This is a genomic window from Croceimicrobium hydrocarbonivorans, assembly GCF_014524565.1.
GTDB classification, from domain to species: Bacteria; Bacteroidota; Bacteroidia; order Flavobacteriales; family Schleiferiaceae; genus Croceimicrobium; species Croceimicrobium hydrocarbonivorans.
This window is the reverse complement of record NZ_CP060139.1, coordinates 1,455,233-1,570,575: the sequence shown is the minus strand read 5'-3', so window position 1 is coordinate 1,570,575 and position 115,343 is coordinate 1,455,233. Positions and strand designations below refer to the sequence as shown.

Annotated in this window: 99 protein-coding genes and 1 tRNA gene (2 of these 100 running past the window's edge); 44 read left to right on the top strand and 56 right to left on the bottom strand. The window is 44.5% G+C overall.

Annotation, left to right across the window (positions count from 1 at the left end; genetic code table 11):
• The 5 genes in view from H4K34_RS07220 to pfkA are tightly spaced (at most 32 nt apart) and all read right to left on the bottom strand, a layout consistent with a single transcriptional unit that may run on beyond the window.
• Window positions 1-423: the 5' portion of a family 65 glycosyl hydrolase domain-containing protein gene (locus H4K34_RS07220; protein WP_210760151.1), read on the bottom strand. It extends 1,863 nt beyond the left edge of the window; the window shows 423 of its 2,286 coding nt (coding positions 1-423); the start codon lies at window positions 421-423; its stop codon lies beyond the left edge, outside the window.
• Window positions 424-430: 7 nt separating this feature from the next.
• Entirely contained in the window at window positions 431-1,090 is a 660-nt protein-coding gene (gene pgmB, locus H4K34_RS07215) for a beta-phosphoglucomutase (RefSeq protein WP_210760150.1), read from the bottom strand.
• Window positions 1,077-1,958: an N-acetylglucosamine kinase gene (locus tag H4K34_RS07210; protein WP_210760149.1), complete on the bottom strand. Its 882-nt coding sequence runs from the start codon at window positions 1,956-1,958 to the stop codon at window positions 1,077-1,079. The genes pgmB and H4K34_RS07210 overlap by 14 nt, the downstream gene beginning before the upstream one ends.
• A 32-nt stretch (window positions 1,959-1,990) precedes the next feature.
• The gene (gap, locus tag H4K34_RS07205) at window positions 1,991-2,983 is read right to left on the bottom strand and encodes a type I glyceraldehyde-3-phosphate dehydrogenase (RefSeq protein ID WP_210760148.1); all 993 of its coding nucleotides are present in this window, start codon (window positions 2,981-2,983) and stop codon (window positions 1,991-1,993) included.
• Window positions 2,984-2,994: 11 nt separating this feature from the next.
• On the bottom strand, window positions 2,995-3,978 hold the full coding sequence (pfkA, locus tag H4K34_RS07200) for a 6-phosphofructokinase (protein WP_210760147.1): 984 nt from the start codon (window positions 3,976-3,978) through the stop codon (window positions 2,995-2,997).
• Window positions 3,979-4,080: 102 nt separating this feature from the next.
• Between pfkA and H4K34_RS07195 the strand changes: the two genes are divergently transcribed.
• Complete coding sequence (locus H4K34_RS07195) at window positions 4,081-4,782, top strand: NUDIX hydrolase (protein WP_210760146.1); 702 nt, start codon at window positions 4,081-4,083, stop codon at window positions 4,780-4,782.
• A gap of 2 nt (window positions 4,783-4,784) precedes the next feature.
• Here the strand turns inward: H4K34_RS07195 and H4K34_RS07190 are convergent, their stop codons facing one another.
• Window positions 4,785-5,744, bottom strand: coding sequence for an alpha/beta hydrolase (locus tag H4K34_RS07190; RefSeq protein ID WP_210760145.1), 960 nt, complete (start codon window positions 5,742-5,744; stop codon window positions 4,785-4,787).
• Window positions 5,745-5,899: 155 nt separating this feature from the next.
• Between H4K34_RS07190 and H4K34_RS07185 the strand changes: the two genes are divergently transcribed.
• From H4K34_RS07185 to H4K34_RS07170, 4 genes are read left to right on the top strand one after another with little or no spacing between them, the layout of a single operon-like run.
• A complete protein-coding gene (locus H4K34_RS07185; protein WP_210760144.1) occupies window positions 5,900-9,022 on the top strand; it encodes a SusC/RagA family TonB-linked outer membrane protein in 3,123 nt (1,040 codons plus the stop codon).
• Between the two features lie 10 nt (window positions 9,023-9,032).
• A complete protein-coding gene (locus H4K34_RS07180; protein ID WP_210760143.1) occupies window positions 9,033-10,415 on the top strand; it encodes a RagB/SusD family nutrient uptake outer membrane protein in 1,383 nt (460 codons plus the stop codon).
• Window positions 10,416-10,426: 11 nt separating this feature from the next.
• Window positions 10,427-10,903, top strand: a complete 477-nt coding sequence (locus H4K34_RS07175; RefSeq protein WP_210760142.1) for a DUF5004 domain-containing protein — start codon at window positions 10,427-10,429, stop codon at window positions 10,901-10,903.
• 2 nt (window positions 10,904-10,905) lie between these two features.
• The gene (locus H4K34_RS07170; protein ID WP_210760141.1) at window positions 10,906-11,778 is read left to right on the top strand and encodes a DUF4961 domain-containing protein; all 873 of its coding nucleotides are present in this window, start codon (window positions 10,906-10,908) and stop codon (window positions 11,776-11,778) included.
• A 52-nt stretch (window positions 11,779-11,830) separates the two neighbouring features.
• Here the strand turns inward: H4K34_RS07170 and H4K34_RS07165 are convergent, their stop codons facing one another.
• The 3 genes from H4K34_RS07165 to H4K34_RS07155 are packed head-to-tail and all read right to left on the bottom strand — an operon-like array spanning window position 11,831 to window position 17,416.
• The gene (locus H4K34_RS07165; protein ID WP_210760140.1) at window positions 11,831-13,168 is read right to left on the bottom strand and encodes a TolC family protein; all 1,338 of its coding nucleotides are present in this window, start codon (window positions 13,166-13,168) and stop codon (window positions 11,831-11,833) included.
• Entirely contained in the window at window positions 13,155-16,298 is a 3,144-nt protein-coding gene (locus tag H4K34_RS07160) for an efflux RND transporter permease subunit (RefSeq protein ID WP_210760139.1), read from the bottom strand. Before H4K34_RS07160 ends, H4K34_RS07165 begins: the two co-directional genes overlap by 14 nt.
• Window positions 16,295-17,416, bottom strand: a complete 1,122-nt coding sequence (locus H4K34_RS07155) for an efflux RND transporter periplasmic adaptor subunit (protein WP_210760138.1) — start codon at window positions 17,414-17,416, stop codon at window positions 16,295-16,297. Before H4K34_RS07155 ends, H4K34_RS07160 begins: the two co-directional genes overlap by 4 nt.
• Before the next feature lie 118 nt (window positions 17,417-17,534).
• Between H4K34_RS07155 and H4K34_RS07150 the strand changes: the two genes are divergently transcribed.
• Together H4K34_RS07150 and mce are read left to right on the top strand one after the other, a co-directional pair.
• Window positions 17,535-19,355, top strand: a complete 1,821-nt coding sequence (locus tag H4K34_RS07150) for an ABC transporter ATP-binding protein (RefSeq protein WP_210760137.1) — start codon at window positions 17,535-17,537, stop codon at window positions 19,353-19,355.
• A 21-nt stretch (window positions 19,356-19,376) separates the two neighbouring features.
• Complete coding sequence (gene mce / locus H4K34_RS07145; RefSeq protein WP_210760136.1) at window positions 19,377-19,781, top strand: methylmalonyl-CoA epimerase; 405 nt, start codon at window positions 19,377-19,379, stop codon at window positions 19,779-19,781.
• Window positions 19,782-19,868: 87 nt separating this feature from the next.
• On the opposite strand, the gene H4K34_RS07140 is transcribed toward mce, so the two are convergent.
• Window positions 19,869-20,705: a DUF7282 domain-containing protein gene (locus H4K34_RS07140; protein ID WP_210760135.1), complete on the bottom strand. Its 837-nt coding sequence runs from the start codon at window positions 20,703-20,705 to the stop codon at window positions 19,869-19,871.
• A 73-nt stretch (window positions 20,706-20,778) separates the two neighbouring features.
• On the opposite strand from H4K34_RS07140, the gene H4K34_RS07135 reads away from it, so the two are divergent.
• Together H4K34_RS07135 and H4K34_RS07130 are read left to right on the top strand one after the other, a co-directional pair.
• Window positions 20,779-21,330, top strand: a complete 552-nt coding sequence (locus H4K34_RS07135; RefSeq protein WP_210760134.1) for an RNA polymerase sigma factor — start codon at window positions 20,779-20,781, stop codon at window positions 21,328-21,330.
• On the top strand, window positions 21,320-22,180 hold the full coding sequence (locus tag H4K34_RS07130; RefSeq protein ID WP_210760133.1) for an anti-sigma factor: 861 nt from the start codon (window positions 21,320-21,322) through the stop codon (window positions 22,178-22,180). Before H4K34_RS07135 ends, H4K34_RS07130 begins: the two co-directional genes overlap by 11 nt.
• A gap of 64 nt (window positions 22,181-22,244) precedes the next feature.
• Here the strand turns inward: H4K34_RS07130 and H4K34_RS07125 are convergent, their stop codons facing one another.
• A complete protein-coding gene (locus H4K34_RS07125) occupies window positions 22,245-22,853 on the bottom strand; it encodes an HAD family hydrolase (protein WP_210760132.1) in 609 nt (202 codons plus the stop codon).
• A 282-nt stretch (window positions 22,854-23,135) separates the two neighbouring features.
• On the opposite strand from H4K34_RS07125, the gene H4K34_RS07120 reads away from it, so the two are divergent.
• The 3 genes from H4K34_RS07120 (at window position 23,136) to H4K34_RS07110 (ending at window position 26,414) form a co-directional block, all read left to right on the top strand.
• The gene (locus H4K34_RS07120) at window positions 23,136-25,484 is read left to right on the top strand and encodes a T9SS type A sorting domain-containing protein (protein ID WP_210760131.1); all 2,349 of its coding nucleotides are present in this window, start codon (window positions 23,136-23,138) and stop codon (window positions 25,482-25,484) included.
• Window positions 25,485-25,675: 191 nt separating this feature from the next.
• Complete coding sequence (locus H4K34_RS07115; RefSeq protein ID WP_210760130.1) at window positions 25,676-26,104, top strand: hypothetical protein; 429 nt, start codon at window positions 25,676-25,678, stop codon at window positions 26,102-26,104.
• A gap of 236 nt (window positions 26,105-26,340) precedes the next feature.
• Window positions 26,341-26,414, top strand: a tRNA-Ile gene (locus tag H4K34_RS07110).
• Window positions 26,415-26,542: 128 nt separating this feature from the next.
• Here the strand turns inward: H4K34_RS07110 and H4K34_RS07105 are convergent.
• Window positions 26,543-28,162 carry a hypothetical protein gene (locus H4K34_RS07105; protein WP_210760129.1) on the bottom strand — a complete coding sequence of 540 codons (1,620 nt, stop codon included), beginning with the start codon at window positions 28,160-28,162 and terminating at the stop codon, window positions 26,543-26,545.
• Between the two features lie 214 nt (window positions 28,163-28,376).
• Between H4K34_RS07105 and H4K34_RS07100 the strand changes: the two genes are divergently transcribed.
• Window positions 28,377-29,345: a hypothetical protein gene (locus tag H4K34_RS07100; protein ID WP_210760128.1), complete on the top strand. Its 969-nt coding sequence runs from the start codon at window positions 28,377-28,379 to the stop codon at window positions 29,343-29,345.
• 21 nt (window positions 29,346-29,366) lie between these two features.
• On the opposite strand, the gene H4K34_RS07095 is transcribed toward H4K34_RS07100, so the two are convergent.
• Genes H4K34_RS07095 through H4K34_RS07085 form a run of 3 tightly spaced genes read right to left on the bottom strand, consistent with a single transcriptional unit; the run spans window position 29,367 to window position 32,071 of the window.
• Window positions 29,367-30,398 carry a serine hydrolase domain-containing protein gene (locus H4K34_RS07095; protein WP_246452210.1) on the bottom strand — a complete coding sequence of 344 codons (1,032 nt, stop codon included), beginning with the start codon at window positions 30,396-30,398 and terminating at the stop codon, window positions 29,367-29,369.
• Complete coding sequence (locus H4K34_RS07090) at window positions 30,395-31,468, bottom strand: acyltransferase family protein (protein WP_210760127.1); 1,074 nt, start codon at window positions 31,466-31,468, stop codon at window positions 30,395-30,397. Before H4K34_RS07090 ends, H4K34_RS07095 begins: the two co-directional genes overlap by 4 nt.
• Window positions 31,469-31,492: 24 nt before the next feature.
• The gene (locus H4K34_RS07085; RefSeq protein ID WP_246452209.1) at window positions 31,493-32,071 is read right to left on the bottom strand and encodes an ankyrin repeat domain-containing protein; all 579 of its coding nucleotides are present in this window, start codon (window positions 32,069-32,071) and stop codon (window positions 31,493-31,495) included.
• 214 nt (window positions 32,072-32,285) lie between these two features.
• Between H4K34_RS07085 and H4K34_RS07080 the strand changes: the two genes are divergently transcribed.
• Window positions 32,286-34,361 carry a helix-turn-helix domain-containing protein gene (locus tag H4K34_RS07080; RefSeq protein WP_210760126.1) on the top strand — a complete coding sequence of 692 codons (2,076 nt, stop codon included), beginning with the start codon at window positions 32,286-32,288 and terminating at the stop codon, window positions 34,359-34,361.
• Between the two features lie 45 nt (window positions 34,362-34,406).
• On the opposite strand, the gene H4K34_RS07075 is transcribed toward H4K34_RS07080, so the two are convergent.
• From H4K34_RS07075 to H4K34_RS07055, 5 genes are all read right to left on the bottom strand, one after another.
• On the bottom strand, window positions 34,407-34,844 hold the full coding sequence (locus H4K34_RS07075) for a hypothetical protein (protein WP_210760125.1): 438 nt from the start codon (window positions 34,842-34,844) through the stop codon (window positions 34,407-34,409).
• 28 nt (window positions 34,845-34,872) lie between these two features.
• Window positions 34,873-35,172, bottom strand: a complete 300-nt coding sequence (locus H4K34_RS07070; RefSeq protein ID WP_210760124.1) for a hypothetical protein — start codon at window positions 35,170-35,172, stop codon at window positions 34,873-34,875.
• An 88-nt stretch (window positions 35,173-35,260) separates the two neighbouring features.
• Window positions 35,261-35,665: a hypothetical protein gene (locus H4K34_RS07065; RefSeq protein WP_210760123.1), complete on the bottom strand. Its 405-nt coding sequence runs from the start codon at window positions 35,663-35,665 to the stop codon at window positions 35,261-35,263.
• 154 nt (window positions 35,666-35,819) lie between these two features.
• Entirely contained in the window at window positions 35,820-36,389 is a 570-nt protein-coding gene (locus H4K34_RS07060; RefSeq protein ID WP_210760122.1) for a hypothetical protein, read from the bottom strand.
• Window positions 36,386-36,703, bottom strand: coding sequence for a hypothetical protein (locus H4K34_RS07055; RefSeq protein ID WP_210760121.1), 318 nt, complete (start codon window positions 36,701-36,703; stop codon window positions 36,386-36,388). Before H4K34_RS07055 ends, H4K34_RS07060 begins: the two co-directional genes overlap by 4 nt.
• Before the next feature lie 63 nt (window positions 36,704-36,766).
• Here H4K34_RS07055 and H4K34_RS07050 point away from each other — a divergent pair, with 63 nt between their 5' ends.
• From H4K34_RS07050 to H4K34_RS07035, 4 genes are all read left to right on the top strand, one after another.
• A complete protein-coding gene (locus tag H4K34_RS07050) occupies window positions 36,767-37,288 on the top strand; it encodes an O-acetyl-ADP-ribose deacetylase (RefSeq protein ID WP_210760120.1) in 522 nt (173 codons plus the stop codon).
• Between the two features lie 249 nt (window positions 37,289-37,537).
• A complete protein-coding gene (locus H4K34_RS07045; RefSeq protein ID WP_210760119.1) occupies window positions 37,538-38,998 on the top strand; it encodes a hypothetical protein in 1,461 nt (486 codons plus the stop codon).
• Between the two features lie 117 nt (window positions 38,999-39,115).
• Window positions 39,116-39,343 carry a hypothetical protein gene (locus H4K34_RS07040; protein WP_210760118.1) on the top strand — a complete coding sequence of 76 codons (228 nt, stop codon included), beginning with the start codon at window positions 39,116-39,118 and terminating at the stop codon, window positions 39,341-39,343.
• A gap of 79 nt (window positions 39,344-39,422) precedes the next feature.
• Window positions 39,423-40,298: an alpha/beta fold hydrolase gene (locus H4K34_RS07035; RefSeq protein ID WP_210760117.1), complete on the top strand. Its 876-nt coding sequence runs from the start codon at window positions 39,423-39,425 to the stop codon at window positions 40,296-40,298.
• Between the two features lie 3 nt (window positions 40,299-40,301).
• Here H4K34_RS07035 and H4K34_RS07030 read toward each other — a convergent pair whose 3' ends face one another.
• From H4K34_RS07030 to H4K34_RS07015, 4 genes are all read right to left on the bottom strand, one after another.
• Window positions 40,302-41,459, bottom strand: a complete 1,158-nt coding sequence (locus H4K34_RS07030; RefSeq protein WP_210760116.1) for a T9SS type A sorting domain-containing protein — start codon at window positions 41,457-41,459, stop codon at window positions 40,302-40,304.
• Between the two features lie 171 nt (window positions 41,460-41,630).
• Window positions 41,631-47,048, bottom strand: a complete 5,418-nt coding sequence (locus tag H4K34_RS07025) for a fibronectin type III domain-containing protein (protein WP_210760115.1) — start codon at window positions 47,046-47,048, stop codon at window positions 41,631-41,633.
• A gap of 29 nt (window positions 47,049-47,077) precedes the next feature.
• Window positions 47,078-47,929, bottom strand: a complete 852-nt coding sequence (locus H4K34_RS07020; RefSeq protein WP_210760114.1) for a T9SS type A sorting domain-containing protein — start codon at window positions 47,927-47,929, stop codon at window positions 47,078-47,080.
• A gap of 106 nt (window positions 47,930-48,035) precedes the next feature.
• Window positions 48,036-49,622, bottom strand: a complete 1,587-nt coding sequence (locus tag H4K34_RS07015) for a LuxR C-terminal-related transcriptional regulator (protein ID WP_210760113.1) — start codon at window positions 49,620-49,622, stop codon at window positions 48,036-48,038.
• A gap of 159 nt (window positions 49,623-49,781) precedes the next feature.
• Between H4K34_RS07015 and H4K34_RS07010 the strand changes: the two genes are divergently transcribed.
• Window positions 49,782-50,933: a helix-turn-helix domain-containing protein gene (locus H4K34_RS07010; RefSeq protein ID WP_210760112.1), complete on the top strand. Its 1,152-nt coding sequence runs from the start codon at window positions 49,782-49,784 to the stop codon at window positions 50,931-50,933.
• Between the two features lies 1 nt (window position 50,934).
• Here H4K34_RS07010 and H4K34_RS07005 read toward each other — a convergent pair whose 3' ends face one another.
• Window positions 50,935-53,382 (bottom strand): T9SS type A sorting domain-containing protein, encoded by a 2,448-nt coding sequence (locus H4K34_RS07005; protein ID WP_210760111.1) that lies wholly within the window; start codon window positions 53,380-53,382, stop codon window positions 50,935-50,937.
• Between the two features lie 153 nt (window positions 53,383-53,535).
• Between H4K34_RS07005 and nadA the strand changes: the two genes are divergently transcribed.
• Both nadA and nadB read left to right on the top strand, forming a co-directional pair.
• On the top strand, window positions 53,536-54,480 hold the full coding sequence (gene nadA / locus H4K34_RS07000) for a quinolinate synthase NadA (protein ID WP_210760110.1): 945 nt from the start codon (window positions 53,536-53,538) through the stop codon (window positions 54,478-54,480).
• Window positions 54,480-56,009, top strand: a complete 1,530-nt coding sequence (gene nadB / locus H4K34_RS06995; RefSeq protein ID WP_210760109.1) for an L-aspartate oxidase — start codon at window positions 54,480-54,482, stop codon at window positions 56,007-56,009. Before nadA ends, nadB begins: the two co-directional genes overlap by 1 nt.
• Before the next feature lie 6 nt (window positions 56,010-56,015).
• On the opposite strand, the gene H4K34_RS06990 is transcribed toward nadB, so the two are convergent.
• Window positions 56,016-56,171, bottom strand: a complete 156-nt coding sequence (locus tag H4K34_RS06990; protein WP_210760108.1) for a hypothetical protein — start codon at window positions 56,169-56,171, stop codon at window positions 56,016-56,018.
• Window positions 56,172-56,506: 335 nt separating this feature from the next.
• Here H4K34_RS06990 and H4K34_RS06985 point away from each other — a divergent pair, with 335 nt between their 5' ends.
• From H4K34_RS06985 to H4K34_RS06960, 6 genes are all read left to right on the top strand, one after another.
• Entirely contained in the window at window positions 56,507-57,286 is a 780-nt protein-coding gene (locus H4K34_RS06985; protein WP_210760107.1) for a hypothetical protein, read from the top strand.
• 262 nt (window positions 57,287-57,548) lie between these two features.
• Complete coding sequence (locus tag H4K34_RS06980) at window positions 57,549-58,406, top strand: helix-turn-helix transcriptional regulator (RefSeq protein WP_210760106.1); 858 nt, start codon at window positions 57,549-57,551, stop codon at window positions 58,404-58,406.
• A gap of 84 nt (window positions 58,407-58,490) precedes the next feature.
• Window positions 58,491-58,826 (top strand): hypothetical protein, encoded by a 336-nt coding sequence (locus H4K34_RS06975; protein WP_210760105.1) that lies wholly within the window; start codon window positions 58,491-58,493, stop codon window positions 58,824-58,826.
• Window positions 58,823-59,302 (top strand): anthrone oxygenase family protein, encoded by a 480-nt coding sequence (locus H4K34_RS06970; protein WP_210760104.1) that lies wholly within the window; start codon window positions 58,823-58,825, stop codon window positions 59,300-59,302. Before H4K34_RS06975 ends, H4K34_RS06970 begins: the two co-directional genes overlap by 4 nt.
• An 83-nt stretch (window positions 59,303-59,385) precedes the next feature.
• Window positions 59,386-60,219 (top strand): SDR family oxidoreductase, encoded by an 834-nt coding sequence (locus H4K34_RS06965; protein WP_210760103.1) that lies wholly within the window; start codon window positions 59,386-59,388, stop codon window positions 60,217-60,219.
• 103 nt (window positions 60,220-60,322) lie between these two features.
• Complete coding sequence (locus H4K34_RS06960) at window positions 60,323-60,859, top strand: SRPBCC family protein (RefSeq protein ID WP_210760102.1); 537 nt, start codon at window positions 60,323-60,325, stop codon at window positions 60,857-60,859.
• A 68-nt stretch (window positions 60,860-60,927) separates the two neighbouring features.
• Here the strand turns inward: H4K34_RS06960 and H4K34_RS06955 are convergent, their stop codons facing one another.
• Window positions 60,928-62,745: a WG repeat-containing protein gene (locus H4K34_RS06955; RefSeq protein WP_210760101.1), complete on the bottom strand. Its 1,818-nt coding sequence runs from the start codon at window positions 62,743-62,745 to the stop codon at window positions 60,928-60,930.
• A 118-nt stretch (window positions 62,746-62,863) separates the two neighbouring features.
• Here H4K34_RS06955 and H4K34_RS06950 point away from each other — a divergent pair, with 118 nt between their 5' ends.
• Window positions 62,864-63,883, top strand: a complete 1,020-nt coding sequence (locus H4K34_RS06950) for a DUF6090 family protein (RefSeq protein ID WP_210760100.1) — start codon at window positions 62,864-62,866, stop codon at window positions 63,881-63,883.
• Here the strand turns inward: H4K34_RS06950 and H4K34_RS06945 are convergent.
• Complete coding sequence (locus H4K34_RS06945) at window positions 63,873-64,934, bottom strand: hypothetical protein (protein WP_210760099.1); 1,062 nt, start codon at window positions 64,932-64,934, stop codon at window positions 63,873-63,875. The genes H4K34_RS06950 and H4K34_RS06945 overlap by 11 nt on opposite strands.
• 104 nt (window positions 64,935-65,038) lie before the next feature.
• On the bottom strand, window positions 65,039-67,462 hold the full coding sequence (locus H4K34_RS06940; protein WP_210760098.1) for a TonB-dependent receptor domain-containing protein: 2,424 nt from the start codon (window positions 67,460-67,462) through the stop codon (window positions 65,039-65,041).
• Between the two features lie 763 nt (window positions 67,463-68,225).
• Between H4K34_RS06940 and H4K34_RS06935 the strand changes: the two genes are divergently transcribed.
• Window positions 68,226-69,008 (top strand): amidohydrolase, encoded by a 783-nt coding sequence (locus H4K34_RS06935; RefSeq protein ID WP_210760097.1) that lies wholly within the window; start codon window positions 68,226-68,228, stop codon window positions 69,006-69,008.
• Here the strand turns inward: H4K34_RS06935 and H4K34_RS06930 are convergent.
• Window positions 69,005-69,769, bottom strand: coding sequence for an exodeoxyribonuclease III (locus tag H4K34_RS06930; protein WP_210760096.1), 765 nt, complete (start codon window positions 69,767-69,769; stop codon window positions 69,005-69,007). The genes H4K34_RS06935 and H4K34_RS06930 overlap by 4 nt on opposite strands.
• A 33-nt stretch (window positions 69,770-69,802) precedes the next feature.
• Here H4K34_RS06930 and H4K34_RS06925 point away from each other — a divergent pair, with 33 nt between their 5' ends.
• Both H4K34_RS06925 and H4K34_RS06920 read left to right on the top strand, forming a co-directional pair.
• Complete coding sequence (locus H4K34_RS06925) at window positions 69,803-73,249, top strand: porin family protein (RefSeq protein ID WP_210760095.1); 3,447 nt, start codon at window positions 69,803-69,805, stop codon at window positions 73,247-73,249.
• Window positions 73,250-73,312: 63 nt separating this feature from the next.
• Complete coding sequence (locus H4K34_RS06920; protein WP_210760094.1) at window positions 73,313-74,005, top strand: ComF family protein; 693 nt, start codon at window positions 73,313-73,315, stop codon at window positions 74,003-74,005.
• Window positions 74,006-74,058: 53 nt separating this feature from the next.
• On the opposite strand, the gene H4K34_RS06915 is transcribed toward H4K34_RS06920, so the two are convergent.
• Window positions 74,059-78,015, bottom strand: a complete 3,957-nt coding sequence (locus tag H4K34_RS06915; protein ID WP_210760093.1) for a PKD domain-containing protein — start codon at window positions 78,013-78,015, stop codon at window positions 74,059-74,061.
• A gap of 79 nt (window positions 78,016-78,094) precedes the next feature.
• On the opposite strand from H4K34_RS06915, the gene H4K34_RS06910 reads away from it, so the two are divergent.
• The 5 genes from H4K34_RS06910 to H4K34_RS06890 are packed head-to-tail and all read left to right on the top strand — an operon-like array spanning window position 78,095 to window position 83,876.
• Window positions 78,095-79,771, top strand: coding sequence for an Ig-like domain-containing protein (locus tag H4K34_RS06910; protein ID WP_210760092.1), 1,677 nt, complete (start codon window positions 78,095-78,097; stop codon window positions 79,769-79,771).
• A gap of 31 nt (window positions 79,772-79,802) precedes the next feature.
• Entirely contained in the window at window positions 79,803-80,801 is a 999-nt protein-coding gene (locus H4K34_RS06905; protein WP_210760091.1) for an OmpA family protein, read from the top strand.
• A 48-nt stretch (window positions 80,802-80,849) separates the two neighbouring features.
• Complete coding sequence (locus tag H4K34_RS06900; protein ID WP_210760090.1) at window positions 80,850-82,004, top strand: sensor histidine kinase; 1,155 nt, start codon at window positions 80,850-80,852, stop codon at window positions 82,002-82,004.
• Window positions 82,004-83,134, top strand: a complete 1,131-nt coding sequence (gene hemW, locus H4K34_RS06895; protein ID WP_210760089.1) for a radical SAM family heme chaperone HemW — start codon at window positions 82,004-82,006, stop codon at window positions 83,132-83,134. Before H4K34_RS06900 ends, hemW begins: the two co-directional genes overlap by 1 nt.
• A gap of 1 nt (window position 83,135) precedes the next feature.
• Window positions 83,136-83,876, top strand: a complete 741-nt coding sequence (locus H4K34_RS06890; protein ID WP_210760088.1) for a cyclase family protein — start codon at window positions 83,136-83,138, stop codon at window positions 83,874-83,876.
• Window positions 83,877-84,484: 608 nt separating this feature from the next.
• On the opposite strand, the gene hemJ is transcribed toward H4K34_RS06890, so the two are convergent.
• A complete protein-coding gene (gene hemJ / locus H4K34_RS06885) occupies window positions 84,485-85,030 on the bottom strand; it encodes a protoporphyrinogen oxidase HemJ (protein WP_210760087.1) in 546 nt (181 codons plus the stop codon).
• A gap of 84 nt (window positions 85,031-85,114) precedes the next feature.
• Between hemJ and hemN the strand changes: the two genes are divergently transcribed.
• Complete coding sequence (hemN, locus tag H4K34_RS06880) at window positions 85,115-86,464, top strand: oxygen-independent coproporphyrinogen III oxidase (RefSeq protein WP_210760086.1); 1,350 nt, start codon at window positions 85,115-85,117, stop codon at window positions 86,462-86,464.
• Window positions 86,465-86,540: 76 nt separating this feature from the next.
• Here hemN and H4K34_RS06875 read toward each other — a convergent pair whose 3' ends face one another.
• The 8 genes from H4K34_RS06875 to H4K34_RS06840 all read right to left on the bottom strand — a co-directional run bounded on the left by H4K34_RS06875 (window position 86,541) and on the right by H4K34_RS06840 (window position 93,672).
• On the bottom strand, window positions 86,541-87,227 hold the full coding sequence (locus tag H4K34_RS06875; RefSeq protein ID WP_210760085.1) for a sulfite exporter TauE/SafE family protein: 687 nt from the start codon (window positions 87,225-87,227) through the stop codon (window positions 86,541-86,543).
• Window positions 87,227-87,667 carry a FixH family protein gene (locus H4K34_RS06870; RefSeq protein ID WP_210760084.1) on the bottom strand — a complete coding sequence of 147 codons (441 nt, stop codon included), beginning with the start codon at window positions 87,665-87,667 and terminating at the stop codon, window positions 87,227-87,229. The genes H4K34_RS06875 and H4K34_RS06870 overlap by 1 nt, the downstream gene beginning before the upstream one ends.
• Window positions 87,668-87,673: 6 nt before the next feature.
• The gene (gene ccoG / locus H4K34_RS06865) at window positions 87,674-89,131 is read right to left on the bottom strand and encodes a cytochrome c oxidase accessory protein CcoG (RefSeq protein WP_246452208.1); all 1,458 of its coding nucleotides are present in this window, start codon (window positions 89,129-89,131) and stop codon (window positions 87,674-87,676) included.
• Between the two features lie 49 nt (window positions 89,132-89,180).
• Window positions 89,181-90,128, bottom strand: coding sequence for a cbb3-type cytochrome c oxidase N-terminal domain-containing protein (locus H4K34_RS06860; protein ID WP_210760083.1), 948 nt, complete (start codon window positions 90,126-90,128; stop codon window positions 89,181-89,183).
• Window positions 90,112-90,306, bottom strand: a complete 195-nt coding sequence (locus H4K34_RS06855) for a CcoQ/FixQ family Cbb3-type cytochrome c oxidase assembly chaperone (protein ID WP_210760082.1) — start codon at window positions 90,304-90,306, stop codon at window positions 90,112-90,114. Before H4K34_RS06855 ends, H4K34_RS06860 begins: the two co-directional genes overlap by 17 nt.
• A 4-nt stretch (window positions 90,307-90,310) precedes the next feature.
• Window positions 90,311-92,476 carry a cytochrome-c oxidase, cbb3-type subunit I gene (gene ccoN / locus H4K34_RS06850; RefSeq protein ID WP_210760081.1) on the bottom strand — a complete coding sequence of 722 codons (2,166 nt, stop codon included), beginning with the start codon at window positions 92,474-92,476 and terminating at the stop codon, window positions 90,311-90,313.
• Between the two features lie 3 nt (window positions 92,477-92,479).
• Window positions 92,480-92,644: a cbb3-type cytochrome oxidase assembly protein CcoS gene (gene ccoS, locus H4K34_RS06845; RefSeq protein ID WP_210760080.1), complete on the bottom strand. Its 165-nt coding sequence runs from the start codon at window positions 92,642-92,644 to the stop codon at window positions 92,480-92,482.
• Window positions 92,645-92,748: 104 nt separating this feature from the next.
• Entirely contained in the window at window positions 92,749-93,672 is a 924-nt protein-coding gene (locus H4K34_RS06840; RefSeq protein ID WP_210760079.1) for a CPBP family intramembrane glutamic endopeptidase, read from the bottom strand.
• 47 nt (window positions 93,673-93,719) lie between these two features.
• Here H4K34_RS06840 and dusB point away from each other — a divergent pair, with 47 nt between their 5' ends.
• Window positions 93,720-94,721 (top strand): tRNA dihydrouridine synthase DusB, encoded by a 1,002-nt coding sequence (gene dusB / locus H4K34_RS06835; RefSeq protein ID WP_210760078.1) that lies wholly within the window; start codon window positions 93,720-93,722, stop codon window positions 94,719-94,721.
• On the opposite strand, the gene H4K34_RS06830 is transcribed toward dusB, so the two are convergent.
• From H4K34_RS06830 to H4K34_RS06820, 3 genes are read right to left on the bottom strand one after another with little or no spacing between them, the layout of a single operon-like run.
• On the bottom strand, window positions 94,718-95,923 hold the full coding sequence (locus H4K34_RS06830) for an ABC transporter permease (protein ID WP_210760077.1): 1,206 nt from the start codon (window positions 95,921-95,923) through the stop codon (window positions 94,718-94,720). The two genes, dusB and H4K34_RS06830, sit on opposite strands and share 4 nt — an antisense overlap.
• A 2-nt stretch (window positions 95,924-95,925) precedes the next feature.
• Entirely contained in the window at window positions 95,926-96,285 is a 360-nt protein-coding gene (locus H4K34_RS06825; RefSeq protein ID WP_210760076.1) for a ribosome-binding factor A, read from the bottom strand.
• Between the two features lie 17 nt (window positions 96,286-96,302).
• Entirely contained in the window at window positions 96,303-96,578 is a 276-nt protein-coding gene (locus H4K34_RS06820; protein WP_210760075.1) for an acylphosphatase, read from the bottom strand.
• 114 nt (window positions 96,579-96,692) lie between these two features.
• Here H4K34_RS06820 and H4K34_RS06815 point away from each other — a divergent pair, with 114 nt between their 5' ends.
• Both H4K34_RS06815 and H4K34_RS06810 read left to right on the top strand, forming a co-directional pair.
• Entirely contained in the window at window positions 96,693-97,205 is a 513-nt protein-coding gene (locus H4K34_RS06815) for a Dps family protein (protein WP_210760074.1), read from the top strand.
• A gap of 8 nt (window positions 97,206-97,213) precedes the next feature.
• The gene (locus H4K34_RS06810) at window positions 97,214-97,579 is read left to right on the top strand and encodes a hypothetical protein (RefSeq protein WP_210760073.1); all 366 of its coding nucleotides are present in this window, start codon (window positions 97,214-97,216) and stop codon (window positions 97,577-97,579) included.
• Window positions 97,580-97,623: 44 nt separating this feature from the next.
• Here H4K34_RS06810 and H4K34_RS06805 read toward each other — a convergent pair whose 3' ends face one another.
• From H4K34_RS06805 to H4K34_RS06780, 6 genes are all read right to left on the bottom strand, one after another.
• The gene (locus tag H4K34_RS06805; RefSeq protein WP_210760072.1) at window positions 97,624-99,036 is read right to left on the bottom strand and encodes an aldehyde dehydrogenase family protein; all 1,413 of its coding nucleotides are present in this window, start codon (window positions 99,034-99,036) and stop codon (window positions 97,624-97,626) included.
• Window positions 99,037-99,092: 56 nt separating this feature from the next.
• On the bottom strand, window positions 99,093-99,752 hold the full coding sequence (locus tag H4K34_RS06800) for a hypothetical protein (protein ID WP_210760071.1): 660 nt from the start codon (window positions 99,750-99,752) through the stop codon (window positions 99,093-99,095).
• A gap of 57 nt (window positions 99,753-99,809) precedes the next feature.
• Window positions 99,810-101,033, bottom strand: coding sequence for a bifunctional alpha/beta hydrolase/OsmC family protein (locus H4K34_RS06795; RefSeq protein WP_210760070.1), 1,224 nt, complete (start codon window positions 101,031-101,033; stop codon window positions 99,810-99,812).
• A gap of 46 nt (window positions 101,034-101,079) precedes the next feature.
• Window positions 101,080-102,264: an NAD(P)/FAD-dependent oxidoreductase gene (locus tag H4K34_RS06790; RefSeq protein WP_210760069.1), complete on the bottom strand. Its 1,185-nt coding sequence runs from the start codon at window positions 102,262-102,264 to the stop codon at window positions 101,080-101,082.
• A gap of 30 nt (window positions 102,265-102,294) precedes the next feature.
• Window positions 102,295-102,654 carry a cyclic nucleotide-binding domain-containing protein gene (locus tag H4K34_RS06785; RefSeq protein WP_210760068.1) on the bottom strand — a complete coding sequence of 120 codons (360 nt, stop codon included), beginning with the start codon at window positions 102,652-102,654 and terminating at the stop codon, window positions 102,295-102,297.
• A 143-nt stretch (window positions 102,655-102,797) separates the two neighbouring features.
• Entirely contained in the window at window positions 102,798-103,496 is a 699-nt protein-coding gene (locus tag H4K34_RS06780) for a Crp/Fnr family transcriptional regulator (RefSeq protein ID WP_210760067.1), read from the bottom strand.
• Between the two features lie 83 nt (window positions 103,497-103,579).
• On the opposite strand from H4K34_RS06780, the gene H4K34_RS06775 reads away from it, so the two are divergent.
• Window positions 103,580-105,946, top strand: a complete 2,367-nt coding sequence (locus H4K34_RS06775) for a heavy metal translocating P-type ATPase (RefSeq protein WP_210760066.1) — start codon at window positions 103,580-103,582, stop codon at window positions 105,944-105,946.
• On the opposite strand, the gene H4K34_RS06770 is transcribed toward H4K34_RS06775, so the two are convergent.
• Complete coding sequence (locus tag H4K34_RS06770; RefSeq protein WP_210760065.1) at window positions 105,938-106,477, bottom strand: hypothetical protein; 540 nt, start codon at window positions 106,475-106,477, stop codon at window positions 105,938-105,940. The two genes, H4K34_RS06775 and H4K34_RS06770, sit on opposite strands and share 9 nt — an antisense overlap.
• A 1-nt stretch (window position 106,478) precedes the next feature.
• Here H4K34_RS06770 and H4K34_RS06765 point away from each other — a divergent pair, with 1 nt between their 5' ends.
• The 3 genes from H4K34_RS06765 (at window position 106,479) to H4K34_RS06755 (ending at window position 108,719) form a co-directional block, all read left to right on the top strand.
• Window positions 106,479-106,775 (top strand): thioredoxin family protein, encoded by a 297-nt coding sequence (locus tag H4K34_RS06765; protein ID WP_210760064.1) that lies wholly within the window; start codon window positions 106,479-106,481, stop codon window positions 106,773-106,775.
• A gap of 111 nt (window positions 106,776-106,886) precedes the next feature.
• Window positions 106,887-107,429: a YceI family protein gene (locus H4K34_RS06760; RefSeq protein ID WP_210760063.1), complete on the top strand. Its 543-nt coding sequence runs from the start codon at window positions 106,887-106,889 to the stop codon at window positions 107,427-107,429.
• Between the two features lie 18 nt (window positions 107,430-107,447).
• The gene (locus H4K34_RS06755) at window positions 107,448-108,719 is read left to right on the top strand and encodes a hypothetical protein (protein WP_210760062.1); all 1,272 of its coding nucleotides are present in this window, start codon (window positions 107,448-107,450) and stop codon (window positions 108,717-108,719) included.
• Window positions 108,720-108,770: 51 nt separating this feature from the next.
• Here the strand turns inward: H4K34_RS06755 and H4K34_RS06750 are convergent, their stop codons facing one another.
• The 6 genes from H4K34_RS06750 to H4K34_RS06725 all read right to left on the bottom strand — a co-directional run.
• A complete protein-coding gene (locus tag H4K34_RS06750) occupies window positions 108,771-109,214 on the bottom strand; it encodes an acyl-CoA thioesterase (RefSeq protein ID WP_210760061.1) in 444 nt (147 codons plus the stop codon).
• A gap of 16 nt (window positions 109,215-109,230) precedes the next feature.
• Window positions 109,231-110,178 carry an alpha/beta fold hydrolase gene (locus H4K34_RS06745; RefSeq protein ID WP_210760060.1) on the bottom strand — a complete coding sequence of 316 codons (948 nt, stop codon included), beginning with the start codon at window positions 110,176-110,178 and terminating at the stop codon, window positions 109,231-109,233.
• A 2-nt stretch (window positions 110,179-110,180) separates the two neighbouring features.
• Window positions 110,181-111,752 (bottom strand): hypothetical protein, encoded by a 1,572-nt coding sequence (locus tag H4K34_RS06740; protein ID WP_210760059.1) that lies wholly within the window; start codon window positions 111,750-111,752, stop codon window positions 110,181-110,183.
• Between the two features lie 54 nt (window positions 111,753-111,806).
• Window positions 111,807-112,325 carry a hypothetical protein gene (locus tag H4K34_RS06735; RefSeq protein ID WP_210760058.1) on the bottom strand — a complete coding sequence of 173 codons (519 nt, stop codon included), beginning with the start codon at window positions 112,323-112,325 and terminating at the stop codon, window positions 111,807-111,809.
• Between the two features lie 131 nt (window positions 112,326-112,456).
• Window positions 112,457-113,893, bottom strand: coding sequence for a hypothetical protein (locus H4K34_RS06730; RefSeq protein ID WP_210760057.1), 1,437 nt, complete (start codon window positions 113,891-113,893; stop codon window positions 112,457-112,459).
• A 29-nt stretch (window positions 113,894-113,922) separates the two neighbouring features.
• Window positions 113,923-115,343, bottom strand: the 3' portion of a protein-coding gene (locus H4K34_RS06725) for a class I adenylate-forming enzyme family protein (protein ID WP_210760056.1). The gene runs 52 nt beyond the window's last position; the window shows 1,421 of its 1,473 coding nt (coding positions 53-1,473); the start codon falls outside the window, past its right edge; it ends in the stop codon at window positions 113,923-113,925.

The window sequence follows — 115,343 nt, the reverse complement described above, 5'->3', positions numbered from 1 at the left end:
GCGACAAACCTCGGCTTCGAATGTTAGGCCTTCGCGGATTTCTACTTTGAAACGACGCAGGAGATGTCCCTCCTTCATATTGAGCTCGCGGTAAAAATCCAGCACTTTTAGCTGGGCTAAGTCGAGCTCTACGCCATCCACGCGAAAGCGAATGCCAATCCAATTTACGGAGTTCAGCACCTTGGCAAAGTATTCCGGATAACCGTTTTTCCACCAACCCACTCGCGTTTTATCGGGATAGTAAACCCCACCTAAGTAGCTACCCTGCAGACTTTGTCCGCTATAGCTCTCTTCGAAGTTAGCTCTTTGGCCCATAAAGCCGTTGCCAATACTAAACAGCGACTCGGAACCTTGGTGTAAACTTGGATTCCATCGATCTTCGATGATCTTCCATTCGTCGGTTACCAGGTACTTATTATGCATGTGTATTTTAGAAATTCAGTTGGTTAATCACTTCCACCGGGCTGATTTGATCCAGTCCGGAGACCACAATTTCGGCATCTTTCAGAATAGATTTGCTGCCAATACCTACGGTGCGAAATCCACCCCTACGAGCGGCTTCTATTCCGGCCAAGGAATCTTCGAAAACCACTAAGGATTTGGGCTCCATTTGCAGGGCCTCGGCTCCTTTGAGGAATACCTCCGGATCGGGTTTGGATTGACTTACTACCGTGCCGTCAATAATGGTTTGGAAGAGGGGGGTGATTTCGAGAAGATCGAGAATAAGGCGGGCATTTTTACTAGCCGAACCCAGACCAATCGTTAAATTCAATTGGGCTGATTCACGTAAAAACTCCTTGGCTCCGGGCAGGGCTTCTTCCTGTCCCATTTCACGTACAAATTCGAGATACCAATCGTTCTTTTGCGCCATGCGCTTTTCGAACTCAGACTCACTCAATTTGATTTGACCCCAGTCCAATATTTTTTGGAGGGACTCACGGCGACTAACGCCTTTGAGTTGTTCGTTTTCCTCTTCGGTAAAATGGATGCCTAAATCATGGGCCAAGCGATGCCAGGCCTTAAAGTGAAATTTTGCTGTATCAACAATTACTCCGTCGAGATCGAAGATAAAGCCCTTAATGGTTGCCATGGTCAATCTTATGTAAGTTCATTTTATAGCGTCGGTAATAGTCGATCAGCCCATCTACCGGGCGACGAATGATCTTTCCTTCCTGTAAATCAAAGAAATCCAGAACATCTTTCAAAACCGGAGAAAAATGATAGGCAATAGACCCTACAAAGCTAATGGGAACTTTTTGGGATTGAGAAAAGGGCAGTACCTGGGTTTCGATAAACTCGCGGAAACCGTTGAATACCAATTGATAGAAAAAGGGATGTTGAAGATGCTTATGTGCAAAAGGAGCAAAGCTGCCAAGGAACACATTAGCCCCTTGGGGAGCATATACCTTCTCACGAATACTAACTTCATTTACCCCGAAGGTTTCTTCAAACTCGCGGCAAAGGGCATCGCTCATCTGACGATAGAGATAGGCGCGTACTAAGCGTTTACCGATATAACTTGCAGATCCTTCATCGCCAATAATAAAGCCATAGCCAGATCGGCCAGGCTGTAATCTTTGACCATCGTAGTACACTACATTGCTGCCCGTGCCTAAAATACAGGTAATTTGAGGCAGGCCATTCCAGGTGGCATAGGCCGAGGCTCTCAAATCGTGGTCAACCTGAATTTCCGCACTGGGAAATCCGGCTTTAAGCCCACGTGCAATGATTTCGTTTAATTCGGGAGTGGAGCAACCTGCTCCGTAAAAATAAACTTGATCCACCTGGCTGCCGAGCTCGGCAATCTCAGGTACCTTAATGATTTCCTTCGCCACGAATTGCTCATCGTGGAAATAGGGGTTAAAACCAATGGTGCGGATACGCTTAATTTCTTCCCCCTCGTTAGTCAGGAATACGGCATCGCATTTAGTGCTACCGCTTTCTGCGAGGTATATCATAGAACCAGTGTTTGATTGAGGCTAATCTGATCTTACAGAGAAGCCATTTTTAAGGCCATATCAGCAAGTCGGGCAGAGTATCCGGCTTCATTATCATACCAACCTACAACTTTGGCCATGTTACCGTTTACGTTGGTTAAATCGGCATCAAAAATACAACTATAGCTACTGCCCACGATGTCAGCAGATACGATTGGATCTTCGGTGTATTCGAGGATGCCTTTCAAATAACTATCAGCCGCTTCTTTGATGGCCGCATTAATTTCTTCTTTGCTGGCTTCTTTTGCCAACTCTACGGTTAAGTCGGTTACCGAACCGGTTGGGGTAGGTACACGTAATGCGAAACCATCCAGCTTACCTTTCAATTCGGGGAGCACCAGTCCTACGGCCTTAGCGGCACCAGTTGTAGTAGGGATAATGCTTAAGGCAGCTGCACGGCTTCGACGTAAATCGCTATGAGGGGCGTCTTGTAAACGCTGATCAGCAGTATAGGCATGGGTAGTGGTCATAAAACCTTTTACGATGCCAAATTTTTCTTGCAGAACCTTGGCCATAGGGGCTAAGCAGTTGGTGGTACAAGAGGCATTACTGGCAATTACGTCGGAAGCTTGTAAATCTTCATCATTTACACCTAATACCACGGTTTTCACTCCTCCTTTAGCAGGAGCGCTCAATAGTACTTTCTTAGCACCAGCCTGACGGTGCAATTCCATTTGCTCAGCTGAGCGGAAAATTCCGGTACACTCCAAAACCAGATCTACACCTAAATCACCCCAAGGCAATTTGGCCGGGTCGCGCTCTGCAAAAAGCTTAATGCTATGATCACCAACCACCAGGGTGTCACCTTCCAGGCTTACTGGCAGAGGAAAACGACCGTGAATAGAGTCATACTTTAATAAATGCGCCAAGGTTGCGGGATCAGTAAGATCGTTAATGGCAACAACTTCAACATCGTTTTTGGCGATAAGATTGCGGAAGCTCAAACGGCCGATGCGACCGAATCCATTAATGGCGATTTTTTTCATTGCTTGATTTTTTAAGATGCTAATATTTTAAGAATGCGATTCAACTCCATGTCGAGTTTTGCTTTGCTGCGAATGGCTTCTTCAAAAGGCATATAGGCCAATTGATTGTTTACGATACCGATAGCTTCGCCTCTGCGGCCATCCAATAAACTTTCGATGGCGGCCACACCCAGGCGGCTGGCTAAAACCCGATCGGTACAAGTGGGGGATCCCCCTCTTTGTAAATGCCCAAGAATGGTGATTTTAGATTCCCATTGGGGGTAACGCTCTTTAACGGCAGCGGCGATTTCTTGAATGCTGCCCATTTTATTACCCTCCGAAACCAGAATGATTCGGTTGGTTTTATTGTTGGATGCACCTCGCTCTAATTCGGCGAAAAGGTCGATCATGGGATTCTCCTCTTCGGGGAAAATTACATCTACCGCTCCGGAAGCTACACCGGCTCGCAGGCCGATAAAGCCAGAGTCACGACCCATTACTTCCACTAAAAAGAGTCGGTTATGAGATTCGGCCGTATCACGAATACGGTCTACACATTCGATAACTACATTACAGGCGGTATCGAAGCCGATGGTAAAATCGGTGCCTGCCAAATCATTATCGATGGTGCCGGGTAAACCCATTAAGGGGAAGTCGAACTCTTCGCTGAAGTACATGCCTCCGGTAAAGGTTCCGTTACCACCAATTAACACCAGGGCGTCAATGCCATGGGCTTGCAGGTTTTCGTAGGCGCGTTTCCGACCTTCTTTGGTTTTGAATTCTTCGGAACGAGAAGACTTGAGAATAGTCCCTCCGCGGTTTAAGATTCCTTTCACCGAGCGGGCATTCAATTCCAAAATTTGATTTTCAATCAAACCTTGATATCCTTCGTAAATCCCAAAAACTCGCTTTCCGTAATGATTACCAGCTCTAACTACCGCACGGATAGCGGCATTCATGCCCGGGGCATCGCCTCCGGAAGTCAGAACTCCAATAGAATTTATTTCCTTTGCCATTCCTTTAAAACTGACCAGACAAACTTAGTGTATTTTTTACACTTGGGGAATTTTTTCTTATTTTGTTGACCCTAAACAAGGTTCAACCACAATACTTAGACCGTGAGCGAAACTCTCAAGAATGTTAATCCGAACGTATCGGTAGATTGCGTAGTATTTGGTTTCGATAATGAGAAGTTAAACATTCTTCTTATCGAGCAAAAAATGGCCAATAAAGAGAAGGTTCAGTTCGCCTTACCGGGTGATTTGATCGTAGATGATGAGGGCCTGGACGATGCCGCAAATCGCGTTTTAAGTGAAATCACTGGAATTTCCGGAGTGTTCTTACGACAGTTTAAGGCCTTTGGCGATCCCAATCGGGTTAGCGATATCAAGGATTTGGATTGGTTGAAGAATTACCGTCAAAATCCGCAAGCGCGGGTAATTACCGTGGCTTACCTTTCTCTGGTTAAGATGGACGATTTTCAACCAGAAGCGTCTTCCTTTGCAGAGCGTGTGTTCTGGCAAGAGTTAGACAGTTTGCCTTCCCTGGCTTTCGACCATAATCAAATTTTAAGTGAAGCTTTGGATCGCTTGCGCGATGATTTTGTGAATCACCGTACGGGCTTCGAATTATTACCTGAAATGTTCACCTTGGGGCAGATCCAAAAGCTTTACGAGATCATCCTGGGTAAGGAATTGGATAAGCGAAACTTCCGTAAGAAAATCCTCAAGGAGAAATTGGTATCCGCTACCAATCAGAAGCAAACCGGAGTATTGCATAAACCGGCTATCCTTTATACTCTCAATCACGAGAATATCTAAACTTATTCTCTACTTCTGCCCATGAGGTAGATTAGGGCAAAAGGCAATCGACTGCGCCAGGCGGTTTCCCAATGTGGATCCCCTGGGGCCACCAAACTTTTATAGTCCCTAGCGCTTACCATAGGCCAGGATTGGAAGAGGGAATCCACCCGATCTTGATGAGGAGGATAAAGCGCATCCAGCGAAGCGTCTCCACGATCAAAATACCAACGACTCTTAGTGGCGGCTTCTTCGTGAGAGGCGATGTAATTAATGAGAGCATCAGGCACCGGATTGTTTTCATTCTGAAAGAAACCCGGCCAGTGGGTCGACATACATCCAGCCCCTGTCAATTCATTAGGGTATTCGAGGGCAGCATACATGCTAATCAAACCACCCATACTGGAGCCCATCATATAAACTCCATTAGTCTGAATGGGGTATTCGGATTTAATCCAAGGCAGAAGCTCCTTAAAGATGAAGCGCAAATAGGCATCCGAATTGGGACTGCCATAGAGAAGCTTTCGTTCTTCGCCGGGCCTTTGCAATTGCAGAACTGAATCCCTAAAGGTCTCGGGCAAAGCTTCAAAAGGCTTTTGTGGAAAGTAGTTTTGATGGCGGCGTTCCGGGATATTCCAAATGCCTACTACCAAGGTGGGGCCAATAAGGCTTTGTTGATAGAGGGAGTCCAAACATTCATCCACCCCCCATTCCTGACCATTCCAAGTAGAATCGGCTTGAAAAAGCATTTGCCCATCGTGCATAATCAGCAATTGATAGGGGCCTTCTGAAACATTTGCCGGCTTCCAGATATCTACCCTTCGATCCTCAATTTCGAGGCTGTGGAATTTCGAAATGGTCCGAAGCTCTCCCACTAATTGAGCATGGGCAAAGGAGTTGGAAACAAGCCATATGGCCGTAAAAACGCCGAGCCTAGATCTTGCTATACTGATATTAATCATAGTTAATACTTTGAACTTCATCTACTTTAGGATTCCCGAATAAAAACGGGAAAATAGCTACTAAACCAAGCCATTATATCTGAACGCAGAGTTAGCAAATTAGAAATATTTTAGTGTACTTTTTACACTTAATGCTTTTTTTCTACTTTTGAGGAACCAATCTTAATGTAATCTCTATGAAAAGAACTTTACAGTCTCTCTTTGCACTGCTTTTTTCCATGGCTGTGTGGAGTCTGGAGGCTCAGGTGGTTAAGGGGACGATTACCGACAAGTCTGGTGAGCCCTTACCGGGAGCATCGGTTTTAGTTGTTGGCCAATCTGGATCCGGAACCGCGGCCGACTTTGATGGAAACTATAGCCTTAGTGGCTTAAAAGCCGGGAAGCTCACCTTAGAGTTTGCCTTTATTGGTTTTGAAACCAAGCGAGTGGAAGTTCAGCTTGCTGAAGGTGAAACCAAAACTTTAAATATGGCCCTTGCCGAAAGCAGCTCGCAATTAGACGAGATTGTGGTGGTGGGTTATGGTGTACAACGTCGCCGGGAAATGACCGGAAACGTGGTGAAAATAGATGCCAAAAAATTGAACGATATGCCAGCACCCAGTTTCGAAACTGCGATTCAGGGTAAGGCTGCCGGGGTACAGATTGTTACCGGTAGTGGTTTGGCTGGATCGGCTTCGGTAGTTCGGGTACGGGGAGTTACCAGTATCGGAGCAGGGGGTGACCCGCTTTATATCGTGGATGGAGTTCAATTGAATCAGGATTATTTCAGCCGTGGTAACAGTGGAGGTATGAACCAAAACCCACTGGCTTTCTTAAACCCGGATGATATTGAATCTGTAGAGATTTTGAAGGATGCATCTGCAACCGCCATCTATGGTTCTCGTGGTGCCAACGGGGTTATCTTAATTACTACCAAACGTGGTAACAAAGGCGGACTCCAATTTAACTTTTCAACTACTCAGGGTATTTCAGAGCCTACTCAGCGCCCTCAGATGTTGAATTCTCAGGAGTACCTTCAATTATACCGCGAAGCCTGGATTAATGATGGCAATACCGGCACTCCGGTATTAACCAATCCAGCTTTAAGTTGGGAAGAGGCCCAAAGAAATAATACCGATTGGGTTGATCAAGTAGTACGCACAGGTTACAAAGCCTTCTACGATTTTAGCGTATCAAAGGGAACCGACCGTTATAATTTCTACGCGGGATTATCTTATGATAAAAACCAGTCCTATATTATTGGTGATGAGTATGATAGGATGAGTGGACGTTTTAATGGAGATTATCGCTTTAATGATAAATTAAGTATTAGTGCCAGCACGGGTCTAACCCAAAGTATTTACAATCGGGTAGATAATGCCTGGTCTGGTGGTCTGGGAGCAGCTATGAGTACTGCCTTGCCTTATTATCCGGTAAAATGGGATCGTTATTATGTAAGTGCTGGTGATACAGTGGCTCGTCCAGGAGACTGGTTCTTACAAGGTACTAACCCTGTAGCCCAGCGCGAATTGAAGGATTGGAGAATTACGGATCTCCGCTCTATCAATAATGCTAAGATTACGTATTCGCCCCTTAAGAACTTTACCATTTTAGCTTCGGGTTCTTTGGATTATTTCCAATCCATGGAAGACATTTGGGAACCAGCGGGTCGCAATACCTATCAAACTGATGTGGCCACTCGTGGTCAGGGTACTGCTCAACGTTATCCCAGAAGATCCTATAACTACAATGGTTTCTTAACCGGTACTTACGATTGGCAATTGAACGAGAATAACAAGTTCGCCTTCATGGTAGGTACCGAGTATCAAGAAAATTTCACCCATACCTATTACATTACCACCTTCGATACTAATGGCGTTGCGAATGGTATTCGTAATGATGTGTTTAATGCGCCTTCTGCATTTTATGAAAGTGCAGATCTGCGAAATAACTATGATTTCGACTCGGTAACTACTTCCTTCATTAGCAAATTTATGTCGGTTTTCACCCGGATCAATTACCAGTATAAAGGCAAGTATCTGGCTCAGTTAGTTATGCGTACGGATGGTAGTTCTCGCTTTGGGCCCAATAACCGCTTTGGTTATTTCCCTTCCGTTTCGGCAGGATGGATTATCTCTGAAGAAAATTGGATGAAGGAGAACCGTTTCATCAACTATTTAAAATTGAAATCTAGTATAGGTTGGATTGGAAATGCAAACCTCACCAATAACGAGTTTTTAGCACGTTATAACTATGCTTCTCAGGCCTATGATGGTCGGGATATCTTATATCCCTTAAATAACCCTAATCCTGATTTACGCTGGGAAACCACTCAGGTAATCGACTTAGGTTTAGAATATGGTTTGTTTGAAGACCGTATTACCGGTGAATTAGCCTATTATCGCAAGAATACTTCAGATGTACTATTGAATGTAACCTTACCAAGGGTCTCTGGATTTAATAATTTCTATGATAATGTTGGAGGTCTTTTCAATGAAGGATTTGAATTCCAAATTAAGACGCGAAACCTGGTGGGTGAATTCCGCTGGACCACCGACTTTAACATTGCTTATAACCATAATGAGATTGTTAGCTTAGGTGGTTATTCTGCCGATGCTGTTGGTGGAGGTACTAATGATACCCGTACCATTGTTGGAGAACCCGTTGGAACGAACTTCCTGGTGCGTTTTAGCCATGTAGACCCTACTACCGGTCGTCCTGTTTATTTGGATATCGATGGAAATCCAACCTTTGTTTGGGATCCTGCAAACCGTGTTCCTGTGGGTAATGTGTTACCTGATGCGGTGGGTGGTATCACCAATAACTTTTCGTACAAGCAATGGGATTTAAGCGTTCTATTTGTGTTCACCATTGGATCGGATATTTATGATTCTTCTTCTAAGCGTCAATTAGGCCGTATGGATGATTGGAACAAAACGCCTCATATTTACGATCGTTGGAGAGCTCCGGGTGACGAAGCTACTTACCCACTCTTAACTTTAGATGCGGCTAATCACGGATCTAACACTCCATGGATTAACACGGATCAGTGGATTCATGATGGTAGCTACCTACGCTTGCGAAATTTAACTTTAAGCTATCGCTTGAATCGTAATCAATTAGAGAAATTAGGATTGAAAGGTGCTCAGATTTCTTTCATCGGAACCAATTTGTTCACCTTCACTAAATATCCTGGATTGGATCCTGAGATTGCTCGTGATTTCGAGAATGCTACCGATCGTAATATGAGTGTGAATATTACCTTCTTAACTCCACCTCAGGAGCGAAGCTATTCCATTCGTTTAAATGTTAACTTCTAAGCCTGAGATCATGAAAAAGTCATTTAGCGCAATACTAGTAGCCGGTGGCCTGCTTTTGAGTACAGGCTGCGAGAAAATTTTAGAAACTCCTCTACAAGGAACAGACCTTACTGAGGAAGAGGCTCTGCAGACCAAGCAAGACGTATTAAACGTACTGCAAAGCTGCTATGATGTTACGGCCAATGTTTACAATGGTCGCATTCAATACTTGGGAGAGCTATTAAGTGATAACCTGGCTAAGCCTCGTTCCAATGAGGATTTAACCGAGGTCTTTAATCATAATACCCTTTTCTTCAATAGCACGATTGGAGGCATTTACGCTGATCCATATATCACCGCTTTTCGTTGTAACCGTATTCTTGAGATAATAGACAATTTCGACTTTAGCACAGCCGAACGTAATGAGATTGTAGCAGAAGCCAAATTCTTGCGTGCTATCTCCCAGTGGGAAATCCTGCGTCTTTTTGCTCAACCTTATGGTTTTACGTCAAATAATGGTCACAATGGTATTATCTATAAGACCCGAACTTTTGAGGAAATTGTTGCCCGTTCTCCAGTAGGGGTAAACTACAATGAGATCATTGCTGATTTGGAATCGGCTCTCCCCAATTTAAGACCCAGCTCAGATTATTATGCCTCTCAAGATGCGGCCAATGGTTTCTTGGCAAAGATTCACTTCCAAATGGGAGATTATGCCCAGGCAGCCGTTTATGCGAATGCCGTTATTGGTAGTGGACGATATAGCTTAGGAAGCAGCATCGATCGTTTTGAAAACGATACTGTAGATGTTACCGAAGCAATCTTCAGTAATACCAGCCGTCCTGAGTTTGGTGATTTCCGCTCTTCAGGTTTCGGAAACTACCGTTCAGATTTGGCTTCTCCACCTGAGTTCTTTGCTAGCCGTGAATTCTATGATATTTACGCGGCCGATACCTCTGACCGTCGATTGAAGAACTTCTTCGAATTGGATGAGAGTGGTGATGCCCCTCGCGTATTGGTTAAGAAATTTAATCAAGAGTGGTTTAATGTAACCATCCTGCATTTAACCGATTTAAAACTTCTGCGTGCCGAAGCTTTGGCCGAAAGCGGAGGGGATTTAACAGTGGCGATTCAGGATATTAACGACGTTCGGGAAAGAGCTTATGGTTCTAATTTGAATAATTTACCTACAGGTAGTTCTGCCAGCCAAATTATTGAGGCCGCCCGTTATGAGCGTCGTATCGAAATGTTTGGAGAGGGAGACCGTATCCAGCAAATTAAACGTCGCGGTGCCCTAGAAGGCGAAGCTACGGAAGTACGCACTCACCCATGGGATTGCAATGGCATGGTAATTCAATTCCCTATATCCGAGCAAACCACGAAATTTGAACTGAACCCTACCGGAGGATGTTAATTTATAGTACTATGAAGAAATTACTCAGCCTTGGCCTTTTGGCCCTAGCCATAAGCGCTTGTCGCCCGGAGCCCTTCAAAGAAATTGGTGCTCCCTACTCGGTGATAACCGGAATTAATGGAAACTGGGATCTGGAAATGGTAGAGGTAGAAGACCGCTCTTTCCCCCAGTGGGAAACTTTGGAATTCACCGACTTTTTCCTGGATAATCCCGTGTCCATTAACTTCAATTCTAATGACAATACTTACGCGATCAGCGCTAATTCCTTAGACGGACTACCCTTTAGCTCCCTCAACGGAACTTATGCCTTTGATGATCCGGAATATCCAGAGAATCTTTACTTAATCAGTACCGACGGTGATACCAGTACTGTAGGAATGGGAAATATGGTTCGCGCCATTGATCCTAACATGATTTTCGAAGAGCTGAAAAACAAGTGCGATGCGGAATATGCCCGCTATATCTACACCTTTAAACGCAGTAACTAGTTATGAAGAATTTGAAGTTTAACACGATATTTTCTCTGGCTGCCCTAATATTTGGGCCTGCGCTTTCAGCTCAGGTTAGCACCGATCCGCCCGAGTATCAAGATCCTACTACAGAATTAAAAATTATTGTAGACCTCAGTCAACTGGATGCCAGTTTAGATCATACCCAGAACTTATTGGATGCTGCCGCAGCAGGGGAAGATATGTACATCTGGACTTGGAGTCCGGCCGAGCATCCCGCTGGTCACCCCTTGGTGAATGGAGTGGGCACGGCTCCTTGGAAAGAGAGTAATGACACTCTTCGCATGACTAAAGAAGCGGAGAATATTTATTCCTACACCATGACGCCTACCGAGTTTTACGAGGTAGACGCCCAAACGGTTTTTGCTAATGATATTCAGTTTTTGGTGAAGCCAAAAGATGGCGGTGGTTATGGTGATCCCGATATTAAATCGGAAGACTTAACCATATTGGTGGACCCACCCGTTACTACCCGTAATCCGGCTTTCCTTTTCCCAGGATCATTTGAAGATGATGATCTGGTGATGTTGTATTATGATAATAAATTGGAAGAGGTAGAGGGAATGCAGAACCTGGCAACTGACGATGTTTGGTTCTTCGCCGAAGCGACTTTAAGTGACAGTACTACTGTAAAGATTGCTAATAATGCCTTCACCGTTGGGAACTATCCGCAATTGCAGATGACCTCTTACGGAGACGGAGTTTTCAAAACTTATATGGTGCCACGTAAGTTCTTTAGCGTTGCGGAAGGGAAGACCATTACCAAGATGACCATTTACGTGATGCGCCGTGTATTTACCGGTGCTGGCTCACGTATTAGTTACGATATCATAGCTGAACTAAGTTGTGAATAGGGATCTAATCAAACACTAGAATTTGAACCTCGTCTGCAAAGACGAGGTTTTTTTATGGGGTATTTTGCATCAATACTCCTGCAACCCTCTGCAATTCGATCTCTGCTAATTTAAGTTGATAGCGCAGGCTGTTTAAGGAGGCTTTGGTGCTGATGTAATTGAGCTGCGCTTCACGTAATTGCACATTGGTAATATTCCCTAAGGCATAAGCTTCTTCACTACGCTCAAAATTGATCAGCGCTACTTTTAGATTACGTCGCTCCAGATCTAAAACCTTGCGGGCATTGGTATAGTCGAGCCAAGCATTGGCTAAGTCGGTTTGCACCTGTTGTTTGGCTTTTTCCTGACTTAATTCTGATTGGAAGATAGCAATGCGAGCCACTTCCACTGCGGTTTGGGAGCGATAGGAGCTAAAGATATTCCATTGTGCACTCAGGCCATAATTCCAACCTGTATTTTGGGTAAAGCGTAAAAAACCTCCCTCATTATCCTGTCTGCTGTAGGAATATCCTGCATTAGCAGCAATTTCTGGCAAACGATCACTCCAGGCAATGTTGAGGTTTTTACGGTTAATGTCGCGGGCAATTTGCGCTTGAATTAAAGCAGCATTGTTTTGCATGGCCTCCGTAAGTAAGCTGCCAAAGATCAAATCACTGCGATAGTCCAATTGGGTTTCAAAGGCATAGCTGGTATCAATGGGAAAATTGAGCAGTCTATTCAATTCGCGCAGACCTTTCTCCAGGCTGTTCTGTGCATTGAAGAGAGCTACACTATCACGACGTAAGTCGACCTGAGCACTCAAGGCCTCCAGACGACTCTGGGACCCTAATTCCAGGGCGGTTTCTGCTCTTTGGTATCGCTTCAGCGAAAGCTTAACGGATTCCCTAGCAATGTCTACCTGCTCACTTTGCTGCGCCAAATTGAAATAGGCACTGAACACCTGCAAGAGGGTGTTTTCGATGGTAAAGCGCAATTGTACTTCACTTTGCTCTTTTTGCAATTGCAGCTTTTGCAGATTGTTAATTCGACCTAATCCATCAAAGAGTACATAGCTGGCATTGATTCCGGCGCTGTAATTTTCGGCAACCGCATCGTTAAATTCACGGATGGGAGCAGGTGCGCCACTGGTATCACTGCCCACCGCCAATTGCTGTTGTACATCGGTTTGAGAATAGCTGTAGGCAGCATTGGCACTAACATTGGGTAAGAAACCCGCCTGGCCCCAATTCTCTTGCTTGTCGGCTATACGTTGACTTTGCTGAGCCACGCGGATATCGAGGTTTTGCTCCAAGGCTATGCGTACTGCTTCACTTAAGGCCAGCGTGTCGCTTTGGGCCTGAGCCTGTGCCGCGAAAAGCGCTAAGATTAATAGGAGGCTATTCTTCTTCATCTTGCATTTCGATTATAGCGGGTTCAACCTCTTCATGACTGGGTTTGCTGCCTCTCCAGAACCAAAGTCCGTAAACCTTGGCGTGATTTAAATAGGTCAGTAATACGGGTAATAATACCAGAGTTAAGAAGGTAGCCATCAGAATACCATAGGCTAGGGAAATGGCCATCGGAATCAGGAATTGGGCCTGCACACTCTTCTCTAAAATTAAAGGCGCTAAACCGGCAATGGTGGTGGCACTGGTTAAGAGAATCGCCCTAAAGCGAGAAAGACCCGCCTGGAAAACGGCTTCCTTAAATTCCAAGCCTTCCTTTAGGTAATTATTCATCTTACTTACCAATACCAGGCTGTCGTTCACGATTACTCCAATCAGAGCAATAATCCCAAGGAAGGAGAAGATACTTAGGGGAATTCCATGTAAATAATGACCCCAGGCTACCCCTACCAAACTCAATGGAATCAAGGTAAAGATCACCACCGCCTGATAGAAACTCCGGAAGGTAAAGGTGATCACCAGGATGATCAATACCAGAATTAATGGGAAGGTTTTTTGGGCGGATACCATGGTTTTCTGTGCCTCACGATTTTGTCCTTCGAAGAGCACGGATACTCCGGGGTAATCCGCTAAGATGGGTGGTAAAATAGTGTCGCGCACATAGGCAATCATATCCGGTGCTGAGCCATTAGGGTCTGCTAAATCGGCTTCTACTTTAATCTCTCTTTCGCCATCGAGGTGGTTGATGGTAAGGGGACCCCTTTCAATGCTATAGTCGGCCAGTTCACGCAGGGGGAATTTTCCTCCCTGAGGGGAACGGATGTACATTTCTTCGAGGTTGTAGATAGAGCCACGAGTTTGATCATCGTAGCGAACCCAAACCTTCACTTCATCTTCGCGTACTTGTAGACGTTGTACCTCGTAGCCGAAAAAGCCTTGTCGCACCTGCTGCATTAAGCTAGCAGGGTTAAGTCCTAGGAGATAGGCTTTTTCCTTCAGCTTAAGTCGGATTTCGCGCACACCCTCAAGGTCAGTGTCTACGATATCTCTTAAATCGGCCACGGTATTCATTTGGTTTTTAAGCCGATATTTTACCGCTTCCAACTCGCTGTAGTCCTTACTTAATAGCGATACGGATACTGGCTTACCAAAGGCACCCACGGTTCCGAAGGTTAGATTTTCGGCCTCATAGATCGGACCGGTTTGGTCTCGCAGGGCATTTACCACCAGAGTACTGCTAATGATTCGTTCCTCGCTATTTAGCAGAATCACATCCAGTTTCCCTTCATTGGTAGTGGGGCCCGTGCTGAGCTCTACCATGCGAATTACATCCTGTCCGCCAGGCACTTGATCCCTTAAACTGTCGTTTACCGCTAAAGCCGCTTCACGAATCTTATCGAGATAGGAGATCGTAACCTCCTCCCGAGTACCCGCCGGCATTTTAAGGCTTACCTCAAAATTATCGCGATCGATAAAGGGGAAATAGCTTACCCGTACCAGTTTGCCCTGCAAAGCTCCCAGCGTAATGAGGAAGGAAGCCACGGCAATACTGAAGGTGAGAAATTTATAACGGAGCGCGAAATTGAGAATAGGACGGTAAAAGCCTTCCCGCATCTTCTTTAATCCATGCTCCAATTTACGCTCCAGAACATTCTTTTTGTAGGATAAGCTCAAGGCTTTGGAATGCCCGATATGAGAGGGTAAGATTAACAGTGCTTCTATTAGTGATACCCCCAAAGTGGCAATTACAATGAAGGACATTTCGGAAAAGAAATCACCGGCTCTACCATCAATATAAAAGAAGGTGGAGAAGGCGATCATGGTGGTTAATACCGCTGAGATTACCGCTGGCAATACCTCCAGGGTACCATCAATAGCAGCCTGTATGCGACTTTTTCCTTTTTCGTAATGATGGTAAATGTTTTCGCTTACCACAATACCATCATCCACAAGGATCCCCACAACTACAATCATCCCGAAAAGGGAAATCACATTGATGGTTACTCCGAAATAGGTAGCCAAAATGAACATCCCAAAGAAGGAAATAGGTAAACCCGCGGCAACCCAAAATGCCACTCGGAAATTGAGGAATAAACTCAGCAGCACCAATACCAGTACCACCCCAATCAAACCGTTTTCGATAAGCAGGGCTTTACGTTGCGAAAGCAGGTCTGCGCGATTATTTACTACCGTGGCTTTTAAAACATCCTGACCAGCATTAAAGTCCGCTACATAAGCCTGTATATCTTCGGCGGTAATGAGGATGTCTTCACTATCGGTATTATTGATCAAAACTTTAACGGCAGTTTCGCCATTAAGCTCAACGGTGGCGGGGGCATCGCTAAATTGTTTACGTACCTCGGCTACATCCGCCAAACGCACCGCCGCTCCCTGAGGATTAGCTTTTACAACGATATTGAGGAGGTCTTCTGCCTCGTAAGATTTGTAGCGTGCCCGAATGAGGAGTTCCTCTTCTTCGGTTTCAATTTTACCACCGGTAATATCCAAATTGCTAGCAGCTACCGCTTGACCAATTTGCTCAAAGCTGAGGTCGTAGGCACGCATGTGCTTTTGGTTAACGGCAATTTCTATTTCTTCATCCGGAAGGCCAATTAGCTCAACCTTGGAGATGCCGTCTATTTTCCGTAGCTCATGCTCAATTTCGCGGGCCGTAGATTTTAAGGCATTTAAGCTGAGCTCTTCGCCTTGCAAGGCAAAGGTGATACTCAGCGTGACATTCTCGCGCAGGAATACGGTTACAGGCTCCAATCCGGCGGGGAAGGAGGGAATTTGATTTACCGCATTTTCTACATCATCCAGAACCTCTTTGCTATTGGCATTGCGAAGAACTTCTACCGTTATGGTGGCCAGGTTTTCGCTGCTGCTGGAAGTAAAGCGATCAATACCCGAAATCCCTTTTAGGTTTTCTTCGATTTTATTGACTACCCCTTCTTCAATTTCCTCAGGTGAGGCACCGGGGTAAATGGCATTGATAACGATAAAACGCTCGGGAACCAGCGGAAAGAAAGTGGAGTTAAGGCTATTCCAAGCTACGGCACCGAAGATCAGCGATGCGATCATCAGCACATTTACCGTTACCGGATATTTGATGAAAAATCCCAGGAAACGTTTCACTCGGCTTGATTTTTAGTGAGGCGAATTTTCATGCCTGTATAAGCGCCGGTTACTTTGCTTTGAGGTAAACGCAAGCTGGAGTCGGGAGCTTCAATAATAATACTCTGAGGCTCGCGGTGCAAAACCTTAACCTTTTGTAGTACCAAGCTGCTATCCTGAATACGGAAAAGACTATTCTCGTCGATCAACAATTTGCGGTCGATCTTCATGGCATTTTCAATCTCCTGACCGGCCAGGGATCCTTTTAAGTATTCACCGTCATTGAGATTGTCGGCCTTAATGCGGATGTAAATACTGATTCTTTGATTGCTGGGATCTACCTTTTCGTTTTTACGGAAAACCTCCCCAGTATAATGTCGGCGACCATCGGTACTGCTAAGCAAAACACTGTCCCCAATTTGCACCAGGCGCGCTTCATCCGGACTCAGACTGCTGATCATTTCAAACTGACCCTTGCCGATAAACTCCCCTAAGATTTGACCGGCCCGTACTAACTGACCACTCTCTACTCGAGCGTCGGTTACGGTGCCATCAAAAGGAGCTTCGATATTGTATTTGCTTAAGCGCACCCGCAGGGCTTCAGCATTTTGATAAGCGCTATACACATTGCGGCCACTTAGGAACAATCGTAATTTCTCATTGCTTTCCTTGGGAGGAGATTGCAGACCATTGCCATTATTCAGTTCGCGTAGATATTGATAATAGGTATCAAAACGCTCGGGGTAATCGAGCTTAATATCGGGTAAAACCTGGCTGAGCAAACTGAGGTAATTGCTGCGGGTACTTTGGTAATTACTTTGAGCTTCGCTGTTTTCGAGGTGGAGCATTATTTCTCCGGCCTGATAGCCTTTGCCCTCTTTAAACTTCTGAGATTGAGTGCCCACAACACCGGTTACCTCCGAATAGATTTCAATTTTATTGAGCGCTTCTACTGGCCCGTCAATTGGGATACGTAGAGCTACCGATCCGGCTTTTAGATCTTGGTAGGCTATGAGTTTTCGTTGGTCCCGAGTGATGGGGCTTTTTCCTTCGGCGGAAGTGGCGAGGTAGTTTTTGAAAAACACCGCAAAGGCCAGGATGGCAATACCACCGATTATGGCCCATTGTCTTCTTTTCATGAAGCAAGCTTAAAATGAGAATGCAAAGTAAACCAATAAAAGTGGTCAGTGTTTGTCCATCAAAGCTTATGATAAGTTTAAGTTATATGGCTGCCAGAGATGCACTACCTTTGCCCCAATGAAAGCATTTTGGCGCATCGTACGCTATGCCTATCCTTATAAAGGGACGGTGATTTTAAGCGTTTTAGCGAATCTGTTTGCCACCGTTTTTGCCTTGGCCAGTATTGGTTTGGTGGTTCCCGTTTTACAGATCATATTCGACAATACTAAGGCTCCGGAACAAGCTCCGGTTTTTGATGGGGATATTATGGCTTATGCCGAAGATTTCCTCTCCTACGAAATCGGCACTCGCATGGAGGCAATTGGCCAGCAAGAGGCCTTACTATACGTTTGTTTTTGGGTGATTTCGGCCTTTTTCCTCAAAAACGTATTCCGCTATTTAGCGCTCTATCTTTTGGCGCCCATGCGGAATGGTATTACCCGCGATATTCGTTTGGATTTACACCATAAACTGCTGGCTTTGCCGGTGGGTTATTTTACCGAACAGCGCAAGGGCGATATTATTTCGCGCATGACCGCCGACCTTAAGGAAATTGAAAATGGTGTTTTGGCCACGATCGAAATGTTCTTCCGTGAGCCCTTCATCATCCTCAGTTCACTGGCGGTTTTGGTGTGGATGAGTCCACAGCTCACCATTTTTGTACTGCTGCTTTTGCCAGTGGTCTCCCTCTTAATTACCCGTATTGGTAAGAGCCTAAAGCGAGCCAGTACCCGTGCCCAGGAGTCGATGGGGGATATTTTATCCTTAACCGAAGAAACGGTAAGTGGCCTAAAAGTAATTAAGGCCTTTACGGCCGAAGAGCAAAAGGCCAGTCTTTTTGCACGGGCTGCCAATAACTACTTTAGTTTGATGAATAAGGTGATTCGCCGGAATGATTTGGCCTCACCCATCTCCGAATTTATGGGCTCTTTGGTAATGGCCATTATTATTTGGTACGGCGGTAGCTTGGTAATGGAACCCAATGATTTTACGGCGGAGAAGTTTATCGCTTACGTTTTATTCTTCTACCAAATTATTCCTCCCAGCAAGAGCTTGTCGCAAGCCAGTTATAAAATTCAGAGGGGGAATGCATCTTCCGAAAGGGTATTGGATCTTTTAGATGCGGAGAATCCCATTCAGGATAAGCCCGATGCGAAGGATCTTAAGGAGTTTAAGGATGCGATTGAGTTTAATGATGTTTGTTTCTCCTATCAGGATAAGCAGGTGCTGAGCCATATCGACCTGAAAATTGAGAAAGGTAAGACCTATGCTCTGGTAGGACAGAGCGGGGGCGGTAAAACTACCTTGACTAATTTGGTGCCTCGTTTTTACGATATCAATAGTGGTAGCCTCAAGATTGATGGTCTGCCTATTGACAGCATCAAGTTAAAGGACCTGCGATCGCATTTGGGAATAGTTACTCAGGAAACCCTGCTCTTTAATGAGACCGTGGCTTATAATATTGCTTTGGGTAAGCCCGATGCGACTAAGGAAGAGATTATCGCGGCCGCCAAGATTGCTAATGCCCACGATTTTATCGAGAAATTACCCAATGGCTATTTAACCAATATTGGGGATGCAGGTGGTAAACTGAGTGGAGGGCAAAAGCAGCGTTTAAGTATTGCCCGTGCAGTTTTAAAGAATCCACCAATTCTGATTTTGGATGAGGCTACATCGGCCTTGGATACCGAATCGGAGAAACTGGTACAGGATGCCTTATATCGATTGATGGAGAACCGTACTTCATTGGTAATTGCCCACCGCTTGAGTACCATCCAACATGCAGATGAGATTGTGGTGATTAATGAAGGCAAGATTTCGGAGCGCGGTAGTCATCAGGAATTACTGGATAAGCAAGGGATTTACCACAAGTTGGTAGAGATGCAAAGTTTCGCCTAGAACAACCTAAAATACATAGCCATGCGTAAGATTGAGCATATCGGCATTGCCGTAAAAAACCTGGAAGAAGCCAATAAAACCTATGCTTCTTTATTTGGGGCTGAGGCTTATAAGCAAGAAGGCGTAGAAAGTGAAGGGGTGATTACTTCTTTCTTTCAGGTAGGACCCAATAAGATCGAATTATTGGAGGGGACTAATCCAGATAGCCCAATTTCGAAGTTTATTGCCAAGCGCGGCGAGGGCATTCATCACATCGCTTTTGATGTGGAAGATATCGAAGCCGAAATTGAGCGCTTGAAAGGTGAAGGCTTCATTTTATTAAATGAACAGCCCAAATTTGGAGCGGATAATAAGCTGGTGGCCTTTTTACATCCGAAAAGCAGTCATGGTGTATTGGTAGAACTCTGCCAGGAACGCCAAGATTAGTTAAAGGCATATCCGCCGAAAGGCAAAAAAAAGAAGCCCCGGCAATGCATGACTACTGCCGAGGCTTCTGGGGGAGGGATTGTATTCTTAGTTCACATTAAGCACAGTGAAACTGGTGAAGATCACGTTTCCTGGGAAGGCCAGGTTGCCGAAGATCTCCGGTCCATCGAAGGCACTGGCGCCATCGAATTCATATACACCAATTTGACCATTGTCTAAGTGTAACATGGGGAACAGCTTTTGACCGCTGCTCAGGTTTACACTGGCGTCTAACTGAACGGTAACATTGGTGTTTACCCCTTTGCTTACCTGAACTTTACCTATTACATCGGGAAGAACAATGCCTCCCATGCCGTTGTCGTTGTGGATAACCAACCAACCATCAGCAGCTGCAACCACCTCAGGAATTACCACTGTATTATTGGTAACATCCATATCTGGAGAGTTGATTTTAGCCGACATGATATTTACGGCACTCATAACGGGGGCACCATCTACTACGAAAGGAGGGTCTAAATCATTATTGCCATCAAATTCGTATTGCATTTTGGTGCCGGTGTCTTCGTGCAACATTACCCATACCTGATCACCGTCAGTAATGGTGGCATTGGCATCAATTTGTACCATCACGCTCATATTAGAGCCAGCTTCGATCCATTTAGGTTCGGAAATGATAGCAGGTACTACGGGGCCATTACTGCCATTATCGGCATGGATAACAATCCAGCCATCGCTGGGAACCTCAGTCATAGTAACTTCTACCATGTTTTGGGAAATCACCTGGGTACTTACATCGAGGGTAGCCACTGTGGGCTCATTGGTCATGTCCGTGCTATCGTCATCTTCACTACAAGCGGTAGCTCCGAAAATCAGTGCTGCGCCTAAGGCAAAATTTAATAGCTTTGAACTGTTTGAGTAGATCATGATTGTTTCTTTTTTTGGATTCATTATTATCTACGAGGATTCCTGATAACTGGATTTTTGAAAACCTCATTTTTTGAGTAAGCGCCCTCCCATTGAAGTGAAAATCGTTGATCTGCTGCAAGATGGCAAGCAGGAGGCGATGTCATTAATTTATGACAATTACGGAGCAGTGCTCTTTGGATTGTGCGTGCGCATGATGCCTTCGCGCGAAGATGCGGAAGAGGTATTTCAGGAGGCGATGATTAAGATTTGGCGTTATGCGCAGTCTTATGATGCGGATAAAGCAAGGTTATATACCTGGATGATGAATATTATGCGCAATGCTTGTATTGATCAAATTCGTAAAAATGATCGCCGTCCACAAATCCAAGATGTAGAGACACACGTATATAAGGTTGACGCGGTTCACCAATCGAACTTACCAGTAGATCATATCGGACTGGAAAAGGAATTGGAGAAACTGCGTCCGGAGGACCGAAAAGTACTCGAATTAGCGTACTTCCAGGGTTTCACACAGGGAGAGATTGCGAAAAAGTTAAATGTGCCTTTGGGTACGGTGAAAACCCGTGCTCGCAAGGCGATTAGTGAATTAAAGCGGTTTTTAGCCAGAGACATTGGATCCTAAGAAGTACATAGAAAGCGGAATTATAGAAGACTACCTGATGGGTTTTGTCTCAGAGCAGGAGCGCCAGGAGGTGCAGTGCATGAGCAAGATTTATCCGGAAATCAATGAAGCACTTCGTCAGGCTGAAGATATTATGTCGACCTGGGCAGCGGCTAGTGCCGAGGAGCCCCCTGCTGGCATGAAGGAGAAGATTATGGCCAATTTGGGCGAGCAGGAAAAAGGACCTGTGGCCATGCCGGCTTTAAAAGTAGTGGCCTCCAGCCATGAGCCTTCTGTGAAGTCCAGCATTAATCCTGCGGCTTCCAAATCTAAATCTTCGCAACCCATTGGATGGATTGCCGCCGCGGCAGCGCTTATTTTATCTTTCTTCCTAGCCTATCAATGGCAAGATAGTTTGCAGTTTATGCAAGCGATGGAGCAAGAGATTGTAGCGCAAGATCAGGAGCTGGAAACGTTGGGCAGTCAGTTGCAAGAGCTGCAAGGAGATAAAGAACAATATCAAAGTTTATGGGCCGCGGTTTCAGAACCCGGAACTCAGAAGATTACCCTTAATACGGTTCAAGAAGATAAACCGGCCACTGCCACGGTGTACTGGAACCCTGAAAAGGAACAAACTCTTTTCTATCGTGATCAATTACCTGCCGAAGCAGAAAATAGCCAATATCAATTATGGGCTATCGTGAAGGGCAAGCCGGTAAGCATCGGGCTCTTAGCCTTAAATTCCAATGAGCTGCAATTGCAGAACATGAGCGGCTTGGCAGAGGCTGATGCATTTGCCATTACTTTGGAGCCATTGGGTGGTAGTGAAAGCCCAACGCTGGATCAGATGGTGGTAATGGGGAAAGTATAATCGCGGAGCGATTATACTTTAGATCGCTGCGCTATTAGATGTTAGATGATAGACCGCTGCGCTGTTAGAGGCGTTTCTTGATAGTTTCAATTTTATCTTTTTTCGGGTCGAAGTGCCAGCATTCCAGTTTGAGTTTGGTGGCGGCTTCAATATTGTCTTCCCGATCGTCGATAAAGAAACAGTCGGCGGCTTTTAGTTTTTGCTCCTTCAATACTTTCTTGTAGAAATCAGCTTCAGGTTTACGATGCCCCGTTTCGTGGCTGTAGTAAACCGCATCAAATTGACTGATAAACTGCTTGTATTTAAAGGGTCCGCAAAGGGCCTTGATCTTTTCGATATGCAAGGGATTGGTATTACTCAGGAGAAAGAGTTTATGCCCTTTGTTTTTCAAGTTTTTAAGCAAACGAATGTTTTCATCCGGAATAGCCTCGTAACAGAGGGCATTCCAGGCTTCGGCTAAATCCTTCTTGAAAATAGATTTGCGAAAGAAAAAACCTTGCAATTGGCTTAGGAATTCGTCGGTGCTTAGTTCTCCGCGTTCAAATTGATGAAAGAGCTCATCTTGCTCTGCTAGCTTTTCTTCGGCGCCCAAGGCTTCGAAGGCCTTGTAAGTAAGCTTGGTGTCGATGGGAATAAGAACCGCTCCGAAATCGAAAAGCAGATGTTTAGGCATTGCGTGGTATTTGAGCACAAAAGAAGGAAATATGGCTTGAAAATTTTCCGCTTTTGGGAAATATAGCCAAGTAAATAATGGCCTAAGCAGGGGCAAGAACCTATCGTTTACCGATAAAAGGTCGATTATCGGTTTCGATGACTGGAAATTGAATTTTGTAAACAATTGATTTTCAAGAGTAACGTGAGTTCGACTACCGTTAAACGAAGATTTAAGGCCTTTTATCGAAAAAAGATGTGGGTCATTAGGGGCTTCCCAAACTTAGAAGGAATTTAAGCTGCTATGAGAAACCTTTACCTATTGCTATTTTTCGTCGTTTCATTGAGCTCCAATGCGCAGGAATGGGGCCTGCTAGGGGATCTGGAAAAGCTGCCTTTTTACGGGGGCTTTGCCTGGGACTTTGAAATTGGAAGCTATAAGGGCGAGCAAATCATTTTCGTTTCGCTTAGTGGAGGGGATGGTATTTATTATGCAACCTTTCCTAAAGGGGAAGTGCCCAAACGATTGAATTGGAAAACTTTTTATGCCACTCGCGCCGGGGGTCCTTTTTATTTTCCCTCAACCTCCAAAATGCAATGGCATCAAAAGACTGAGCAGTTGTTTTTTATTAGCGACTATGAACTCTATAAGGCCAAGCTGGGGGAAGAGGCAGAGTTTATTCATCGCAGCAGCACCTTTTTATTGGTAGGGGACACTTTGATTAGTCCTAGGTGGGAAAGGAGTGCTTTTTTATTTGACAGGCAGAAACTGTTGCCTAATGGACAATTGGAATTGATAAGTCAAGACCCCGGGCCGGACTACTATATTGATGCTTATTATCAATTAAGTCTGGATCCCAAAACCAAGCGAGTAGTTTACTGGGGAGATACTATCCTGCAAAGTCGGGAACCCTATTATTCCAAGGCGGCCAGTTTAAATTATGAAGCCCACAATTTTAGTTTGGATCGCTCCGGTTTTGAGGAAGATCCAATTTGCCATATCGATGCAAAAGGGGTCTGGCATGTGCTGGCTTCTCAAAACAAAGATTACTTTTTCACCTATCCTGATACCACTTTGTATCCACCTAAGCCTCGTTTGTGGTTTCGCAGTTTCGATGAAGGACAAACCTGGACGGAAGCTGAGGAGATTAATGAAGCATGGCCCCTGGCTTATACCTTACCGCCACTCATTAGCTCTGCCTCGGATGAGCGGGGAGATCATATAATTGCCGGCTCATTGTACAGAACCTTTGGAAAGGATTGGCAGCAAATAGGATCTAAGTATAAATCGCGTGGCGATATGTTTGTTTACGCTGGAGCCTCCGCCTTTCTTTCTGGTGATGCCTCAAAGGCATTTCATGCTACAAATTTGGGTCCTGCATTAAGCACCGCTTATGGCGATTCACTCTTTTTACTCAGTGAGAATTTAATAGGCAGCCCTATGTCGGATTTCTATTATGAGCGAAAATCCCATACTATAGTGGCAGCTTCTTCGCAGCAAATTGCGGTATTGCAAGAAGCGGCCACTCCCTATGAAACCTGGCACTATTTAGCTCCCCCAGATCGATTTCCGCGATATTGGCAAGTGGCCTATTCTGCTCAAGGGAATACCTTGTATGCTGCGGATAGAAAGCTGTATCGCCGTGACTTGTATCAAGGGCGCTGGAAAATGATTATGGATCCTGAAGAAATGGGATTTTTTTTAGGATCGTTTAATCAAATACTGGATCTGGCCATAGACCCTATTAATGACCAGCGTATAGCCGTAGTATTGGATGACTATGATAGGGGATATACCATTTTGTACAGTGAAGATGGTGGTGATTTATGGGATTCATTGCCTTTAAGTTTTTCATACAATACCATTGATAGATTGCGATGGTTTCCTCAGGGAGCACAAGCTTCGCGCTTGTATTTTAGTCAGCCGGATCCTTATTACTTTCATCAAAACAAGATGGATTTCTATCATTTTGAACCCGGGAATGATCCTGTTTTAATGAGTGATAGTATTCCAGGTTTCGGACCGGATTATTGCCATCTTATCCAGTATGATCAGATTCCCGGTACTGATCGCCTGGTAGTTTTAAGCACTATCCCAGCCAATGATTCAGTTCAGCGAAGAGTAGATTTTACCCTGGCTATTCAGGATGAGAACCTCCAATGGGATACCCTTTATGGAGAATGGGTGGAGGATTGCTATGGCTGTTATTCCTATCCTTCTTCAGTTATGGCAACTGAAGACTTTGTTTTTGTAGGGGTGGGGCATTGGTTGTATATGTATCAGCATGGTGATAATAATTTGCGCTATGTAGGACGGAGGCCCAATCCTATGCCTCGGGGTGAGAATTACCGGTATTTGGAGTTGATCGATAACTATATGTATGTGGGAGGTGAATATGGCGTTTTCCGACATCATCTCTACGAGTATATAGATCCGGATTACCCCGATGAAAGCTGGAATTTTTACCCCAATCCCAGTGCCGGTGAATTACGGATCCAGCCACCCGGTAAAATTGAAGTGTATACACTTGATGGTCAAAGGGTTTATAAGGGTGAGGAAGTAGAGTATTTATTGGATCTGTCTCATTTACCTCAAGGGATGTATATGGTACGTCGAAATCGGGATGCGGGGAAGTTGTGGTATAGGGAGTAGACCGCTGCGCTATTAGATTTTAGACGATAGATCGCTAAGCTTTTAGATAGGTTGGTGGACAAGGGGTTGAGTTTTTAGCACCTGATTTAGCTACATTTGGGCAACCTGATATTTATACTATGCTTCAAATTCGGTCATCTGTCTATATCCTTTTATTTGCTGTACTTCTCTTAAACCCAGTTTCCTGTGTTATGGAAAATGATGATGAGGCATTCCAGAGAATTGAATTTAAAAATGACTCGCCATATTTATTAGAGGTATCACTACCTCAAGGGATTATGGATGCGTTTGATGCTCGTCAATTTAGTTTGGCACCTGGGGATCTTGTGGGCTATACTTCGAGGAGTCCGCTTTACATCGGACCTAAAAGAACTGATTGCAGCGATGCAAGATGTGATGTGAAGGAAATCATTGTGAGCATTCCTGATAGCTCTTATTCGGTGAGATTCTTATTGGATAGTTGCGGGGCTTATGGGGCCTCGAATAAAGTGGAGTATTTTAATCCATGCTGCCCCTATGCTCGCCCAAATGTGAGCAGCGACAGAAAAGATGTAACGGCATTTAGATACACTTTTACAGATTCAATATTGGAGATAGCCAGGGATTATGAGTTGTATTAGGGGGGAGATCGCTGTGCTGTTAGAGTATAGACCGCTGCGCTATTAGATGTTAGACGATAGATCGCTTCGCTCTTAGAGGATTTGGTGGTCAAGAAAATTTTTTTGGGATTGCTTCAACGCGGAGGCGCGGAGGTAGGGAGTTCACAGAGGATTAGTGCTTGATTTACGGCTTCTGTATCTGAGCGTATTCTATGGGCTTCAATTCAATGATAAATACTAAATTTGCCCTCCTTTTCGGGCCCATAGCTCAGCTGGTTAGAGTAGGTGACTCATAATCACTTGGTCGCAGGTTCAAGCCCTGCTGGGCCCACTTGAGGCGAGAAAGCTAATTGTTTTCTCGCCTTTTTTATTTTCTCGAAATTATCACGCTTAGCTCCTCATAAAAAATCCCCAATTCCAAGAACCGAGGATTTTCAATTCAATTAATGCCTGCTAAGCTTAAGGCATGCTAAAAGTGCTGATCTGGATTTGCTTGCCATTACCTGTGGTGTAGTAAAAGCGATTGTCCATTTTACTGTAATATATCTGAAAGGGCTTAAGGATCATTTTCGGTAAGGTCATGCGTTTCTCGATGCTGCCCACTCTTTCACCGTTTTCTAAATTGATTTTTTGAATCACGGGAATATGCTTTTTATGACCATCTACTTTCTTAATCCTGCTTTCAGGATTCATGTTGGCCATGTTTTCCGGGAGATCATTGTAAATAAGCACCAATTGATCATCATCTAAAAAGGCATAGCAATCAAAAGACTCAGAATCCTGATTTAGAATATTTCGTAAAGCGGTGGTTTGTGGGAAAGAGCGCTGGCCGTAAGCATCATCTTTATGGGGGATGTATTCTCGGGTTCTATTAATTCGATGCGTCCATAGAATTTCTTCTTGCTGGTTGAGAGCGATGATATTAAGATCATAAAAGCCGTATTGCTCATGTACTCCAGCACTGGCGGGAGGTACTAAAATGTGAATCCTTTGCTGGATTAGTAAGTAGGAGTTGCCCAGGCTGTCGTGAAAGACCCGAGTGCCGAATACCGAATTATCTTGAGAAGGCACCTCACTGCCCATAAATTGTCCGAGGGTAGAATAATGGTAAACTGCCTTATTGAAGCCTTCTCTTAGTGCTTCATCGTATAAATGAATTTTGGTATTCTTAAGTACGCTGTTTGATTTTGGATCCACACTCGCAATTCTCAGTCCGGCGATGGGTAAATCCGCATGAACTCTGAAGCCCGTTCTTTTTGAAGGGCTGTCTGGCTCTTCACTATGAAATTGACTGCTAATTAGGATTTTATTGGGGTTTACAATCGAGATTTTGGAATTCGAAAAGACCCCGTTTTTATCTCGGGGATCGCCTGAGAGCTTGATGTATGTGTCCTGGTAGTTTTGATCGGCATGAAAAATAACCAAGCTGTCATTGCGTGGAATATAAGCATATAAATTACCGTCATTATCAACTTCTAGTATGGAGCCAAGTCGACTGTACTTATTTCCTCCACTTAGGGTTCTTTCGGCTACTTTGCTAAAATCGCTGTCGAAAAGTAATAAGGCATGGTCACTTTTCTTCCTTTTCTTGTAGTAGGTAAAGCTACTTACTACTAAATGTTGACCGTCCTCAGACCAATAAAGATCATAGTAGCCTCTCGTCCTTTCCTTTTCATATTCTTTATCATGAAGCACAATTTCGGGTCCGATGGTCTTAGTTTCAATATCAATGAAATGCGCTACTAATTTGAAATGATCATCTTCAGCATATTCATTAATATACACCAGACGGTTTCCAAATTCTCCGATACTGAAATACGAATAGTAATTGGAGGCGCTTTCGGGTAATTCCAGATAATGAAACTCGGTTTGATTGGGTCTTTGTTTATTGACGATGCTTAAAACCAATTCATCATCATAAACCATTAAGCCATAAAGGTTCTCGGCGTCTTCTTGGACAAATTGAGGGTCATAGTCCTTAAAGGGACTTTTAATCCTTGGGCCTGGTTTAAAGGATTGGGCATTTACAGAGGAAAAACTAATCAGAAGGGCTAGCGAAAGAATAATAGGTCTCAACATAGGCTTAAAGTTTGAGCAATTTTAATGGCTAAGAAACTTGGTTAAGTTCTCAAAGATAGGCTATGCAAAGGGAAAGGCTTTCAGGGAATTCAAGCAGCTTTTCCAAGCGCTCCGTAGTAACTTTTTAAGACCGTACAGATTGTCAAAGTATTAAGGTTAAAATGTAATTTAAGCTGTAGTTAAATAATTATTTTCGCTGAAAACAATTAGTAATATGCTTCGCAATTTATTTTTATTCGTTTCGCTTTTATTTTCATTCTTGGCTCAGGCTCAATACATTGGATCTGGGGTCTATTACAATCGTAGTGTAGAGGAGTGGCAGGAGGACACCCTTTATGTGGTGGTTCACCCGGAGTATCCTCAATATAATGAGGTGATTAAGGCTTACATGGATAGTAACTGGACTATCAATGACTTAGCCTACATTGATCGAGAGGTTATTGATAATAAGGAGTTCCGCGAAAATCACCCAGAAATGGTGGTTTTAGACTTAGTGGCCCTATATAATGATATTATGAGCCTTCCCTATTCGGGTAATGGTACTGGCTATCCAGAAGGTTTAGAGGACAGCTGGTTGGCCTTAGCCATTTTTGAAGTGAATATGCTCTATGCGCCGATGTTTAAAGATGAACCGGCCATTTTATTGTCGCCCAAACGAGCTTTGGTCTATTATAGTTTTGTCCGCAGTATTAAAGATCCCAGACTTAAAGATACGGACTCAGAAGAAGTGTTTACCACCGATTTTAATGTAAACCCCCTGCATTATCAGGCCCTGATTGCCATTAAGCAGTTGAATTTTTTAGCAAAAGAGTCGGTTGTTGCTAAATCCGGAATTGCAGATGCCACCTTTATTTTGGATATGAGGAAAAGGATGAATCAATCCGGACGTATTCGAAGAAAAATATTGCTCATTGATTCCATGCACATAAATCAGGAATTGAAAGAAGAAGACATCGCCAAATACTTTAATAAAACGAAGTATCGGATTGCGAGCTCAGAGGAGATTCACCAATTGGTAAAAGAAGGCCACGAAGATTATTGCTTACTTATCGGTCATAGCAGTGGCGCTGGTTATCATATTTCAGTGTTTGATCTAGCGACGGAAGAAATAGTGTACTTCGATACAGATCGGGCAAAGTATTTGGAGCCTAAGCATATCAAAGATGTGAGGAAAAATTTCTAGCGCTCTTAATTTCGGGCCATCTTAATGCTTTAAAACCTTCACCACCCTCCGATAAGTAGCTTCCGTAATACTCCAAGATATACCGCCGCTGGTATTGATAAAGAGGACGATCACGGCGTCCAAATCAGCATCGTAGCGCGCAATGCTGGAATAGCCGGGTAAGAGGCCCGTATGTTCCAAGCGATAGAGTGATTCATAAAGCGCTTGTTCTTCGGGGTTCAGGAAACTGCCTTCATTGAGGGCGCGCAAGAATACCGCAATATCTCGGGCCGTAGAGATCATGGACCCTCCGGGGTGAATGTAATTATTGCCTTTGATGTCGGGTTCATAGCCGATATGATAGCCGCTCATCAAAGAGTCTTGATTTACTTCGTCGAGCAGGCTATAGGTGTGTTTTAAGCCTAAGGGATCCAGAATTTCTTCTTTGATGTATTGGTGGTGACTGTAGCCCAAAGTACTATCGAGGATGGCACCAAGCAGTAGGTAATTGGTGTTGCTGTATTGGTATTTTTCATCCGGTTCAAAATCGGCTGGGAGATCATAAACCAACTCCAGCGCCGGAAGGTTTTCCGTGAAAAGATCTGTCCAAGGATAATTGTCCTGATCGGTATAATTGGGAACGCCACTGCGATGTTGGATCAGCATTTTTAGCGTGATGGCATCGGCATTAGCTATATGGCCTTTGGTGAAAGGCAGTAGGCTGCTTAAGGGGGCGTCGAGATCCAGTTTTTTTGCCTGAATCAATTTAGTGGCGGCGGTGGCAATAAAGAGCTTACTAATGCTAGCCACCTTAAATAAGCTTTGAGGATTGACCGCCACCTCATTGGCGCGATTATTCCAACCTGCCGCATAAGCTTCGGGAGCTTTCCCAGCTTGATCAATATAGAGAATAACACCATCTACCTTATAGTCTAAAATGTCTTCAATTTGGGCTTGAGGGCTGTCTGGTAAGGGGCTGAGCCAGAGTTTTATCAATAGCCAGGGAGCGAATAAATAGGTTCCGATCATGGAGAGGAGGATAAGGCTTAGGCCGATTATTTTCTTTGGACTCATATTTCTTTGGCTTTTTGTGCCCGCCGGTACTTCATACCAAAGAGGGGGCGCAAGAGAGGAATTCGCTTAATGATCAATTCGAAAATCAACAAGCATCCCGCTAAGGTTAAAAGTACGCTAAGTGCGAATTTTAAATAGGGGTCCAAGCTTAATTTAAGTACCCATGAAGCTACAGCATAGAGCACAAACATGTGAATGATGTAAATAGGATAGGCACTTTCACTTAGGTAGCTCAGGCTTTTGCTGGGGCGATTGAGGTATTTGTAGCCCAGGCCAAAGATTCCTAAGATCCATAAATTGGATTCCACCGCCATAAGGGCATTAGTGAAGTAGGCTTCCAAAATACTGATGCGTAATAGGCCCATGCCTAAGGCTAAAGCTAAATAGAGCCAATGCCATTTTAATAGGATTTGCCAAAAGCTTTTGCCGATATAAACCATTAAGAAACCAAAGAAGAAGGCTAGGAAACCAATAGCGTAGCCATGCAAAGTTTGGGCATAGAGGGCAAAAACATCCGGCTGAACAAGGAGTACTTCCAAGATGAAAAAGGGAAGGATGGCCAAAGGTCCCAAGGGGTTGCGCATCATCTTTTCCAGGCTGCGGCGGAATTTACCCTCCGGCTTTTTAATCAGCTGGAAGAAGAAGGGGAAGAGGATGGAAATATAGATTACAATATTGCCTAAAAACCACAGGTGGGCAGGATGGGCAAAATAGTGCAGGGGCTGATTGTAATAGTTTTGAAAGAGCAGGAAGTGCAAGGGCACGATAGCGACTATGCCAAAGAGGTAAGGGACCAGAATGCGCTTGGATCGATCCAGTAGCAATTGCTTGATGTTCCGTTTTTGCATGGCGAAGTAAACACCCATTCCCGATACAAAGAAGAGGAAGGGAATGCGCCAAACATTAATAAGAGACATCGGTTTCCAAAGTCCTTCTAAAAGTTCATCGCTGCGGATAAAACCAATGAAGAGCGCCCAGGGTTGAAAGACAATGGCAATATGATAGATCAATAAAAGTCCGATGGCAATTACCCGTAGCCAGTCGATATCGTGCCTTCTTGCAGTTTCCATTTTTAGATGATTTAGTTTTCGTGATTATTCTAACATCATGGCGATTACGGGGCGCGCTTTTTCGAGGGCCACCATATCTAATTGTAAGCCCATGGGGCTTAATTGTTCTTGCATCATTTGGTAAACAGGCTTCATGGCTTCGAAATCGGCCAAAACAATTTCGCGGGGAGTAGCGCCGTAGGTATTGCGCAGGTTTTTGTCGGCCTTAGCATCGATTAGCATTTGAACGATTTCTACCCGACCGAAAAAGGCAGCGCTGTGTAAAGCACTTGATCCATCATTGTTTTGAATGCTGAGGTCCGTGCCGCCATCAATTAGGGCCTGGGCAATTTCGCGCTTATCGAAAGTGGCGGCTGTAATTAATGGCGTAGATCCGGTAAAGGCATCCTTCTGGTTGAGGTCGGTGCCAGCGGCAATATGTTGTTTTACTGCGGCTAAATTTCCACTGATAACGGCCGTGGCAATATCCATTTCAGGGGCCTCAATTTTTACTTCGTTGGATTCCGAATTTTGATTTTGACAGGCGATGCTAAGGCTGAAAATAAGCATCAGGCTAAGGCTTTCTAAAAGGTTTTTTCTTTTGAAGAAGTTAAGTGCGTTCATCTCTAAATTTTGTTTTGTGAATTTGATGCTTCAAAGGTGCGGCCCTTGCCAGGCTTGGGATATAGCCTATGCTTCGCTTTGTGTAAACTTTGCTGCGGCTTTGAAAAGAATGACGCATCTCTATAAATTATGACGCAAAAGCCCATTTTAGCCTTGATTTTTAAGCAGAAATGCAGGCCTAATTTTTTCTACTTTCGAAAGGCGAAAAAGGAGCATGGAAGACCGTCAAAATAGTCCCAGTGATTTCATTAAACAGGCCGAAGAAATTCTTTTAGAGAATTTAAGTTCGGAGACATTTGGGGTTTCGGAACTAGCGGAGGCCATGCACATGAGTCGCTCCAATCTTTTGCGAAAGATTAAAAAGGACACGGAGCTGTCAGCCAGTCAGTTTATTCGCGCTTATCGCTTAAAGCAGGCCTTGCTCAAATTGGGAGGGGGAGCTTCCTCTGTTTCCGAAGTAGCCTATGAGGTAGGCTTTGGGAGTGTGAGCTATTTCGTTAAATGTTTTCGAGAACACTATGGGTATCCTCCCGGGAAATGGGAGCAGAATAAAATTCCGGAGCCACAAGAAGAGCTAAAGACAGATCCGGCGAAAGCCGAAAAAAAACCCAAAAGAAATGGTTTCTATTATGCCTTGGCAGCGGTAGCTCTAATCTTGATTGCCTTTTTCTTCCTTTATCCTGATGCGGAGCTAGAACCAGCTTTGGAATCGGAAAAGTCGATCGTGGTTTTGCCTTTTAAAAATGAAAGCAGCGATTCGAGCAATTTGTATTTCGTGAATGGCTTGATGGAGTCGACCCTCAACAATTTGCAGAAGATTGAAGATTTGCGGGTGATCAGTCGTACCTCGGCGGAGAAGTTTCGTACTACGGCATTGTCGATTCCCGAGATTGCCGATGAGCTGCAAGTGCAGTATTTGGTGGAGGGCAGTGGTCAAAAGGTGGGGGACAAGGTTTTGCTGCACATTCAGCTGATTGATGCTGCTCGCGATGAGCCATTATGGGCCGCCGAATACCATCGGGAGCTCCAGGATATATTCGATTTGCAGCGGGAGGTGGCGGCCGAAATTGCGGATGCGATTCAGGTTTATGTTTCGGAGGAGGAGCGTGCGCGCATTGCCAAGCGGCCCACTCAGAGTTTAGCGGCCTACGATTATTATTTACAGGGTTTGGATCCCTTTTATGCGCGGACCCATGAGAGTTTGCAGCAGGCGATTGGCTATTTTGAAAAGGCCATTGCCGAAGATGAAGAATTTGCTTTGGCTTATGCGGATTTGGCCTTGTCTTATTATTTCCTGGATCTTTTTCAGCGGGAAAAGCAGTACACCGACTTGATTAATCAATATTCGGATCAGGCGCTTTTATACGATTCAAAATTGGATGTAAGTCTGATAGCTAAGGCTTGCTATTATTTGCAGGTGCAGGATTATCGCCTGGCCTTACCGCATTTGGAAAAGGCTTTGGATTACAATCCTAATTCGGCGGCGGCCATTCAAATGCTTTCGGATTTTTACGCTTATTATATTCCCAATAGCGCCAAATATGTGGAGTATGCCTTAAAGGGAATTCAGTTGGATGGTCAGGCTCAGGATTCTACCGCCAAGAGTTATCGCTATTTGCAATTGGCCAATGCTTTGGTGCAGGCGGGATTTTTTAGGGAGGCGGATGCTTATTTGGATCAGTCGCAAAGTTTATACCCAGCCAATCCATTTGTTCCGCATTTAAGGGTTTTTGTGGATTTGGTGCAGGATAAGGATTGGCAAAAGGCGGCCAATGCCCTTAGCCGCTTATACCGACGCGACACTAATGCCATGGATGTGCTGCAAGACCTGGCTAAACTGCATTATGTGCTGGAGGATAATGACAGTGCCTATTTTTATTTCTCTAAATTGGTGCGACATCGCGAAGCGAATAATTTGGAACTCTATACCTATGAAAATGCCAAGATCGCCTATGTGTATCGCGCCTTGGGCTATAGGGCTAAGGCTGACAGCTTATTCGCGGATTATGTAGCCTACTGTGAGGCTAATGATTCGAAATATCAGAATGCGCATCAGGCGATCCGTTATGCCTATGCTCAGGATTGGGAGAAGTCATTGGAGTATTTGGAGCAATTCTCGCAAGAAGACCATATTCAATATTGGTTCCTTTTATTGGAGTATGAGCCCTTGGTAAAGCCCATGAAAGAGAAGGCTGAATTTACTAGGGTTTTCCAGCAGATTAAAGATCGCTTTTGGGCGAATCATAGGAAGATGCGGGAGGATTTGGAGGGAAAGGGTTTATTGCGCTAAGGGAATGCTATCCATATTTTCAGGTTTTTAAGAAGGGCTTCCAGTTTAGTATTTACTCATCTGTTTTATTAAGTCATCAAGGAACTTAAATTCGCTTGTATCAGACCACTTTCCTTCATTTTTAAATTGTTTAGCGGCCTCAATAAACTCCTCTCTTTTGTCCCATTTACCAAGGTTGCTCCTATCAAAGGTTAAAAAGTTAAACTTATACAAAGCCTCTTTTTCATTTGAAGTGAGCAATGGGATAAATATGTAATTATCCGGACTCATTATTCTGTTACCGCCCACTGTGCAAATTCTGTTTACAGGTCTAGTGTAAAGGATACATTGCTCCGCAAGTTGTATGGCCTTCTGACCTTCTTTGCTATTCAGGTAATCTAAATGAAACCACTGGTCATTATATTTAGACATCAAATCAGCAGCATTAGCCACAAAAGCGGGAAATGAATACATATCCTTTTCCTCGTTTGCTATAATATTCATAATTCCTCTTCCTTAAGTTCCTCCTCGGTTACAACTCAAAGAAAGCTTTAATTTCATTAATTAACTCATCTTCAGAGGCCTCTCTACCTTTTTTTAGAATGTAAATATTGGTTTCGTCTAAGCGGTTAATTAATTCTAAATCATAATCATACCCAGGCTTTTCTCTATTTGCGAAATTAAAAGTTGAAATGTAGATAAGCCTATTTTCTTTTTGAAGGCCAATAGCACATAGGTCTGAGGGCCAGTGATCTACTACTTTAAGGGCTGTAAGATCAAGTGAGGATTTTAATCTCTCAAGTAAATCAAGTATTGTTTTGTCTTTTTCCATTGGTTGGCAAATCAGCCATCGGTTCGTGGTTGCGGCTATGTGAAGTGATTTGGAACTTTACTTATCACGATTTTAAAATCCAACCACTCTATGGGCATAGATTGAACGAAGTTTTAAAATTCTCAGCCATTTCCAAAATTTCATCTTTCCCTTTAAAACCGCGTGTTTTGGTGACATTCAAGAGGGCTTTGTAGATAGCCAGCTTCATGTACTCTTTTATTTTGACCTTATCATCTTTTTGAAAAGGTTCTAAATCGGTTTCAGCATAAGTGAAGGTTAGGCAATTTTCTTTTTTGGAGTAGCGCGAAACAGTTTTAAAATCATTGGGAAAGTCAAATACTCTGTAGAAAACAAAAATGCAATCCACATCTGCTATGATTGGAGCTTGGTTCTCGAAAAAAGGTTTTATTTCTTGTTTTACATCGCTTAATGGATCAGTCAATTGCGTGGAGTGAATTCTCACTCCAGTTTCAATGTTGAATAGGAATTTCATTATCGTTCATTTACTCGTCTTTCGAGACATAAAATTTGTGTTCAACTAATATGGTGTCGTTCTCTATGGGAGATAGTCCTAGAATGCGATTATCTCGAGGCTTATGGCTGCCATTCTCTAGAGTCGAACATTCAAGATTGGTTTAGTGCCCCATTTACCCAAGTCTTCTGATATAGCCAAGAGATAGGGTGTATTGGTTTTTTAAAAGTGTTTGAAATATATAATTAAGCCCTAGTTCTAAGCTGAGGCCATTCTTTTTTGCGCCATTTCGACCAAAAAACAATGTGCTATAAACATGTGGCCTGATTGCAAAAAGAATCGGAGCTTCGAAATTATTGGAAATACCTCCGAAATAAATTTTCACTCCTGAAATTGAACTTAGTCTTCGATTTTCAAATAATTTCAGTCCAATAGATGGTGAGAAGCCAATTTCATACAGTGGATTGACGTAGTCAATCGAGCTACCGTCACTTAACCTTGTGTATTGAGATCTTATATTCTGGAAACCAAGGTAGCCACCCAGGCTAAATTGATAAGTTCTGCTGGATGAAAAGGTATAAGTATAGCCAATTCTCGACAATGGGCTTAGGTCAAAAAGGTAGTAACCTGATGTGGTTTCAAGTTTAGGGATGAATCCGGCGCCTAGATTTACATTTAGATCATGGCTTTGTGCTTTTAGTTGAAAGGAAATTATGGCCAGAATGCTTAGCAGGTAGATTCTCATTCGTTTATAGGTTTTTTAAATGTGTTCGTGTATATAAGATCTCGTTCAGCTCTAGGGAGGTCCATTGCTTCGATTTTTCCCAAAGAAGCTTCAGAGCAATGCTGATGGTTTAAAAACAGAAAGACGGCTTCGATGTAGCTATTCTCAACCTCTAGGTAATCCTCATAGCTGAGTTTATTACCTTCATAAACTGTGTCAATTTGAGCGTAGCCAATCCAATCAACTTTGGTGTAGTAACCATTTTCATCCCGGTATTTTGGATTGTATTTGGTGATAGATTTTGCTGAATACCTCCAAGTTTCTAAATGGCTCATTTTCGGTTTTGCAAGCGGGTTAAGGGATTGCCAATATATAGCTTTGAGTACTTTTAGCTTATTATGGAAATAAGATTAATTCAAGGAGACATCACGCAGTTAAAGGTGGATGCCATTGTTAATGCGGCCAATACTTCGCTTTTAGGGGGTGGTGGTGTAGATGGAGCAATACATCGGGCCGGTGGAACGCAGATTTTGGAGGCCTGCCAGCATATCCGTAACCGTCAGGGTAAATGTGCGGTTGGGGAGGCGGTGATTACCACTGCCGGGCTTTTGCCGGCTCAATATGTGATCCATGCAGTTGGACCGGTGTGGAATAAAGGAGACCTTCGTGAAGAGGAGCTTTTAGCATCGGCTTATCGCAATAGCTTAAAGCTGGCTGCAACAAAGGGACTGCGAAGCATCGCCTTTCCAAATATTAGTACGGGGATTTATCGCTTTCCAAAAGATAAAGCCGCCCAAATTGCCCTGCAAACGGTTCGGGACTTTCCAAGTGAGGCATCTTCAATTGAAGAATTGATCTTTGTGTGCTTTGATGAAGAAAACTATAGGATTTACCAGTCTTTATTGGGCTTTGTGCATTAGAGATTTACATTTCGCTCTCCTATATATAAAAGTCATTGTGAAAGAAATACAGCCTGCTTGGCATTTGATAATCTTGATTTCTACATAATCAACAGTTTAAGTTTACACTGTTGGATTTTTAGAAGGACTTACACTGGGATAATTAGATTTTTAGAACTCAAAGTTCAAATCTCGCCAAAATATTAAGATGGCTATCTCCCGCTTAAATGACAAAGCTATCTTTGAGCTTTAAAGTATAGCCAAGCATCTTTGAAACCGCGTATTCAAACCTTTTTTCTGGTCCTGGCCGGCATTTTGTTTTTTGCCTTATTCTTCTTCCATTATAGCTTATGGTATTTTGAAGAATTAAATTCGGATCATGCCATTCATATCTTAATGGCGGAGCGATTCGATTGGGCCAAGGATTGGTATTATTGGGGCCAAAATCGTTTGGGGAGTTTTATCCCCATGATGGGATCCCTCTTGATTAGCTTGGGGGTCGATTCTTTTACAGCCCTGGGATTGGTGCAAGTGTTGATATTAACGGCTACCAGTTTCATGCTCTTCCGCTTGAGTAATTTTAGTTTCTGGTCGCTGGGATTATGTGCGGTATTGCTTTTTCCCATTTACCCATTCTGGATGCAGGTTTCTCTGGGGCATCCTTATTTAGGGCAGTTTTTCTTTTTGATCCTAAGCTTAAGTCTGTTCTATAGCTCCAAGCTTCAAGATTCCTGGAAGTCATTCTTAGTGCCCTTCATCGCATTTTTGGCCATATGGTCTTCAGAGATGTCACTGGCATTTTACCTGGCCTTAGCACTCATAGAATACAAGCACATTTGGAAGCTGTTTTTAAAGGGATGGTATTATTTGCTTTCTGGCGCTGGATTGGGACTAGTGCTGGTTTTGGTAGCTAAAAATCAAGCGGTTAAAATCAAAGATTATCAAACTTTTTTGGCGCCCTGGTCCAAGGTGTGGGAGTCCTTCAGTCAACAAATGAAAAGTCTTTGGGATCTTTTCTTTTTTGAGGATAATAAGCCCTTTAATACCTATTTACTTTATGGCGTTTTGCTGGTATTGCTATTCACTTTGATTCGAAGATTCCGAGGGAAACAAGGCTTTAGTGCCATCACCAAAATTTTCTTCTTAACGGCAATCTTTTCATTGGTGCTCATTCACCTTTCTAATTGGAATGCAGCCATGGGAATGCCTTTGCGCTATCATACCATGCCTTACTTTTTCTTTACTTCGGCGTTGGTGTTTGGGGCAAAGGATCAGTTTGGAAATAGCTGGGAGCAGTTCTTTATTGTGGCCTTAATTTCTATGCCCATTATGAATGCCTCCCTGCGTTTTAATCTCGAATTTGAAACGGGCGCTCAGGGTCGAATTCGTCGCTCTGGCGCCGAAGAAGTGATTGCAGAGGTCTTAGCTCAGTCTGATATAGAGCACTTTACCGTGATCGGCTCCTATTGGAATACACATTTGCTGGATGCCCTGTCTCCTAAAGTTTTGGCCATAACCCGCGAGGGTGATCATTTACGCGATGGGCGTATGATGGAAGAAGCACTTCATGAAGAGTACTTCCTCATTATTGCCAATGATTGGCTGGATCATTTCCCCAAGCAAATAGAACAGAGAGGTATTCGACTGCACAAATTGGAGCTCGAAGGCAATAGTCGAGAGGTGCGATATGCCTTGTATCAAAGAATACCAGAACTCCAGCTTCTGCCTTAGCTCGAAGGTTTTTTCCTCCAAACGATTTTCATTTTTAGAGGCTTAATGAGTTCTGATTCCTGAATTAGAACCTGGTTCAGCTTGGGCTTTTCCATCTTTGGTTTAAATCTGTAGACCATGACTAACAAGGCCTATTTCATCTTCATAGTTCTTAGCCTCTTAATCTGCTTCCTTTCTTTTTTGCTCTTGCATAAAAAGGTAGAATTAAAAGCGCCACCTGTACAGCTGAATTGCAGCGAAGCAGATGGCACTTGCTATGGGCCTAGCCCCTGGGCCATGGATTCCCTTGGCAGCTCTCAGCATCAGATTCCCATCCTGCTGATTCACTATGAGCAAAGGGTTTAATCATGTTAGGCTTAAACCTTGGTTTGGGCGATTTCTCTACACGCTCCTCATTCTTAATCTTTCAGCACAGGCCCAGTCCATGATTGAGGCAGCGGTGAAACATATTCGATTATCGGATCATAGAAATCTGGCTTATGCCGAATATGGTGATCCTAATGGTAAGCCCCTGATCTATTTTCATGGCGGTCAAGAAAGTCGCTTGTCGGCAGCCTTTTTAGATACGGTGGCACGTGAAATGGGCCTACGCATCATCGCTCCGGATCGGCCAGGCATCGGTTATTCTGATCCTCAAGCCAATCGAAATTTTGCCGACTATGCCCTCGATATGGAAGAGCTTTGCAATCAACTGCATTTAGATTCGGTATATCTCTTAGCCTTGTCGGGCGGGGCTCCCCATCTCCTGGCCTGCGCCCTCCGTTTTCCAGGGCGTATTAAAGGCGCCAGCATAGTAGCGGGGGCCAGTCCTCTCAATTATAAAGGCAGTAAAAAAGGAATGTGGTTTCCCTTGCGGATGATCCATTGGGCGGCATCCTTAAAGAATAGCCGTTTTATTGAATCCATTATTCGCAATGATCTTAAAACCTTGCGCGAAAAACCGGAAGCTCGTTTGAAACAAATGCAGCGCCATTTGCCCCCTGCAGATCGAGAGCTCTTATTGAAGCATCCCCATTATGGTCGTGATTTTCTGGCGGCCTCCTTAGAAGCTTATCGTCAAGGTATAGAGGGCGTGGTGCAGGAGTGGCAGCTCTATGTAGGTGATTGGGGTTTTGAGCCTTCTCAAGTGAGCATCCTCATTAGTCTCTGGTATGGAAAACAAGACCGAATGGCACCACAGCAGCGCGGTTTTTATTACCATTCGGCCTTGCGTTATTCGAGGCTCTTCTTAAAAGAGGAAGGACATTTTTCCCTCATTCGGCACTACCAAGCCGAAATCCTCGCGGAACTATGTGAGTAGTTTCTAGTGAATCAGGATTTGCTGACTTAGGCTTTCACCCTGATAATCATATTGAATAAAATAGGTTCCGGGGCTAAGGCCTGATAAGTCTAAAGCTTGGTTTTGATAGGCCTGGAATTTTAGTCCGGATTTCAATACCTGCCCGCTGCTGTTGATTAATTGAAATTCTTGCTTTTGCAGATCTTCAAATCCTTCATTGATCTCAAGTTGAATATGATCTGTAGCGGGTTGTGGATAGATGCTTAGGCCCTCAGATCCTGCCTTGAGCTTTAATGTGCCCAAGCCACTGCTAGTGGTATAATAGCGCAGATTTCCGCTACCGTATTCACTAATCCAAATGGTATCGCCAGCAGCATTGGGTAGCACGCCATTGGGCTGACTAAAGCTGGCAATAGCCGGACTACCATCTTGATTTCCGCTTATCCCGGCTTGACCGGCGAGGAGCTTAACGCTATCGGTATAGGCAGGGTCAATCTCATAGATTTGATGAGCATTGAGGGAGCTGGCGTAGATCTTATTATTCGCAAATTTGATAAAGCCTAAAAAGGCATTGCCAGTGGTATTGGGGGCAGGAACGGTGGCCACATAGTAAATACCTAAATCGTTCATGCGGTAAATCTTCCGATCATTAAAATTGCCTACATAATAGTCGTTGGTTTGAGGATCATAGCAAAGACCAACCGGCGCATTTAAAGGGGCTCCCCATTGCCAGGTAAAATCAGTGCCGCTGGCTACCTCAATCTGACTGATCCGATTGTCCTGCCAGCTGCTGATGTATAAGGTATCGTGATTGGGGCTGGCAATAATATCTGAAGGGCTTTGCATATTGATGGTTTGCACTAAGGTTTGATCCGAAGTATCAACCACATAAATCTTATCCGCTACTGGATTCGCAATGTATAAATGCCCGGTAATGGGGGAGAGGTACAAACCATTGGCCTTGCCTAAGCCCGTAACCAAATAGCGACTTTGTCCGGTTTTGATATTGATCAATGAAACCCGACCATTGTCGTAATCCGAAGCCAAGATTTCATGATCCGAGATGAAGATCATGGCATCACTAATTACCCGATTGGGATTAGGGGTAAAGGTTCCTACATGCTGGGATTTCAAGTGGCCAAAACTGACCAAAATCAAGGCGATTAAGAAGTGTTTTTTCATGTGTTTATGTTTTAGGCTTGCAAATTAATTTTAGCTCTTATCCTAGGCCTGTCCTTACTTGCCTCATTTGGTTCGACTTTCTGGAATTACCGAAATACGAACTGATAAAAGCGATATGAAAGGGAAGGGGTACATTCCTTCCCTTTCAATGCTCCAATTAGCATGGTGCCGCTAATGGTGGAGCAGTCTCAAGGACACCCATTGGGAGCCTTGTCTCACACGGAGATAATAGATACCAGGGGCCAGATGATCGAGGGTCCACGACTCTGCTCTGTTACGCGGATTTTTACGGGTCTGGCCCAGTACCCTGCCTTGGGAATCTACAATCTCGATTTCGAGTTCGCTATTTCCTTCCCAATCGATAAAAACCTCATCCCTAAATGGATTGGGGTAGGCAGAGATGCGGGGAATTGCATATTCTGGTAATCCAATAGCTCCAAGCTTCCTTTGTGTAGTGTCCATTTCGCCGCAAGTATTGCTTACAATTAGGCGAACATTGTAGTTAAGGCTATAGCTGGGATAAGTGTGCGTCACTTGTTGTCCGCTGCCACTATTACCATCCCCAAAGGACCATTGATAGCTTTGGGCATTTCGAGAAGCCTTGGCATTGAAGTACACCCGCATGCCTCCACCCTGGCCTTGTAAATTGACGATACTATCGGTCCAGGCAGCCCATACCGGCGGGCAATAATGCAGGGTGTCATTTAATTTGAGGGTGTCACCACAAGCATCCACAAAATGAACGCTAATGGGAAGCATACCACTGGTATCGAGCAAGCTTTGATGTTGCCAGCCAGAGCCAGAATATTGCGAATTCAAATACCAAAGAACCGCTTGGGCACCGCTGCCAGTATTAGCTTCTAAGAAAAGACTATCCAAATTATAAGTCCAGCTATAGGCGGGTGACATGCTATCACAAATCATTAGTAATTGGAAAAGGCTATCCTTTTCACCACAAGAGTTTATAGCGACTAATTTTAAAGTGTAATTCCCAGGAGAGCTAAATTGATGGTGTACACTATCGCTGCTGCCAATCCATTGATTTCCGACATACCAGGCTACCGAATCGCTACCCATGCTGCGATTATGAGCATAGAGGTCCAAGCCCAATTTATGCGACTGTGCCCGAGCTTGTAAGGGGAGGCATTGGGTTCTAATCTCCAGGGTATCGGCATAGCTTTGAGCACTACTCCCACAGCTATCCGAAACTTCAATGCGGTAGAGTACACCTTCTTGAAGGTTCTTAAGGGTATAAGGACTTTGCACTCCATAATACCATTGTGTGCTGCTTCCAGCAGGGTCTAAGGCGGTGATTTTTATCCGACTATTAATTCCATTATAAGAGTTCCATTGAACCTGAATACTATCGGTACCGAAACTCAACACCTCTAAGCTATCTGGATTTACACAAAGTGCTTGATTACCTTCAATTCGAATATCATCAATGGCAATGTCCCCGCGATAGCCCGAATTCGTTCCCTTAAAGCGAAGTCGGACGGTATCGTTTATATAGGCACTTAAGGATACAGAATCTTCTAGCCAGGGGTCGGTGCTGGCAGTTTGTTGCATACCATTTAGGCTGTACAAGTTTTGGAAGGGCCCACCATTGATCTGCACTTCAATTTCCAAGTCACCAATATCCAGACCGTACATATGGTAGGCCCACTTTAACCAAACGGCGCCTTGATTCTGAGCAATGAAAATTTGCGGTCCGGTAATTTCTCCTGTTCCCGTTCCATTTGTAGCCTCCGTATAGAGGTAATTTCCACTGCCCGATACATCAGTGGATGGGCCGGTAGTATTACTAAAGGTAATTCCGGCTCGCGGTCCGAAATGTGGCCCGGCACTGGTGGGGGTAGTCCAGCAGGGATCCAGTACAGATCCCGCATTAGCCTGCCCGGTGCCACTTATCCATTGTCCCCCGTCAAAATTTTCACGGTAGGGTAGGTTTCGGACCCCGCAATCAGTTGTGCCAATGATCAGGTTAGACCAAAAGCTCACATCGCCTGCTCCACAGCTATCGCGAACTTCAATTTCATAGGAGCTCGAAGGATTGAGTCCTGTGAGTTCATAAGGATTGCTGCTTACATTCAGGATTTGAAAAGCTTGACTGCTGCCCGCAGGGCGATATCTAATTTGCCATTGATTGGCGCCTCCACTTTGCCAACTGAGGTAGATGCTGGTGCTAGTGGCGCTATCCTGTTGCAAAGCTGTAGGGAAAGCACAGGTGGGTGTTTCCCGTATTTCAAGATCATCTATGGCCAAGGCTGTTAAAGAACCCAGGGTGTTTTTACGATGGGATACAAATCGCAATTGAATCGTATCATTGGCATAAGCTTGTAAGCTGATCAGATTTTCCTGCCAAGCTGCTGCGCCTGATGATTGGGGCGACCCACTAAAGTTGCTGAGCAATTGCCAACCTTGACCATCATTTACTTCTATTACTAGCTTGTCGATATCCGCACCGTAGGCATGACTGTAGAACCTCAATTCTGGAAGGTTAAGCGTGCTGAGGTCTATTCGAGGCGTGTAGAAAGAAGTGCTTAAGGGTGTAGATCCAAAGCCGTTTTTAGTGCTGTAGAGATATTTGCCTGCACCACCATTTCCCGCATTGGGTCCGGTATTAAATGTGAATACCTGGCCTTGATTGATTTTCCAAAAGAAATTGGGATGATCATCAGCCGACCAGCAAGTATCGAAGTTTCCCTGATCTGCAGCTGCAATCGCCCTTTGGAAATTTGTTCCATTGAAGTCTTCGAAAAAGGGAGCGGCCATTACTAAACAACCAGAAAATACACTAACCAGGCCGCTCCACAAGCTTAAACTGCTACTGCCGCAACTATCGCGAACAAATAGATCGTAATTCGTTTTGGGGTTTAAATTGCCCAGCAGGAAAGGTTTGGAGCTAACATTTACAAGCGTACCTGTACCCGGACTAAAACCTGGTGCTCCATATTCAATTTGCCAATTGCTGGCTCCGCCGCTCGTCCAATCCAATAATACAGAGCTGCCATTTTGCTGCAATACCATAAGATTGGAGGGTGCTGGGCAGCTTGGTGTTTCCCGAATTTCAACATCATCAATAGCAATGCTACCGCGGTAGAAAAAGGTGTTTTTACGGCGACCTCGGAAAATGAGGACAATCGTATCGCCTTGCCAGGCAGATAGGTCAATGAGTTCTTCCATCCAGGGAGCGGTATTACTGCTTACCTGAGCACCGTTCAATTGCAGGACCACTGAAGCCGAATCTTTATTCATGACCAGTACTTTAAGGCTTTCGATATCGGCACCAAAAAGATGATGGAAGAAGCGCAATTGTGGACTCTGTAAAGAATTGAGCTCAATGGGAGGACTGCTAAAATCAATTTCTTGAGCAGCATTCACAAAATTGGAAATGACCGTTTGCATAGATTTTCCGCTACCACTGGTATGGTCGGCTGAGGGACCGGTTTGGGTACTTACGGCACCAGTCCCACGAGCCTTCCAATAAAAACTTTGGGTTTCATTCCTTCGCCAACAAGGATCGATCGTGCCTGCCTGATGGATGGAACTTCCACCATTAAAGCTGCTACCGTCGAAATTTTCGAAAAAGGGGGAGGCTTGCACATTACAATCGGTTTTTACCGTGCCAAAGAACTCCTGGCTGCTGAGCAAATTGACACCACAACTATCCTGTAAATAGAAGTCGTATTCGGTATTTGGAGATAGGCCATTAACCGTAAAGGGATTGGAGCTTGGTATAAAGGTGAATCCATTGCCAGGACTAAAACCCTTAGGGCCGTATTCGATTATCCAATGCGAAGCTGAGGATGTCCAACTTAATTGCACCTGAGTGCCTAGAGCGCTGGCCTGGAGATTAGTGGGCTTAGGGCAGGTAGGCGTTTCTTCAATATTGAAATCATCAATGGCGATGTGGTTGGCATAGCCATTATTGGATTTCTTAGCCTTAAATACAATTTGAACTACCTGATTGGCATAAGCGCTGAGGTCAATAATCTTTTCTTTCCAGGCCTCTGCTCTGCTCATTTGTTGTGCGCCATTTAAGCTGTCGATGAGGCTCACCATTCCATTATCTATAACCATGATGTTTAATCCGCTAATGTCGGCTCCAAAGAGATGGTAGTAAAAGCGTAGTTGTGGCTGACTTAAAGCGCTGAGGTCAACTGCTGGACTGGATAAACTACTTTCCGTAGCTAAGGCTGAGAAACTTTCGGTTTCTGAAAAGAGGTATTGGTCCGATCCTGAACTGTGATCGCCCAAGGGACCAGTATTTACGGGTTGAGAAACTGGCGGCCCAACCGTCCAAAAGAAAGTGTGGTCGGGTGAGGAGAGCCAACAAGGATCGAGGTTGCCATGGAGACTTCCTATGGCCGCAGTACTAAAACTGCTTCCATCAAAATCTTGACTGTAGGGCGCCATAAGTGCATTGCAGGCCGTACGAGCTTTGAGTGCCGGGCTGGGATTGGAGATGAGGTTGCCAGGGCAGATTTGCCGAATGTAAATCTCGTATTCTGTGCCTGCACTAAGATTGCTAAGGGTATAAGGGTTTTGACTAGTATTCTGTGTGGTGCCAGATCCAGGACTAAAGCCTACCGGGCCATATTCAATTTGCCAATTAGAATTGGGATTGGAGGGCAGGTCGAGCACCAAGCTTTGAGGGCTGCGACTAAGCAGGATGGCGGGTACTAGAGGTGAAGGACAAGCAGCCTGTTCGGCAATTTTAATGTCGTCGAGAGCCATGCCTACCGCAAATCCCGGCTGTGTCGATTTAGCGACAAATCGTAAAATGATGTTCTGGCCAGAATAAGCGGTTAAGGAGCTTCGGCGTTCTTGCCAAGGGCTGGCGCTGCTATTTTGCTGAGGTCCTTTGAGGGCATCCAACAGCTGATAAGTCAGGCCTGCATTTGCACTAATCCAAATGCGGAAGTCTTCAATAGCATCCCCATAGAAATGATGCCAATAGCTTAGCTCTGGATTGTTGAGTCCACTTAAATTAATGGTGGGGCTTTCGAAATAGACGGAGTCATGCTGGCTAATCCCGAAGTTGCGAACCTGATACAGAAACTGCTGACCATTATTGCTGTGATCTTGGCTGGGGCCGGAATTGGCAATCGCACTTTGCGTTTGAATGGTCCAATATTGCGCCATGCTGTCGGCGCTAAAACGATAGCAGCTATCCACATGAAGCAGGTTATTAGCATTGCTGTTAATCGACCATTCCAGGCCTTCAAAATCTTCTATCCAGGGGCTGCTAAGGGCAGAGCAGCGAGTTCTGATAAAGAGAGTATCACTCCAGGGACCTAAGGAATCCAAACCACAGGAGTCGCGTACTTGCACCCAATAGTTTTGGGCCGGGCTAAGTCCTGCAAGGGTATAGGGCTTGGAACTAACTAATACAGGACCGTTTACTTGGCTATTTCCTTGACCATAGCGCAATTGCCAATGGCTGCTGCTACTTTGCCAATCCAGAATCGCATGTTGATTGGAATGGGCCAGGGATATCAGATTCTGTGGCATCGGACATACCTGCCCGAAGGCCACAGAACTGATTAGAAAACAGGAAAAGAACCGAAAAACAAACTTTTTCATGAGCGAGAATTTTAGTGGAGAAATCCCGCTTATTGGCGGATAAAGCTTTGGTATTGACCAGTGGCCGTGCGAATCTGATAAAGCCCAGCCTTTAGAAAGCTCAGGTCTAGCGCTTGGCCATGTGTATAAGTCAAGCTTTGGAGAACCCGCCCTTGTGCGTCTATTATTTGAATGAGCTGATCCTTGTCTAAATCAAGGTAGAGCTGCCCTGAACAAGGATTGGGATACAAATGGAAAGTAGAATTTGTGTTTTCCTCTAGTCCAATGCCATTCATGTCAATTTGAATGCGACTGTCCGGATCAAAGAGATCATCGTTCCAGGACTGATTGGAACCCACTGCCGCAGCAACGGAGGCACTTAAAATGCCAGTCGAAGGCGATTGAAAGCGGGCGGGCATAATATCCTCGCGCTTAACCACGAAGCTTACTCGAGTAAGATTGGGTTCAATTACAATTTGAACATTGTTTTGGTAGAGGTTGGTGTAGTTTTGAGCATTAACTCCACTTGCATCGGCAATACCAATAGTTCCGGTATAATTAGAGGGCGGACTGCCCGTTACCCAAGCAGTAAGCAAATAATGGTAGGGAAGCTGATTATCCTGTCCCCAGAAATTAAAGGTGGGTTCAGTGCTGAATAAGTTCACCATCACATTGCAGCCAAAGCCGCTAGCCATGCTGGGGCTAAGGCTATTGAGCTCCACGCGGAAATGAATGCTGTCACTTTGCGCATCGTAGTAGTAAGCGAAGTGGGTGCCATCGGCTAATTGAGGATTGGCTCCATCATTAGAAGGGTCCGCGGCCAAGAGTTGATATTGACCCTTGAGATTGAAGGAGAACAAAAGGCAAAGGCTTAATACGGTGGAAAGGAAAATCGTTTTCATGAGCGCTTGAATTAATTGCAATACAAGCTTAGGAAGCCTCATGAAGCCTAGCTAGAAAGCCAGGTTTACATCTTCTTTACAAGCGGATTTCGCCTCGTGCGCGTGCTCATTTGATGAACTTTCGGAGGTATTCGGTGAGGGAAAGGTCTGGCTCTAAATCGAGTTTTTTCTTTAAACGATGCCTTGCGATATCTACCGAACTGGGTTTTATACCCAATATTTCGCTCATTTCCTTCGCGCTAAGCCCTAAAACACTCAAAGCACTAATGCGAAGTTCCTTGCTGCTTAAGGAATGTTCTGCACTTAAAGACTTAAAAAAGTCTTGATGCACCGATTGGAAATGGCGGTTAAAATTCTCCCAGCTATCCCATTTTCGCTGGGCTCCTTTTACAATGCGCAGGAGGTCTGAGCTGGAATGCCCTTCTCGGATTTTAGTTCGAAGCTCTTGGAATTCTTCTCTCAGTTGGGCCTCCTTCAAGCTATAGGACAAGAGTTCTTTTTCTTTAAAATGAATAAGCTTGGCTTGCTCTTCATGCAATTTCTTTTGGTGCAGTACCTCTTGGTTAAGCTTTTCATTTTCAATCTGCTTCATACGTTGACTGAGGCGCAGGTTTTTGGTCTTCTGTTGGATATACAGTCCCAGTCCTAAGCTGATCATCACCACAAAAAGGAGACTTAATATGAGCTTTTGCCTTCCATAGCTTTCTTCTTGAAGGAGTTCTTGAATCCGCATTTCTTCCTTTTCATTGCGGAGGTTTTCTAGTTTTAGTTGTGCCTGATAGAAATTTTCCACTAGCATGGTGATATTCCGATCCTGATTGCCGGTAAGACTAGAGTCGAGGTGTAGCTTGGCGCGAAGATGGTAGAGCGCTGAATCGCTATTTCGACCGCGGAACCATTGGTATAAGATGGAATGGGCATCACGCGCTAATTCCCGAAAAGAAGCCGCTTGACATTTTAGGAGGCTTTTTCGCAGGCCGGCGACATCAAAGCTTTGGGGCTGCTCTTTCAATTCGAGGTTCCAGGCAATGATTTCGTTGGTGACTTGCATTTTTACATTAGGACCGCCCTCAAAGAGCGAATCTGATTTTTGCAGGTGCTTGCGTGCTTTCGGCCAATCGGCCCGAGCCAAATAGAGTCGTGCGTAATTGGAATGGCATAAAGCCTGACCTTCAATGGAAGCCTGGTTCTGATACTCGATCAAGGCCTTATCTAAAAAGAATTGCGCGGAGTCCAGTTCGCTTTCCCGGAGATATACGGTTGCAATATTGAGTAGGGAATTGGCATGGATTAAGCTGTTGAAGCCCTTTTTATAATAGCTCTTCGCCAGGCGATAGGCACCAAGATCATTAAAGACATTGGCTAAATTTCCTTCCATGCGAATACGCTCTTCGGGGAAACCCAATTTGTCGGCCAATTGAATGCCGATCACATAGTCTTTGCTACTCTGACTTAATCGGCCCTCGAGCCAGGCCGCGCCACCTTTTAGGTTCCAGAGTTCTACTTGCTGTTGAGGATCTAATTTGGCATGATGAAGCAGGCTATCTGCTAAGGCATAACTTTTAGCTGGTTGGGCATAAATGGAATTGCGAAGCTTTTGAATGCTTTCGTTTTCGGATTGGCTAAAGACGATTTGCGGCCAAAACAAAAACACTAAAAGAGAAACTCTAAGGAGGGGATTTATGAACTGCATTTTGAAATGGGCTTGGCAGTAGGGTCGGCTATTTCCTCAGCAAGCGAATTAAGTTATCCCTGCCTTTGTAAAGGTTTTTTTGTGCTTGAAATTGGTTCGAATACAGAAATCCGAACCATCCTGACAAGCTTGATGCTCGTTCCTAGCAAGGCAGTATAAATGCATCCGGAAAGGACGCAGTACATTTACCCCGCTTATTGCAACTGGCTTATGACTTTTAGCGCGGCAGAGATTATTCCCTTTATTGTTTGCTTTCAAGGCATACTATTCGCCCTCTTTTTAATGCTGTCTAAAAGGCCAACCGTGAAGTATCAAAATCGCTTTTTGGCCCTCTTTTTTCTCAGTTTAAGTGCTCAGGCCTTGGTAATGATTCTGCGAAATCAAGCAGTGCTTCCCACTTTTTGGTACGATAATTTTTGCTTCTTCGGATTTCTGTACGGTCCCTTGCTCTACCTTTTTGTGAAGAATAGCTTGGAGCGGGATAGTGGATTTCAAGGACAGGATTTGCTGCATTTCATTCCGGCGGTATTGATCTTTTTTAGTCCGCTGTTTAATTTTCCATTTTGTCAGGGTTGGGGAATCTTGCTTTATGCCAGTCTAGCTTTTTACAATCTGTTTAGTCTTTGGGCCTTGCGGCGCTATCATCGTATAGTTTTAGAAACGCGCTCCTTGCCACAAGGTGCAAATGCCTCTTGGTTGTTGTGGCCTATTTTACTCTTTATGTTGGTGGTGCTCATTGATTTTCTGGATATCCTCTTTATCAATGTGAACTTGACGCTGGGCATTAGTCTTACTTCGGTAAGCATTTTGGCCTTGGTGAATTACTTCTTCTTAAAGGCGCTGTGGGCTCCGGAATTATTTAGAGGTACTGATGCGCAGGAGCGCCATATGCATGCAGAAATTCAGAAGGTGGAGGCCGAATCTGACTTAGAGCCTGATGAGCGGGAAGAGCAGGATTTAATGCGGATAAAGAACTGGATTAGTAGCGAGGAGCCCTTTTTGGAGCCCGATCTGAGTTTAGCGCAATTGGCCGATCAACTAGCCATGAGTCCGCGCTATTTGTCGAGTCTCATCAATCAGTATGAGCAGAAGAACTTCATGACCTTTATTAATGAATACCGCATAGAGAAAGCTAAAAGGCTACTGACCGAAAATGAAGATCCCGGTTTTACCATTGCGGAAGCGATGTTTGGCTCCGGTTTTAATTCCAAATCCTCTTTCAATACCCTATTTAAAAAATTGGTAGGGCAAACGCCGAGTGAGTATCGGAAGAATTTGAAGTCAAAACCGGAGCCTAAGAATGTCTCTTGATTTATTTCTGAATCAAAAATCTATGACTTTCCCCTTCAATTTTCAAGATGTAAAGGCCGGGGCTGTAATTATTCAGGTTCCAGGTGATATCTCTACCTGCAACAGTGCCACTTTGCATTAATTGGCCATTGCTACTGTATATCTGATACGGAACTTTTCCATGGGCTATTTTGCTGTGTAGGTGTAAGGTTCCTTGACTGGGATTGGGGAATAAGCTGAAATTACTTGAGCCTGTTTCTGGGATGCCAATAGTTCCTTGGTACTTTATTCCTAATGGGAATCTTAGGTTACTTGCTTGACTGACGGTATTCCCGGAAGGATCCAGATTCCATTCTTTGAATTGTGAGAAATTGAGGTAATTGATACTGATCAAGCTGTCATTACTCTCGATCATCTGAAGTTCTAATTGCTCAGGAGCACTAATTTGTATGTTAACTACAGTGGAAGAGTCAATCACAAAGTTTACCGGGAATTTCAGGTATTCTTCGTTGCTGATATTTTGCTGAAGAATCTGGTTGAAACCTTGATTGGTGCTTATTTCTAACTGAAGGCTGATGGGGGAAGCAGGCTTTTTATTGCGAAATCCAAAAACAAAAAACTCTTCAAAAATGCGTGCATCATTAGGCATGCGCAAAGCCATGCTGTAACTCTTACCGGAATCACCATCCACCAAGCGAACCTGATCTTGAGCCATTTTATTAAATCGCCCGACGCTTATATTGGAAGACCAAAGATTTCCTTCAGTAACAGCGATGGTATCGGATTGAAATTGACAGTAGCTAGGTCCGGGGTCACTAAAAACGGAGTAAGTTCCCGAACCAAGGAAGTCGAGAGTGTCTATTGTCGGACTTTGAATGGAAATACTATTGGAAATAGTCCAGGATTGGAATTGACTGGGATTAGGGCTATTGTTTACAATTATTTTATTGCTACCAGAGCTTAAATTGCTACTTCCGTTTGTGCTGCTGGAATCGATGTAAACCGAATCCAAAGCTAGTCCATCTGTATTCACTAAATAAAGCCAGCCATTGTTTCCGGGTAGCGTATAGGTTGATCGTTGAGTAGAATCATAAACCCAGTTTCCTGGCTTCCAATAAAGAGTATCAGAATAGGGGTAGTTTACAGAGATATTTCGACTAAAGTTACCACAGTTAAGCAGGCTATCTACTGCTTGACGATTGCTTAAAATTTGAGCGGGTCTCTTAAGTAGAAAGTTTAAATGTAAGACCTTCGGCACGGCACCACAGGTGTCTAGTGTTACCAGAAAATTAAAGCTATATCGGTCCGGTCCCAAAAGAAAGTTATCCCCTTTTGGAGCCCAATGGAAACGAACTTTATTGCTTAACTCACTTCGGAAATTTCCATTGGCATTTAAACTCGTTAATACTGGGAAGGCAAAATTGCTTCCGGCCGGTATTCCCATGGAAGCAGGGTCTAGTAAAAGACTGTCCATTAATACTAGGTCGACTTGCTCGGTTGAGCTGCTATTAAAGTCAATCACTAAACTGTCGCCAATATTTAACTCATAGTTTAATACAGTTGGTCCGCTAGTTTCCATGAAGGTGGAGTCTGGACTTATGATTTGCATCTGTATGGGTGTTATATTGGTGTCGGCACCATCAATAACTACTCCGCCGAACAATGAGTTTCGAGACACAAGTACACCATCCGAATAGTATTCTTGACTTTTAGCAAAGCCATAGAGACCGGGGGTGAAGCTTCCTTTTTGCGCACCAAAAACAACTAAGCTTTGATCATTGTAATATTCCAGTGGTCCATTGGTAGGACTTTCTGATAGGTCTGGAAAAGGTAATGTTGCAGAATAGCCAGTGTCGTAAGTTACCGTCCCTGTAGGGTCATTTGGTAGGACCAAGAAGGAGCTAGAACTATCGACGCCCGTGATTTGAAACTCGTCAACCAGATCAATGAAATTACGAATATTGCTGTAAGCCGCTGCAATTGGTAATCGATTAGCTCCAATATTACTGTGGGGATGCCAAGCTAAATTTCCGCTCGCATCGGGCTTTGGGAAAATGCTAAACTCCACTCTGAAATTCATGCAGCTGCTAATGTTCGTGGGCTGGCTTAAACAAGCACCAATGTCGTAGGAAAAAGAATATCCTTGGGCAATTGGTGTTAGATTGGCAATGCTTATGCTTCCAAAGTAGACGAACTCTTTGTAATTATATTTTGTGCCACAATCGAGGTCATTAAATTCAAATTCACGGCTACGATTAGGGTCATAGATAAGGCTGAAATTTAAAGGACCTGATATGTTTCTTGGTGTAGTGGGAACCGCTATACCATTGTCCAGGTCTTGATGTAAGTGTAATTCCACATGGAGCATTAAGTTAGCATCAATGCGGTATTCCATGTAGCCATTAGCGATATGGCTGGCATTTGAGAATAGGGGACATAGGAAGATTAGTCCAAAAAGGAAGCGTTTCATCAGATTAAATTTTTTACGAAAGCGAAACTAGCAAAGCTTTCTAAAAGGAAATGTTAATAGATGGATTTTAAAGTAAAGTACATTGGACTCTGATTTTTATCATATAAGAATCTTATTTGGCTCAATAGCTTTGTGCCCAAATCCACAAAGCTCATGAACTACTCGTCCAGCCAAACTGATTTGGTGCAGGAGATTAATCGCCTTAAGGCAGCTAAAAAGGCCTTGATTTTAGCCCATTATTATCAGGTACCTGAAATTCAGGATATCGCTGATTTTGTGGGAGACAGCCTCGCTTTATCGCGAAAAGCTGCTGAGACGGATGCCGAGCTCATCGTTTTTGCCGGAGTTCATTTTATGGCCGAAACGGCTAAAATTCTTAACCCTAGTAAGAAAGTGGTTTTACCGGATTTAAAGGCGGGTTGTTCTTTGGCGGATTCCTGTCCCCCGGCCGACTTTAAAAGCTTTCGAGAAGCCCATCCCGATCATACCGTGGTAACTTATATTAATTGTACTGCGGAAGTGAAAACCTTAAGTGATGTGATTTGTACCAGCTCCAATGCCTTGCAGATTATCAATTCCTTCCCCAAGGATCAGAAACTCATTTTTGCTCCAGATGTAAATATGGGTCGCTATCTAAACAAGGAAACCGGTCGGGATATGTTGCTTTGGGATGGTGCCTGCATTGTACATGAAGCTTTTGATTTGGAGAAAATCCTCAACTTGAAAGCAGAGCATCCAGAAGCGAAAATAATTGCTCATCCAGAGTCGGAGACCCCCATTCTTAAAGTGGCAAATTTCATTGGCTCTACCGCCGCTTTATTGCGCTTTGCACAGGAAGATGCGTCTCAAAGCTTTATTGTGGCTACCGAACATGGTATCTTACATAAGATGCAGCAATTGATGCCAGAAAAGACTTTCATTCCCGCCCCAGCCCTTGAAGATAATACCTGTGCATGCAGTGAATGTGCCTTTATGAAGGTGAATACCTTAGAGAAATTACGGAATTGCCTGCGCGATGAGCAGCCCGAAATTCTCTTGCCGGATTCTATCATGAAAGAGGCCCTGAGACCTTTGAACCGTATGTTTGAACTGAGCTAATGGGAGCATCATTTAAAGAAGAAAGCTGTGATATTCTGGTGGCTGGTGCAGGAGTGGCGGGCTTAAGCTTTGCCTTGCATTGTGCCGACCTCTATCCTAAAGCCAAAATTGTGGTTTTAAGCAAGGGTGGATCTGAAGATTCCAATAGCTATTATGCTCAAGGAGGGGTGGCTGCAGTAATGGATTTGGATCATGACTCCTTTGAAGATCATATTGAAGATACCTTGAATGCAGGAGACGGCCTTTGTGATGAGGCCGTGGTGCGTGAAATTGTGGAAGAAGGCCCTTCGCAAATGCGTCAATTAATGTACTGGGGTTTGGATTTCGATGCTACCTCCAGAGGATTGGACCTGGCCCGAGAGGGCGGGCATAGTGCCCACCGAGTTTTGCACGTTAAAGACCATAGCGGGAAAAGCATAGTAAGTGTATTGCTGCATCGCATTGAGCAGCATCCTACTATTAGTTTGCGGTACCACCAGCAGGCCGATTCTCTCTTAAAGACTAAATCTGGACGATGTGCAGGTTTGCGCTTGCGAACAAGTACCGGCTATCAATTTATTAGAGCCACCTGGACTTTATTGGCCACCGGTGGGGCGGGACAACTCTATCGCTATACCTCCAATCCGGAGGTTGCCACTGGCGATGGCTTGGCTTTGGCGCTCAAGGCGGGTTTAAGTCTCGAAAAAATGGCTTATATCCAGTTTCACCCTACGGTGATGATTAATAGTGGGGGTCGTGATTTTCTTTTATCCGAAGCATTAAGAGGCTTTGGTGCGATTTTACGAAATGATGCGGAGGAGGACTTTATGTTTAAGTACCATCCTTCAGGTTCTTTGGCCACCCGAGATATTGTTTCCCGCGGTATTTATTCTGAACTGGCTTCGGAGCCGAATCGCAAGGTATATCTGGATTTACGACATCTGGATCAGGAAGTGCTGGCCCATCGATTTCCAACCATCATTCAGCAATTGAAAGAAAAGGGCTTAAGCCCGGAAGTGGAAATGATTCCAATTGCTCCGGCAGCCCATTATTTCTGTGGAGGAATTCCCTCAGATGTGCAAGGTCGCACTGCTATGGAGGGTTTATTGGTTGCAGGTGAGGTTGCTTGTACAGGCTTACATGGAGCCAATCGCTTGGCCTCAAACTCGCTTTTGGAGGCCTTGGTAATGGCGCATCGGGCGGCACTCAGTTTGGGGGAGATAGTTCCAATGGACCTCAATGAAGAAGAATTAGAAGGCCTTGATACTCCCAAGCACTTCCCCATGGTAGACTCCAAATTGCGCTATTTGCAGCAATTGATGTTTGAGAAAGTGGGCGTAATCCGGGATGAAGAAGGTCTGAAGGCGGCACTGGCCGAGATCGACTTCATTTTAAAGCAAGGCGTTGGAAGAGAGGAAAGTACCCTAGCTGATTTGGCCTTAGAAAACCTGCTCTTAGTGGCGAAATCGGTGGTTCAGGATTCCTTGGATCAAGAGGAGAATCGCGGAGTTTTATACCGCTCGGATCAGGTGCTTAACCAATCGCACTAAAATCTTCTAACTGCAATAAACTTCCATATAAGTGAGGAAGAGGTAGGCGCTTTCCTGTATTTCGTGCAAAATAATGCGATGTATTTGTGGTCCGTGGCGCATGGCTATTAATCCTATTAAGATCAGGGCATAGCCGTATTTGGCCATTCTAAAGTTTTTCATGAGTCTTAATTCTGGAGCAAAACTGCCTCTGTTCATTCTATTAGAGGGCCGGATTTGAGATTCCGAACTAAATCACATTTACAGTTTTAAGGCTTTGCAGATAATTGCTCTGTGAAGGCCCTGTTCTATTGGGCCCATTCCTTTCTATACAAGGCTTTGGGTAGAATGCAAATCGCATTGGATCCCTAAATAAGTTCTGATTTGCATATCCGGTCGCCCCGTCTGGGAGCTGGTTGCACTTTTGCCTCGTCAAATTTCGATGGGGACTTATCCGCCGAAAGGCGACAAACGAGAACAAACAACAAAAGCAAACAACAAAAACTAAAAGCTAAAACATGAAAGTGAATTTTAAACTTCTGCTGCTCTTGACGGGATTGTCGTTCAGCACATTTGCTCAGGAAACTGAATCCGAATTTAATCATCAGCTACGCCTTAGTGGAGGTGTAGGTAGTGGGATTTGGGAAGATCAACTCACCTCTGATACTACGATGCAAACGCTAAGTCAACTGTGGCAGGCGGATTACCATCTTAATTTTAATCAGCGTCAGAATTGGACTATTGGAATGGCCTTGCAAAGTGGTCCCATGTTTCCGGAGGGGATGCGTGATTTGGATCAGGGATTTGTGCGCTTCCAATTTCGCACCGCCTACACCTTTACGCTTATTCAGAATGAAGATTCGCGCTTCGATTTAGGACTTCAGTATCGTGCTCAAAGTCGCTTGATTTCTGATGTTTTGGATGAAAACCAAGATAAGGATTTGGTACAGCATTTCAGTCGCCAGGGATTAAGTGTAGTAATTGGTGCTCAATACCAAATGGATAAATGGCGCTTCGAGGGACAGGCTTTATTCCCGATGGCCACCACTGTAAATCGCGGTACCAAGGGCGGTACAAATTTGAATGAAGACCTCTTTGAGCAAATCTTTAAGGGCTCCGAATGGGGAACCTGGCATCAATACTTTGCTGCGGATTTAAGTCTGACCGCGGCTTATGAATTTAACGAGTGGCTAGACTTTTATCTGCAATACCAAGCTGAAATGCAGGCCATGCCGGTGAGCCCGGAATTGTTTTCCGCCCAACAACATTTGAGCTTAGGAGTAAATCTCAAATTTTGATAGCAGCTTCGCTAGCTATGCTGTTGAACCGCTCTGGATTAATTCGGGGCGGTTTTTTTTTGATTTGGACCGATAGTCCAAGTAGAATTAATAATAATTATTTTGGACCTTCATTACCCCCTTTAATGAGAAATCCCCCCTGGCATCGAGATGAGCTGATATTAGCTTTAGTTTGTGCTAACTGCCATCGTATGTTGCACCGAGATACAGCACTTTCTATTGAAGAGCTTAAATCCTTGATGGAAAAAAACTGAAATAGACTTTGAACCGCGAATTCATCGACATAAAAGATTTTACCATTTTAGTAGAACTGGCCGAGGCGAAAGAAGCCCTGGTGGATATCTGCTATTTTGATGAGCCGGTGATTGCAGTGGCTTTCTATGGATCGGGTAATGTGCACCTAGAAGTTGAGTATGCGGGTGAGCAGCAATCCTTTAATCATACCCAAGGCTTGGCCTTATCCTTTTATGCCGATGCGGAAGTACAGTTTAAGCATCATGTTTCGGCAGATCGGCCACTTGAGTGTTTGGTTATTGCCACTTCCTTACGGCATATCGAATCTTTGCCAGAGCAAGAAGTAGCACTTTTTCAGGAATTGCTAGATCCTCTGCTTCATCCCAAAGGCCATTTTGTGCCTGGGCCACAGTTCTATATGAGTGCGGCTATGCAGCATACCGTAGACCAGGCTTTTAGAAATCAGTTGGAGGGTAAAGCCAAAATGATGTTCTTCCGATCTCAGATGACAGCCTTGCTAGCGCATTATTTTGGAGAGCTTTCTAAAAGTGCTGATCAAAGCTTGCCTCATGATACTTTGCAGAGACTGGATAAGGCCCGGGAAATTCTTCTCGCTAATATGGAAGAGCCGCCAGGTTTATCGGACTTAGCAGCAGAAATAGGCATGAACACCAATAAGCTGAAGCAAAGTTTTAAGGCCCATTTCGGATTACCGGTATTTCGCTATCTCCAAAACCAAAGATTGGAGAAGGCCCATGAATTAATCCGCAGTGGTGGCACCACCGTTCAGGAAGCGGCCTGGCAGGTAGGTTATGATAGCTTAAGCTCCTTTTCGAAGGCCTTTGCCCAGAAATTTGGCTATCGCCCCAGCGAGATTCGCGCCTGATTCTTTTCGAACCAATTTGAATTCTTTTCGAACTAAAGCCCCGGACTAGGAGGGCGGACTTTTGTCTCATCAAACTTTAAACGCATGAGCACAAATTTCCAAGCTTTTAAATGGCTGATAATTTTCCTGCTACTAGCAAAAGCCAGCCAAGCCCAAAGCCTTCCTGAGGATGGACCTTATCCTCTTTTAAAAGATGAGGCCCTGGTGGTACTCAAGAATAATTGCAATACCTGCCACAAGCGGATGAATCCAAGCAAGCTCTTTACCGAGGAGAATATGGAAGAATTTGCTCCATTGATCCATGAGCAGGTATTTGTGAAAAAACGCATGCCCCTTGGTTTTTGGAACAAACTGGAGGAGGAAGATGCTGAAAAACTGCGTCGCTGGATTAAGGCCAATGCTAAACGTAAAGCCTCATGAAAGCAATCAGTCTCTATTCAGCCGTTTTTCTAAGCGGACTGTCCGCCGGCTTTTATTATGCCTGGCAAGTTTCAGTGATTCCCGGAACCAAATTGATCAGTGATTCTTCCTTTCTGGAGAGCATGCAAAACATTAATCGGGCGATTCAGAACCCGGCATTTTTGCTCATTTTTCTCGGGACCTTATTGGCTTTGGTTGGCGCTGCCTATTTCAATTTTAGTCAAACCGAGGTTTTCCGTTGGATTTTGGCTGCCACCTTGATTTATGTATTTGGGGTATTGGGAGTAACCATTGCTGGGAATGTGCCTTTGAATGAATACCTCGATCAAGTGCAATTGGGTCGCCTGGACGCCAGAGGCCTATCTCATGTGCGAGATATTTTCGAGAAAAGCTGGAATCTACGGCATCTGATCCGTACTGCTTTTGCCCTGCTATCCTTCTTCTTAATTCTGGGAGCCCTTTATCGCTTTGGATAATCTGGTTCGAATTGCAAATTCGAACCAGTAGTAATTCGAACCACTAATAAACTATGTCGTAAACAACTTAAAACTAAATAATCATGAAAACAAATCGAAAAATTGTAGTGCTAGGTGCCAATGGTAAAACGGGCCGAAAGGTGGCCGAAATCCTGGAGTCAAGGGGGGAGGATGTGGTTCGGGGGAGCCGTCAGGCTTCCCCTCCCTTCGACTGGCATCAACCCGAAGCTTGGTCTAAGGTTTTGCGAGGAGCAGAGCGCATGTACATAAGCTATCATCCTGATCTGGCCGTTCCGGGAGCTTTGGAGGCCATCGAGAAACTGGTGGAAGTGGCTAGGGCTGAAGGTTTGCAAAAATTGGTGCTCTTATCTGGTAAAGGCGAAAAAGAAGCTGAGCTCTGTGAGCAGGTAATTATCAATAGTGGCATAGACTATACCATTGTGCGGGCATCCTGGTTTAACCAGAATTTTAGTGAAAGCTTCTTTTTGCCAGCCATCCTTTCCGGTGATGTGGCTTTACCCATGGCACAAGCAAAGGTGCCTTATGTAGATACCGATGATATTGCGGCCGTGGTGGCTAAGGTTTTGATGGAAGCGGAGCATAATGATCAAATCTATGAGTTAACCGGTCCGCGCTTACTTACTTTCCAACAGGTAATGGAGGAGATTGCAGTGGCATCTGGGAGAAGTATCAGTTTTACCCCCATTTCCCTGCCAGCTTATATCAGTATGCTGGAGGATTTAAGAGTGGAGAAGGATTTCATCTGGCTTATTCAATACCTATTTACCGAAGTTCTCCTAGAGCCTAAAAATGCGATGCTTAGTGCTGATATTCGAAAGGTATTAGGTCGATCTCCTAAGGACTTCCGTCAGTTTGCTAAAGAGCAAGCAGCTCTGGGAACTTGGACCCCTCAATAGTCCATTTTACAGCATTGCACAATTGTGATATAATTTTTAATAGGCTTTTTAATCTGTAGGACATTTTCTTAAATTGCTAGGAATCAAATAAAACTAGAAGAAAATGAAAGCTTTGAAAACGGTAGTTATTGCAGTTGTTGTGCTGATTGGCGGATTGTTAATTGCAGCCCTCTTTATTTCTAAGGATTTCTCCTTCGAGAAGACCGTGCATATTAAGGCTCCGATATTGCAAGTTTGGAATCATACCAATAGCCTGGAGAATATGAATGCATGGAGTCCCTGGGCGAACATTGATCCGGAGATGAAGCAAGAATACAAAGGAGCCAGCGGTGAAGTAGGTTCCGAAAATTGCTGGGACAGTCAAAATGAGAATGTAGGGGCGGGATGCCAAACCATCACCAAGGTGGCTGCTCCCTATACCCTGGAAACACATTTACATTTTACACGTCCCTTCGAATCTCATGGTGATGCTTATGTAAAGCTTAGCGAATCGGCCGGAGGAACAGAAGTAACCTGGGGTATGAAAAGCGAAATGGCTTATCCTATGAATCTGATGAAACTCTTTATGAGTGCCGAGGATGCCATGAGTGAAGATTTCACTAAGGGCTTGAATAAATTGAAGAACTTATCTGAAGCTTAATCCCAATTGTAGAATAGTTACTGGGTCGAATTTCAAGAGGGTCGAATTTCCTAAACTGGGTCGAATTTCTAATTCGACCCATCTTCTTTTTGTGCCCGCCACATTTCCTCCACTTTCTTTTCACCCATAGGATTCAGTCCTTTTAAGGATGGCGAAGTGTAGAAATAGCAATTCCATACTCCATCTTTTCGAAAGTAGAGCCAGCCATTAACCGCTCGTTTCAGGAAAACATCCTGCTCACAAGGAATGATTAGGGAATCACCACGAATGGAGTAAACGCCCCATTTATCATTTTGCTGAACCAAGAGTTGGAGATTGGGGTCTCCAATAAGGAAAACAATACTGTCGAAAATGGCTGGACGGAAATTCTCTGGGCTTATGGGATTATAATAGGAGAGCATCCACAAACCTTCCTTGCCATCGTTACCGTAGGCCATATACCAACCATCGAGTGGACGAGCATAATCTATTTTTATGTTCGGATGGGTTATTAACTGAAGGTGATGATATTCTGCCAGTACTTTCTCCAATCCTCGATGTAATAATACTGCTGAGGAATGCAAGGGGCTGAATCCCTGCCAGCCTTGTTCTACAGAAGCGATATTCCCTTGTCGATCTCGAATTTCAAATCGCTTTCCTTCTTGACTGAATAATAGGCAAGAATCTTTGTTTATGCCATCAAAAACCAAAACATCTAGGCTATCATAAATGGGAGGAAGTAGCTCTTTACCATTTTCATCGGCTAGGGCCCATTTGCCATCCTCCCTATAGAAGAAGCGGTGGGCCCGGTAAAAAATGGACTCGTAGGCAGGCTTTAGGGTCGTGTCGCCATAATTCGTGAGAATTCCCTTTTTCCCTTTATTGATCATCTGATAATAGAAAGGAGCGATGATACTAATGCTATCGTGAAGAGGGTCTTCGTCCCAAGAACGACTGCAACCATTGAAGAGCCCTGATCCTTGATGGGTGACAATAATGGAACAATAGCGGCAAGCACCGGGCTCAACGCGTTTTAATCCTTCTCCGATTACCAAATTACCATAGCTATCGTAAACCTGAGTAGCTCCATCTTTATCCCAAGTTTGAAGAAGTCCACGTGCGTATTCAATTCTATCAAAAAGGAAGGGCAAGAGAATTTTGCTGCTGGTATCTGCCAAGCCCCAATACCTTCCGGCTGGCCAGGCCTTTTCCGCATTTGCGATGGCCGGGCTGTTTAATAGGGCCTTCCAGGCGAAGAGCTGATAGTCGACATTCTTTAGCGGAAAAATGCTATCGTATTTTGGCTTAAGAATTTCCTTACCATTCCAGTTCAAAACTCCTTGACCTTGCTCGCCAATTACATGGAATTGGTCTTCAATACAGAGTCGAAACTGAAGGTCCTTTTTCGACCATAGCAATTGGCCATTAGGATTATAGACTTCGATGCCGTCTTCATCCTGGGCCAACATGCGGTAATTAAAATTACGTCTCAAGAACTGTAATTTTTGATAGCCCTTGGAGCTAATTCTGGTCCCATCTTGCTTATAGAGATACCACTTCTCTTTGCGTAGTCCAAATACAAAGGGAAGGCTGGGATCATGCTTTAATTGCTCATAACGAGCACTGATGATCACCTTTCCATCGCTTTTGCGCTTTAAACCATAGAGATGGGTTTTAGGATCTTGAAACAAGGCATAAATACTCTGTAGTTGCCATCCAGGATAAGATGGAATCATTGTTAAATCGCGCAGGCTTAGGACGGAATTTTGCTGCCGGTCCACCAGAACGGAATCTTTTGAATTGGACCAGCGATGATGTTGATCATAGCAAGAGCTATCGCCATTAATGGCCTTAATACCCTGAGCACTTAGCTGTAGGCTCAATAAAAAAAGAAGCACTGTCCTCATGGAGGCAATTTAACTTTTAGACGCTAATATGATTTGCGGTTGGCTGCTAAATAGTTGATTCATTGTTGAATTAATGTTTGGGCTGATTTTCAATTAGACATTTAGCTAAATTCACAACATGACTAAACTATTTCGCAAAGGGCGCTTCAATTTCTTTAAGGGTAAGGGAATTGGACAATACATCCTCTACATCGTTTTGGAAATGGTACTGGTGGTGGCCGGTATTTTAATTGCCTTAGAGATTAATAATGCCAATGAGGACCGAAAGAAGGAAGCCAAGGCCAATTTTATTTTAGAAGAAGTGCGGCGCGACTTGCAAGGCAACCTGGAGGAGATGCGCAATTTTAGGATTAATCTGGAGGCCAAAGATTCTCTGCTGGTGCGGGTTTTACAAGATTCTGTTAAGCGAGAGGACTATCAGACTAATTTCAATTATACGGCCCTAATCATGACTTATGCCTCCATTACCTTTTTGGATAATGGTTTTGAAAACATGACCCGCCAGAGCGAGTATTTCAATCGAGATTATGATACCCTCTTTACGGATTTAGAAGATCTTTATGAGGAGCAATACCATCTGGTAGAAACCATGCAGGAGCGACTGAGTGATTTGGTGATTTATACTATCGAGAATTGGTCGCGCGAGAAAGCCTGGTTCCATCTATTATCCCGTGGTCAGCTGACCGAGGAAGCGCTGGACTATTTTACGGAAGATCCCTTTTACCGCAATGCGGTGGACTTATATCGTACCTATGCGGTGATCAATATTTTACCGGCCATTCGAGCCGCAGAAATGCAAACCACCCTGGCGATCATTGAGATCAATCAAAAATTAAATGCTGAGGCAGATGCCTATGCCGATTTTGAAGGCTATTTAATCCCTACCGATCCCAAGCTTTGGGCCCAAGATACGGGTACTTATGATTTATTTGGTCAGGTGCAATTTAAGCTGGCAATAGAGGGCGAGGTTTTAAGTATGGGGCAAATTGGTGATCCTATGTATCGGGTTTACCCCAGAAATGACAGTACCCTTTATTTGCCTCAAGCGGATCTTAAAATTCTTTGCGATCACAATGGAGAATCCATCCGCCTGAAAGGCAAAAGGTCGACCCAGCTTTTAAAACGTATTAAGCCTTAAAGGAAGTGCGACCCAAATAGGTGCGATGCTCGGTTCGCTCAATCATTTTGCTGAGGTGTAATTTTAGAACCTGGCCCATGCTTTCGAGTCCATCAAAGTCTTCCGTGCGATGAAACTCATTTAGGTCCGCACAAAGGGAGGCGATTTTTTCGGGTTTAGATAAAGGAACCTTTGCCATGGAATCCAGTAGTTCATCCAATTGCTCTTGAGCTAAAAAATAACGCTTGCGCATTAGGGTGCGTTCCTCAGTTTGGTACTGGTCCACCGTTTCCGGCGATAGGACATCCATGCAAAATTGTATCACCTCAAAATTCTCCTTGTAAAATTGAGGTAGATAATGGTTTTTACGGCCTTCATAAGTTAACTGATCGAAGTCGATAGGCCGCACCCGATATTGTTCCATATCGAAGTCGGGCGTTACATCTACCACATAATTATAGGAGCGCATATCGCCCAAAAGCATGGCAAAGCAACGTTCATTGAATTTCACAAATTCCTTGGCCATCCGGGTTTTGGCAAAGGTGGGCCGATCCATATAATGCCCCAAAAACACATCTCCGGGAATACCGGCAATATGCTCTTCTACCAGGGTGTCGCCATCTACCAAATAACCAATGCGATTCGGACTAAGAAGATGTTCCAGTTCCAAGCCATAAATGCGAGAAGCATCGGCTTTCTTTATGTAGTAGTAATCGTGGTTGTCGTTAATGGTATTTACGATCCGGATGCGAAAGGGATTGGAATTCCCGAAGAGGCAATGGTCAATACGATCGGTGCGCAATTGTCCTACAAAACTCTGGTCTCCATCGGTTTTTAAGGCGGCGTAAATTTCGACCAGGGCCTTTTGCACTTCGGCCTGGAGGTAATTATCGTAAATCACGCTTTGCCAAAGGGTGTCTTTGCCCTCTTGATCTAAAACCGGAATCGAATTACTGAATTGCAATAGGGCCTCGTAGGTGGCGGCCAAATGAGCTTCGCGGCGGTATTTACGCAGGTAGCTCCGCAGTTCAGGGTGAATGGGATAATTGGGTTTTTTCTTGGAGATTTCCATGTTTGAAAATTAGCGAATTCAGCGGTGCAGGCTAAATTCTTAAATTAAAAAAGCCCGATCGAAATGAATCAACCGGGCTTAAATCCAAACATGTATATAAAATCTTACCAGCGTGCTTTAATTCCAAAGAGGAAGGAGCGTGGCATGGTGGGTCTTAATCCGGCAGGACGCATGGCAACGAGGTTTACCGCATCACCTAAGTTGCGTACACTGGCAAAGAGACTGAAATGATAGTTGAGGTGATAGGTGCCCGAGAGATCGATCATCCATTGAGCGGGAATTTCATGATCTGTATCGATGGCTCCACTGCCAGCCTGGGTGCGCATCGCACTTTGATAGCTGATGCTGGAGTTTAAAGCCAATCTTTTCCAAGCGGCACCAATCTGTGCATTGAGCATATGCTCCGCCAAATAGGGAAGCTCATCTCCTTTGTTTACCGTTCCCCAAGCTTCATAATCGCTTTCGAAGCTATTGTCGAATTGGGCATGGGTGAATGTATAGGCTAAAGCCCAAGGAAAGGCCCAGTGGCTGGCAGCCGGACGAAGTTCACCATTTAGTTCCGCTTCCAATCCATAAACACTGGCGGCTCCACCATTGTAAACCAAATTATTGCCTACGCCTCCGGTAGCAGCCATATCAGAACCTAAGAGGTTTTGATAATCATTGTAAAATGCGGTGGCACTAAGCTTGGCAAAGTTGAATTCGGAACGAAGGCCTAATTCGGTATTAATGCTGGATTCGGGTTCGCTACCCGCCACACTTCCGGGAGGGGCAAAACCTTTGTGGATACCGCCAAATATTTGATTCTTGCTGTTGATGTCGTAGCGAATACCCAAGCCAGGAATGAACACCTCTACCTGGTTTTCGCGCTCGGATAAATTCACCCCGGTGCGATCCACATCCGACTTGCCATAATCGTGTCGAGCAAGATTTATGCTCTCATAGCGCAAGCCAGGATTAAAGGTCCATTTTTTCCAAGCCAAACGGTACTCGGCAAAGGCAGCCCAGGCGCGGGCATCCTCAATACGATTACTTTCAGTACCAGGGGTGCCGGCATTGATCAGGGTGAAGTTTCCTTGATCCAAGCTAAAGGTATTGTTCCACTGGAAGCGATCCATTCCATCCTCATGGTAGCGCAATCCTGCCTTAATCTGTTGATTATTCCAATTGTAAACCACCTTAGTTTGCAGGCCTTGTGCATAGTAGGAGCGGTTGTTGTTTTTGAGGTATAAGGTATCGTCGCCGGCGCCAATTAAAGTTTGGTAGGCATCAGCGTAAGCAGCTGGATTAGCCAAAAGATTGGCAATGCTTACATTTTCGCCATTGGACAGAACCTTATCCAGTTTGTACCAATTTCTGCTGAATTCGTTGCGATAGGCTGTGCTAACAACACTAAGATTGTTAGTGGGCTTAAGAGTATAACTAAATTTATATTGTCTTTGATCTGTCTCCATGCGGTCGAGGCCGGATGCGGCATAACGACGGTAGGGATTAGCAGCGAAATCATCCTGACTTAAGCCAAGATAGGTCTCGTCGCTATTATTGATGCTCTGTGCTAATTTCAATTCCAGGGCTTGATACACTTTGGCCTCCTTGGAGGTATTAAGTCGGAATTTGGCCTGGTAATCTGCTAAATCAAAGCCGGTAGGTCCACCAAAATCGAGTTCTTTAAAACCATCGGCAGAAGCCTGATACGTTTCTACTACAAAGCCAAAATGGGTAAATGATTCGCCGGCATAGGCATGCAAGCGACGTTGACCAAAGCTTCCGGCCAAAACATCCAGCTTAGCGCGGAACTCATCCGGAATTTGGGTAGAGATGAAATTCAGGGCACCACCGGTGGTATAGGGACCGTATTCAATTTGGGAGCTTCCTTTGCGCACTTCCACGCCTTCCATACGTCCGGTAGTAGGGAAATAGTAGGCAGAAGGAGCGCTGTAAGGAGCGGGGGCGGCTAAAATGCCGTCTTCCATCAAAGTGATTTTAGAACTGCGCTCCACTCCGGTGCCACGCATGCCGATATTAGGACGCAGACCAAAGCCATCTTCTTCTTGGAGGTAAACACCAGGTACCCGACGTAAGAGACGGATAGCATCATTGTATTCGTAGGTTTCGAGCTCTTTTAAGCCCAGGTAATGTGCGGAACCGCTTAATTGACGAATGCCCTTTTCGCCACCGGTTAAGCTGCTTCCATTAACCACGGCCTCGGCCATAAGCTCATTCTTGAATTCCAGATGGGCGAAAAAGTCTTGTTTACCTTCTTTCAGGCTGATTTTGGATTGATGCTCTTGAAAGCTAATATGCTTGATGCGGATGCTGTATTCGCCGGGCTCCAGATCTTTAAACTCAAACTTTCCTCGAGCATCACTTATAGTTTGGTGATTTCCCGGCTCAAGAAAAATAGCAGCATTACTGATTGGTTTTGTGCTATTGCTTTCGTTCAGGTAGCCATGAAGCAGTGCTTTTTGACCGCTTAGTGAGAGGCTAATTAGGCAAAGGCTGAAGAGGTGAATGGTGAAGAGCCGCATTGTTTTTCTTAATTAGACTAATTTTAAATAGCGCGGCGAAAATACTATTGCTCATCAGTTTAGGCAAGGCTCATTTTGCCTTTACTGATTGTTTTTTTCTTAGGAAAAGGAAGGAGGCTTCACTAAAAGCTATCAGCTTGAGAGGGGGGTGTTTTTATCGGATTCGCTCCGGTAGAGGAACTGCCGCGTGGCGTTTATCGTAGCATCTGTATTAACCAATACCGGAGCCAAACCCGATGAAAAATAGCTGGCCTTTGATTTCCATAGCTCAATTTTTGGCCTGCTGAATTTTAGACGAAGCTAATGGCTCGGGTTGCCTGTTTGGAAATGTTAAAAAGAGTGAAAATTGCTAGGAGCATTAAGATCAAAAATGGCCCACTAAAATGTTGGCGTAGCTAAAGTGTTGAGGGCTAAACCTATGGGCATAAAAAAAGCGGGAGACTCTGCAACTCCCGCTTCATATACCTTAACAGTGTTTGGAATCTGTAGATTACTAACCCTATTTCCCTATAAAATGAAGAACCCTGTTAAGTTGTGTCTAACTTACAACTTTTTTTAACATTTCATAATCTTTTAACAAAAAAAAGCCGTCTACCACAGGTAAACGGCTTTCAACGAAAACTAAAACATAAAAATGAAAAAACTTCGTGTGCTCTTCCAGTCAAAAGTACGCAAAAATTTGGGCTCTCCAAAGCCCCTTAACGATTCAGAGCACAGTTTATCGAAAACTGTAGCTTTGCGCACAGTCCTCTAAAATTACAACGTGGAAGTAAGTGAATTATTCCGACTGGCCTTAATTCAAAGTAGTTTACAATGGGAAGATCCGAAGGCTAACCGTGCTCATTTCGAGAATCTTATTCAAGAAGCGGAAGCGCCGGATTTAATTCTTCTACCCGAAATGTTTAGCACGGGTTTTAGTATGCAGCCCCAAAATATTGCTGAAGAATCAGCGGGCGAAAGTTTGCAATGGATGCAAGCCCAGGCGCGTTTCAAGAATTGTGCGATTAGCGGATCTTTGATGACTAAGGAGGAGGGGAACTACTACAATCGACTCTATTTCGTGTTTCCGGATGGAAGCTATCAGACCTATGATAAGCGCCATCTCTTTAGCCTGGCGGGAGAGGAGAAAGTCTATACACCAGGTCAACAAAAATTGATAGTAGAATACAAGGGCTGGCGCATAAATCCGCAAATCTGTTACGACCTGCGCTTCCCGGTTTGGTGTCGGAATGCAGAAGACTTCGATCTACAGTTTTTTGTGGCTAATTGGCCAGAACGCCGATCGGAGGCCTGGGAGGCATTATTAAAAGCACGTGCTATTGAAAACCAATGTTATCTAGCCGGTCTCAATCGCATTGGTGAGGATGGAAACGGAGTATATCATTCGGGTAATTCCGCCGTGCATGATCCCTTAGGTGCGGTACTTTCCGAAACTCAGGCCCACGTAGAAACCGTAGAAGTAGTAGAACTCTACTACTCCCAGCTTCAAAGAATCCGTTCGAAATTCGGATTCTTAAAAGATCGCGATCAATTCAATATTCTTTAATCGATATCCACACTCACCGGACAGTGATCACTGTGCATGGCGTCCGGCCAAATTTCAGCCCCGCTTAAACGCTCTTTAAGCGCTTCTCCGGCCATTTGATAATCGATACGCCATCCTTTGTTATTGGCGCGTGCATTAGCGCGGTAGGACCACCAGGAATAACGATCAAGTTCGCCCTCATGAAACTGTCGGAAACTATCAATTAATCCTTCTTCCAAGAATTCACTAAGCCAGGCGCGTTCTTCGGGTAAGAAACCGGAAGTGTCTTTATTGCTTTTGGGATTGTGGATGTCAATTTCGGTATGACAGATATTGAAATCACCACCAATAATAAGCTGAGGTTTTTCCTTTAGCAGATCGCGGATATATTGCTGGAAATCCCCCAGGAATTTCATTTTCAAATCCTGACGAGCATCACCGCTACTGCCGCTGGGTACATAAACGCTCATAATGCTTAGGTCGCCGAAATCAGCTCTTAAGATTCGCCCTTCTTGATCGATATAATCAATTCCACAGCCTACTTCAATATGATCGGGTTTTAGCTTGCTTAAGATGCCCACTCCGCTGTAGCCTTTTTTCTCAGCACTGTGCCAATAGCAGTGGTAACCCAAGGCTTCAAATTCTTCTTGTTCAATTTGCTCGGGTTGTGCTTTGGTTTCCTGGATCAGCAATACATCTGGATTCGCTTCTTTTAGCCAATCTACTAATCCCTTGCGCATAGCTGCGCGAATGCCGTTTAGGTTGTAAGAAAAAATCTTCATGAACGCGTAAATGTGCAAATTTGCCGTTAGTCCTTGCAAAATAAACGCTTTATCCGAGCCCTAGTCAAATTTCTGCCCATCTTCCTTTGCATGTTCTCGGGCCTGGCCTTACGAGGGCAGTGGCAAGAAATGAGCATTGGCCCCAGCGATTCTGTGGCCTTGGGAAATAAGCCCTTGCTGCCGGAAAGCTTTACATTTTACACTTCGGCCGGAGAGCCGGTTTTTCCACAGTATACCTTTAAAGCAGGCCAGCCTTCCTATTTGCTTTTTGATCCGCCCTTAGAGGATAGCCTGCTCTTTCGTTATCAGCAAATTGACCTGCAGCTGCCTCTTTATTTTAGTCTGCGTGATACCAATCTGATCCTACCCCAAGAGCGCGCGCGCTTTCAATTAAGTGAAGAGGAACTTTCGGTTTTACCCAATTCTCAAAACTTCAGTCCCTTTCGCGCTTTGAATTCGCAGGGTAGTTTGAGCCGTAGTATTTCGGTGGGCTCTAATCAAGATGCAGTTTTAAACTCCGCTCTAAACCTTCAATTGAGTGGCGATTTGGGAAATCAAACGCAGATTCGAGCCAGTATTAGCGATAATACTGTGCCGGTTCAAGCGGAGGGCTATACCCAGCAATTACGTGATTTTGATCGGGTTTACCTCGAATTGGAGAACCCGGATTTTGGCCTACTCAGGGCTGGGGATTACAATATTAAACCCGCTCCCAGTACCTACCTCAATTTCGAGAAAAGAGTATCCGGTGGGGGCTTGCTAACCGCTATTTCTGCTGGTGGGGAAAAGAATCTCAAATTGCAAGCAGAGGGTGCTTTGGCTCGGGGCCGATTTGCCCGAAATCGTTTTCAAGGTCAGGAAGGCAATCAAGGGCCTTATAAATTGCAAGGAGCTAATGGCGAGCAGTTTATCATCATTGTTTCGGGTTCCGAAAGAGTGTATATCGATGGGATCTTGCTAAAGCGTGGTCAGCAATACGACTATGTTATTGATTACAATGCCGGGGAAATCACTTTTACAGCCTTGCAGCCCATCACTCGTGATAAGCGGATTGTAGTAGAGTTCCAATACACCGAACAAAATTACCTGCGCTCGATACTCTATGGGGAGTCCAGTTTTCAGTCGGAGAACTGGCAGAATCGCGTGCAATATTATACGGAGCAAGATAGCAAGGATCAAGCTTTGGGTACCGATCTCAGCAATGAAGAAAAAGCCATTTTGGCTGCGGTTGGTGATGATTTGGAAAGAGCCTTTGCTTCTACCATTAGGCCCGCTTCTTATGATCCGGGATTGGTGCAATACCGTTTAATCGATAGCCTGGCCTATGATTCGGTTTTGGTTTTTTCAACGGATAGCAGTCAAGCTTTATTCAATGCCAGCTTTGCCTTTGTAGGCGCCGGAAAGGGCGATTATAAATTGGTTTCCAGTAATGCTAATGGTCGGGTTTTTCAATGGGTCGAACCGCAAAATGGGCAGTCTCAAGGATCCTATGCGCCTGTACGTACCCTGGTGGCCCCCAATCGGTTGCAGGTCTTAAACTGGCAGAGTCAAGGGCAATTTGGTAAGTCAAAAAATCAATCCATGAAGCTGGAATTAGCCGCCAGTAATAACCGCTTGAATTTGTTTTCGGATCGCGATCGCTCTAATGATGATGGTTTGGCCGGAATGCTCGAATATGCCTATCGCCCCCAATTCAAAAAGGGAAAGGCCGAGGTGAAGGCGGGCTATCAGTTTAACAATCCCGGTTTTACTACCGTCGAACGTATTTATGCAGTGGAGTTTGCCAGAGATTGGAACCTGCCCCTTAATTACCAGGGAGCGCTGCAAAATGGAGCTTTGGCTTTCCGCTACTATCGCGATTCCCTGAACTTTGGTACGGAATTTCAATTTTTAAACAGCCCTTTGAAAGAAGGTTTTCGTCAAAGTGTGGATGGGGCCTATCGCGATTCCTCCTGGATCAATGATTTTAAGTTAAGTCTTACCCAAACTCAAAGTCCAGAGCTAAAGGAGCAGTTTTTACGAGAGCAAATTCGCAGTCGTTTTTATTGGTTGGATGAATCCTGGTTGGGTTTTAAATCGATCGGGGAATGGAACCGAAAAGAGCTTAGCGCCGATAGCCTCAGTGCGGCATCCTATTCATTCTTGGAGTATCAAGTCTTTCAGGGATTTGGTGATACCAATCGAAGTTTCATGGAATTTGGCTTTTTACAAAGATTTGATGATTCGGTGCGGGTAAAAGATTTACAACCCTTTACCTATGCTTATACCTTTTTTGGCAGAGGGGTGTGGCGTAGTCCCAGTAATGGCCGCTTATCCTTATCGACCTATTACCGCAACTTACAAATTCTGCAACCCGAGGAGCAGGCCTTGCAAAGGAGCTTAACCAGTCGCCTCGATTATCAGCAGGCCTTTTTAAAGGGAGCCCTGCGCAGTCAGACTTTTTATGAAAGTGGCTCTGGAACGGAACCTCGTCGTAGTTTTACTTATATCGAGGTGCCTGCTGGAACCGGAACCCACACTCATGTAGATTACAATGGCAATGGTATTCGTGAGTTGGATGAATTTGAAATAGCCCCCAGTCCCGACTTGGCCACCTTTGTGCGGGTTTTCAGTCCTAACCTTGAGTTCTTCCGTACCAGCATTGTGAAATTAGGCCAGAGCTTAAATATTCAAGCACCGCGTACCTGGCAATCAGCTAATGAAGGCTATCGTGCATGGCTGCGCAAATTTTCCTTGATTAGCTCTTACCAATTAGAACGTAAAACCCTTTTGGAAGGCGGCTTTAATGAGCTTAATCCATTTAGTCAATTAAGGGAGGATACTTTATTGGTTTCTGAGAATAATGCCTTTCGTCAAAGTCTTTTTTACAATCGTAGTGCTTTAGGCTTTGGGGCGGATTATAATTTTAACCGTAGTAGCAATCGCAATTTATTGAGCTTCGGGATTGAAGAGCGGGTGCTAAATGCCCATCGTTTGGGATTGCGTTATGCTTTTGATCAGGCATTTGTGTTGCGCTATCAAGGGAATTTAGAAGACAAGCAAAATCGATCGGGCAATTTCGCCAGTCGGAATTTCGATTTGCAAGCGCTTGGCAATACCCTAAGCTTAAGTTATCAGGAAGGACAAAAACTCACCTTAACCGGAGCTTACGAATTACGGGATGAGCAAAGCTCGGGGGCAGATGAAAATACCTTAGCAGCGCAGGAATTTAGTCTTAACCTGAATTACAATCTGGCGAGTGAAATAGCGATGCAAGGGGAGGTGGCTTATATCCGCAATAATTTCGAAGGAGATGTAAATAGTCCAGCCGCATTTGAAATGTTACAGGCTTTTAAGCCGGGAGATAACCTGGCGATCAGCCTTACCCTGCAGCGTACTTTTTTAAAGAACATTGTTTTAAGTCTTAATTATTCCGGGCGTTTTAGCCGCGAGGCCTTTGCAATCCACACCGGCAACCTTCAGGTGAAAGCATTTCTTTAGTCGTTTTTAAATGTTTGATTTCGGGCTATTGCTTTTCAAAGCGGGTATTTGGCTCGAAAAAAAATGAAGCTATACCCTTATATACAGGATTTCATCGACTTGGTTTTTCCTCCTCATTGTTTGGCTTGTGAGCAAAAACTATTTCGGCCGGAAAGGCATATCTGTTTGGCTTGTAAAGCCGAATTACCTCGAACTGACTTCGAGAAATTTCACGACAATCCAGTCTTTCGTCGTTTCATTGGCAGGTTTCCCTTACGCTTTGCCGGAGCCTGGTTGCACTTCCAAAAAGCAGGCAAGGTGCAAAAGCTTATGCATGCTTTTAAGTATCGGGATCAGGAGAAGCTAGCTGTTTATCTCGGTCGTCAATTGGCTAAGGAGTGGCGCGATAGTCCATTGCTCGCCTCCCCCGATGTAATTATTCCGGTGCCCCTGCATCCACGTAAGCAGAGGAAAAGAGGTTATAATCAGGCGCAGGCTATTGCCGAAGGTTTAAGTGCCGAATTAAAGAAACCCTTGGTATTAGGGCAGTTGAATCGTATCCGCTATCGCAATTCCCAAACTAAGGAAAAGCGCTTCAATCGCTGGCAGCAGGTGCATTCCGTTTTTCAATTGAAGGAACCCGCGAGCCTGGCGGGTTTACATATTCTTTTGGTGGATGATGTGATTACTACTGGCGCCACCTTAGAAGCTTGCTTGCAAAGTCTGGCTCAGGCTCCTGATAGTCGTTTCTCGGTATTAACTCTGGCCCATGCCTAAAAACAAAAAAACCACCCCCGAGGGGGTGGCTATGGTGGTTGGTCTTCTTAAAATTATTTCAAGAGCAAGCGCTCACGATTATGAAGATCAGCTTGATTCACGTCAATCAAGTAAACGCCTTTGCTTAATCCTTCCAGATTTAATTCCTGTGCTTCCTGAGCTTCTACCTCAAGGGTCCAGCTGCGAACCGTACGTCCACTAGCATCACGTAAGGCAATTTCTACTTTTCCGCTCTTAGGTAGCTCCAGTTTAATTTGATCTTGAGCCGGATTAGGATACAATTTTAAATCACTGGCTTTCCATTCTGAAGTACTCACATCAGCTATGGTCTGAGTTAGGGTGTCATTGCCACAGGCACTTACCAATATCAGCTCTACAGCATAAACGCCAGCGCTGGTATAAGTATGGTTTACAGTAATACCATTGCCTACATAGCCATCACCAAAGTCCCAAACATAATTTTGAATATTTCCGGTGGAAGCCGATGCATCAAAATTGTAAGTCATAAAATTAGTAGTGCTATTACTGTAGGTAAAGCTCGCATTGGCTGAGCCTGCATTGTTCGTGCTTACTGTAGTTGGGCCATTGAAAGCTCCGGTATCCTGCACTCCACAAGTATCAGCGATATACACATCATAAGAAGTGTTAGCGTTTAAATTACTTAAGGTATAGGGCGAGGTAACTACTCCGGTGAAGGATCCACTACCTGGGCTAAATCCAGTAGGACCGTATTCAATAATCGAACCGCCAGAGGAGGAAACCCAGCTTAAGTCGATGCTTCCACAACTTGGATTGGCGCTACTCACGTTGGTTACTTGTGGGCAGATATTGGAACCACCGGGTACATCTACTCGAATATCATCTAAAACATTGGCATGTCCCCAATTATCAGTGCCCTCAAAGGCAAATTGAAGGGTGCTTGAGTTTGAAGGAATAGCAATTACGACTTTGGTCCAGGAGGAAACATCGGTTTGATTTTGCCAAACTTGGGTCCATGCTCCGCTGGGACTGGTTCGGTAGTATACGGTAAGGGTGTTTTGATCGCCAAACCAAGCTTCTTGTCCGTACCAAAAACTAAGCTCCGTTGCACTTAAGCCGCTGGCATCAATAATCGGTGAAACGTATTGGGTTACATAAGGTCCGCCATTACTGCTAGTAAATACGGCATTAAACATACCACCATGGGCTGAGGTAATGCCTCCTCCACTGGAACCTGAGCCAACAGACCAGCTATTTGTTCCGCTAATTTGAACATTGCTCCAGCAAGCGCTGGTAGGCCCTTCGAAATCTTCGAGGTAGGGAGCGGTAAAGCTTTGACAAGCCGTGGTGAAACATACTGGTCCGGCCCAGGCACTGGTATCGCCGGGCGCACATATCCCTCGCACAAACAAGCAATAGGCAGTTGCCGAACTAAGGCCGTTTAAACTGGCATTTAGGCTACTGGTGCTGCCAATGGTTCCATTGGCTGGATTAGCGGTTGCACTGGTAACTAAAGAGTATTCATAAGATCCAGCAAAGCCGACCCATGAAGCAGAGGCACTGCTGCCGGTAATATTGCTGAAACTAATATTGCTGGGAGGAAAACAGCTGGTATCGGTGCAAACGGTAAGCGGTCCAAACCAGTAGCCACTGCCTACACCAGCACAGGTGTCTTGAATATAAATGTCGAAGCAACTTCCCGACTGCAAGCCAGTAAGGTTGTAGCTATTAGTGTTAACTCCTGCAATGTAATTACCACTTACGGTGGTCCCTTGGCGGAAACCTTGAGGTCCCCAGTTAATGTTCCAAAGGCTACCATTGGCAGATACCCAGTTGAAATTGATATTGTTGGTGCCAACACTGATGGTGTCAGCAGATGAAACCGCACCACATGGCTGTCCCTCTACTTTAAAGTTATCTACCAACCAGTACCAGGCCCAAGAACCGCCATCATCATAAATGAAGCGTACTTGAAGATTAGGGTTGGCATAGGCGGTAATGTCGATGCTTTGCGAATCGGGTGCACTAAAAGCACCTAGGGTTGAGGTGAAATTCGCTACTTGATTCCAGGTAGTACCGTCAAAAACCTCTACCGAAGCAGAACCTGAGCCTAGGTGACGATAGTATTGATCAAAACTTAAGGTTAATGCCCCGGCACTCATATAAGCCGTAGCGTCTAAAATGGGTGAAGTAAGGGTCTCGAACATGGTAACCCCGCCGCTGCCGGCATTGTCGCTATCCGCTTCCATCATAGGTGTGCCATCTAAATCGCCCCCACTGGTTAATCCACCAGCCGGTGCTGCTACCCAAGTATCGGTAGTGTTGCCGCCATCTATGATGGTAAAGCAGCCCTGACCTAAGTCGAAGTTTTCACTAAAGGGAATGCTTTGGGTTGCACATGCGGTAGAAACAGTGATAGGGCCTAAAGTGTCTGTTATGGCACCCGAGCAGCTATCTAAAAGGTAAAAGTCGTAGGTGGTGTTTAGGCTAAGGTTAGGAATACCCATACTATTAGCGGTGGTGCTGGAAGTCTGTGTCCCACTACCCGGGTTAAAGCCACTGATGCCCCATTCGATAATATAGCCATGTGAAGTACCTAAATTCCAATTCAGGTTTACGCTATCGCTGCCCACATAGCCAGCCGTAAATCCGCTAGAAGGAGTACATAGAACGTCGCGAACGGAGAAATTATCGATAATCCACCACCAGGCCCAAGAGCCATTGTCGCGATACACAAAGCGTACTTGCAAATTAGCATTCGCATAAGCCGAAATATCAATGAACTGATGATCAGGATTTCCGAATGCTCCTTTATCACTCTGTTCACTATAGACTAGATGCCAGGTAGTACCATCGTAAACTTCTACCGCTGCCGAGTCTGCACCGATATTGTTGTAGTACTGATCAAATTCGAGGATTAAGCTACCGCTGATATTGCTGGCATCCATAATTGGGCTGAGCAATAATTCATCAAGGGTTTCCCCTGATCCGGCATCATCACTGTCTACTTCTACATGAGCGGTGCCATCGAGGTCACCACCGGTAGATCCACCGCCAGCAGGAGCTGGTCTCCAGGTATCAGTGCTGGTACCCCCATCCACAACATTAAAACAACCTAAGCCCTGATCAAAGTTTTCGGTAAAGGGTAAGGATACGGTCGCACAGGGAGTGCAGAAAGTAAAAGGTCCGATATAGTTTGAGTATCCTCCACCAGGACAAGAACCCGCAATGTAAATATCATAGCATTGACCAGCAGAAAGTTGATTGAAGCAAGTTCCGGCATCGGAGTTTTTCAAATCAATACTAAGGTTGCCATTGGTGGCCTTGCTGCCAATGCAGCCCGAACCTTGACTAAAGCCTACCGGACCCCATTCGAAGGCGATAGTATCTTCTAAGCTTAATAAGTTAAGAGTAAAGCTGGTATCGCTAGTTACGCTGAGGGATTGAATATTTGGGGCAGGACAAAGAACAGTTTGAACTTTGAAATTGTCGATGACCCACCACCAGGCCCAACTACCATTATCCACATAACGGAAGCGAACTTGTAAGCTATCATGCGCATAGGCAGTGATGTCAATTTGCTGATGATCAGGATTGTTAAAAGCGCCAATGGTAGTAGCAGTGCTGTATACACTTACCCATTGGGTGCTGTCCCAAACTTCTACCCAGCCACTGTCATTAGTGTTTAGGGAACGGAAGAAGTGATCAAACTCTAAGTAAAGGGTTCCGCTGAAATTGGAAGCATCAATATAAGGTGAGCTTAAAGTTTCATCCAGAGTATTGCCGCTGCCGGCATCATCACTGTCGACAATAACCAGTCCGCTGCCATCTAAATCGCCACCGGTGCTACCGCCGCCAGGTCCAGCTTGAACCCAGGTGTCAGTAGTGCTACCACCATCTGTAACGGTGAAGCATCCCAGACTGGAATTAAAATTTTCGCTAAAAGGCAAACTTTGGGGTGGACACTGACCGTTTCCAGTGAAGGCCATAGTCAGTAAAACGCCCAAAAAGAGTAATCTTTGCAGAGCCATAAAAAAAGGGTTAGTATTAGTGCAAATTCAAAAGTACAAATATTAATTGCCGATTAGTCAGGAACTTCTATACTAAATAATGCGAACTAATTCGAATATTCGAACTTTAACTTCTCTGCTCCTATTAATTGCAGTATTTGTTTTTTTTGAAGCCAGTATTAGTTCCTGTGCCAGTAAGTCCAGTCCCAGTGGTGGCGACAAGGATACGCTGGCGCCCCGTTTGGATACGGCTTTCCCTCCCAATCAGACTCTCTTTTTTAAAGCGGATAAAATCATTTTAGAGTTTGATGAGTATCTGAATTTAAAAAGTCCTCAACAGAATATTAATATCAATCCACTTCTTAAAGAAGACCTGGAAATTATTGCCAGAGGTAAGAAGGTGGAGATTTTGTTAAAGGATACTTTACGTCCCAATACCACTTATATAATCTCTTTTGGCAAAAGTTTGGCCGACCTTAATGAGGGTAATGAGAACACAAAGTTTAAGTACGTTTTTTCTACCGGAAGCTATATAGATAGCCTGCATCTTTCCGGAACCCTGCGCAAGGCCTATTCCAATGAGCCGCTCAGCAACCATTTAGTGGGTCTTTATGATGTGAAGAAGGCGGAAGATCGCGATTCATTTCTGCTAAAGGAGCGTCCGGACTATTATACCTTCACCGATGAAACTGGTTCCTTTGGTATGTCCTATTTGGGAGAAGGCGATTATTTAATGGTGGCCTTCGAAGAAAAGGGCGGTACTTTTAAATTGCTGCGCCGAGATTCGCCCCTCGCTTTTCATTCGGATACAATTCGATTACGACCTGATAGTCTGTACCTCTATGACTTGGTTCTCTTCGAGCCCGAACCCGACTTTCGCTTTCTGAATGCCAAGCAGAAAAACTCCTCTAAGATTCAGTTTGCCTTCAATAAGGAGGCCTCTAATTTTAAAGTGGAACCCCTAGGGAGAGCGGCGGATTCTTCATTTTTTCTTTGGAATAAGGACAAGGATACATTGAACTACTACTTCTCTTTCAAGGCAGATAGTTTGCAGTTCAAATTGAATTACGATAGCCTGTTTGTGGATTCTATCTACACTATTCGCCTGCGGGAAATGAAGGAACCTGAATTAAGTATTAATACGGCGATAAAACAATTGCGGCCCTGGGATAGCTTGCCCTTTCGATCTAGCATGCTTCTCAAAGGCTGGAACCCCGATTCGATTTATAAGATTAATGATAAAGACACCCTTAATGTGAGCCTGCTGCCCGATAGTACCGATCCTTTTTTATGGTATTTGCCTCCTCCTCATCCACGTTCCTTTAAGCTGCGTTTTAAGCCCGGTGCTTTTTATAGCGAGAAACTTCAATTGGAAGATTCTGTAGATTTCAAGGTTGACATACTGAAAGGCGAAGATTTAGGCACCTTGACCTTTAAGGTGGTGGCCGATTCGGCGAAAGCCATGATTTTACAAATAGTTGAAGAAAATGACCGGATATTGCTGGAGCAATCCTTCCGCGATTCAACCTCAGTATTGCTTAAAAACACCTTTCCTCGAAAATTAAAGGCCTTTATCATTATTGATGAGGATGGAAATGGTGAGTATACTACCGGAGATTTTTACCAGGGTCGGCAGGCGGAAAAACGCGTTCCTTATCGGGAAGAATTGGAGATTCGTGCCAATTGGGAATTGGAGTTGGAATGGCGATATCGTGCAAAGCAAGCTATCAACAAAGAGCCGTTGTTAAAATCTGACAGTACTGCTGTAGGGCAATAAGCAGAGCCTTAATTTTGAGGCAAATGTTACTATGAAAAAGCTTGCCCTATTTGCTATTCTGGCCTTTATGGCCTCATCTTGCGTGAGTAGTAAGGTGTATAAAGATCTACAAGCCAAATTTGCTGATCTGGAGGCAGAAAACTCTACCCTTCGCAAGGGGCGTGACGGAGCGCAGGCAGCGGAAGAAGTGGCGCAATCGCGAATCAAAAACCTGGAATCAGAACTGGCTACTCTGCGTCAAAAAAGCTCTGAGACCAAGCAAGAGCTAGAGAATCTTAACAATCGTTATCAGGATTTAAATCGTTCCTACGAATACTTATTGGAGAATAATAATGAGTTATTAGCCTCCAATCAGGCGGAGAATAAAAAGCTCGTGGCTAAATTGAATAAGCTTCAAGCTGAATTATCAGCCAAGGAAGATTCCCTGCGCTTGGAGAATGATCGCCTGCAAAAGCTGGATGCCAATTTGCAGAAATTAGGACAGGAAATTCAGGTGCGTGAAGCACGTATCAGCGAATTAGAATCTGCGATGGCCCGTAAGGATAGTACTGTGGAAATGGTACGTCAGCGCTTACGTGATGCCCTGCGTAATTTCGATGGTAAGGGTCTTACTGTGGAAGAGCGCGATGGTAAGGTATATGTATCTTTAGAGAACCGCTTATTATTCCCATCCGCTAGTTGGACGGTGGAAGCAGAAGGTCGTAAGGCCCTCGAAGAACTAGCAGTAGTTTTGGCGGAGAACCCAGATTTGCAAGTTATGGTGGAAGGTCATACCGATGCCGATGCTTTTAATGGTCGTACCGCTGTTAAAGACAATTGGGATCTAAGTGTGATGCGCGCCACCAGCATTGTGAAGATTTTGGTAGCTAATGAGGGCGTGAACAAAGCCAATATCACCGCAGCCGGAAGAAGCGAATACGTTCCGGTGGCCAGCAATGATACTCCCGAGGGAAAGGCGAAAAACCGTCGTACCGAAATTATCATTACGCCCAATCTTAGCGAGCTTAATCAGCTTCTGGAAATGAACTAAGCCGCGCCAGGCCGGCAATATTATTCGCTTATTTTTGTTTGCTAGCCTATGGATTTTTACGGACGCAAGAACCTTTGGAAGTTTTTACTTTTCGTCTTTGCCATTCTAATTGGACTGGTAACTCTTTTCTATACCGAAAGCTTTCTGAAGGAGCTCCGTAATGAAGAGGTGAAGAAGGTGAATCAGTGGGCCAGTGCCATGAGTTCGGCGCTGAGGGCAGAGAAGAATGCCGATATGTTGCTGGTCTCGCAGATCATCAACTCCAACACTACTATTCCGGTAATCATTACCAATGGCACGGATTCGATTGTGCACTCCGCCAATTTGAATTCGCCCCGCGCCAATGACCCAGACTATCTGAAGAAGCGCCTGGAGCAAATGCGGGAGAATGGTCTCTTTATCGAAGACTATTATGTTCCCAATAAGAAGATTGTAGTCTATTATGAAAGCTCCAACTTGCTTACCAAACTGCGCTATTATCCCATTGCCCTTTTAGGGGTGATCAGCCTATTTATATTAGTGGCCTATTTTGCCTTTAGTGGGGCTCGTAAGGCAGAGCAAGATCAGGTTTGGAACGGTTTGGCTAAGGAAACCGCGCATCAGATTGGAACGCCTTTAAGCTCTTTGATGGGCTGGTTGGAATTGATGAAATTGCAGGAAGTAGATCCGAATATGGTTAAGGAAATGGAGAAGGATGTGAAGCGTCTGGAGACCATAACTAATCGCTTTTCCAAGATTGGATCTCAGCCGGCCTTGCGTAAAACGGATATGCTGCTTAGCACTCGTCAAGCAGTGGAGTATTTGCGAACACGCAGCCCTAAAAAGATTGAGGTAGAATGCCATGTTCCATTTGAACCGATATACTCGGAAGTGAATTTACCCCTTTTCGAATGGGTGATTGAAAACTTAATTCGCAATGCGATTGATGCCATTGAAGGTGAAGGGCGCATTGATGTTTATCTAAGTTCTACCGATACCAAAGTACAAATTGATGTGGTGGATACCGGTAAAGGCATTCCGCCTCAAAAGGTGAATTCTGTATTTCGCCCTGGCTACTCAACCAAAAAAAGAGGCTGGGGATTGGGCTTAAGTTTAGCACGTCGAATCATTGAAGATTACCATAAAGGCAAAATCTTCGTAGCGGAATCGGTCTTAGAAGGCGGTACCACCTTCCGAATTCTTCTGCCAAAGGTTCCTGCTTAATGGCTGGTATTTACTTGCATATACCCTTTTGTCGCCAGGCTTGTGTGTATTGCGATTTTCATTTCAGTACCCTCCATACCGATAAAGATACCATGGTGCAGGCCTTAATAAAAGAGGCGGCTCGAAGGCGGGATTATCTAGGAACTCGAGAGCTTAAAAGCATCTATTTCGGAGGAGGGACCCCAAGTTTATTGGATCCTGCCCAGATTCAAGCGATCCTTGATGCCTTGCGAAAGGACTTTGAATGGACCGCATCGGCTGAAATTTGTTTGGAGGCTAATCCGGATGATTTAAATGAAGACTACATTAAGGCCTTGGCTCAAACGGAGGTGAATCGATTGTCTATCGGTTTGCAAAGCTTTAAGGAGGAGGATTTACGTTTAATGAATCGCGCTCATTCGGCAGAGGAATCTCGAAAATGCCTGGAGTTGGCCAGACAATATGGTTTTGATAATCTTACCGTGGATTTGATCTATGGGATTCCCAATCAGACTGATGAAGATTGGCTTTGGCAATTGGAGCAAATTAAGGCTTATAAGGTGCCGCATTTTTCGAGCTATGCCTTAACCGTCGAGCCTAAAACCGTTTTGGCGCATTGGGTAAAGCAAGGCAAAGTGGAGGTGGATGAATCGGCTGCCGCTCGACATTTTAAAATTTTGCAAGACTTTGCTCAGGCGGAAGGCTATGAGCAGTATGAGCTATCCAATTTTTGTCGACCAGGGCATCAAGCGGTGCACAATAGTTCTTATTGGCAAGGAGCATCTTATTTAGGCTTGGGTCCCAGTGCCCACTCCTATAATGGAAGGGCCAGACATTGGAATGTGGCCAATAATAAGCTTTACCTAAAGGCTATTCATACGGAGGATTGGAAACCGGAAGAGGAAGTGCTTTCCATTGAGGATCGCTTTAATGAATTTGTAATGATTCGAATGCGATTGAAGGCGGGCATTTCAATCAAGGAATTGGCAAATTGGCCGGAATACTTGCAGGATCATTTTTGGAAGGAGGCCAATAAACTAATTGAGGGAGGTCGACTGCAAAAGACAGAAGAACGCATATTTATTCCCGGAGAGCAGCGCTTTTTTAGCGATGGCTTAGCTTCGGATTTATTTTATCTAAAAGAAGATTAAGATGATTATAGAGCTGGCTCGCGGGGAGCGGAAATATTCAGTAGACCTAAGTAAGGGGATTGATTGCAGCAGCACATTGGGAGATCCAAAACGGGAGCCGGCAGCCTGGTATGTTGATCCGGTGTCTATTCAGCCCGTTCGTATGGGTGATTGGATTGGCTCAGTGGCCGAAGGTGGCAGTGTAAACTTCTTTGAAGTGAAGCTCAATCCACATGGTAATGGAACCCACACGGAATGCTATGGACATATTGATCAGCAGCAACAAAAGGTAGGTGATTTGATGGAAGAGCATCACGGCTGGCTCTATTTTCAGCGCTTACCGATGCACGAGGAAGCTGGAGATTTGATATTGAAGTTGGAGGATCTTAAAGTTCCTAAAGAAGGTTTGCCAGCTTTTGTAGCTCTGGCGGCCGATGGATTAGCCTTTCCTAAGAATTTCAGCAATACGAATCCTCCCTATTTTGAGGCGAAGCTATGTCAGTTTTTAGCTGAAGCCGGGGTAAGTCATTTGCTTACTAATTTACCTTCGGTCGATCGGGAGGAGGATGGGGGTGCCTTGGCGGCGCACCGTGCATTTTGGCAATATCCGGATGCGATTCGAAAGCAGGCTACGATCACGGAATTGGCTTATTTTCCAGATGAATTAATTGAGGGGATGTACTTTGTTAACCTTCAGGTAGCACCGCTGCATAATGATGCAGCGCCTTCCAGGCCGGTATTCTATCCGGTGAAAGAGAAGTAGAAATTGTAAATCAATCACTTAGGGTCTAAAAATGGAAAACCCCGACATCCTGAGAGGATATCGGGGTAAAACCTTAACCTGATTAATCTGCTTCGCTGACGCTAAAGTACAACAAGTTTTCTAATGCGCAAGCATTGTTGCAAATTTTAATTGCGTTTTTCGATAAATTATTAAAAAATGCAACTCATGTTGCTGGGATTGCCAATTGAAAAGGAGGGTAAAAGAAAAACCCCGGCTTCCATAAAGGAAACCGGGGTAAAACCTTAACCTGATTAATCTGCTTCGCAGACTCAAATATACATTTAATTCTTTGCCTGCAACACCTTAGTGTGTGTAATATTCTTATTTAGACTTTATAAAGGTCTAAATGTCTGAAAACGAGTGATTAAAATTTTGGGTGAACAGGATTGAATTATTTAACCAGAAGATAATAAAAGAAAAACCCCGACATCCTGAGAGGATATCGGGGTAAAACCTTAACCTGATTAATCTGCTTCGCTGGGACAAATATAAAGCAGGGAAATTAAATTTTGCAAATCATAATTGCAAAAATCCACACTTGAGCACTTAACATTCAGTTAACATACTGAGTCTCAATCGGAAAATTTTCAGTTTTTTTCGCGCTTCCTTTTATAGAGTTTGGCCGCGATGAAAAATAGTAGGCCAAGTATCAATAAAGTGGCTAAGCCAATCCATAGTCCAGAGAGGTTTTTCCAAACGGCCAGCATCACCACCGCGATTAAAATCAAGGTAGGAACTTCATTGTAAAGACGATAGCCAAAACTGCTCAATCCTTTGCTGTTTTCTCTTAAGCTTTTAATGTGTCGCGCACAGGAGAAATGGTAAATAATAAGGAAGAAAACCAGACTTAATTTAAGATGCATCCAAGGCATATTCAACCAAGCCGGATTTATACTAAGCATACCTATCCCGCCAATCAGAGTTAGAATTAAGGCCGGACTTTGAATGATCCGGTAAAGGCGGCTTTCCATTACATGATATTGCTTGCGCAGGATAGGGCCCTCAGGCAATTCTGGATCCATTTCCCAGGCTTCGCGGTGGTATACAAAAAGACGAACTAAGTAAAAAAGTCCCGCGAACCAACTTACGAATCCAATTATATGGAGGGCTTTAAAAAAGAAGTACCAATTCATCTTGCAAAAATAGCGGCTCGGTGCTGATAATTGTCATTTCGGAGCTCTTAGGCTCATTCTAGTTTTGTTTTAGAATTAGATGTTATGGATTACCGACTGGTAGAGAAATACAATGTGGCCGTTCCTAGATATACTTCCTATCCGGCTGTTCCCTTGTGGGATAGTACGGATTTGAATCCGGAGCGTTGGATGAATCAGGTAGTGGAGGCCTTTGAAAAGGATCGTGAAATAAGCTTGTATATCCATTTACCCTATTGCGAAAGTTTGTGTACTTACTGCGGTTGCAATAAACACATTACCAAAAATCATTTGGTGGAGCAGCCCTATGTGCAAGCTGTTTTAAAAGAATGGCGCATGTATACCAGTCGTTTCCCGGAGAAAGCTATTCTTCGCGAAATTCATTTGGGTGGGGGAACACCAACTTTCTTCAGTCCCGAAAATCTTCGAGTTTTAATTGAGGGCATTTTAGCTGAAGCCGAGGTGGCTGATTTTCATTCATTCAGCTTCGAGGCCCATCCTTTTAGTACCAGTGATGAGCATTTGGAAACCTTATTCAATTTAGGATTCAATCGTCTAAGCTTAGGAATCCAGGATTTTGATCCTAAGATCCTCAGTTTGATTAATCGCTTTCAAACAGCAGAGCAAGTAGAACATATTGTAAGCAAGGCGCGAGAGATTGGCTATGAGTCGATTAACTTCGATTTGATTTATGGTTTGCCGCAGCAAACCGAAGGCAATATCCGGACTAATCTAAAATGGGTAGAGTCCTTAAAGCCCGATCGCATTGCCTTTTACAGTTATGCTCATGTGCCAGGAGTAGCACCCAGTCAAAGAGCTTATGATGAAAGCGATTTGCCTCTGGGCGAAGCAAAATGGAATCTCTATCGCTTAGGAGCAGATGGTTTCTTGAAAATGGGATATCAGGAAATAGGGATGGACCACTTCGCCCTGCCTCAAGATGATTTAGCCAAGTCGGCCCGTGCTCATAAATTACATCGCAACTTTATGGGTTATACCCCGCATCATACCCATCTGGCTTTAGCTTTAGGAGCCAGTTCCATCAGCGATGTATGGTCGGCATTTGCCCAGAATGAAAAGAAATTGAAGGATTATCTCCATCGGGTGAATACCGAAGATTATCCTCCTTTAATCAAGACCCATTACCATTCGGATGAGGATCTGAAAACTCGCGCTAAGCTCCTCAATTTGATTTGTCATTTTGAAGGAGAATGGCTGGATGAGCGCGACTATTTTGATGATTTCTTGAAGTCGCGATTTAGATTATTGGAAGAAGATGGCTTGCTTAAGGTATTCCCCTATCAAGTGAAAGTAACACGCAAGGGCCGGGCTTTTATTCGCAATGTATGTTCGGTGCTCGACCGTAAGCTAAGTGCCGGCGAATTGCAAAAACCCACCTTTAGTAAGGCGGTATAATAGAATTAGATAGTGTTTGGTTTTAAAGGCTAAGCTTGGAAACAGGTTTAGCCTTTTTTTAATGCTACTTTTAGGCTTAGCCACAACTTTCGGTGGAAGCTCCCGGCACTGGCATTTCAGGAGATAAATAGGGGATGTCCAATTCCATTCCTCTTAATATAAGCAGGGCCGAAATGAGCACGATGCTCAAGGGAATCAGTCGATTGAGATAGGGTCCAAAGCGAAGTAATAGGGCATTCGAAAAGAGGTTAAAGCTTAAGAGGAGCGGTAAAGTTCCCAATCCAAAAGCACCCATATAAAGAATGGCCTCTGTCCAGGAGCTCAGACCCAAGGCAGGAACCAAAGCAGCGTAGACCATTCCGCAAGGTAAAAGGCCGTTTAAGCTTCCGCTGATGAGATACCAAAGCGGATGCTTTTTGCCTCGAACTTTGCTTTGTAGTTTGGATAAAATGGGGCCAATAAGCTGCAAGGTTTTACGATCCCATTTCAGGGCTTTAAAGCCAAAATAACCCAGTAAAAGAATAAGGCCCGCGAGGATGGTGAAACTACCTTGCATATCAGGTATGCCTAGGCCAGAGCCCAATAAGGAGGCGATTATAGCCAAAAGCATATAGGTGCCTAAGCGCCCAGCGTGGTAGCTAATCCAGTTGGCTTGATGTTTACTCTGCAGCCATTGACCCATAACTACCGCTTGCAAAGGGCCGCACATGGCCAAACAATGCAAAGAAGAAAGCAGCCCGAATGTAAAGGCTACCCCGTACATCAGAGTACAATTTCGGGCTCGAAGTAATACATTTTGTCTCCGCTCTCTAAACGAATTTTAGCAATCCATTTACCAGCCCCTAATTTGGAGCCGGGAACTTCATAAGATCCGACCTTCCAGTTTTCCTCCTTAAGTTCAAAGTCCTTTTTAGCGTCGGTAGGGAAGTACATTAATACCTGCAGATTAGCGCTTTGATCTTTTAGGTCCTCCGGAAAGTGCAGTATCAGTTTTTGATCCTCAACCTTAAGCTGACAATGGCCACTGAGCTCTCGAGCATTTCGCTTGCCATCAATGGTGCCTTGGTAGGCTAATTCCTCTTGATAGTATTCTGTAGTCACTAAATCATGGCGGGCTTGAGTAGCTTTATAAACAGCGGTTCCCATACCTAGAATAAAAAGTGCCAGGACTATTACCAGCCCTGTTCCCCAATTAAATTTCATGACGAGTTATTTTTTGGGTTTAATGAATGGTCCGGTGAAGGAAGTTTTCAAGGTTTCCACCAATTCATCTCCATCGTAAACACCGATTTTGATATCGGTAGTCATACCGGTCATTTGATCTGTGTCAAGGTACAAAATCACCGCCCCTTGGGCTAGCTCGGAAGCTTTCACTTCAATAAGCTCAGATTCACCAGCACGTTTAAGTCTAATGCCTTCGGTAGGTTCAATTACCTTAAATTGATAAACCTTGTCTTCTGCTGTTTTATTGAGCAGTTTAAAGTTGTAGGCATTGCTATAGGTGTCTTCATCTACCTTGGTTAGCGGTTGGCCAGGCACTCTCAGGAAAATCGATTCAACATCAGCTCTACTCATCAAGAGGTAGGTGAATATTGATAAAAGTACAACTAGAATGCCCATATAAGCCTTTACGCGTCCGGTAAAAATCTTACCGGTACCAGAGGCAATATTGTTTTCAGAATCGTAACGGATCAGACCTCTAGGTTTATTGGTCTTATCCATAATATTATCGCAGGCATCAATACAGGCCGTACAGTTGATGCACTCTAATTGCGTACCATTACGGATGTCAATTCCGGTGGGGCAAACATCCACACATTGATTGCAATCAATACAATCGCCTTTGCCTTCCGCCTTGCGATCTTCGCTTTTGCGGAATTTACCTCGCTTCTCGCCGCGTAAATAATCATAGGCAATTACCACCGAGTTGCGATCGAGCATGGCGCCTTGCAAACGACCATAAGGGCAAACAATAATACAGGCTTGCTCCCGGAACCAGGCAAAGACAAAGAAGAATACACCGGAGAAAATGAGCATTCCACTCAAGCCTCCTAGGTGTTCAGAAGGAGCATCGCTCACAATTTCGAACCAGGCATCCTTTCCGATGATATACATTAAAAAGAAGTTGGCGATGGTAAAAGAAATGGCATAGAATATCCCATTCTTAATTACGCGCTTCCGAATTTTTTCGCCGTTCCAAGGCATGCGAGCCAGGCGCAATTGCTGGTTGCGGTCGCCATCTATCCAGTATTCAATTCTACGGAACACATGCTCCATAAAAATGGTTTGTGGACATATCCATCCGCAAAAAAGACGGCCAAAAGCCACCGTAAATACTGCAACGAAAAGTACGCCAGTGATCATGGCAATCACAAAAATGAAAAAATCTTCGGGCCAGAAGATCTGCCCGAAGATTACAAATTTGCGCTCCAATACATTGAGCATAAGGAAAGGTTGGCCTCCTATCTTGATGAAGGGAAGACTAAAGAATATCGCCAAGAGCACATAGCTCATCATTTGGCGACGGTTGGTGTAACGACCTTTTGGTTTTTTGGGGAACAAGAAATTTCTCGATCCTTTCTCACTAATTGTCGCTACTGAGTCACGGAAGGATTGATCCATCTCCAGGGTCTCCTTCAGTACTTCTTCCGTGTCTTTTGGTTTCATGTCAGAAACGTATCTATGTTCTTAAAAAGGCAGTAAAATGTACTGCTATTTATTCTTCCTCAGAAACCTCTACTGCGGTGATGGTACTGTCAGCAGTGCTGGCTGTACTATCGGTAGCTTCGGTAGCAGCAGGAGCTTCCTTGCTCATGAGCTCACCTTGGGGTTCTTTAGGATTGGCAGGACTGGTACCTTCCAGTGTTAGGATATAGGAAGACACGTCTTGGATATCAGCAGCACCTAATTGATCTTTCCAGGCAATCATACCTTTTGCAGGCACACCGTATTTCACGGTTTTGAAAACGTCCTTAATGTCGTTTCCGTGCAACCAATAGGCGTCGGTCAAGTTAGGACCTACACCACCGCCACCATCTGCGGCGTGACATACTGCACAGTTTTTAGCAAAGATGTCTGCTCCGGCTGCAATTCGACTCTCATCGGTAAGGGCAACCACATTGCTTTCATCTACCAAATTCGCTGCAGTTTTCAGATATTCTGCTTTAGCGGCTTCAGCCTCCACTAATGCGATTTTTAACTCACCTTCACTTAATGGCGCGCTTTGGAAAACGTGGTAGCGCAAGATGTAAACCACTGCGAAAACAATCGAAAGATAGAATCCGATCAACCACCAAGGGGGAAGATTGTTATCTAATTCGCGAATACCGTCGTATTCGTGGTCAGTAGCTACTTCTTCTTCGCGATCTAATGGCGCGGCATCGGTTAACTTATGCAGGATATCGTCTACCCAGCTGTCTTCTTCTTCGATTAATTCTTCGGCTACTTCGCCATTCGCACCTTTGATCATTTTCTTCATTGCTTCCAAAGCTTCGTAGGTGGCCATAAAGGCAATTACCAGGAAGAAGGCCGCAACGATTACCAACCAGTATAAGGGATTGGCTAATATTTCGGAGGAACTGCTAGGGTCCAGGGTGGTTACTGCAGCTGCTCCAGCCATCAGTAAGACCACAAAAATGATGATGGTTCTATTTAGTCTTTTCATGAGGATTGGCATTATCGTTTAGTGGTAAGAGGCTGATTTCTTCAATGCTTTTCCGGTCCTTACGAATCACGTAAATGATGGCCAGAATAAAGATGCTAAAGAAGATAAGGAAGGAGAGGATGGGGTAAATCGATACCCCATCAATAGTCTCCATATTGTGTTTAATGAATTTTAGCATGACCTTAGTTTTCAGCGGTTAAGGTTCCGGCTGTAGTAGCCTCCACATGCTTGCTGTGCTCACCTTTGATATCGATTCCCAGGCGTTGCAGGTAAGCGATTAAGGCTACCATTTCTTCCTTAGGACTGATTTCTTGCTCCAGATCGCGGCTTAAGTCGGCAGCAATTTCCTCAGCTTGAGCCATCAGATGCGTATTCGCATTAGCAATGTACTCATCGCTATAAGGAACACCCAGGCTTTGCATAGCTTCCAATTTCTTGCTGGTAAGCTCTGTGTCCAATTCATTGCTAGACAACCATTCGTAGGTTGGCATAATAGATCCGGCACTCATACTACGAGGATCAACCATGTGCTTGTAGTGCCAACTGTGTGGGTATTTTCCTCCTACACGGTGTAAGTCCGGACCGGTACGTTTGGATCCCCACAGGAATGGATGATCGTATACGAATTCACCGGCTTTAGAGTAATCGCCATATCGTGCGATCTCAGAACGGAAGGGGCGAATCATTTGCGAGTGGCAGGCATTACAGCCTTCGCGGATATAAAGATCACGACCTTCAAGCTCAAGGGCGGTATAAGGTTTCACATCTTCTATGGTTGGTACATTGCTCTTCACCATAATGGTGGGAACAATCTCGATAACACCACCAATCAAAATCACGATAGTTGCACCTACCATTAATTGAACGGGTTTACGCTCAATCCAACGGTGCCAGTAATCGCCTTTAGGAGCAGTGTAGTCTTCAGCAAGAGCTGGTGCACTGGCTTCTTCCTGGGCCAGGAAGGATCCGCTTTTTACGGTTTTGATTACGTTGTATACCATAATCAACATACCGGTTACATATAAGCTACCACCAATCGCACGAGTGGCGTATAATGGGATAAGCTGAGTTACAGTTTCCAAGAAGTTACCGTATACCAAGGTTCCATCTGGGTTAAACTCTTTCCACATTAAGCTTTGGGTAAAACCAGAAACGTACATAGGAAGGGCCCAGAATAAAATACCGGTGGTACCAATCCAGAAGTGTGCATTCGCTAATTTTTCAGAGAACAAGCTGGTGCGATACATCTTAGGCATTAACCAGTAGATCATACCGAAGATTAAAAATCCGTTCCAACCTAAGGTACCGATGTGTACGTGAGCAGGAATCCAGTCAGTGTAGTGAGCAATCGCGTTTAAGCTTTTCAAACTTAAAAGTGGACCTTCCAAAGTACTCATACCATAAGCGGTAATCGCCACTACGAAGAATTTCAATACGGCAGAATCCCGCACTTTATCCCAAGCGCCTCTCAGCGTAAGCAAACCGTTAATCATACCACCCCAAGAAGGGAAAATCAGCATGATAGAGAATACAGTACCTAAACTTTGAGCCCAATCGGGTAAGGCAGTGTAAAGTAAGTGGTGAGGTCCGGCCCAGATATAGATAAAGATCAGAGCCCAGAAGTGTACAATCGAAAGTCGGTAGGAATATACCGGACGGTTAGCGGCCTTCGGTACAAAGTAGTACATCAATCCCAGTACCGGAGTAGTAAGGAAGAAGGCCACCGCATTATGTCCGTACCACCACTGCACCAGGGCATCTTGCACACCGGCGAAAATGGAGTAAGACTTGGTGAAGGAAACAGGAAGTTCCAAGTTATTTACAATATGCAGAACCGCAACCGTAACAAAGGTGGCAATGTAGAACCAGATGGCCACATATAAGTGACGCTCTCTCCTTTTAAGGATGGTCCAGAACATGTTAACGCCAAAGATTACCCATACCAGGGCAATGCCAATGTCAATCGGCCATTCCAATTCGGCATACTCCTTTGATGAGCTAATCCCTAAGGGTAGAGTGATTACCGCCGAAACGATGATCAGCTGCCAGCCCCAGAAGTGAATTTTACTCAGGAGATCCGAAGCCATCCGTGCTTTTAAGAGGCGCTGCAGCGAGTAATAAACTCCCGCAAAGATTGCGTTCCCCACAAATGCGAAAATCGCACCGTTGGTGTGCAATGCTCTTAAACGTCCGAATGAAAGCCATGAAGCGGGGTTCAGAGTTTCTGGGAAAACCAGAGAGAACGCCACCCAAATACCTACTAGGAGGCCGATTACGCCCCAGATAATGGTGGCGATGGTGAAGTTTCTTACGATCTTATTGTCGTAAAAAAAGGTTTCTGATTGCATAGTCTACAATTTTGGTCTGTGGTTCGGAGCATGATCGTCTTTCAACATTCGAACACTCGGGGAATAGTCGTCCTCGTACTGGCCGTTTTTGATGCTCCAGATGAAAGCCGCTAAAAAGCCAATAGCTACGAGAAAACTAATAGAGATGAGAATGTAGATTGCCGACATAGGTGTCCCTTCAATTTGTGTTTCAAAAGTATTGGGGCACCTAAGTGGATAAAATGATTTTTGTCAGCTTTGGTCGAAAGCAGCCCTTTCAGACCCTCGAAATCTTATTTAGAATCACTCCAATTGCGGGAGCCTCGGCTGAGGCGTTCAAAGAGTAGTACACTAAAGATGAGAACTGCGAGTAGGGTTCCCGTTTCCGCCCAATTAATAGCTTGGTTTTCAGATAGAGCTTCTCTGTAGTCGAAATCAAAGAAGTAAACCAATACCACTATACTGGCATTATTAAAGAAGTGTAAAATGGTAGAAGGCCAAATACTATTGGTCCATTCCCGCAGATAACCCAATAGCATTCCTAATACAAAAATGGATAAGAAGGCCAGGTATTGCTGGTGTAATGCTGAAAAGGCAAAGCTGGTGATAAGTATCGCGATATGCGGATTTAATTTGCGACGCAGCAAGGGTTGTAAAACCCCGCGGAATAAACTCTCTTCTGCAATGGCCGGCAAAACTGCCATCACCATTAATACATGAAGGAAATCGCCAAAGCCCTTCATGTTTAAAACATTCGAATAGGTGCCCAGCATTACCTCCTGCATATCTTTCATATTGGCAGTGAATGATTCGGGCCAGGGGAAGGCGGTACTTATGCGATAGAGTAAATCGCTTAAGGCCGACATACTATAAGCCATCAATACCAAGCTGGCAACAATAAGCCAGGCCGGTGCAGGGAAGGTTTCGGAACCTATAAATCGTTTGGGCTGAAGATCGAAAAGGTAGGCAGCCACCAAGGCCGGAATGAAATAGCTGCCAATAGTATTGATGCTTTGCACCAATTTAAAGACTTCTCTACCGGCTCCTTTGTCCAGATTTTGGAAGATGCTCAATACATCTTCTGGACTGATACCAAAGGTGGCACTGGCAATAAAAACCCCCAGGGTGGTGAAAAATAGCATCCCTACAAAAACCAATCCTACTAAAAGGAGCAGTTGCGAATACAATGGTTCTTGGGCAAATCGGCCTTTCAGCATGATGGCAGCATCTTTTGTACTTTTGCAAAGTTCTAAAAATCCCGCTTGTGGTTAAAATTGGAGCGGTTGAAGTAGGAGATTTTCCTCTCTTGCTGGCGCCGATGGAAGATGTGAGTGATCCGCCCTTTAGAGCTTTGTGTAAAAAGCATGGAGCGGACGTGATGTTTACGGAGTTTATTTCCTCCGAAGGACTGATTCGTGATGCAGGAAAAAGCGTTCAAAAACTCGATTTCTTCGAGTACGAACGTCCCTTAGGGATTCAGATTTTTGGAAATGAAATTAGCTCCATGCGCGAAGCAGCGGCTATTTCGGCAGCCGCAAATCCGGATATCGTAGACATTAATTATGGCTGTCCCGTTAAAAATGTAGCGGGAAAGGGAGCCGGAGCGGGCATTCTGCGCGACATCCCTAAAATGGTGGAAATGACCGCCGAAATTGTGAAAGCCGTAGATAAGCCGGTAACGGTAAAAACTCGCTTGGGCTGGGATGAAGAATCCAAGCATATTGTTGAGGTGGCCGAGCGCTTGCAGGATGTAGGTATTCAAGCTATTTCCATTCACGGTCGTACACGGAAGCAGATGTATAAAGGCAGTGCCGATTGGTCACTGATTGCGGATGTGAAAAACAATCCCCGCATGAAAATTCCGGTTTTTGGCAATGGTGATGTGGACAGTCCACAGAAAGCTCTGGAAATGAAAAATACCTATGGGGTTGATGGCCTAATGATTGGCCGGGCTTCTATTGGCTATCCCTGGATTTTCAGAGAGATCAAACACTATTTAAATACCGGTGAAATGCTGGCTCCTCCTAGTTTAGAGGAAAGAGTGCAAGCTTGTCGTACGCATTTCGAAATGGCCCTAGATTGGAAAGGAACCCAACTGGGGATTAATGAAACCCGCCGCCATTACACCAATTACTTTAAGGGCATTTCCCACTTTAAGGAATACCGCACCAAATTGGTGACCTCCAATGAGCCCGAAGAAATTTTGGATACCCTCAATGAAATTTTGGAGCGCTTTGCGGATATGGAAATGGCCTATCCTTATTAGGAGCGCAGGAGCTTGAGGTTTAAGCGTCGGGCACTGAGCCAGGAGCTTAAAAAGCCTAAAACAAAGATGGTGGCAGTGGCTAGGAGTACATCCTGAAATTGCAGCGCTACCGGATAAGCATCTACGATATAGCCTTCACCCACGGAAATCCATTGGAAATGTTCCTGACCAAATACAATCAGGCTACCTAAGAAAATTCCGGTAAGACCCCCGCTGAAGGTGATGATCAATCCTAATTGCAATATTACTTTTCGTAAACTCTTTATTGGGGTTCCCATCGACCAAAGGGTGAAAAGGTTGGCGCGCTTTTCAAACATGATCATGGTTAAGCTACCGGCAATGGTAAAGGTGGCAATGGTGAGGATAAGAGCGAAGATCAAAAAGGTGAATAGCCCTTCGGTACGCATCACTTTTAAAAAACCAGCTTGCAGCTCATCACGAGTCAACACCTTGAATTCCGGGCCTAATTCGCTTTGTAATTTTTCTTGAGCCCCGAAGAGATTTGCATCAGGCTTAAGCGCAATTTCCACCCCACTTAGCATGCCGGGCCGCTCCAATAGCTTTTGGCAAAAATCCAGAGGGCAAAGAATAAACTGCTCATCAAATTCAGGCTGGATGGAATAGATTCCCAAGGGATAAATGCGCTCGGAGCGAAAGCTCTCGGTGCTAACCTGACCAATATCGCGAGGGATGAAAATATTAACCGGCTCCTGGAAATCAGAACGGCTAAAGCCTAAATAATAGGCTACTCCGGCACCAATAACTCCGGTGGGGACTGACTCATCTTGATTAAGCGGATAGGAGCCAAAAGGAACATAGTCCTCAATAGCATTTACTTTGGAATACTGATGGTCTACTCCTTTAAGACTGGCGATATAATCTTTATCCCGAAAATTAAAAAGGGCCTTTTCTTCCATCACTCGCGAATACTGAGCAATGAAATCCTGGGCATCTAAGACCTTGGTAGCCTCTGCTTCGGTAAAGAATTTCCCTTCGGCGGGAAGCACTTTTAAATCGGGGTCAAAATCTTGATAAAAACCTCTCACCAGATTTTCCAATCCGTTGAAGGCTGATAAAACAATGATTAAAGCCGCGCTGCCCACTAAAATTCCGCTAAGCGAAATAGCGGTGATAATATTAACGGCATTACTACTGCTTTTGGCAAAGAAGTAGCGCCAGGCTATGTAGCGGCTAAAGTTCAATACTATTTAATAGGGCTGTCGCCACCTTCCTTTAAAATGCGGTCGATTTCCGCTTCGGCATCCACCGATTCGTCGAGGTAGAAATAGAAATCAGGCACCTTGCGCAAGCTGCCTTTCATTTTGCGAACCAGGCGATCTTTAATAAGGCTGCCGTGTTCCTTGATCCAGTCTAAAACCAAGGCCTTATCCTTAACTGGAAAGAGGCTGATGTTTACTCGGCCAATAGAAAGGTCGGGGCTAATACGCACCCGGGTTACGGTAAATACGATACCACGAAATTGGTTCTGTGCGATTTCGCGAAATATTTCTGCCAGGTCCTTTTGAACTTGACGCTCCAATCTATCCAGTCTGCTTGCATCCATGCGGCAAAATTACGAATCTAGAAGGTATCGATAATGCTAAAGCCCTCAAGTTCCTGAGGATTCGTTTCTTCCGCAGCTACACTGCCTACCATAGAACCGGGGGAACCCGTCCACAGCCATTTCTTAAACTGCTCCAAAGTATCGGAGTCCCCCATCGCTAAAATATCTACCGAGCCATCCAATCGATTGGCTACCCAGCCCTTAAGTTTCAATTCTTCGGCTTTAGCCTGGGTGTATTTGCGGAAATATACACCTTGAACAGTGCCTCGGACTTTGATTTTTTGGCTTTTCATTTAAATGCTTTCTTTAGTAGGATAAGGGTAAATAATTTAAAATCTGAAAATTACCTGAACAAATTGATTGTTCAATGGTTCTAATAGTATAAACAAAAACGAATAAGTAAAATTATGAGCTTACAAGAGCTAGATCTAAAAACAGAACATCGAAATGTGAAACTCGAAACCGGACTTTCCGAAAATGGAAGGGCGGGAATTGTGGAGCACTTGAACGAAATTCTGGCAGATCATTATCTCCTGATGCTCAAGACCCATAATTACCACTGGAACGTTAAAGGTCCGCTTTTCAAAAGCATGCACGACCTTACCGAAGCCCAATATGAAGATTTGTTTGCGGCTATCGATGAAATTGCCGAACGCATACGGGCCCTGGGTTTTGATGCGCCAGGTAGCTTTAAAACCTATAGCCAGATTAGTAAAATAGAAGAGGCCAAAAGCGGAATTTCAGCATTGGAAATGGCCGCAGACTTATTGAGTTCTCACGAGAATTTGATCCGAAATATGCGGGATGCCTTAGCTAAGGCCGATCAAGAAAGTGATGAAGTTACAGTAGACCTTATGACCGAGCGCTTAAGCGTGCACGAGAAAGCGGCTTGGATGTGGAGAAGCTTTATCGAACAATAGAAAGAGCTATGGAATTGAAGAGCGCGAATACCGATCCTTATTCTACTTGGCAGCAAAGTAAAAACCAATTAGCCGAAGAGGGTTTTGATAAACCTCTGCAAATTTTAAATCCGCAAAGGGCTAAGGGCCCGGATGGTCGATTGTATGATCCTGCGCATCTAGAAATTTGGAAAGTACATCAGTTTCTGGAAAAGGATTCCTACCTCAGTCCTGCCAATGGCAAAATGGTTCCTAAATATCTTTTAGCCTTGCAGGGTAGTGATGACCGACGTTATTATCTGGAGTATTATTTTAAAGATCCTTATCAGGATACGGTACTCGAGTTTCTAGCGAATATTGATGGCAATCATCCCAATTCGCATTTCACGATTTAATATTTCAAAAGGCGATTCAATTTCTTGGATCGCCTTTTTTTAGTTTAAGACATCAGCCACTTTACCAGCTTATATGCGAAAGCACTGTAGGGTGGATATTTCTGTTTAAGGTCGAACCAAGTGCCAGACTTCATTAATGATTTATGATGCGAAAAAGTATCGAAGCCATATTTACCATGGTAATGACCATATCCGCTTTGGCCAATTCCGCCGAAAGGCAAACGAGGATTAGCCAGATGCACGATGGTATTGTTTATGGCCCCTCCGCCGAAAGGCAATTGCTTCCAATAATTTTGAATTTCCCGATCCTTAGTGAAGAGATAGAAGGCCAATGGATTAGGATTTCGCTCGATAATTTCCAGGGCTTCTTCTTTGAAATCGTAAGCCAAAATGGGAAGAATGGGTCCAAAGATTTCCTCAGTCATTAGCGGGCTGTCCAACTTAGGCTCCAGGATTAAGGCTGGCGCTATTTTCAGATTTTCAGGATCTTGTTCGCCCCCAAAATAGAGTTCCCCCTGCTCTAAATAGCTCACTTGCTTTTTAAAATGTTGCTCATGGATGATAGCCGTATAATCCGGACTCTTGAGGGCGCCTTGAGGGTAAAACTCTTTTAAGCAAGCTTTCATTTCCTCCAGGAAGTTATCCAGCACATCGCGCTGCACCAGAATATAATCCGGCGCTACACAGGTTTGGCCGGCATTAAGCCATTTGCCAAAAGCAATACGATGGGCCGCTACTTTTAGGTTCGCGCTGCGGTCGATCACCACCGGGCTTTTGCCCCCTAGCTCTAGGGTACAAGGACTAAGTTTGGTGGCCGCTAATTCCGCAATTTTACGCCCCACTCCAGTGCTGCCGGTAAAAAAGATGTGATCAAAACGATGCTGCTCTAAAAGGGGTGGGATTACTTCATGACCCGGGCCTTGTACCACCGTAACTAATTCCTGATCAAAGTTTTCTGTGAGTAATTGGCAGATAAGATTAGCGCTATGCGGACATTGCTCAGGGGGTTTTACAAAAACGGTATTTCCGGCTGCCAGGGCTGCGGCCATTGGTGCCAGGAGAAGCATTGCCGGATAGTTCCAGGGGCCAATGATCAAACAAATGCCTTTGGGTTGTGGAATGCTGTAAGATCGAGAGGGCCAGGTACTCAGTGGGCTGGGCATGCGCTTGGGACGAGCCCAGGATTTTAAATTTTTAAGTAGAAGATTAATCTCCTCATGCAAAAAACCAATTTCGGAAGCATAGGCTTCAAATGCGGGTTTGCCGAAATCCTTGGCCAGAGCCTCCAGGAGTTCATCTTCATAGTCCTTTAAGAGAGACTTTAGTTTTTTGAGTTGACTGCGACGAAAGTGTAGTTCGTAGGTTTTACCCATACGAAAGAAGTCCTTTTGATCTTGGAAGATTTTCTGCAGATCCTTGGAGCTAAGGTCGGAGCGGTAAAGGGGGACTTGAGACATAGCTTTTAGCATTGCTTAAATGTAGCAAAGACAAATTCAATCTCAAGCGTATAAGCCTACTTGCTGCTTCTCTTTTTATTTTTCTTTTTGATTTTGAAGAGCTCGTTAAAGCGAGGGTAGACGTAGTAATTGCTCTCTTTGTCTGAGGCCTTGGGGCGGATGATTTTGAAATCCCTTTTTAATTCAGGCTTTTCGCCATTAAGGCAAACTATATAAATTTTAAGTCCCTGATCTTTCTTTTGCGCTCTGCTCACCAAGATTTCCATTTGAGCATTGCGATCTGGAGCAGTTTCGGCGCAAATGGTGAGTTTATCCTTGCTAAATACTCCACAAGCTTGAAGAAGGAATTGGGTAGCCTCTTCCCAGAGATCGCTGGCAATACCGAATTTCCACTTTTTCTCCTTTTCCATCTGCCCAAAAAGACTTTGCACTCCAGGCCTTACTTCAAAAGCATCTTCATCATCCAGGTAATTTTTCTTTACCGCTTTTTTGAAGGCTTTTTGGTAGGCAGCAAGATTTTCCTCGCTGAGTTCTTTCTTAATTTCCTTTTGGAAGATGTGATTTAGGAGAGCCTGAAAGTTTCGGATTTCAGGAGCAGGGTCAGATTCCATGCTAATGCCCTCTCTTTCGCTAATTAATTGAAAGAGAAGCTTTCGCAGATTGGTTTCCGAATAACGAATTACCGTATCCAGGCTAAAAATTGTAAGTCGAGTCATGCTCCATTTTCGCGGAGCACAAAATTAAAAAATTATTAAGCGGGTATTAAGCAAAAGTTAAGAGGGCTCCAATTTTTTTGTTTCAATGCTCATTCCCGCTTCTAAATTGCGATGCACCGGACAGCGATTGGCGATTTGCAAGAGGCGTTCCTCTTGCTTTTCATCCAAGTCACCTATAAATTCAATCCGGCGCGTAAACTTCCCTAATTTGGGTTTTTGATTTTCGCATTCCAGCGCATCTTGCTTATAATCGGCATCAAAGGCGATATGCACTCGCGCTTCTTCCAATGGCCAGCCTTTGCGATCGGCATACATTCGTAGAGTCATTACGGTGCAGGCCGCTAAAGCTGTGGCTAAGTATTCATAAGGATTGGGGCCGCGGTTTTGCCCGCCTAAGTCTTCCGGCTCATCGGCCAAAAGCAAGAAGTCCCCTGCTTTAATTTGACTGACAAAGGGTTCGCGGTCGATTTGCGCTAAAACCAGGCTGTCGGATTTTAGAGGAGGGGGAGATTTTTGACTATTTAAATAGCGCTCAGACCAAGAGGCAATTAGTTCGCCAACATAACGGGAGTCTGCTTCATCGCTTAGCAGATGATCAGCCCCATCTAAAGAAACAAAGCTTTTGGGGTGATGGGCCGCTTTATATATTTCTCGGGCATTTTCAATTCCCACAATTCGGTCCTGAGGGGAATGTAAGACCAATAAAGCTCGGTTTCGCCAGGTACTGAGCTTTTCACTGATGCTATAGGCTCCCAGATCTTGGATAAACTGTCGCTTAATGGTAAGAGGCCTTCCACTAATCGATACTTTGGCTTCACCAGTTCCCTTAATTTCCTCTAGCTTTTCTTCGAAGAGATGCTGCACGTGGTGGGCTTCGGAGGGAGCGCCAATCGTAACAACAGCTTTAACGCTAGGTATTTTTTGGGCGGCCATTAATACGGCAGCTCCACCTAAGGAATGGCCAATTAAAATTTCCGGAGCACAGTTTCGGGATTTTAGGTATTCGGCCGCAGCCAGTAAATCCTCCAGATTGGAGCTAAAATTGGTATCGCGAAATTCTCCTTCTGACTGACCTAAGCCGGTGAAGTCGAAACGCAGGGTATTGATCCCATGTTGACCTAGGGCCAGTGATAAATTCCGAATCGCTTTTAGGTCTTTTCCACAGGTAAAGCAATGGGCAAAGAGAGCGGTAGGGCCATGTATAAAGCCCGGGGCGCGATCCAGTATACCGGCTAGTTCATGGCCTTCGGGACTGCTAAAGCGAATTTTTTCGGTGTGCATGGCGGGAGAATTATTCCTTTAAAATAACAGTTCTCCCCCTGATTGTTCAGACCCATTTTAAGAAATCGCGGATCATGCGATCTTCAGCATAGCGAGTTAAGGGCGACCAAGAGGCCAGGCTCATCACCGGATTTAATATCCAGGTATGCTTTAGGCTTTTTTGTAGTCGATAGGTATGCTTAATCTCACTACGGTAATAGCGATACATATGATCGTGATAGGCCTGAAAATTAAAGTTCTTCTGGGCAAAGGCTTTTTCGATATGCTCAGAGGCGATGCGGGCACTCATCATTCCAGGGCCAATACCTTTACCGGTAAAGGCTTCAATCATTCCTCCGGCATCACCAATAAGGGCATAGCCGTCTCCGCCAATCTTACGTTTGGGGGTCATAATGGGTAGTCCCCAACCTTTGGTTTTTTCCAGAGCCACCGCCCCTTCAAAACGTGGCGCGATATGCGGGTTTCTTTGAATTATTTCTTCGAAGCTCTTTTTTAGGTTTATCTTTTTGGCTGCAATGCTGGTGCTTAACATTCCCAGTCCCACATTCGCCTCATTATTGCTCAGCGGGAATGCCCAGAAATAGCCAGGTAATAGATGGGGATCAAAGAAAAACTCGAGGTGATTTCCAGGGTCAAAGCCTTGGAGGTCTTTATAGTAAATGCGAATGGCCGCCAGGAGGTGATCTTTTTCTCTAAAATGTTCCAGACCTAAATAGCGTGTAACTACTGGCTTTTCCCCTTCGGCGCCAATGATAATTTTGCAACGGATTTTTTCTTCTTCTCCTTGGCGATGCACTAGGGCATCAAAGCCTTCATCCAATCTTTGCAGGCCTTTTAATTCCGTTTCTGGCCAAAATTCACCGCTACCTCCTGCTGGTAATTCTCGAATGAGAAAATCATCGAGGTCCATGCGGCGCGAAGTAAAAAATGGCGCCACCGGAAAGCCCGCCTCTTTAAAGTCGTAGCGCAGTTCTTGTCCTTTGGGGCCGTGAAAACAAAAGCCCCAGGAAGGAAGCATTTCTGACTCCTGACTGAATTTTTCCAATAAGCTCGGATCAATTCTTTTCAGAACATTGAGAACATCTACAGTAATGCCATCCCCGCAAATTTTATCGCGAGGGAATTGGCTTTTATCGATCAAGAGGTGATCGATATTTAATTTATGGAGGAAATGGGAAAGTGTGCTTCCTGCAGGACCAGCCCCTACAATGCACACATCAACCTGATGCATAGCCTTGGGAATAGGGGGCTAAAGATACTATTACAAGTAGATTCTTTCGGAAGGAAGAAGCAGATTCCGATAGCTGCGCAGGCAATTCAGTACCATGCGGTTCATATAGCGGTTAAACTCATGGTGTTCCCGCATATTATTATAGCAACGGCGATCAATAAAAATGCAGTCCAGTTTGCGCCCGCGATTGATGATGTCAAAGGGCACACTGTCTTCTTCAATAAAGGAATCCAAGCCAGCCATAGCGCCAGGGCTTAGGATTATGGATCGTTTATTAGGGATGATAATTTCGGCTTCGCCATTTAGAACCCAGTAGAATCCTAAAGCAGGGTCGCCTTTTTTAAACAAAATTTCTCCCGGACCAGAAAAGGGAATATAACTGCTTTGCATGGCAATTTCTTCCACAATAAACGGGGATGCCTCAAAAGGCAAGATCTCACGTATTTTCTTTGGGATGTTTAAAAAGTCCACGGCTAGTATTCTTGTTGACGAAAATACTGCCTGTTGAAAATTGGGTCTATGATTTTTATCAGTTATTCAAAAACTGATGCCATGGCGCGTAATGCTGATCGGTCTTCGAGGCCAATACGCTTGCCTTTGGAGCGGATATAACCTTCTTTACGTAATTCTGAAATTAGTCGAATTACCGATTCGGTTGCGGTGCCCACCATATTGGCAATCTCCTCACGAGTGAGATTAATGTCGATATATCCTTCCTCATCTTCACCGAAAGTGGTGTTCAAAATCAGGAGGATTTCTGCTAAACGTTCCTTCACGTTTTTTTGAGCCAGGCTGGTGATCATTTTACCAGCTTCACCCAATTCGTGGCAAGAAAGCTTTAAGAGGTTTAAGGAAAACTTGGGATTATCCTCAATTACTTTAAAGAAGGAAGATTTAGGAATATAGCAAGCGAAGGTATCTTCGAGCGCAGTGGCAGAAGCACTGATAGGTTCATCACTTAATATGCTTCGGTAACCAATTAAATCCCCACGAGTAACGAAACGAATAATTTGCTCTTTACCCTCGGTACCTAAAGTGTAGAGTTTAATCTTACCCTTGTGTATGCAATACACTCCTTGAGGACGGGCCCCTTCGTGCATGATAACCTGACCTTTACGGAAGCTTACACAAGTTTTTAATTGACTGATTTCCTCCAGCCCTTCCCGGCTCATACCGTGAAAGGCACTGTCGGGATGTTGAGCGCAGAATTGACAATGGTTAGGAGTTTCCAATCGAGGGAGTTTTTGAGGTTTGGTCTATCAAAGATATGATAAATGTCATAGTCAACCAAGGTGAATCACGGCACCTTTGCTCTATGTCCAAAGAAGCCCAAATCCTTACGGAGTGCAGTCATTGCCATCAACCGCTCTTAGAGCGAATTGAAGGTAGAGACCCTTCTAAAGTCTACTGTTGCTATGGTTGCAAGGTGGTAGATGAATTGATGGATTTGGATGCTTCATTGATAGATCACAGTGCGATTGATGCCGGCCCCTGGCGTTATTTGGATGAGGCTAGTATTAGGGCTAAGCTCTGCAAATTCGAAGATGAGCAGCAAGCACGGATCGCGATTCACTTACCCGCCATTCATTGTTCTTCATGCATTTATTTATTGGAGAACCTAGCCGCTATTGAAAAGGGGATCCTCTCGGTACAGGTGCATTTCTCTAAGAAGGAAGCCGATATTCGTTTTCGGAAGGATCTGATTCAACTCTCTGAGATTGCCGCGATCTTAGATCATATCGGCTATAAGCCAGATTTTAAAACGCATCTCGGCGAAAGCCGGAAAGGCCGCAATAAGCTTTTAATGCAATTAGGAGTAGCGGGTTTCTTTTTCGGGAATACCATGCTTTTAGCCTTACCGGAGTATTTGGATGGCAGCTTGCAATACGATCCTGAACTGCAAAGTTTCTTCCGTTATTTAATGATGGCCTTTAGCCTGCCGGTGGTGCTGTTTTCGGCAAAGGACTATTTCAGTACCGCTTGGAAATCGCTGCGCGCCGGAGCTTTAAGTATAGATCTTCCCATTGCTTTGGGCATTGTGGTTTTATTTAGTCGCAGTGCCTATGAGGTGATTGCTCAAGTGGGTTCGGGCTATTTTGATAGTCTCACGGCTTTGGTATTTTTCCTCTTAATTGGAAAATGGTATCAGGCGAAAACCTATCGCAATTTTAGTTTCGATCGCGATTTACGTTCCTTCCTTCCCTTAGCAGCAAATCGTTTGATGGAGGATGGATCCGAAAAGCCAGTGGGCATTGATGAGCTGGAAGAAGGCGATCGAATTCGGATTCGTCAAGGTGAAGTTTTACCTGCCGATAGTATAGTTTTGGATCAGGATTCGCGCTGGGATTACAGCTATTTAAGTGGAGAGAGTTTGCCGGTGCAAAAAGAGGCCGGTGCCAAAATATACGCTGGTGCCCGTCTTTTGGGAAAATCTACCCTGCTCGAAGTGCAAAGCAGCGTTGATCATTCCTATCTCAGCTCCTTATGGTCTCAAGATGCTTTTAAGGAAGAAGCCAGCACTAAAAAGTCGCGCACCTTAAGTGATAGAGTAAGTCAGTATTTCACCCCTGCCATTTTGATTGTGGCCTTAGTTTCGGGTTTGATTTGGTGGCAGATCGATTCTGCCAAAGCAGTTTTAGTCTTTACTTCGGTATTGATAGTAGCCTGTCCTTGTGCCTTGGCCTTGGCCGAACCTTTTACCGCGGGTAGCATGATGCGTTGGTTTGGACGTTTCGGTTTCTTTCTAAAGAATAATACCGTGCTGCAAAGGCTTCCGGAACTGAATCAGGTGGTTTTCGATAAAACCGGAACCCTCACCCGTACCGACAGTATTGAGGTGCAGTGGCATGGCGATCAGCTTTTATTTGAAGATCAATGGGCGGTGGCTACCATTGCCTTAAATGCTCAACACCCTTTAGCCAAAGTGCTATTGGGGCATTTGCAAATTGAGGAGGCCGATGCTAGTCAGGTTTTACAATTTGAAGAAGCCAGTGGCGAAGGCGTTGGCGCTCGGGTGCGAGCCTCCTATTACCGTTTGGGAAAAGCCTCCTTCTTAGGCTTAAGTGATGAAGCGAATACCACTGCGGTTTATCTGGAAAAGGACGCCAAGGTTTTGGGCTATTTCAGCTTTTACCAGCAAACCCGTGATGCTTTAGATCAAATTGCCGCCGACCTCAGTGATAAGTATAGCCTTAGCCTTTTAAGTGGTGATAATGCCGCCGAAGAAAGGCGCTTCCGCCAGATATTAGGTTCAAAGGTGGATTTGCAGTTTAATTGTAGTCCACATCAAAAATTAGAATACCTGCAAGCTTTGCAAAGCAAGGGACAAAAGGTATTAATGCTGGGCGATGGATTAAATGATGCCGGTGCTTTGCAGCAGAGTGAAGTGGGGATTAGCCTTTGTGAAAAGGATATTAGCTTTTTCCCGGCCAGCGATGCCTTATTAATGGCCGATGCCTTTCCGAAGCTGCATCGATTTTTAGCGCTTTCGCGGATGTATAAGCCTATTGTATATCGGGCCTTTGCCTTGTCGCTCTTGTATAATCTTGTGGGCTTGTCTGTGGCGGTGGCCGGTTATTTAAGTCCGGTATTTGCTGCGATATTAATGCCTATATCCTCGGTTACGGTGGTGGTTTACAGCTCCCTCTACACGGCTTGGAAGGCACGCAAGGTCTTAGCTTAGTCCGGCAAAAAGCCTGCGAATTTGTTTAGCGATTCCTGGACTTAAGCCTTGAAAGTAAAAATCGTCATTATAGGCCTTCAATTCCAGTTTCAATTCGGGATAAGTCTCAGCGATTTTAAAAAGGGAGCGAATAGCATGAATGCGCGTGGCAGAGGCCATGGCTAAATTCTCCCAAAGTTTGAGGGCTGATTCATAAAATAGCCCTTCTTCCTCTTCATCCAATTTCAAGCGGTTGATGATTTTTACAATCTCGCGGAGATAGCCGTCTTTTTGAGGGCTGGATAAGATCTCAATTAAAACTTGTGCCGAAGGAAAAATAGCCTGCAGCTCTGTAGCAGGTAAATCGGCTAAAAGCCAGGCCGCTCGCCAATTGAGTTGCAGGTCATCACTAAGACAAATTTCCCTTAAGTATTGATGGTAAGCGGGATCAGCACTATACTTAAGCAGTTCTTCCTTACGGGGGCGGGCCCGAAGGATTTCGATGAAATGTTCTTTAGTTAAGGGCACAACCAAAGGTCGTAATTTTGCCAAGATGGAAACTTTGGAATTTTGGTATTTCTACCAGGATGATTGTGGAATTTGCCATGCGCTTTGGCCCAAGGTCGAGCAGCTTTTACAAAACAAATTCCCACATATTAAGGTGCAGCGATTAGACGCTCGTCAGCATCGAGAATTAGCCGGTCAGCATCGCATGTTGGCCGTTCCTGGACTCTTATTTTTTGTAGAAGGTCGTGAGCACTTCAGGGCCAATGGCTTAGTAACCATGTCCGAACTGGAGGCTAAATTAAGTCCGGCTTATGAGGCCTATTTTGGGGACTTGAATAACTGATATTTCTCAGCTTTTTAGCTGATGAAAATCATAGTGTAGCCAAACTTGCGGTGGCACCTTTGTGATGTAAATCACAATAAGATGAAACCTCTATTGCTTCTAATTCCGATAATGCTTCTTTCATTCAGCGTCGATAAGGAAGCCATTCGAATTTACAAGACCAATTCTGCCCAATCTACAATGAAGATTTTGGGCACCTCTACCCTCCATGATTGGGAGATGAAAGCGGATGACCTCCAGGGTACCGTGGATGCCGAGATAGCATCTGAATCTATCAACATCAAAGAGTTAAAGCTCACCGTTCAGGTGGAAGCCTTAAAAAGTGGCAAAGGCCCTATGGATGCCAATGCTTACAAAGCCTTGAAAAAGGATAAATACCCTAAAATTTTCTACGAGCTTATTTCTGTTTCTGAACAGAAAAAAGTGACCAACGGGCATTTTAAAATGCAAAGTCGCGGCAAATTAACCGTGGCCGGTAAAGAACGCATTGTAAATGTTCCTATCGATGTGAAACAAAAAGATCAAGGTCTCGAAATCAGCGGAGTAACCTCTTTTAACATGAGTAGCTTCGATGTGGAAGCCCCCAGCTTTATGATGGGTGCTGTTACCACCGGAGACAAGATCACCATTCAATTTACAATCAATTACAATTAAACTTAAAAATCCACAATTATGAAATCGCTAACCAAATTAGGTGCAGTTCTGAGCTTTGTGTTGGTATCAGTATCTGCCTTTGCTCAGTTCGATAATCGCGATATTCAACAATATCGATACCGCGACTTCCGGGGCATCAATCAGTTCGAAGCCTTAAATAGCGACATCGCCTATGACGGTTTCAAAGTACGCTTAGGTGGAGCTTTTGCCGTGCAAATGCAAGCTTTGAGCCATAGCACAGAATCAACTGTTGATACCCTTATCACCATCGGAAATAACTTCAACCTTCCTACCGCTAACTTAGATGTTGACGTTGCCTTAGCAGATGGTATGCGTATGCACTTACGTACTTACCTCTCTTCTCGTCGCCACCCCGAAAGTTGGGTAAAAGGTGGTTATATCCAAATCTCTAACCTGAACTGGTTGTCTCAGGATCTTTTAGAGAATGTGATGGATTTCACTACCATTAAAATTGGTATGATGGAGGTTAACTATGGCGACTATCACTTCCGCCGTACCGACAATGCCCGTGCTATCTACAACCCATTTGTGGGTAACATGATTATGGATGCCTTCAATACCGAGGCTGGTGCTGAGATTTACTTTACTCCTGGCGACTTCCTGGTAATGATCGGAGCAACCAACGGTAAACTCAATCAAAGTGTAGCTACCAACAACAAAAACACTCCTGTGTTCTTAGGTAAAGCGGGTTGGGATAAACAAATGAACGAAGATTTACGTATGCGTTTAACCGGATCTTTCTACACTACCGCTAATGGTAATACCAATTACATCTACTTTGGTGATCGTACTGGTAGCCGCTACTATTTGGTAATGGAAGATCAGGGTGCTAACCCTACCGATAATCCTCGCAGTGGTCGTTGGAATCCTACCTTCGTAAATCAGGTTACTTCTATCATGATTAACCCCTTTGTGAAATACAAAGGCTTGGAATTCTTCGGAGCCTATGAAACTGCCTCTGGTAAATTAAGCGCTGAAACTGAAACTCGTACCTATACTCAGATTTACGGTGAATTGGTTTACCGCTTTGGCGCCGATGAAAAATTCTATGCTGGTGCACGTTACAATACTGTAACCGGTCCTCAGGCTTTTAGCACTGATGATATCAATATCACTCGTTTCGCAGTGGCCGCCGGTTGGTTTATGACTCCTAATGTGATGATGAAAGCAGAGTATGTAAATCAGTCCTACAGTGACTTTGATCCCACCAGTATTTATCACAACGGAAATTTTAATGGTGCGGTTCTCGAAGCAACCATTAGTTTCTAATACATAGCATTTTTGGCTATCCTGAAAGGCGGTCTCTATGAGGCCGCCTTTTTATATTTCTGAAAATTGATAGCTCATTAAAAGCTGTCGCCGATCTTCACTAAAGGGTACTGCCTTGCTGCCGATGTTTTCTATTTGAACGATCACCGTATTGGCTCTGGCTACACATTGTTGATCTTGAAATAAAGCCTGATGCAAGTGTATAGAGCTGCGACCAAGCTTAGAGATTCCGGTTGCAATATGAACCTGTCCTGGCCAATATAATTGCTGCATAAAATCCAATTGCAGGGAAGCAATAACAAAACTAAAAGGGGAGCTGTCTTTTATTAGATCCAGATGTTGCAGTAACTCTACTCTACCGGTTTCTAAGAAAGTCGAAAAAAGGGCATTGTTAATATGTCCTTGTCGATCTGTGTCCGCGTAGCGAAGCTTATCTGTGCTTAATAAGGGAAACTCACCCAAAGGGATGTCCCACTCTCGAGCTGGTTTAATCATGGTTTAGGTTTGGGCCTTAAGGGGCTAAAAATTCTAATACGGATTGATTAAAACGTTCGAAGGCCTCAAATTGTACAAAGTGCCCCGCTTTTTCGAGCATGATCAATTGACTATCGGGAATTTTTTCATCGCCGATCTTGGCAATATCATTGGTGCTGCCCCCGGTTAAAAAGCGGTTAGGGATTAGCATATCATCTTTGCCAAATACAATTAGGGTCTTTTGTTGAATCTGCTCCAGGTAATCATAAACGGGGCGATCTACCATGGCCTTAATGCTTTGGGCAACGATATAGGCATAACCAGGAAAATCTTCGGCACTGCGCATGGCAATCCGATCTTCAACCATAAACTCGGCATCTTCGGGCATGGCATAAAAGTTAATGGCGAAGTTTTCGCGAATCTGGCGGGGCTTGGCCAAAAGGGTAAGGGAAGGAGTAGCCACACTGCGGAACCAATCTTTTTGCCCGGGATGAAAAGGCTCGAAACCGGCCGGGGCCACTAAAATTAGTTTTTGAATGCGCTCCGGATATTTCAAAGCGGCAACCATGCTGATTTGCCCACCCATGGAATGACCGCCTAAATGGAAGCTCTTCAGCTTTAAGCTATCTGCAAATTCCATCAAGCTTTCGGCATAAAACTCCAGGCTACCAGTCCAAGGGCCTTTGCTGGATTTACCATAACCGGGCAAATCAATAGCAATTACTCGATATTTTTCGGCCAGCGCCGGAATGTTGTTTTTCCAGGCTGGTGAATAGCTGCCCAGTCCGTGGATGAGTATAATGGTTTCGGCGCCTTGGCCTTGCTCCATATAGGCCATGCGAGGGCCGGAGCTCAATTCCTGAAACTTAACGGGAAAAGGATAGCGCAGATCCTCAACCATGCTTTTCATGGGACTCAGTTTTTGGTAGGGGCTGCACTGTAAAAGCAAGAGCATGCCGCTTAAAAATAGAATGGCTTTTCTCATGATTAGAACATTAACCATTTGTAAGTCAGGAATACAGTCCAGGGATTATCTGGTCGACTGCTGGAATTGGCGTTTACGGCCGGACTATCGTAAAAGTCACCTAACCATAATTTGGCGGCATGTAATTCCAATTGCATATACACCTGGGGTTGCCAACTGATACGTCCGTTTAATTCTACGCCCAATTGATTGCCGCCTCCCTGAGGATTTACATTGCTGAAGGCTGCGGCCGTTCCTGCTTTAATATTGAGTTTATTGTCGATAATATCGTGGTACACATTAAAGGTTCCGCCCATCAGGCCATAGCCTAAATTGGAAACATCATTAACCGCAGAAACGAAACGGTTTACCACATTGCCGTGGGGGAATAGGATATAGGCACCATGGCTAATCCATACCGAAACCGGGCTGCCCCAGTTATTGCCGGTAAGCACACCACTGTAGCGATTGTCGCTAATTCCATTGGCATCACCACTGGTATACAAAACATCCAATTCTACACGGCTGCCACTGGTTTTACCATAACGGTAACCGGTTTTGCTATTGAAGGTATAGCCGCCAATGCTGCTAATCTGACCATAGTTTTCGCCCGTGGTTAGGGTGTCAACCGTTCCGAAATTGTAATTCAAAAAGCCCGTGGCCATCCAACGGTCTTCGATATAGTCAGGGTTATGGGTATAGAAAGAACCCAGCCAGAAAACATCTGCCTGATAAGGATTTTGCCCTAAAGGGAAACGGTAAGAGCCATTGTAATTGCTCAAGGTGCTATTCAGGCCCTGACCTAAAATACTGGGACCCCCTTGACCCGAAGCTCGGTCGCGAACATAGTTTATGGAAGCACCTAGGCTCCAGCTGCGGCTGATATCGCGATCGTAAAGTGCTTCGAACATATTTACATCATCATCAGTCTGAATGAGGTTTTCGTAGAACTGCCAGGCACCAAATTTCATACGCTCGTAATCGCCATTGTAGCGAACACTGATTCCGGTGGCATCTGTGCCCCAAAACATCAGGCGATAGCCGGTATTGGTGAGTTTGCCAAAGAGCGTGCGATAAGGGTTGTTGGGATTATCATACATCCTTTGCAAACCGATATTGATACTCCAGTTTTTATAGGGGATTAATTCCAATTCTACGTTTTGGGTTTGCAGGTTTACCTGATCTCCGGCAACGGCGCCCCCAAAGTTTCCGCCTGAACCGTAGGAGGCGTCCCCCCAGGTAAAGTCGATTTCGAAAGAGGCACGTAAAATGGCTCGACCATTAAATAATTTGGGTTGGTAAATGAAAAAGGGCAATAGCCTTTGTTCCACATAATAGGTGGTGGCAGTATCAGTACTGCGGGTAGTGTTTTGACCATAGAGCCGACCAAATACCTGGCCGCGTAAGAAATCGTTGGTAGGGTAGTAGTTAGCGCTTACCGCCTGACTAAACCAATAAGCCAGAAATTGAAACTCACGCTCGCTTTCCTCCGGAACTTCCTGATCAAATACTCGAATGCCATTGGTCTCCTGAGCTTGCAAAAGGGTTTGCATAGATAAGCTCAGCACGAGACCCCAAAGTAATGGGTGCTTCATATGTTCTTAAAAATAAGAAAGGCGAGCTTTCGCCCGCCTTTAAACTCCTAATGATTACTGTATGCGAACGTAATTCTGGATATTCAAAGTTCCCAGAGGGGTGCCTCCGGAGGCTGATGAGCCGAAGCCGGTAGCTGGGGTTGGAGGAGTGGCACCAATATCAGGATCGGTTTGTACGATCTCATATTGCATGGTGTTTCCTTCTACTTTAAAAATACCTTCGCTGGTTAATACTGCGGGTGCAGTTTGATTAACCTCGATGGACCAAATGTCGGTTACATTGCTTTCGGTCTGAGTGTAGGTTCCGCTTAAAGTCAATTTAGCGCCATTGGTATCATACTGTTCTACACTGTAAGTGAGGTCTGTGGCAAATTCAATGTAAATAGAGTCGGTTCCAAACAAAGCCGATAAAAGAGGGGCTACATTGTCTCCAGAGGAATACCATTTACCCTGGATGCCTACTGGGTTATTCGTACCTGAGTTGTTGTCTTGTGGGTCCTCGTCCTCAGAGCAGGAGCTTAAGCTCACTACAAAGGCAAGAGAAAGAACGGACCATAAACGGATTGCTTTCATGCTGATGCGCTAGTTTATTTGATTTGCATCTAATTTACAGGCTCTCAAAGACTCCCTGTCCTTAGCTTAAGATAAGGTTAACCTTGACTTTAAGCTTCATTTTAAATTAAAAGTGTTTAAATGACAGTAAATCAGTTTGTAATGATGCTTTGGTTTAGGGTGGACTTAATTTCATCGATTACTTTTGGTGCAATTGGACGCAATTCTTTAAGTAGTTCTTTTAGTCGGCGTTCCTTGCGCTGGTCTATTATTAGCTCGCTTAATACCGCTGTCATTTGCGCTTTGGTTTCTTCGGCACTGAGGCCTTCCTCAACATATCGGCTCATAGAAATATACCAACTAAGGGTGGGTAGGTAGGAAGCACGTTTTTGGTTTTCGAAGTCTTTCTTTTCTATCTGATACCTCCGGCTGAGGTAGAGCAATCGACTGTATTTCTCTTCAATCATTAAAGCGCGGAAATGCGCAATGAAGAAGAGATGCCAGCGGCTGCTCAGTATTTCGCGATTATAAGCGCTCAAATAGTTTTCAGCAAAATTGATGGCATCTTTACTACGGCCTACATCACTCATACATTTAATGTAAAAGGCAATAAAGCCCAGCTTGATGTGTGGGTTGGGATTTTGTCGTAGTTCAGGGAAGGACTCGCGCAGTAATTGCAGGGCCGCCTCAGTTTTACCTTGTCGCAGCAGTACCGCGCTTAAATTGGTGAGGTAAAACAGATAGTCGCTATTCTTAAATTTTAAGGATAGGTAGCCGTATTGCTCCGCTTGATCCAAAGTTTGGTAGCGCGATAAGAAAAGCACCTTATTGGCGTAAAAATTACTGAGGATACGACGGGAGTAAAACTGCCCTTTGGCCAAAGCCTGATCCATGAAATCATAAAGCTTCTCCAGTTCTTCCTGATTCCCGCGATTAAGGTAAATGAAGAGTAAACGTACAAAGGCTGCATAGCGATTCATGCCATCCAGATTTTCATCGTATACCCATTCTTTCAAGGATAATTCCCAGTTCTCAAGATCTTGATCACGATGGCGATACTGACCAATAATATCATTGGTAGCTTCCTGCATTTTTTGGAAAATGCTGCGTGAACGTCGATAAGCTTTCTGATGACTGCGCAAATAAGCACTTACCGGTTTGTCCGTTTTCTCGCGTAAGCGAATCAAAAGGAAGTCCTCATAATGTTGGATGAGGTCATAGATCTTTCTAAAGTGATAATGTCGCGGATCGCTATTGCGAATTAATTGCTGGATTTCCTTTTCGGTATCGGCATCTACTTCATCCAGCATCACCTTTAGCTCCAGGCTATTGATGCGTTTTAACTGCAAGTCGACATTGGCCTGATCCAAGCGTTCCTGCATCCACTTTTTTAGATTGCTGTACTTGCGTTTATCAATGTCGAGCGGAAAGTCTTTAGGCTTTTGCCGATGCTGCAGATTGTAGAGCAAGGTTTCCATAATCCGCTGGTTTTCCTCGATTTGAAAGTTCTGAGATTTTTCGAGGAAATACAGTTCATGCGGATAGAGGGCATGGGAGAAGCGGTAAAAATGCTCCAAGGGTTTTCTCATGCATCTAAGGTAGCAAGATTTACCTTCCTTTAGTCCTGCTGGAAGCGACTATGCAGAGCATGTCGATCTATTTTTCCGGCGGTGTTTTTAGGTAATTCATCCAGGAAAACGAAATGCTTGGGGATCTTAAATCGGGCCATGCCTTTTTCGCAATAGGCGCGTAAATCCGCTTCATTCAAAATGGCATTGCTACTGATGAAAGCACAGCCTACTTCGCCCCATTTAGAATCGGGTACGCCTACAACTACATTTTCTAAAATATCGGGATGCAGACTTAAAAAATGTTCAATCTCAGAAGGGTAAATATTCTCCCCACCGGAGATGTACATATTCTTTAGGCGATCTACCAAATAGAGGTAACCTTCCTCATCACGAATTAAAACATCACCAGTTTTAAACCAATCACCTTTGCGGCTGGAGGCGGTGGCATCGGGATTATTCCAATAGCCTGGACTAACACAGGGGCTTTTTAACCAAAGCTCTCCTTTCTCGCCCGTGCTAGCTTCTGTGCCTGCCTCGCTAATGAGCTTCCAGTCGTAATAGAAATTAACGAAACCAATACTACCTCGTTTGCGAATGGCGTCTTCGGCATTTAGGGAAGTTACATTGGGGCCAACTTCGGTAAGTCCATAACCTTGACGAATAGGGACCCCTTTAGCGGCCCATTTTTCAATTAAAGGGATGGCCAGGGCTTCGCCGCCCACGATAAAGTAGCGCAAGGCAGCTAAATCAGCGGCCTCAAAATTAGGTGCCTCACTAAGCATTCGCACCATGGTAGGCACCGCCATAAAAAGGCTAATGGATTCTTCTGCCAAGGCCCTTAAGCATTCTTCTGGTTCGAATTTGGGCATTAATATGAGGCTGGCGCCGAAATGCAATAGGGGAGTGCTGAGTACATTCCAGCCACCGGTATGGAAAGGAGGCATAATTTGTAAGCAGCGATCATTAGCATTTACTTCTAGGCGCAGGGCGGTATTGAGGCTATTCCAAATCGCCATCTCATGGGTATAGAGCGCTCCTTTCGGGAAACCGGTAGTGCCGCTGGTATAGAGGATAAAAAGAGGGTCCTGGCCTTCGGGCTTAGGGCAAGACAATTCATTCATTTCTACCTTGCTGGCTTCCTCCGCAAAACTTTCTAAACTATCGATTGGAACCGGACAATTAGGATCCGGGGTGAATTGGGATTCCATTAGCAAAAGCTTGCAACCCGAATCCTGAGTCATATACTGCAATTCGCGGGCGCTTAAGCGATAATTGAGCGGAACCAGAATGATGCCTGTTTTTTGAGCTACCCCCAGAAGGATGAAGTATTCTAAACGAAATTCACTCAGTACTCCCAGGCGATCGCCTTTTTGAAAGCCACGATCTAAAAGATATTGCGACCACTGTATAGCTTGGCGATTAAGCTCGCGGTAGCTTAGGGCGCGCTTAGTATTCCATTCTTTGATGG

What these genes read in the sequence shown, in the direction of transcription:
- H4K34_RS06810 (WP_210760073.1), top strand. Translation starts at nt 97,214, where the DNA reads ATGGAATTGAAGAGCGCGAATACCGATCCTTATTCTACTTGGCAGCAA.
- H4K34_RS06890 (WP_210760088.1), top strand. Translation starts at nt 83,136, where the DNA reads ATGATTATAGAGCTGGCTCGCGGGGAGCGGAAATATTCAGTAGACCTA.
- hemJ (WP_210760087.1), bottom strand. Translation starts at nt 85,030, where the DNA reads ATGAATTGGTACTTCTTTTTTAAAGCCCTCCATATAATTGGATTCGTA.
- H4K34_RS06765 (WP_210760064.1), top strand. Translation starts at nt 106,479, where the DNA reads ATGGAAACTTTGGAATTTTGGTATTTCTACCAGGATGATTGTGGAATT.
- H4K34_RS06920 (WP_210760094.1), top strand. Translation starts at nt 73,313, where the DNA reads ATGAAGCTATACCCTTATATACAGGATTTCATCGACTTGGTTTTTCCT.
- H4K34_RS06945 (WP_210760099.1), bottom strand. Translation starts at nt 64,934, where the DNA reads ATGGAAATCTCCAAGAAAAAACCCAATTATCCCATTCACCCTGAACTG.
- H4K34_RS07050 (WP_210760120.1), top strand. Translation starts at nt 36,767, where the DNA reads ATGGAAATAAGATTAATTCAAGGAGACATCACGCAGTTAAAGGTGGAT.
- H4K34_RS06740 (WP_210760059.1), bottom strand. Translation starts at nt 111,752, where the DNA reads ATGAAGCACCCATTACTTTGGGGTCTCGTGCTGAGCTTATCTATGCAA.
- H4K34_RS07185 (WP_210760144.1), top strand. Translation starts at nt 5,900, where the DNA reads ATGAAAAGAACTTTACAGTCTCTCTTTGCACTGCTTTTTTCCATGGCT.
- H4K34_RS06960 (WP_210760102.1), top strand. Translation starts at nt 60,323, where the DNA reads ATGAAAGCTTTGAAAACGGTAGTTATTGCAGTTGTTGTGCTGATTGGC.
- H4K34_RS06820 (WP_210760075.1), bottom strand. Translation starts at nt 96,578, where the DNA reads ATGAAAAGCCAAAAAATCAAAGTCCGAGGCACTGTTCAAGGTGTATAT.
- H4K34_RS06910 (WP_210760092.1), top strand. Translation starts at nt 78,095, where the DNA reads ATGCGAACTAATTCGAATATTCGAACTTTAACTTCTCTGCTCCTATTA.
- H4K34_RS07175 (WP_210760142.1), top strand. Translation starts at nt 10,427, where the DNA reads ATGAAGAAATTACTCAGCCTTGGCCTTTTGGCCCTAGCCATAAGCGCT.
- H4K34_RS06735 (WP_210760058.1), bottom strand. Translation starts at nt 112,325, where the DNA reads ATGAAAGCAATCCGTTTATGGTCCGTTCTTTCTCTTGCCTTTGTAGTG.
- H4K34_RS06805 (WP_210760072.1), bottom strand. Translation starts at nt 99,036, where the DNA reads ATGTCTCAAGTCCCCCTTTACCGCTCCGACCTTAGCTCCAAGGATCTG.
- H4K34_RS07020 (WP_210760114.1), bottom strand. Translation starts at nt 47,929, where the DNA reads ATGAAAACGATTTTCCTTTCCACCGTATTAAGCCTTTGCCTTTTGTTC.
- H4K34_RS06790 (WP_210760069.1), bottom strand. Translation starts at nt 102,264, where the DNA reads ATGCATCAGGTTGATGTGTGCATTGTAGGGGCTGGTCCTGCAGGAAGC.
- H4K34_RS07140 (WP_210760135.1), bottom strand. Translation starts at nt 20,705, where the DNA reads ATGATCTACTCAAACAGTTCAAAGCTATTAAATTTTGCCTTAGGCGCA.
- H4K34_RS07005 (WP_210760111.1), bottom strand. Translation starts at nt 53,382, where the DNA reads ATGAAACGCTTCCTTTTTGGACTAATCTTCCTATGTCCCCTATTCTCA.
- H4K34_RS07085 (WP_246452209.1), bottom strand. Translation starts at nt 32,071, where the DNA reads ATGAACGCACTTAACTTCTTCAAAAGAAAAAACCTTTTAGAAAGCCTT.
- H4K34_RS06750 (WP_210760061.1), bottom strand. Translation starts at nt 109,214, where the DNA reads ATGATTAAACCAGCTCGAGAGTGGGACATCCCTTTGGGTGAGTTTCCC.
- H4K34_RS07070 (WP_210760124.1), bottom strand. Translation starts at nt 35,172, where the DNA reads ATGGAAAAAGACAAAACAATACTTGATTTACTTGAGAGATTAAAATCC.
- H4K34_RS06800 (WP_210760071.1), bottom strand. Translation starts at nt 99,752, where the DNA reads ATGACTCGACTTACAATTTTTAGCCTGGATACGGTAATTCGTTATTCG.
- H4K34_RS06905 (WP_210760091.1), top strand. Translation starts at nt 79,803, where the DNA reads ATGAAAAAGCTTGCCCTATTTGCTATTCTGGCCTTTATGGCCTCATCT.
- H4K34_RS06775 (WP_210760066.1), top strand. Translation starts at nt 103,580, where the DNA reads ATGTCCAAAGAAGCCCAAATCCTTACGGAGTGCAGTCATTGCCATCAA.
- H4K34_RS07095 (WP_246452210.1), bottom strand. Translation starts at nt 30,398, where the DNA reads ATGAGTCCAAAGAAAATAATCGGCCTAAGCCTTATCCTCCTCTCCATG.
- H4K34_RS06965 (WP_210760103.1), top strand. Translation starts at nt 59,386, where the DNA reads ATGAAAACAAATCGAAAAATTGTAGTGCTAGGTGCCAATGGTAAAACG.
- H4K34_RS06745 (WP_210760060.1), bottom strand. Translation starts at nt 110,178, where the DNA reads ATGAGAAAAGCCATTCTATTTTTAAGCGGCATGCTCTTGCTTTTACAG.
- H4K34_RS07170 (WP_210760141.1), top strand. Translation starts at nt 10,906, where the DNA reads ATGAAGAATTTGAAGTTTAACACGATATTTTCTCTGGCTGCCCTAATA.
- H4K34_RS06840 (WP_210760079.1), bottom strand. Translation starts at nt 93,672, where the DNA reads ATGCTGAAAGGCCGATTTGCCCAAGAACCATTGTATTCGCAACTGCTC.
- H4K34_RS06975 (WP_210760105.1), top strand. Translation starts at nt 58,491, where the DNA reads ATGAGCACAAATTTCCAAGCTTTTAAATGGCTGATAATTTTCCTGCTA.
- H4K34_RS06915 (WP_210760093.1), bottom strand. Translation starts at nt 78,015, where the DNA reads ATGGCTCTGCAAAGATTACTCTTTTTGGGCGTTTTACTGACTATGGCC.
- H4K34_RS06900 (WP_210760090.1), top strand. Translation starts at nt 80,850, where the DNA reads ATGGATTTTTACGGACGCAAGAACCTTTGGAAGTTTTTACTTTTCGTC.
- H4K34_RS06870 (WP_210760084.1), bottom strand. Translation starts at nt 87,667, where the DNA reads ATGAAATTTAATTGGGGAACAGGGCTGGTAATAGTCCTGGCACTTTTT.
- H4K34_RS07105 (WP_210760129.1), bottom strand. Translation starts at nt 28,162, where the DNA reads ATGTTGAGACCTATTATTCTTTCGCTAGCCCTTCTGATTAGTTTTTCC.
- H4K34_RS07080 (WP_210760126.1), top strand. Translation starts at nt 32,286, where the DNA reads ATGGAAGACCGTCAAAATAGTCCCAGTGATTTCATTAAACAGGCCGAA.
- H4K34_RS07100 (WP_210760128.1), top strand. Translation starts at nt 28,377, where the DNA reads ATGCTTCGCAATTTATTTTTATTCGTTTCGCTTTTATTTTCATTCTTG.
- gap (WP_210760148.1), bottom strand. Translation starts at nt 2,983, where the DNA reads ATGAAAAAAATCGCCATTAATGGATTCGGTCGCATCGGCCGTTTGAGC.
- mce (WP_210760136.1), top strand. Translation starts at nt 19,377, where the DNA reads ATGCGTAAGATTGAGCATATCGGCATTGCCGTAAAAAACCTGGAAGAA.
- H4K34_RS06990 (WP_210760108.1), bottom strand. Translation starts at nt 56,171, where the DNA reads ATGAAAAACTTTAGAATGGCCAAATACGGCTATGCCCTGATCTTAATA.
- H4K34_RS06785 (WP_210760068.1), bottom strand. Translation starts at nt 102,654, where the DNA reads ATGCAAAGCAGTTATATTCCCTTTTCTGGTCCGGGAGAAATTTTGTTT.
- H4K34_RS07010 (WP_210760112.1), top strand. Translation starts at nt 49,782, where the DNA reads ATGCATCCGGAAAGGACGCAGTACATTTACCCCGCTTATTGCAACTGG.
- H4K34_RS07015 (WP_210760113.1), bottom strand. Translation starts at nt 49,622, where the DNA reads ATGCAGTTCATAAATCCCCTCCTTAGAGTTTCTCTTTTAGTGTTTTTG.
- H4K34_RS06940 (WP_210760098.1), bottom strand. Translation starts at nt 67,462, where the DNA reads ATGCGGCTCTTCACCATTCACCTCTTCAGCCTTTGCCTAATTAGCCTC.
- H4K34_RS06970 (WP_210760104.1), top strand. Translation starts at nt 58,823, where the DNA reads ATGAAAGCAATCAGTCTCTATTCAGCCGTTTTTCTAAGCGGACTGTCC.
- H4K34_RS07025 (WP_210760115.1), bottom strand. Translation starts at nt 47,048, where the DNA reads ATGAAAAAGTTTGTTTTTCGGTTCTTTTCCTGTTTTCTAATCAGTTCT.
- H4K34_RS07060 (WP_210760122.1), bottom strand. Translation starts at nt 36,389, where the DNA reads ATGAGAATCTACCTGCTAAGCATTCTGGCCATAATTTCCTTTCAACTA.
- nadA (WP_210760110.1), top strand. Translation starts at nt 53,536, where the DNA reads ATGAACTACTCGTCCAGCCAAACTGATTTGGTGCAGGAGATTAATCGC.
- ccoN (WP_210760081.1), bottom strand. Translation starts at nt 92,476, where the DNA reads ATGCAATCAGAAACCTTTTTTTACGACAATAAGATCGTAAGAAACTTC.
- H4K34_RS06955 (WP_210760101.1), bottom strand. Translation starts at nt 62,745, where the DNA reads ATGAGGACAGTGCTTCTTTTTTTATTGAGCCTACAGCTAAGTGCTCAG.
- H4K34_RS06760 (WP_210760063.1), top strand. Translation starts at nt 106,887, where the DNA reads ATGCTTCTTTCATTCAGCGTCGATAAGGAAGCCATTCGAATTTACAAG.
- H4K34_RS07165 (WP_210760140.1), bottom strand. Translation starts at nt 13,168, where the DNA reads ATGAAGAAGAATAGCCTCCTATTAATCTTAGCGCTTTTCGCGGCACAG.
- H4K34_RS07180 (WP_210760143.1), top strand. Translation starts at nt 9,033, where the DNA reads ATGAAAAAGTCATTTAGCGCAATACTAGTAGCCGGTGGCCTGCTTTTG.
- H4K34_RS07035 (WP_210760117.1), top strand. Translation starts at nt 39,423, where the DNA reads ATGATTGAGGCAGCGGTGAAACATATTCGATTATCGGATCATAGAAAT.
- H4K34_RS06950 (WP_210760100.1), top strand. Translation starts at nt 62,864, where the DNA reads ATGACTAAACTATTTCGCAAAGGGCGCTTCAATTTCTTTAAGGGTAAG.
- H4K34_RS06930 (WP_210760096.1), bottom strand. Translation starts at nt 69,769, where the DNA reads ATGAAGATTTTTTCTTACAACCTAAACGGCATTCGCGCAGCTATGCGC.
- nadB (WP_210760109.1), top strand. Translation starts at nt 54,480, where the DNA reads ATGGGAGCATCATTTAAAGAAGAAAGCTGTGATATTCTGGTGGCTGGT.
- H4K34_RS07155 (WP_210760138.1), bottom strand. Translation starts at nt 17,416, where the DNA reads ATGAAAAGAAGACAATGGGCCATAATCGGTGGTATTGCCATCCTGGCC.
- H4K34_RS07150 (WP_210760137.1), top strand. Translation starts at nt 17,535, where the DNA reads ATGAAAGCATTTTGGCGCATCGTACGCTATGCCTATCCTTATAAAGGG.
- H4K34_RS07090 (WP_210760127.1), bottom strand. Translation starts at nt 31,468, where the DNA reads ATGGAAACTGCAAGAAGGCACGATATCGACTGGCTACGGGTAATTGCC.
- H4K34_RS07115 (WP_210760130.1), top strand. Translation starts at nt 25,676, where the DNA reads ATGGAAAATGATGATGAGGCATTCCAGAGAATTGAATTTAAAAATGAC.
- pgmB (WP_210760150.1), bottom strand. Translation starts at nt 1,090, where the DNA reads ATGGCAACCATTAAGGGCTTTATCTTCGATCTCGACGGAGTAATTGTT.
- H4K34_RS07065 (WP_210760123.1), bottom strand. Translation starts at nt 35,665, where the DNA reads ATGAAATTCCTATTCAACATTGAAACTGGAGTGAGAATTCACTCCACG.
- hemW (WP_210760089.1), top strand. Translation starts at nt 82,004, where the DNA reads ATGGCTGGTATTTACTTGCATATACCCTTTTGTCGCCAGGCTTGTGTG.
- H4K34_RS06875 (WP_210760085.1), bottom strand. Translation starts at nt 87,227, where the DNA reads ATGTACGGGGTAGCCTTTACATTCGGGCTGCTTTCTTCTTTGCATTGT.
- ccoS (WP_210760080.1), bottom strand. Translation starts at nt 92,644, where the DNA reads ATGTCGGCAATCTACATTCTCATCTCTATTAGTTTTCTCGTAGCTATT.
- H4K34_RS06730 (WP_210760057.1), bottom strand. Translation starts at nt 113,893, where the DNA reads ATGAGAAAACCCTTGGAGCATTTTTACCGCTTCTCCCATGCCCTCTAT.
- H4K34_RS07075 (WP_210760125.1), bottom strand. Translation starts at nt 34,844, where the DNA reads ATGAATATTATAGCAAACGAGGAAAAGGATATGTATTCATTTCCCGCT.
- H4K34_RS07190 (WP_210760145.1), bottom strand. Translation starts at nt 5,744, where the DNA reads ATGAAGTTCAAAGTATTAACTATGATTAATATCAGTATAGCAAGATCT.
- hemN (WP_210760086.1), top strand. Translation starts at nt 85,115, where the DNA reads ATGGATTACCGACTGGTAGAGAAATACAATGTGGCCGTTCCTAGATAT.
- pfkA (WP_210760147.1), bottom strand. Translation starts at nt 3,978, where the DNA reads ATGGCAAAGGAAATAAATTCTATTGGAGTTCTGACTTCCGGAGGCGAT.
- H4K34_RS06985 (WP_210760107.1), top strand. Translation starts at nt 56,507, where the DNA reads ATGAAAGTGAATTTTAAACTTCTGCTGCTCTTGACGGGATTGTCGTTC.
- H4K34_RS06755 (WP_210760062.1), top strand. Translation starts at nt 107,448, where the DNA reads ATGAAATCGCTAACCAAATTAGGTGCAGTTCTGAGCTTTGTGTTGGTA.
- H4K34_RS07030 (WP_210760116.1), bottom strand. Translation starts at nt 41,459, where the DNA reads ATGAAAAAACACTTCTTAATCGCCTTGATTTTGGTCAGTTTTGGCCAC.
- H4K34_RS07125 (WP_210760132.1), bottom strand. Translation starts at nt 22,853, where the DNA reads ATGCCTAAACATCTGCTTTTCGATTTCGGAGCGGTTCTTATTCCCATC.
- ccoG (WP_246452208.1), bottom strand. Translation starts at nt 89,131, where the DNA reads ATGAAACCAAAAGACACGGAAGAAGTACTGAAGGAGACCCTGGAGATG.
- H4K34_RS07210 (WP_210760149.1), bottom strand. Translation starts at nt 1,958, where the DNA reads ATGATATACCTCGCAGAAAGCGGTAGCACTAAATGCGATGCCGTATTC.
- H4K34_RS06795 (WP_210760070.1), bottom strand. Translation starts at nt 101,033, where the DNA reads ATGCACACCGAAAAAATTCGCTTTAGCAGTCCCGAAGGCCATGAACTA.
- H4K34_RS06825 (WP_210760076.1), bottom strand. Translation starts at nt 96,285, where the DNA reads ATGGATGCAAGCAGACTGGATAGATTGGAGCGTCAAGTTCAAAAGGAC.
- H4K34_RS06815 (WP_210760074.1), top strand. Translation starts at nt 96,693, where the DNA reads ATGAGCTTACAAGAGCTAGATCTAAAAACAGAACATCGAAATGTGAAA.
- H4K34_RS07055 (WP_210760121.1), bottom strand. Translation starts at nt 36,703, where the DNA reads ATGAGCCATTTAGAAACTTGGAGGTATTCAGCAAAATCTATCACCAAA.
- H4K34_RS07120 (WP_210760131.1), top strand. Translation starts at nt 23,136, where the DNA reads ATGAGAAACCTTTACCTATTGCTATTTTTCGTCGTTTCATTGAGCTCC.
- H4K34_RS06860 (WP_210760083.1), bottom strand. Translation starts at nt 90,128, where the DNA reads ATGAAAAGACTAAATAGAACCATCATCATTTTTGTGGTCTTACTGATG.
- H4K34_RS07040 (WP_210760118.1), top strand. Translation starts at nt 39,116, where the DNA reads ATGACTAACAAGGCCTATTTCATCTTCATAGTTCTTAGCCTCTTAATC.
- H4K34_RS06855 (WP_210760082.1), bottom strand. Translation starts at nt 90,306, where the DNA reads ATGCTAAAATTCATTAAACACAATATGGAGACTATTGATGGGGTATCG.